Source organism: Lelliottia amnigena, assembly GCF_019047465.1.
GTDB lineage: Bacteria > Pseudomonadota > Gammaproteobacteria > Enterobacterales > Enterobacteriaceae > Enterobacter > Enterobacter amnigenus.
The window spans coordinates 3,107,289-3,222,319 of sequence record NZ_CP077236.1 but is presented as its reverse complement, the minus strand read 5'-3'; the positions used below and the strand labels follow the sequence as shown (position 1 = coordinate 3,222,319).

Genomic DNA, 115,031 nt, shown 5'->3' with positions numbered 1-115,031 from the left:
GGCGCTGCAGGTTTTCTTCGACGCGCTGCTGTACGAGATCCATGGAATCAGCCATCAGTGCCAGTCCCCGCGTGATTCAGCTTCATAACGGGCAACTTCACGGCGCAGTAGTTCTGCCGCTTCCAGTCCGTTCATTCCCTCTTTAAGGATGTGGATTGCCAGTGCCTCCATGCGGATGGAAACGGCAAAGGCGCAGTTTTTACGCTCATCCAGGCGAGTCTCGTTAAACAACTGGAACAAACCGGCATCATCTGGTCCGATTTTGGTGGTAAGGGTTTCACTATTTCGCATAATCAATTCTCCTGAATTTGGGCAAAAGAATGCCCGGCGGGTTTACGCCATTAATTTCTGTTTTGAGTTAATTCGGCATGGTTAGCCGTTTGGGAAATAAGCTCACCACTGCCCGAAAATGATTCATTGCTTTAATCAGCTCCCGCGTTTCGTCAGTGGTCAGCTCATTAATATTGACGCTGTGACGTTCTGCCGGAATTTTTGCCATGAAGAATATGGCGGCTAATGCCCTCTCATTCTGTCTATGATTTATGTCGCGGAGATCGCGCATATCATGAATAAACCGTTCCAGTTCGCGCTCAATATTCAGGCCAAATACCTTTGCTCTCAGCTCCGCGATATGGTTCAGTCCATTCAGACGCTGACCGGTACTCAGTGGAACAGTCGCCGCAGGGCCTTCAATAGCCATGGTTTCCCCTGTTTTATAGTGGACAGGTCAGCCAAAAGCGCATCCTGCGAGCGGCACGGATGCCAGCGCTTACCATCCTTCCCGATAATCCAGCCGTGGCCGCAGTGCATTGCCGGGCTTTGCTTAACGAGAAGCGACGCAAATGAAGGTTCGTTTCTCAACATAAACACCTCAGCTCAGACCGAATGATGAGCCAAGGCCCGTTACGGTATCGACGACACTTGCCATTGCAGGGTTAGCCTGTAGCCGCGCCTGCAGTGAAATCGCGGTAAGTGCCATCAGCCGAGTAACGGAGTTGACGCTTTCGACAACCTGACGGCGAGTAGTCGCATTCATCTGAACGCCAGATATTGCGCAAGCGGCGACACGACCGATCTCAGAGGTGGCTTTCAGGACGTACTGAGGCATTTTCTCCCGTGCTACTTCATTGGTTGGTACACATGGCAGGCAATGGATCTGCGCCAGAAATCCATCAACCAACGTTGAGTCTTCGGTGAGATCGGTCAGCAGCCAGATATCTGGCGCAGTGAGCTGATGCGGTTGTTCAGGGTTGAGCTTATTGCGCAGGGTTTGAACGTTCATACCTACACGTTCTGCCAGCTTCGCCATATTGTGGCGCAGCGCGAAGGTCCGGCAGGCTTCATTGAAATGGGGATGTTTTGATATGCGATAGTCAAACATAGTCAGTTGCTCCGTGAAGTCTCAAAATGGAACTAGTTGATAGTCACGTTGCAATCAGACAGGGCATCGACCGTCATCGCAGCAATGTTAATCATCACTTTTTCACGCTTTTTGTCCTTGCGTAGGCGATGACGAAGCAACCGCCCATCTGCAAGCATGTCGTTGATGGTGTCGATAGATAACCCAGTGAGTTCACTATATCTTTCGATAGTGACATGGGGGGTGATGAGAGTGATTGAAATGTTAGGTCTCATGATGCAACATTCCTCGTTTAGCAATGATTAATCAGGATGAATACTGATCGTTTGTATTTTGTGAACACAACAAACATACGATCACATCATGAAATCGTCAAGATAAAAGTTCACTTGGAGTGACCATGAATCTGGAAAAAGGCGGTCGTGGTGCCATAGAGCGTATGGTAGAAGCCTATGGTTTCAAGACAAGACAAGCTTTGTGCGACCATTTGGGGATTTCGAAAAGCACCCTTGCAACACGCTACATGCGTGATTCATTCCCTGCGGAATGGGTTATTCAATGTGCACTTGAGACTGGTACATCGCTAAACTGGCTCACAACTGGGCAAGGCTCACAGAAAAGTTCACATAAAGAAAACACGAAAGAGGTTGAAAGGAATATTTTATCTAGCGGAAAACTACTCCCTGATGGCTTCTACGTTTTCGATAACAACTTTTTACCTGAAAAACTGAAAAAACCTTTTGTTGTGATCGATGGCACATCAGAGTTTATCTGCGATAGGGATTATGGAGACGTGCGTGATGGTAAGTGGATCGTAGGTATCGACGGCGAAGTTGCTATCAGGAAACTGACTCGGCTGCCAGGACACCGTCTAAATGTCGAGGGTGGCAGCAGTTCCTTTGAATGCAAAATAGATGAAATTGATATCATCGGAAAAATTAGAAGCACAATAGTGAATTATGTAAATTAATTTACAAGGAGATAAATATGTTATTCAGAACAATAAAAAGCCTACTTATTTTCTTGTGTGTAATTATACCTATTACTAGTTTTGCAAAGAATTATCCATGTTCAGGAAAAAAAGGTGGTGTTTCACATTGCTCATCTGATGGGAAGTTTGTGTGTAATGATGGAACCATAAGTAAATCAAAGAAAACATGCTCAAAAAATTAAGGGATTAAAAATGAGCCAAGAATTAGAATTAGAATTAGAATTAGAATTAGAATTAAATTTTGACACTCGAGACGAGTATAACAGAAAGATCATAGCTGAAAAAATAGTAACATTACTGGAATCACCAATAAACATATCCCCTATTGTAATTGATGGTGGTTGGGGAACAGGTAAAACTGAATTTTCTAAAAAATTAGCAACGTTAATTAACAACAAAAATGACACTCACAAAGTAATATATATTGATGCATTCGCTGAAGATCATAATGATGCTCCAATACTCACTATCATGGCTGCAATAGTAACTTTATTTCCAAATGATGATAAAAAAGAATTGATTTCAAAAGCTCTTCCAGCAATCAGATTTGGACTTAAAACTGTGTTCAAAGCAGGAACTGGTTGGATATTAAAGCAGAACGCTAGTGACATCGCTGAAGGGTTGGAAGATGCAATCAAGGATGCTGCCAATTCAGCCATAGACGGAACAGTAGAAGCATTATTGGACGATCATATTGAAGCACAAAAAAACATATTTGCACTCAAGCAGGTATTGTCCGAACTTACTTCAGATAAAAAAATAACCATCATTGTAGATGAGCTGGATAGATGTAAACCAAGCTTTGCGCTTTCTATAATTGAAAATATAAAACATGTATTCGATGTTTCTAATCTCAACTTCCTATTAGTGGCAAATACCTCACAATTAAAAGCATCAATAAATCACATTTATGGTTCATCTGTTAACTCAGAGCAATACCTTGATAAATTTGTAAGATTTACATTTAGTTTACCTATAACCTTTAAAGTAAATGGTCATGACGACGTTCTGACATCTGTGTATCACTGGCAAAAAATTTGTAGCCAATCCGAAAGTTTAATATTAGCTAATGAAAGATGTGGTGCTTTTTTTGAACAGTTTATTAAATGTAAAAGAATTTCATTGCGCGAGGTAGAAACGTTAGCTAGGTATGTTGAGATATATCAATTATTTACTGGCAATGGGATTAGCAAAGAAAAACAAATAGGTTATTGCTTTTATAGAACCTTAGCTGTGATTCTTTATTGCTTTGGTAGAGATATTGCTTTGTCATATCTTGACGATAATATAGCTCCTGAACCATTAGTTAATGTATTTGGTGTTACTAAATTTGATTACGGCGCTGATAAATACAAAGTTCATAACTTTGAACGTGCATTGTTTGGGATAACCTATAAACATATCTCGATAATATCCCCCCTTAATCCCCCCAATCAAGAAATAAAAAAAGAATGGGTAGATATTAGCGACTATCAATTTCTAAAAGATGCTAGTGGATTTAGTGAGCCAAGCTTAATTTTCAAACAAGCAATAAAAGCATTTTTGATGCAATAGATAAGTTTATTATTTTCAAAACATACATTGACCACTGTTCAAACATACAGTTAAATTTAGCCCTCAGACATGAGGGCTTTTTTATGGCAGTACGAAAACTCGACACAGGAAAATGGATTTGCGAATGCTACCCCGCCGGACGTGCTGGGCGCCGCGTGCGTAAGCAGTTCGCCACCAAAGGAGAAGCACTGGCCTTTGAGCGTCACACGATGGATGAGGCGGAGGCTAAGCCCTGGCTGGGTGAATCGGTAGACCGTCGAACTCTGAAAGACGTTGTTGAACTCTGGTTCAAACTGCATGGCAAATCCCTGACCGCTGGCGAGCATGTTTACGATAAACTTGTCCTGATGGTCGATGCACTCGGAAACCCAAATGCTACTGATCTCAGCTCGAAATTGTTCGCGCATTACCGGGACAAACGCCTGACGGGTGAAATCTATTTCAGTGAGAAGTGGAAGAAAGGTGCCAGCCCGGTAACAATCAACCTCGAGCAAAGCTATCTGAGTGGCGTTTTTAGCGAGCTGGCCCGACTCGGAGAATGGGCAGCACCGAACCCCCTGGAGAATATGCGCAAGTTCACCATTGCTGAAAAGGAAATGGCCTGGCTGACGCATGAACAGATCACCGAGCTTTTATACGACTGTAATCGCCAAAGTCCCCTTCTCGCTCTTGTTGTTAAAATCTGCCTGAGCACAGGTGCGCGCTGGCGGGAAGCTGTAAACCTCACGCGCTCCCAGGTCACCAAATACCGGATTACTTTCGTCAGAACCAAAGGCAAGAAGAATAGGAGTATCCCGATCAGCAAAGAGCTGTACGAGGAAATAACTGCCCTAGACGGTTTCAAGTTCTTTACTGACTGCTACTTCCAGTTTTTGTCGGTAATGGACAAAACTTCCATCGTCCTTCCACGCGGACAGCTTACCCACGTCCTGCGCCATACATTTGCGGCACACTTTATGATGTCGGGCGGAAACATTCTTGCGCTTCAGAAAATCCTGGGGCATCACGATATCAAAATGACCATGCGCTATGCCCACTTGGCCTCTGACCATCTAGAAACAGCCGTTCGCTTCAATCCGTTAGCAACGATGCCAACAGCACCTAACGAAGCTAATAACAGGCTCCTTGCTAGGTAGGGGAAATAAGTGCGGTTAGACTAACTTTAAGCAATCATTCATAACAAGCTTGTAAGGCAATTAATAGAGGTTGTTATGTGGATCAATCCCTTAATAGAAATGGTTCTTGGTGTTGGCCTGGTGTGCGGTATCGGATGGATCATACTTAAATTTTGGCCTTACTTTTTTAGTATCCTTTTCGTATTCGCAACGTTATACATAGTGTGGGATGTTTTAAGATGACAGTAGCCCCCTGACTTTCTTACAAATGATTAATAAAAATAGGCATTTTTAAAGTCCACTCCTTGCACATGACGGTAGTCCCGCCACTTTTACTCATATGCCTAATATCCAGAAGTGATCCGCAAAATCCTAGCAGCCAGAAGCAGTATTAGGCAGGTTCTCTTTTGGAGATGCTTGTGACGGAGAATGTAGTTAAGCAACAGAAGTGAAAGAGCATGGCGTGAATGAATTAAAGTGGCGACAAAGTGGCGGCAGCGGTTGGCATTACCCCGTAATCGCCACTCCTTACCACTAACCTAACTTATTGATTATCTTGCAAGTCATTGTTTTTACCAACCCGTTTACATAAATGGGTTTTTTGTTGCCTGAAATTCATAGCCTCTCCATTCACAACCACATCGATACTTACTTTCTCCAGCCGCTGCTGGTTATCATCAGTAAACCAAAAATTTCATATCTGACCTGAAACTCAATCCGAGCGGATATTTGAGCGCCTACGTCTTACAGTTATTTATATAATTAAAAGCAATCACTTATATTCATATCAATGTAAAAAATATCTGGTTTTAAAGGGCACTCCAGAGAGATAAAGCCTGAAAAGCGTGACGAATGCCTAACAGAATCAGGAAGCAATAAGCAATCACATCCTCGTATCTCTTTCAGCAATGCTCACCAGCAATCCGTCCCACCATCCGTCGAATATCGTCTCGCGAGAGCGGCTGCCTGTCCGTCACAAAATGCAGCGTCATCCCTTCGATAAAGGCATCCAGGGCACGTGCAGTCACCGGATCAAACCACTGCTCAAGCGTCGACTGACTGGTTTGCATCCAGTCCTGCATCACCTTTTTCAACGCAGGCTTGCGGCTCATCAGCGCGTAAAGTTGATACATTAGCTCCATATTAGGTGGCGTGGTCACTTCAGAACTGTGGATCAGCGTGGTAATGGATTCACAGGCCATTTCCGGCCCGGTGACGCCCGCAAAAAAGTCGCAATATTGCTGTGACATATGACAGGTAAAACGCGTGAACGCCTCTTCCAGCAGTGAATCCATACCGTCGAAATAATAGGTCATCGACCCTAGCGGCACCCCCGCACAGGTGGCGATTTTACGGTGCGTGACGGCATCTATCCCATGCTCTGCAATGGTCTCCAGAGTAGCCTGAAGAATTCTTTCCCGGCGCTGTGGATCGTTCGGTCGTCTGCTCATAAATTCCTCTTTCCGTTTGTGTACAAATGTACACAAACTTGCTAGTGTTGTCGCTATTGTTATGCTTCTGGTGTGATTCGAATGACCTTAACCTCTCCACGCAAGGCCCTGCAGCGACGCATGTGGGCGCTCTTTATGTTCTTCTTTATTCCTGGATTGCTGATGGCATCCTGGGCCACGCGCACGCCCGCAATTCGCGACATTTTGACGGTATCGACCGCAGAAATGGGCATCGTGCTGTTTGGCCTGTCGATTGGTTCAATGAGCGGCATTCTCTGCTCTGCGTGGCTGGTTAAGCGCTTTGGTACACGCACCGTCATCCGCACCACCATGTGCTGCGCGGTACTGGGAATGGTGTTTCTGAGCGTAGCGCTATGGTTTGCCTCGCCGCTGATGTTTGCCCTCGGCCTGACGGTATTTGGTGGCAGTTTTGGCGCGGCAGAAGTGGCGATTAACGTTGAAGGTGCCGCCGTTGAACGCGAAATGGATAAAACCGTGCTGCCAATGATGCATGGCTTTTATAGCCTCGGCACGCTGGCAGGCGCAGGCGTGGGTATGGCGCTGACGGCGTTCGGCGTCGCGGCGAACTTACATATTCTACTGGCGGCATTGGTCTGCATTATCCCTATTCTCACTGGGATCACCGCGATACCTGATGGCACCGGTAAAAATACCGCGGAAGAGCAAAAATCGGTGGTGAAAGGTTTGCCGTTTTATCGCGACAGGCAGTTGATGCTGATTGGTGTCGTGGTTCTGGCGATGGCCTTTGCCGAAGGCTCCGCTAACGACTGGCTCCCGCTATTGATGGTCGACGGTCATGGCTTTAGCCCGACCTCCGGCTCGCTTATTTACGCTGGATTCACCCTCGGTATGACCGTCGGGCGCTTTACCGGCGGCTGGTTTATCGATCGCTACAGCCGCGTGGCCGTGGTTCGCGCGAGTGCATTAATGGGTGCGCTAGGCATCGCGTTGATTATCTTTGTTGACGTGGACTGGATAGCAGGCGTATCGGTAATTTTATGGGGCGCAGGCGCATCGCTTGGATTCCCGCTGACTATTTCCGCTGCCAGCGACACTGGCCCGGATGCGCCGACACGTGTCAGCGTGGTGGCGACGACGGGCTATTTGGCCTTCCTGGTCGGTCCGCCGCTGCTCGGTTTCCTCGGTGAACATTACGGGTTGCGCAGCGCCATGCTGGTGGTGTTAGCGTTAGTGATCGTTGCCGCGCTGGTGGCCAAAGCGGTCGCCAAACCGGATTCGCAAGACTCAGCTATGGAGAAGGGATATGAGCGTTAAGTTAATCGCAGTCGACATGGATGGCACCTTTTTAAGCGACGCCAAAACTTACAATCGTGAACGCTTTCTGGCGCAATATGAACGCATGAAACAGCAAGGTATTCGCTTCGTGGTTGCCAGCGGGAATCAATATTATCAGCTGATCTCTTTCTTCCCCGACATTGCGCATGAAATTGCCTTTGTCGCGGAAAATGGCGGCTGGGTGGTGAATGCCCGTGAAGATGTGTTCAACGGCGAGCTGACCAAAACGCAGTTTGATACCGTCGCGCGCTTTCTCTGTTCACTGCCCGAAGTGGAAGTCATCGCCTGCGGGAAAAACAGCGCTTATACCCTGAAATCGTATGACGATTCCCTCAAAGAGATGGCGGCGAAATATTACCACCGTCTCGAAATGGTCGAGAATTTCGATAATCTGAACGACATCTTTTTTAAGTTTGGGCTGAACCTGACGGACAGTGAAATCCCACGCATTCAGGCCATGATTCATGCGGAACTCAGCGATATTATGGTGCCGGTCACGACCGGGCACGGCAATATCGATTTGATAATTCCGGGTGTGCACAAAGCGAACGGTTTGCGTATTTTGCAGAAGCGTTGGGGCATTGAGGACAACGAAGTGGTGGCCTTCGGTGACAGCGGCAACGACGTCGAAATGCTGCGTCAGTCTGGCTTTAGCTTTGCGATGGCGAATGCCAAAGCGCATATCAAAGCCGTCGCGCGTTTTGAGGCACCGCACAATAATGACGAAGGCGTGCTGGACGTCATCGAGAAAGTGTTAACCAAAGAAGCGCCGTTTAACTAAAGGCTTAGCCCGGTCGCGTTGCTGCGCTGGCCGGGCTGTTCACACTGTTACGGCTGTAACGCATTGCCGACGCGTTTATTTTTCAAGAATATCACCATCAGCCCCACCCACAGTACGCCGTTCGCCAGATTAAACAGACTGAACAGGCCGTTACCGCCAATAATGTAAGCATGTTTGCTGACTTCGATCCCGACGGTAAAAATCAGCATCTGCAGCATGCCCATCGCGGCCGACACCGTTCCTTTACTCATCTCGCTGGCAAACAGCGTCAGGCGCACCAGGCCTGCGTTGGCAAGCCCAATCCCAAACGCATAAATACTCAGGCCAGCGGTCATCCACAAATAAGCATGTGAAGAGACCACCGTGGCGACGGCGGCGAGAATCAAACCGCCTGCAATCGGCCAGCCGCCCAGAATGATCAGCGAGCGCACGGAGCGGCGTGACGTCAGACGGGCAAGCACCAGATTACCGATAATGAGCGCGCCAAAAATCGGCACCTGCAACAGGCCATATTCATAGCTGCTGAGTTTCTCACCGCTGATAATAATCACCGGCGACTGCGCAATCCATGCCAGCAGCGGCAGGCTGACAAATCCGGTTGCCAGCGCGCCCGCCACGAAGCGGACGTTTTTCAATACTTCTTTATAATCGCGGCCTAACTCTTTGAGCGACAATTTTTCGCCCAGTCGGGTTGCGGTTTCTGGCATTGCGCGATGCAGGCCGTACCAGGAAATCGCCGCTAACAGCGCGAAAAGGATAAACATCCCTTCCCAAGGCGCTACGTGTACCCAGGCCGCGCCCACCAGCGGGCCGAGTAGCGGTGCTATCAGCGCCACGTTCGCCATCAACGCGGTAATTTTGATGCACACCGCCTCTTCAAATGACTCCTGGATGGCGGCATACCCCACGGCACCGATAAAGCAGAGGCTCACGCCCTGCAAAAAGCGCAGCACCATGAATTGTTCGATCGTTTGCGCCAGCAAAATGGCGAGGCAGGTGACGATAAACCACACCACACCCGTCAGCATCACCGGACGGCGGCCAATACGGTCCGACAGCGGTCCCAGCAACCACTGCAAAAACATGCCCCCCGCCAGATAGGCGGTCATCGATGTGGGTACCCACTCGATTCCAGCGTTATATTGCGCGACCACCGCCAGCATACCGGGCTGGATCATATCGTTAGCGATATAGGTCGAGAATTCGTAAAGCACCAGACACAGCGGGAACAGTAACGCCTGACGACCCAGACGATGACCGGAAGAAGAAGAACGGTTTAACATGCGGTCTCTTTATGATGAAAAATCGCGATGATTTTAATGAATTGGCCGGTATCGAGATAGTGAATTATTGAAGATAAACAGAAATACAGCACATATCGCTGTCGTTTAAGGTTTCCTTAAGTTGCCCCCCCTATGATAACCCTATTTCCCGTCATCGAATGTCATCATGGCCCCATTACCTGTCGCATCAGAATTATCTAAGTCACAGACAACTAAGACAAAACCGCTTTACCGTCTGCCGGCACGCTTTTATGGTTATCAGCTTTTGGCGCTAGGGGTTCTGGCGGTGCTGTTTACCTGGCTTTCGCGCGACGAAATGCTGGACCGCTGGATAACGGGCTTTTGGTTTGACGCGGCAACGCACCGTTTTCCGCTGCAACAGAACCACTTGCTCGATTTACTCAATCACCGGCTGGCAAAGTTCATCGCCATTGCGTTGGCTGCCGTCGCGCTGATTTACGGCGCGTATCGTCGCAACGCGCCGCTGGTGACGGGCGCGTTATTGATGGGGCTCGGCACCCTGGTCGTCGGCGTCCTGAAAAGCATGAGCCATCACAGCTGCCCATGGGATCTGGTGGAGTACGGCGGTAAGGCTGTTTCGTATCCCCTGTTCGGCAGTGCGCCGGTTGATAGCGGCCCCGGCCGTTGTTTCCCCGGCGGGCACGCGTCCAGCGGCTTTATGGTGATGGGACTGTTTTTTGCGTTCTGGCGCGAGCGTCCACGTCTGGCCTGGGGTTTTGTCGCACTCGGCGTGATCTCTGGGCTATTGATGGGCTATGGCCAGGTAATGCGCGGCGCGCATTTTTTCTCTCACAACCTGTGGGCAGGTTGGTGGGTATGGTTTTCTCAGGTTTTGGCTTATGGCCTTGTTTCAGCCTGGTTTGCAAAAGAGTGATGATGGAATGCTAGAGAATCTTAATTTAGGCCTGTTTTATCTGATTAATGCCACCCCGGCCTCGCCAGAGTGGATGATTGTCTTCGCCAAATTTATCGCCAAAGATCTGATTAACATTGTCCCGGCGCTGGTGGTGATCCTCTGGCTATGGGGGCCGCGTAAACAGGTCAGCGCGCAGCGTCAACTGGTGATAAAAGTCGCCATGGCACTTGCTGTCAGCATGACGGCATCGTGGATGCTGGGACATCTGTTCCCGCACGATCGGCCGTTTGTCGACCATATTGGCTCCAATTTCCTGCATCATTCGGCGGATGATTCTTTCCCAAGCGATCACGGCACGGTGATCTTCACCTTCGCGCTGGCTTTCCTGTTCTGGCATCGCGTCTGGTCTGGCGTGGTACTGATGGGCATCGCGATCGCGATCGCCTGGTCACGCATCTATCTGGGCGTTCACTGGCCGCTGGATATGCTCGGCGGTCTGCTGGTGGGTATGATTGGCTGCCTGAGTGCGCAAATCCTCTGGAAGCTTTTTGGTCCTCAGCTCTATCGCGGACTCCAGCAGGTCTACCGCATCTGCTTTGCCCTGCCTATCCGCAAAGGCTGGGTACGTGACTAATCCCGGTGCGACAGGTTACACTTGAGCCCCCGCGTTGCGGGGTTCACTTTTGATCCTGAGGACCTATGGAAACACGACGCGACGACCGCATTGCCCAGCTACTGCAGGCGCTGAAGCGCAGCGATAAGCTGCATCTCAAAGAAGCCGCGACGTTGCTTGGCGTCTCTGAGATGACCATTCGTCGCGATCTGAACAGCGAAAGTGCCCCCGTGGTGCTGCTCGGCGGGTATATCGTTCTCGAACCTCGCAGCGGTAGCCACTATCTGATTAACGATCAAAAAACCCGTCTGGTCGAAGAAAAACGCAAAGCCGCGCGTCAGGCCGCGTCGTTAGTCCAGCCGCATCAAACCTTGTTTTTTGATTGTGGTACCACCACGCCCTGGATTATCGAAGCCATCGATAATGAACTGCCGTTTACCGGCGTCTGTTATTCGCTAAACACTTTTCTGGCCTTACAGGAAAAGCCCGAGTGCCGGGTGATTCTTTGTGGCGGGGAATTCCACGCCAGCAACGCGATTTTCAAGCCGCTGAATCTGCAGGATACGCTTAGCAACCTGTGTCCGGAAATCGCCTTTTATTCGGCGGCGGGCGTGAGCGTACGCCAGGGTGCAACCTGTTTTAATCTCGAAGAGCTGACGGTGAAGCATTGGGCGATGAATGCCGCGCAGTATCATGTGCTGGTGGTGGATCACAGTAAGTTCGGGAAAGTGCGCTCGGCAAGAATGGGCGAACTGTCGCGGTTTGATGCGATTGTCAGCGACTGCCGCCCGGATGATGACCTGGTAGACCATGCAAAAGAGCATCAAATTAAGCTGATCTATTAGGCTGATACCCGCATCCCAGCTCTCACTGTTGGAGAAAGCGCAAATACTAAAACGGCAACCCGAAGGTTGCCGTTTTGCATTTATCTAGGAGAACCAGCTCCCGAACCACTGGTGGAATTTCATCAGGACGAAATCCCACATCCGGCTAATGAAGCCGCCCTCTTCCACCGCTTGCATCACAATCAGCGGACGCTGCTCGATGGATTTACCGTTTAGCTGGAAGTCGATTGTCCCGACCACCTGGCCCTTTTTCAGCGGTGCGGTAAGCTGCGGGTCCGTCAAGGTGTAGCTGGCTTTCAGGTTTTTCAGCTGTCCGCGCGGAATGGTCACTGAACCGGCTTCACCCGCGCCCAGATTGACTTCACTCTTATCGCCAAACCACACGCGCTGGCTGATAAACGTCGCATCCGGCTTGATCGGCGTGACGGTTTCGAAGAAGCGGAAGCCCCAGGTCAGCAGTTTTTCTGATTCGTTGAAGCGGATACGATCCGTTTTAGTCCCCAGCACCACGGAGATCAGGCGCATATCGCCCTGCGTTGCCGAGGCCACAAGGTTATAACCCGCCCCCGCCGTGGTGCCGGTTTTCATACCGTCCACGTTTACGTTGCTGCTCCACAACAGGCGGTTGCGGTTCGGCTGACGAATCTTGTTGAAGGTAAACTCTTTCTCTTTGTGAATGGCGTACTCTTCTGGCACATCGTGAATCAGCGCCTTGCCGAGCAACGCCATATCACGCGCGGTACTGAATTGCCCTGGCGCATCCAAACCGTGAACGGTTTTGAACGTGGTTTTGGTCAGGCCCAGTCTTTGCGCGTAACCATTCATCAAGCCAATGAATGAATCCTGACTGCCCGCCACATAATCGGCCAGCGCGATGCAGGCATCATTGCCTGACTGAATGATTACGCCTTTATTCAGATCGGAAACGGACACCTGATCGCCCGGTTTCAGGAACATAACGGACGATCCGCGCAGCGCCGGGTTGCCGGTGGCCCAGGCATCTTTGCCGATGGTGACCATATCGTCGAGCTTGATTTTGCCTGCTTTTAGCGCCTGGCCCACCACATAGCTGGTCATGATTTTGGTCAAACTCGCCGGATCGAGCTGTTCGTCCGCGTTGCCTTCCGCCAGCACTTTACCGCTGGCGTAATCCATCAAAATCCACGCGCGAGCGTCAACCGGAGGCGCTTCAGGCGCGGCTTGTTCAGCTGCATACAGTGTTGGAGAGAACAAAAATAGTAGCGCAGAGCCTGCTGCCAGGCCGCGCAGAGAAGAAGTTAGTTGCGTCATAAATGCCACCCGAGTGTCCATTCTAAAAATCACGTCACATCACCGTGTCGCAAGAAGCGATGAGTAATAGCGCACAAATGCGTTCAAAGAAACCTAAACGAGGTAAAGTTTTTAAAGTTTACGCAATAACATTCAGATACGCTTTGATAGAGACGATTTTTTTGTCACCTGTTGCGTAATTGTTGGGTTTATCTCACCATGGAATTCGTTAGATTTCATTCACAAAACCGATGGTTTGATGATTTCAGGAGTCAGTATGATTACGCTGTGGGGCAGGAACAATTCGACTAACGTCAAGAAAGTCCTCTGGACGCTGGAAGAGCTGGATTTACCGTTTAACCTGGTGATGGCCGGTTTGCAGTTTGGCGTGAATAAAGACGCCGAGTATCTGGCGATGAATCCGAATGGCCTGGTGCCGCTGTTACGTGACGATGAAACGGATTTAACGCTGTGGGAATCTAATGCGATCGTGCGTTACCTGGCGGCCCAGTACGGTCAAAATCGCCTGTGGGTCGACGCCCCCGCGCAGCGTGCTCAGGGTGAAAAATGGATGGACTGGGCGAACCAGACGTTCTCGCCTGTCCACCGTGTGATCCTGATGGGGCTGGTCAGAACGGCTGAATCCGACCGCGATTATCCCGCTATTCACGCGGCACAAGCCACCTGCGAAACGCTTTTCGCGATGATGGATGCTGAACTGGCCGACAAACCGTGGTTCTCCGGGGAAAACTTCGGCGTGGGTGATATTGCGGTGGCACCGTTCGTCTGGAACCTGACCCAGATTGGCCTGACCTGGGCGCCGCGCCCGAATCTCGAGCGCTGGCTGAAACAGCTCAGCGAGCGCCCGGCGTATCAGAATGTGGTGATGATACCCGTCAGCTAATCACTGTTTGGACGGGCTGACTTTCCACAGTTGCCCGTCTGATTCATCTGTCAGGACATATAAATATCCATCCGGGCCAACGCGGACATCGCGGATACGCGAGCCTTTATCGCCCAGAATCCTGCCGTCTTCCGTCACCTTGTCGCCGTTCACGCTCAGCACGATCACGTCTTTCTCTTTCAGCGCGCCGATAAACAGCTTGTTTTTCCACTGCGGGAACACCTCGCTGTTGTAGAACGCCATCCCACTGACTGCCGGCGATTTCTTCCAGACAAACAGCGGCGGCTCGGTGCCGTCGTGGTGCTCGCCTGTCGCTTCCGGGATCTTCAGGCCGCTGTAGTTGATGCCGTGTGTCGCCAGCGGCCAGCCGTAATTTTTGCCTTTTTCCGGGATATTAATTTCATCGCCGCCGCGCGGGCCGTGTTCATTCAGCCACAGCGCATCGCTCCAGGGATTCATCGCCATCCCCTGCGGATTACGAATGCCGTAGGACCAGATTTCCGGCCGCGCACCGGCTTTATCAACAAACGGGTTGTCGGCTGGCACTTTACCCTGATCGGTCAGACGCACCACTTTGCCCTGCAGTTTATCCAGATCCTGCGCCGTCGGACGCTGGTTGTTTTCCCCCAAGCCGATAAACAGATAGCCCTTACCATCAAACACCAATCGCCCACCGAAGTGGTTGCCGGTGGACAGTTTTGGCATCTGGCGGAACACCACCTGGAAGGATTCTATGCGCGACAGGTCATCGCTAAGACGGCCATAGCCCACCGCCGTACCCGCTTTGCCGTCATTTCCGACTTCAGCATAGCTCAGCCAGATGCGGCGAGATTGTTCAAAATCGGGTGCGAGAACAACGTCGAAAAGCCCACCCTGCCCGCTGTCCCACACTTTTGGAATACCCACAATCGGATCGGATAGCCCTTTACCCGCCTGCCAGTGCTTAAGCTGTCCGCCTTTTAGCGTGATCAGCATTCCCTGATTATTGGGTAAAAAAGCCAGCGACCAGGGGTGATCCAATTTTGTCTGGAGAATATCGACCTTAACCGCTGCGGGCGCAGCCATCAGCGACGTGGATATCAATAAGAAAGACAAAGAAATAAGCGAAGATCGACGCATAACGCACTCCTTTTCGACGTATGGCATAAAGATTAGCCAGGCAGCGCAGGCGCGTTAGCGTTTTTACAAAAGCTTAATCAGAAGGGGGAGTTGCCTCCCCCGTGGCTCAGTGCTGTTGGAGCGGAGTGTGCTCTTTCAGGCACATAATGCAGAGAGTGAGTGTTGTCAGGCAGTGTTCAAGCTTATCTGCGCTGACGGCTACAAACGTTGGGCAATCATGGTGCCCGGTCATCAAACAGACGGCGGCTTTAGAAAGCGCGTCTGCCGCGCGACAGAGGATGCGTTGCTCATCCGCATCGTAGTGATCCCTCAGGATTGGCGCTTGTTTACGCATGTAGGCGCACAGTTCAAAACAATTTTCGCGCAGATGGTCGCTTTCGCTGACTGACATATACCCTTTTGCCACCCTTAACTGCAGATAAGCTGCAAGGTCAATTCGGGCATTGATCAGCTTGTTCAGCAGATCGCGTTTCAGTCTGTCAACGGACATGCTATTCCCTCCCTAATCAGCCATTGTGCAAAGAAAGCATAAGTTCATTTTTTGTACAGATCACTGCCTGAGATCAATAAATGGTAACCGGTTAACATCTTTTACAATGTTAAAAATTCCGTGCTGATGCTTTTTCTGGCACAGGGAAAAGCCTCCCTGCGCTTAGCCTTTGATTCGGGGGTCCAGCGCATCACGCAGTCCATCGCCCAGCAGGTTAAACGCCAGCACCGTGAGGAAAATGGCCATGCTCGGGAAGAGCGCAACGTGGGGCGCAATGACCATATCGGCCCTCGCTTCATTCAGCATTGCACCCCATTCCGGCGTCGGGGGCTGTGCGCCCAACCCCAGGAAAGACAGACTCGCCGCCGAGATAATCGACACGCCAATTCGCATCGTGAAGTAGACCACAATGGATGACACGGTGCCGGGCAAAATGTGGTTGAAGAGAATGGTCGCGTCGCTGGCACCGATGCTGCGCGCCGACTCGATAAACGTCTGCTGCTTGAGCACCAACGTATTGCCGCGCACCAGACGCGCAAACGCCGGGATGGAAAACACCGCCACGGCGATGATCACATTTGCCATGCCGTTGCCCATTATCGCTACCACCGCAATCGCCAGCAAAATACCTGGGAAGGCGAACAGCACATCGCAGATGCGCATGATAATGCGATCCCACCAGCCTTCGTAATACCCCGCCAGCAGTCCCAGCACCGTGCCTATCGCAGCGCCGATCAGCACGGCGAAAACGCCCGCCGCCAGCGAAATCTGCGCGCCCACCAGCACGCGACTAAAAATATCGCGCCCAAGGGAATCTACGCCAAACCAGTGCATCATTGACGGGCCGTCATTCAGACGGTCGTAATCGAAATAATTTTCCGCATCATATGGGGTGATCCAGGGCGCCAGAATCGCCACGACGATCAACAGCAAAACGAATAGCCCGGCGGTCATTGCCACAGGCTGACGACGAAATCGCCGCCAGAACTCCAGCCACGGCGTGCGGATATGGTCCGGTTTTATCCCCGGCATCGCGTTTAGCATGGCCTGACGGCGCCAGTGTAACAATCTCATTTACTTGTACCTGATTGCCGGGTTAATGGCGGCGTACAGCACGTCCACCACTAAATTGATAAGAATAAACTCCAGTGAAAACAGCAGGACTTCTGCCTGAATCACCGGATAGTCGCGCATGTCGACTGAATCGACCAGCAAGCGACCCAGCCCCGGCCAGTTGAACACCTTTTCGACCACAATCGAGCCGCCCAGCAAAAAGCCAAACTGCAGGCCCATCATCGTGACGACCGGGATCATCGCATTGCGCAGACCATGCTTAAGGATGACCCACTTTTCGCTCACGCCTTTGGCGCGCGCGGTCCGCATGTAATCTTCACTCAGCACATCCACGAACGAGGCGCGAGTAAATCGCGCCATCACGGCGGACACGGCAGCGCCCAGCGTAACCGATGGCAGAATGTAGTGCTTCCAGGTGTCCGCCCCCACCGTAGGTAACCAGCCCAGCTCCACCGAGAAAATCTGCATCAACAGCATGCCCAGCGCAAATGCCGGAAAGGAAATTCCCGTCACGGCCAGCGCCATGCCGAGCTTATCCGGCCAGCGATTACGCCATACGGCAGCAATAATGCCCGCCGCAAGACCAAACACCATGGCCCACAGCATACTGGCGATGGTGAGCCAAAACGTCGGCATAAAGCGGCTGGCAATTTCTTCGGACACCGGACGACGCGACACCATTGACGTGCCAAAATCGCCCTGTAAAACGTTGGTGATGTAATGCCAGAACTGGACATACAGCGGTTGATCGAGACCCAGCTGCTTGCGCACCATCTCAATAACCGTTGCGTCCGCCTCTGGCCCGGCAATCAATCGTGCCGGATCGCCCGGCAGCATATGGACAAACAAAAACACCAGCACCGCCACGATCAGTAGCGTTGGAATCAACCCCAGCAGGCGTTTAAACACATAATTCAGCATGCCTTTCCCTCTCATCCCGCGCGCCGTCGCCTGCGGGAATGAGTTCTGTTATTTCAAATCCGCATCGTCAAAGCTAAAGCCCGTATCCGGCATAATGTAGAAACCCGTCAGCGCTTTGTTATGCGCAGAAACCAGTTTTTCTACTACTAGCGGGATCCACGGCGACTCTTTCCAGATAGTATCCTGCGCGTCTTTATACAGCCGCGCTTTCTCTTCCGGTTTAGTGGTTTTCAGCGCGTCAGCCAGATCTTTATCCACCTGCGGATTGCTGTAAAACGCGGTGTTAAACAGCGTTGGCGGCCAGTTCTGCGAGGCAAACAGCGGCGACAGCGCCCAGTCAGCTTCGCCCGTTGAGGCTGACCAGCCGGTGTAGAACATTCTCACACCGCTCTCTTTCTGGCTTTTCCCTTCCACTTCTGCGGCACGCTGCCCCGCATCCATCGCGGTTAACTGCGCTTTAATGCCCACCTGCGCCAGTTGTTGCTGGGTGAACTGCAACACTTTCTGCGCAGTACTGTGATTATGCGACGACCACAGCGTAGTGCTGAAGCCGTTCGGGAATCCGGCCTCTTTTAACAGTTCGCGCGCTTTCGCGGGATCGTACGGCCACGCGGTGTAGGTTTCGGCATACTGGATCGACGGCGGGACAACGCCGGTGGCTGGCGTCGCGTAGCCCGCAAAGGCGACCTTCACCAGCGCCTGACGGCTAATCGCGTAGTTGATCGCCTCACGCACTTTCGGATTATCAAACGGCTTTTGCGTGACGTTCATGCTGATGTAACGCTGCATGATCGACGGGCTGGCGACCAGCTCCAGCTTGCTGTTTTTTTGCAGGATCGCCGCCTGCTCGTAAGGGATCGGGAAGGCAAACTGCGCTTCGCCGGTTTGCAGCATCGCCGCGCGGGTGTTGTTATCCACCACCGGACGCCAGGTGATAGTGTCCAGCTTTGGCAGCCCTTTCTGCCAGTATCCGGCGAATTTCTTCACCTTCACAAAATCGGTTTGATTCCAGGTGACCAGCTCATACGGCCCGGTTCCAACCGGATGGAAGCCAATCTCTTTGCCGTATTTTTTCAGCGCGTCTGGCGAAATCATCGCCGTCGCCGGGTGCGCCAGGATATTGATAAACGCCGAGAACGGCTCTTTTAAGGTAATTTTAACGGTCGTGGGATCGACGGCCTCGGTGCTGGCGATATTCTTGTACAGGTTATAGCGCTTGAGGCTGTTCTCCTTGTTGCTGGCGCGATCCAGGTTGACCTTCACCGCCTCGGCGTTGAAGTCTGTCCCGTCCTGGAACTTCACGCCGCTGCGCAGTTTGAGGGTGTACACCAGGCCGTCATCAGAGACGGTATAGCTCTCCGCCAGCACGTTTTTCAGCTTCATCTCTTTATCAAGGCCAAACAGTCCCTGATAAAACGACTTCGCCACCGCCTGCGACAGCGTGTCGTTGGCGTCATACGGATCGAGCGTGGTGAAGTTTGATGCCACCGCAACAACCACATCTTTGGCCGCAAAGGCAGGGCTTGCCGCCAGCGCCGCCGTGACACTCGCGGCTAACAGCCATGGTCGAGCAACAAATTTTGTCATTTTATTCTCCTGTTGTTCCCTGTCTGTCAAATGTTATAACCACGAAAACGCATTGTTCTGACGCGGAGGTGCGACGAAATGGCCGGGGCCAACCTCGCGTAATTCAACCCGTTCTGCCCGCTCACCGCGTTTACGAATATTGCCTGGCATCTCATCCTGGAGCAGCACGCGCTGGCCGTGGCGATGTGCCGGATCGGCAACCGGTACGGCCGCCATCAGCTTACGGGTGTAAGGATGCTGCGGATTTTCAAACACCGCGCGGCGCGGACCAATTTCAACAATTTGCCCCATGTACATCACCGCCACGCGATGGCTGATGCGCTCCACTACCGCCATATCGTGCGAAATAAACAAAAAGGCGATACCCAAGTCGCGCTGCAAGTCGAGCAGTAAATTGATAATTTGCGCCCGGATGGAGACGTCCAGTGCCGACACCGACTCATCCGCTATCACCACTTTCGGGTTTAGCGCCAGCGCACGCGCGATGCAAATGCGTTGTCGCTGACCGCCAGAAAATTCGTGCGGATAACGCCAGGCATGTTCCGGTTTCAGCCCCACGCGCTCCAGTAACCACGCCACGCGACGCTGGGCCTCTTCGCCTTGCAGTAAACCGTGCACCCGCAGCGGCTCCATAATCGAATACCCCACCGTCTGGCGCGGATCGAGCGACGCATAGGGGTCCTGGAAGATAAACTGAATATCGCGCCGCAGCGGTTGCAGCTGGCTCGCCGACAGCGTGTCGATGCGCTCGCCGTTGAAGATAATGCTGCCTTCCTGCGACTCAACTAACCGCAGTAACGCGCGTCCGGTGGTGGATTTACCACAGCCTGACTCCCCCACCAGCGCGAGCGTTTCGCCGGGCCATAAATCAAAGCTGACGTTTTCGACGGCATGCACTTCGCGCTTCACACGATTCAGAATGCCGCCGCGCAGCGGGAAGCGCGTCACCAGGTCGCGAACCTGAAGAATGGGCTCGCCCGCCACCACCGTGTCTTGCTCCGTTTCGGCTTCCTGATGCTGCGGATCGTTCATCGAGATCAGCGGAAAACGACGCGGTAAATCGCTGCCGTTCATTGCCCCAAGACGCGGAACTGCCGCCAGCAGCGCTTTGGTGTAAGGGTGCTGCGGCGCATGGAAAATCTGCTCCACGCTGCCCGTCTCCACCGCTTCGCCCTGATACATGACCAGCACCCGGTCGGCGATATCCGCCACCACGCCCATATCGTGAGTGATAAAAATCACCCCCATATCCATATCCTGTTGCAGCACTTTAATAAGCTGCAAAATCTGCGCCTGAATCGTGACGTCCAGCGCGGTGGTCGGTTCATCGGCAATCAGCACCGCCGGACGGCATGACAGCGCCATCGCAATCATCACCCGCTGGCGCATCCCACCGGAGAGCTGATGCGGATAGCGCGACAGGATCGTCTGCGCCTCCGGAATGCGGACCTGTTCCAGCATGCGTTTGGCTTCGGCCAACGCCTCTTCCCGGTTTAACCCCTGATGTAAGCGGATCGACTCGGCAATTTGCTCGCCCACCGGAAAGACCGGATTAAGCGACGTCATCGGTTCCTGGAAGATCATCGCCATATCCGCGCCGCGCACACTCTGCATTTGCGACTGACTCATCTCCATCAGGCTGACCACTTTCTGACTGCGCCTGCGCAGCAGCATGCTGTCACATTCAATCATGGTGCCGGACTGCTCCAGCAAGCGCATGAGCGACAGCGCCGTCACGGATTTACCGGAACCGGATTCGCCAACAATCGCCAGCGTCTCTCCGCGTTTGAGTGAAAACGAGAGATGCTTTACCGCCGGTACGGGCCGCCGCTCTTCCTGAAACGCGATGTTCAGGTTGTGAACCGCCAATACCTGCTGGCTGTCCAGATCGTTACTGTGCGGCACCCATAACCCCCTTATTCACGATAAATTCCCGTTGTTGGTGCATCGCCTGCATAACCCCAGGCGCGATACATGCCTTCACTGTTGAACGGCAACGCAACGTTGCCCTCACGATCGACAGCGATCAGCCCGCCGCTCCCGCCCAACGCGGGCAATTTTTCCATCACCACGCGCTCGCAGGCCTCAGCGAGGCTTAAATTGCCGTAATCCATTAACGCCGCAATGTCATAGGCGGCGAGCGTGCGGATGAACACTTCCCCCGTGCCGGTGCACGAGACCGCCACGTTGGCGTTATTGGCGTAGCATCCCGCGCCGGGTAAAGGGCTGTCTCCTACCCGACCGGGTAATTTATTGGTCATGCCGCCGGTGGATGTCGCTGCCGCCAGGTTGCCCTCTTTATCGAGCGCCACCGCGCCAACCGTACCCATTTTGGTGCTCTCATCCAGCGGGGCCGAATGATCCAACTGAGTGATCCCCGCCGTGCGTGCTTCCAGTAATTGCTGATAACGCTCAGGCGTAGAGAAAATGTCAGGCAGAACCGTTTCCATTCCATGCTCAGTGGCAAATTTTTCTGCCCCGGCACCCATCAGCAGCACGTGCGGGCTTTGCTCCATCACCAGACGCGCCGCCAGAATCGGGTTGCGCAGATGGCTGACACCAGCGACAGCACCGGCTTTTAGCGTGTTGCCGTCCATCACGCAGGCATCCAGCTCGTGTGTTTCATCGCGCGTAAATACCGCGCCAATACCCGCATTAAACAGCGGGCACTCCTCCAGAAGACGCACCGCTTCGGTGACCACGTCCAGCGCGCTGGCTCCCGCTTCCAGCATTTTTTGACCGGTTTCGACAATGACAGACAGCGCATTGACGTAGCGTTTTTCCTGCTCAGGACTCAGCTTTGATCGGGTAATTGCCCCTGCTCCACCGTGTATTGCGATAACCGCATTCACCATATCAATCACCCATCAGCGTAAAGGCGCTGCTTTTTCTATAAATATCATTATCGTGGCCGGAGCTTCAGATGATTTTTGAATATAGAAAGACGCAACTGTGATGTAAAGCGTACACCATCGGAGTCATACAGTTAGTGGCACTTTTCTGCCATAATGCCCGCTTTCGTTGCAATCCCGCAGGAGTGACCCATGGATTTTACCGCCGGACTGATGCCGCTTGAGACGGCACTCACGCAGATGCTCGACCAGATTTCGCCGCTGAAAGAGCACGAAACGCTACCTTTACTGCGCTGTTTTGGTCGCGTGACGGCGAGCGATATCGTCTCTCCGCTGAACGTGCCGGGGTTTGATAACTCTGCGATGGACGGTTATGCGGTGCGTCTTGCAGATATTCAGGCAGGAAATGCATTGCCGGTCGCCGGAAAAGCCTTTGCGGGCCAGCCTTTTCAGGGTGAATGGCCGCAGGGAACCTGTATTCGCATTATGACAGGTGCCGCGTTGCCAGCGGATTGCGACGCGGTGGTGATGCAGGAAGAGACTGAGCAAACCGACGAGGGCGTGCGTTTTACCGCCAGCGTTAAGCCGAACCAGAACATCCGCCGCGCCGGGGAAGATATCACGCTGGGTGCAGCCGTTTTCGCCGCCGGGAAAAGGCTGACGGCCGCTGAACTGCCGGTTCTGGCATCGCTGGGTATTGCTGAGATCGACGTGGTGCGCAAAGTGCGCGTTGCCCTGTTCTCGACGGGCGATGAGCTGCAGTTGCCGGGTCAGCCGCTTAAAGCGGGGCAAATCTACGATACCAACCGTCTGGCCGTGCATCTGATGCTGGAACAGCTGGGCTGCGAGGTCATTAACCTCGGCATTATTCCTGACGATCCGGAACAATTGCGCGCCGCGTTTATACAAGCGGACAACTCCGCTGATGTGGTGATAAGTTCCGGCGGCGTATCCGTTGGCGAAGCGGATTACACCAAAATTCTTCTCGACGAGCTGGGTGAAATCGGCTTCTGGAAGCTGGCGATTAAACCGGGCAAACCGTTCGCTTTCGGTAAGCTTGACCACAGCTGGTTCTGCGGCCTGCCGGGCAATCCGGTGTCGGCGGCGCTGACGTTTTATCAGCTGGTGCAGCCGCTGCTGGCAAAATTGTCCGGCAACACGGCACAGGGCCTGCCTGCACGTCAGCGCGTACGCACCGCTACGCGCCTGAAAAAATCACCGGGTCGTCTTGATTTCCAGCGCGGGATTTTGGCGCGAAACGCCGAGGGTTTACTGGAGGTGAGTACCACCGGCCATCAGGGTTCACATATTTTCAGCTCCTTCAGCCAGGGCAACTGCTTTATCGTTCTTGAGCGCGAGCGCGGAAACGTCGAAGCGGGCGAGTGGGTTGAGGTCGAAGCCTTTAACCATTTATTTGGAGGCTGAGCATGTCGGTAGAACTGAGCGACCAGGAGATGCTGCGCTACAACCGCCAGATCGTGCTGCGGGGTTTTGATTTTGACGGTCAGGAAGCGCTCAAAGCCGCCTGCGTACTGGTGGTGGGATTAGGCGGTTTGGGCTGTGCGGCGGCGCAATATCTCGCGGCAGCGGGCGTCGGGAGTATGACGCTGCTGGATTTCGACACCGTGTCGGTATCCAATTTGCAGCGCCAGACGTTGCACAGCGACGCGACAATTGGTGAGCCGAAAGTCGCCTCCGCTCATGCCGCGCTGGCACGCATTAATCCTCACGTTCAGTTCACATTGATTGACGCTTTGCTCGATGACACTGCGCTGTTCGCGCGCATCGCACAGCACGACCTGGTTCTTGATTGCACCGATAACGTCACTATTCGCAATCAGCTTAACGCGGGCTGTTTTACCCATAAGACACCGCTGGTTTCCGGCGCGGCGATTCGGATGGAAGGCCAGATCAGCGTATTTACTTACGCCGACGGCGAGCCCTGCTATCGCTGTCTGAGCCGTCTGTTTGGCGAGAATGCGCTGACTTGCGTCGAGGCGGGCGTCATGGCGCCGCTGGTTGGCGTGATCGGGTCATTGCAGGCTATGGAAGCGATTAAAGTGCTGACGCATTACGGAACACCGGCGGCGGGAAAAATCCTGATGTACGACGCGATGAGCTGTCAGTTCCGCGAGATGAAACTGATGCGTCATCCCGGATGCGAGGTCTGCGGGGGGGAGTGACAATGCGGATTGTTTTTTGTTTGCGTGATTGTTTCCATTAACCTTTCGCAGAGAAGCAAAGCATGAGGCGGTTGTACACTGCTTCGTTTCTCCCTCTTTCTGTGGGGGATAATCTGAAGGCTATAACATTCTCAGCAAAGCTGAATATTGACATCACTGGCGATCACCTCTCTGGCTAATGCTTTGGTTCATCTATAGGGATCCTGCCACGTTATTGTCAGTGTCCGGTGGGGCTAGTGCTGCGGGGTATTTCGATGGGATGGGTTCTCTTCATCGTCGATTTTCTTCCCACCTGCACCAGTACGCCTTTTCGGGGCCGGTTGCACACTGTCTGGCTATTGGCGCGTATGCGCCTGGCGTCGGGGGTTTTGGTCATTAACATAATATTTCTTACCGCGAAAATAATTTGAATATCACTAGTAATATTAGTGCATCGTAAGAAAAATCGCTTTATACACCAAGGGTACAGATTATAAAAGCCTCCCCGGCAGCTTGCATTATCTGCCGGGAGACTATTATTTATTAGATAACGTCATGCTTTCTAAAGATTTAAGAAAATATGCAGTTAAATCAACTTCTTTTCCATCTATTTTTTCTAGTAGATCACCATGACCACAAAGAGCATAGTTTTTCTTACTATCATCAATTAAACAAAATTTAACCTCTTTCTTTTGAGTTATACCATTCTGAATATCATATTTATTAATGTTTTCGTCAACAACCATATAGCCCTTTGCATTTGGAGAAGTTACATTAAATAACTGCAATGGTTTGTCATTCTTATGATAAGATTTCCTGTTTACAATTTTCCATGTATCATTTTTTTCGTCATAGCGTACTACTTGATTTGCAGGTTTTTCATCGGCTACACTGGGGTCATAACCCAAGCCATAGGATTCTAAATCACCATTCATAAGCAAACACTGCCATAGTTTTATCGGACTTTTATTGAAATAGTAATCAGTATTATCCATTTTCGTTGTAAAGAAATATTCTTTAAATCTTACTGAGTCACAATCAGAAGATTGCTGTATATACGTTGCACCTACAATCTCATCTAAATTTTTTTCAGCAAATTTCGCTGATAAAAAATCAGGTGGTAAAGCTATGGAAGGTGCGACAACTGCATTTGCTGCGCAGGTAGAAAATAATAAATATATTGATATTATCTCTTTCACTGTTAACCTCTGCGATGTGTATAAGGAAACTCTAAAGAACTGCTTCCATTTGAATCAGAGAACCTTGTTTCTGACAGCACATCAAGTGCATAACCATATGCACAACAACGGCTATCAAAACCATTTAAACCACGATATTCTCTGTCGGTCACTTGTGCAGGGGCATTAACTATTGCGCTAGCTTTCCAAAATACATTGCTCCTATAATAACTTATTCCGCTGATGCTATGTTTCTCTAATATATGATCTTCATCGGCAAAACCCGCCATATTAGTCAGAATCCAATAATACCCCGCACTATCTGAAGGATCGTAACTGTGATTTGCCACATCATCCCGCCATGCAAGCACATTAATGGTTAAATCCGGATTTTTTTCATCCAGCAGTGATGTGTTGTGATAGCGTTTTTCCTTATGCTGGTATAAATCATGGTAAGCATCGCTTAGCGTCTCTTTTAATGAAGCCGGATACTCACGTCCCCTGAAGGTCCAGTAATCAAAATAATTATTCGGACTGGTTAATTGTAAAAAGCCGCGCCCGTACCACGGGTAGTACCAGGTATTGCGCTTTTTCTTTTCGTGCGTTGCCGGGTCGGTAAATGTGTTAACGTACCCTTCGCTGGTCTGATTCAGCCAGGCGGATTCCTGCACGGCATTCCCCAGGAAACAGGCCATACGCCACGGCGTGTTGATGCCGTATTTCCGCATTGCCCGGTTCAGCCCGGTATAGTGCTTCATAAATACCGAGTCCGCCCCGTCATGAAGCGTCACCTTTTCCCTGTAGACACGGTGGCTGTCTGACCGGATGGCGTAGACGGGCACCACTTGCTTAAATTCGCTGGCGCTCATCCACAGGCATTTCCTGAAATGCTTAATAAACTCCAGCGGGTGAAAATGCCAGTAGCGCCCGCCGGGCAGGGCATCGTCCAGACAGAGCGCGCTGACATGGGCCTGAAAGCGGGTAAAATCATCGGCGGTCATGGGCGGGTCAACGTGCTCATTCGGCGAGGTCAGCCACTGGAAGCGCGACGTGATGGTGCTCCGGTCCCATTCAAACGGAAAATGACATATCAGACGGCTGAGAGGCTGGCCTGCGTCTTTTTCGGCGAGTACCGTCGGGGAGTTACATTGGCTGTTAGTGTCGGTATCGTCATCCACCAGCCTCCAGCCCGTCCAGTGCGGAAAATCTGCATCGCTGAATTTTTTAATTTTCGGGTCCGCCAGATTCACCCAGCCCGTTCCCTGAAGGTGATTCACCTGGCACCAGACGGGTGTTGCCGGGTCAGTCAGTTGTTCCTGGTCAGGCGAGACCAGCCGCCCGAAGCGGTGTAACTCGTAAATGGCGCTCTGGTTATGCCCCTTCGCGTGCGCGTGAATTTTACTGTACAACTCATATTCATACTTCCCGCTGACCAGCGGGTCGCCCACGGCGTTGAACTCTCCGCTACCGGGGGCGCTTTCTGCGCGGGTGATAACGATTTGGTTGCCCTGTTTCAGCTCGCGGGTGACATACAGGGGCAGCGTGGTTTTTACTGCGGTGCTGCGGGGAGACTTTTCCATCATCCCCGGTTCGCTCTGCCAGACCTCCGTGCCCGCCGGGAGATAAAAGTGCATATCGCCGTAAATCGCATCCATCCGCCCGTCCTGGCTGGTATCCAGCTGGCTGTCCGTACGCCCGGTCAGTCTCTGAATACTGGCATCGTCACAGAATATCTGAAAATGAAAGGCGTTATCCCCGTCCACCATGCCAGTGGTGCCGAGTTTATCCTTGCGGTAAACCTTTTTACCCTTAACCATTTCAGGCCGCAGTTGTGTCATGTGCATATACAGCGAATAAAAAACCACTTTCGCATTATCGCCTGTGCCCGTTTCTGTCTCATGGCGAAGCAGAATATAGCCGTTATCGGTGCCATATTTCCCCCCGGTACTGTTCTGCGGAAACGTATCGCGTTTTTCCAGCCGGGAATTTCTGACGGAAACCACCGTCCCGTCGGCAATGGCGCGGACGAATTCAGGCTGCGAAGTGGAATCCGTGTGTTTAAGATGAATACCACCATGCCATGCCTGATGGCGGTTTAACGGATACGCGCGAACAGGGTCAGTGTTTTGTGTCCGGTCAATCCACCGATCGTCGGTTTCATGCTGGTGGCGAGGTTTCAGAAACGGCGGGCTGATTATCATGATGCAGCCTCCATCGTCCGGTGATGGAATAAACTATTCACAATATTGTCTCCATTTATCAGTGATAAATATTCAGAATCTATTCTGTGCCGACAATACGCTTTAACCCCCTGCTGACAACGGGATTTATGTAATCAAAATTAACATAAATTTATGATATTTATGCATTTCCATTATTCATAGATGCTATTTATATTTATTCCGGTTTTATCTGCTGGTGCTCACTTGCAACCGGCGTGGATTGCCTTCAGCAAGAATGAAGAAACCAGTACGACAGAGTATTAAGTGTTACTGGTTAACTTTATGGAAAATGCTGAGAATAAAGGATATTTTCTTCCACCCTCCTTGTAGACTGAGGGATCCCCGCTAATTTTTATTAGTGGTTACAGGGGATTGAAGTGGGTTATGTATGAGCAACTTATACTTTACTGCTCATAAGTAACATGAAATATGGAAACGATTAAGGTATCAGTGTTCGACAAATGGTGATTTATTGCATTTTTTTGAGCATTAAATCACCACCTTTCTACTTCTAATTTTCTGGGGAGTCCTCTCCCCGTGGGAGAGGGTCGTGGTGAGGGCATCAGGCCGTACAATCAAATAGTTGTCTGGCCAAACGCGCCCTGCCAGTCCTGCTCAAACTTCGCTACTGCCGCATCCACCGCGGGAGCGTTAATAAACTGCTGCGCCACATCCAGCGGCAAAGTGATGGCCTCGCAGCCCGCCAGCAAACAGTCCAGCGCCTGGCGCGGGGTTTTAAAGCTCGCCGCCAGCACTTTTGCCTGCGGCGCATGCAGCGTCAGCAATTGCTGTAATTCCACCACCGTTTGAATCCCGTCGCCGCCCTGTGCGTCCAGGCGATTCACATAAGGCGCAACATATTCCGCGCCAGCCAGCGCCGACAGCATGCCCTGCGCAGCACCGTAAACCGCCGTTCCCAGCGTTGGGATCCCTTCGGCTTTCAGCATTTTAATGGCTGCCAACCCTTCTGCCGTGACGGGCACTTTGACCACCAGATCGTTAATTATGGCGCGTAATTTACGCGCATCGTCGACCATCGCTTCGGCCGTAGTCGCCATCACCTGCGCGAACAACCGGCCTTTTCCCCCCAGCGCGTCATGCAGCTCTGGCAACAGCACGTCCAGCGGTTTTTTCCCCGCCGCCACAATACTGGGATTGGTGGTTACGCCCGCCAGCGGGAAAATGCGCGCCAGTTTTTTGACTGCAGCAACGTCGGAAGTATCGAGATAAAGTTCCATGATCAAACCCTCAAAATTAGCCTGCCCTAACACTACCACGTAAAAACTCGCCGCAGAGTTGACGCACATCAAAATAACTTTCATTCGAAAGTTATTTAATCTTCATACGCAACAAGAGGCGACATTATGATTTTCAATATTCAGCGCTATTCGACGCATGACGGTCCCGGTATTCGTACCGTGGTGTTCCTGAAAGGCTGCTCATTAAGCTGCCGCTGGTGTCAAAATCCTGAGAGCCGTTCTCGTACCCGAGACGTCCTGTTTGATGCCCGCCTGTGTCTGGAAGGCTGCGACCTCTGCCAGCAGGCTGCGCCAGGGATTATCGACCGCACGCTGAATGGACTGATTATTCATCGCGAAAAACTCAACGATGCAACGCTGAACGCCCTCACCGACTGTTGCCCAACGCAAGCGATGACCGTATGCGGTGAGGAGCAACAGGTCGCCGATATTATGGCCACCGTGCTGCGCGATAAACCCTTTTACGAGCGCAGCGGCGGCGGTATCACACTCTCCGGCGGCGAGCCGTTTATGAACCCTACTCTGGCCCACTCGCTGTTCAAAGCCAGCCACGAAAAAGGCATACATACTGCCGTTGAAACCTGTCTGCATGTGCCGTGGCACGCGATCGAACCCTCGTTGCCGTATGTTGACCTGTTTCTCGCCGACCTGAAACATGTCGACGGCGACGTGTTTAAACAATGGGCTGGCGGCTCGGCTAAGCGCGTACTGGAAAACCTGAAACGCCTTGCGGCGGCAGGCAAAAAAATGACTATCCGCGTTCCGCTGATTCCCGGTTTTAACGCAGATGAAGCGTCTGTCAAAGCGATTACACGTTTTGCCGCCGATGAGCTGAACGTCCGCGAGATCCATTTTCTGCCGTACCACACCCTTGGCATGAACAAATATACCCTGCTCGGCCAACCTTACTCTGCCCCTGATAAACCGCTCGATAACCCAGCGTTACTGGACTTTGCCCTGGCGTTTGCTGACCAGAATGGGTTAACCGCCACCTTACGAGGATAATGTTATGACACAGCTGAATCTGAACACGTTGACCGATCGTATTAAGGCGCATAAAACCGCTCTGGTGCATATTGTTAAGCCGCCCGTTTGTACCGAGCGCGCGCAGCATTACACCGAAATGTACCAGCAGCACATGGACAAGCCTATCCCGGTGCGTCGCGCGCTTGCGCTGGCCCATCACCTGGCGAATCGTACCATCTGGATAAAACACGACGAGCTGATCATTGGCAACCAGGCAAGCAAAGTCCGCGCCGCACCGATCTTCCCGGAATATACCGTATCGTGGATTGAAAAAGAGATCGACGATCTGGCCGACCGTCCGGGCGCGGGCTTTGCCGTCAGCGAAGAGAATAAACGCGTTCTGCATGATATTTGCCCGTGGTGGCGCGGCCAGACGGTGCAAGATCGCTGCTACGGCATGTTTACCGACGAGCAAAAAGGGCTACTGGAAACCGGGATTATCAAAGCCGAAGGCAATATGACCTCCGGCGATGCCCATCTGGCGGTGAATTTCCCGCTGCTGCTGGAAAAAGGGCTCGACGGGATGCGGGCCAAAGTGGCCGAGCGTCGTACCCGCATTAACCTGACCGTACTGGACGATCTGCACGGCGATCAGTTCCTGAAAGCGGTTGATATCGTGCTGGACGCCGTCAGCCTGCATATTCAACGCTTTGCCAGCCTGGCGCGTGAAATGGCGAGCAATGAGATCCGCGAAAGTCGTCGCGACGAGCTGCTGGCAATGGCAGAAAACTGCGATGTGATTGCCCATCAGCCGCCGAAAACCTTCTGGCAGGCGCTACAGCTGTGCTATTTCATCCAGCTGATTCTGCAAATTGAGTCCAACGGTCACTCCGTCTCCTTTGCCCGTATGGATCAGTATCTCTATCCATTCTACCGCCGCGACGTTGAGTTGGATCAGTCGCTCAGCCGCGAAAACGCGATTGAAATGCTGCACAGCTGCTGGCTGAAATTGCTGGAAGTGAACAAAATCCGCTCCGGCTCGCACTCAAAAGCGTCGGCGGGAAGCCCGCTGTATCAGAACGTCACGATTGGCGGACAGAAGCTGGTCAACGGCGACGCGATGGACGCGGTAAACCCGCTCTCTTACGCGATTCTGGAATCCTGCGGCCGCCTGCGTTCCACTCAGCCAAACCTCAGCGTGCGTTACCACGCGGGTATGAGTAATGACTTCCTCGACGCTTGCGTGCAGGTGATCCGCTGCGGATTTGGGATGCCCGCGTTTAATAACGATGAAATTGTGATTTCTGAGTTCATCAAGCTCGGCGTCGAAAAAGAAGACGCTTACGACTATGCGGCGATCGGTTGTATCGAAACCGCTGTTGGCGGGAAATGGGGATACCGCTGTACCGGCATGAGCTTTATTAACTTCGCCCGCGTGATGCTCGCCGCGATGGAAGGCGGTCGCGATGCCACCAGCGGCAAGGTTTTCCTGCCGCAGGATAGAGCGCTCTCCGCCGGTAACTTCGATAATTTCGAGCAGGTGATGGAATCCTGGGACAACCAGATTCGCTACTACACGCGCAAATCCATCGAAATTGAATATGTGGTGGACACCATGCTGGAAGAGAACGTACACGATATTCTCTGCTCTGCGCTGGTGGACGACTGTATTGAGCGCGCGAAAAGCATTAAGGAAGGCGGCGCGAAATATGACTGGGTGTCGGGTTTGCAGGTCGGTATCGCCAACCTCGGAAACAGTCTGGCTGCGGTGAAGAAGCTGGTCTTTGAACAGGGCATAATCGGTCAGCAACAGCTGGCAGCCGCGCTGGCGGATGATTTCGAAGGGCTGACGCATGAACAGCTGCGCCAGCGTTTGATCAACGGTGCACCGAAGTACGGCAACGATGACGACAGCGTCGACCTGCTGCTGGCCCGCGCCTACCAGACCTATATCGAAGAGCTGAAGCAGTACCACAACCCGCGCCACGGCCGTGGGCCGATCGGCGGTAACTACTACGCGGGTACGTCGTCTATTTCGGCAAACGTGCCGTTTGGTGCGGCGACGATGGCAACGCCGGATGGCCGTAAAGGGCATACTCCGCTGGCGGAAGGCGCAAGCCCGGCATCGGGTACCGATCATCTCGGTCCAACAGCGGTTATTGGTTCCGTGGGTAAATTACCGACCGAAGCCATTCTGGGTGGCGTGCTGTTAAATCAGAAGCTGAATCCGGCAACGCTGGAGAACGATTCGGACCGTCAGAAGCTGATGATCCTGCTGCGCACCTTCTTCGAGGTGCATAAAGGCTGGCATATCCAGTACAACATTGTGTCACGTGACACGCTGCTCGAAGCGAAAAAGCATCCGGATCAGTATCGCGATCTTGTGGTACGTGTCGCGGGTTACTCGGCGTTCTTCACCGCGCTTTCGCCAGACGCGCAGGACGATATCATCGCCCGTACGGAGCACACGCTTTAATCTCTCCGCTCTGATGCCCTCACCCCACCCCTCTCCCACAGGGAGAGGGCGCAGACACTAAAAAATGACAACCATGGGTTGTCATTTGCTTTTGGTTTCGAATGAAATAGATTTGTGGTTCGGGTCACATTGTTATTAGAATGTTTCTGGTCGCAGTAATATTCTGGAGAACAATGTATGACCGTTAAAGTTATCGTCACCGATATGGACGGAACTTTCCTTGATGATGCCAAACAATACGATCGTGAACGCTTTCAGGCACAATTCGAGCAGCTAAAAGCACGTGATATTGAATTTGTTGTTGCCAGCGGAAACCAGTATTACCAGCTCATCTCGTTCTTCCCGGAACTGAAAGAACACATTTCTTTCGTCGCCGAAAACGGCGCGCTGGTGTTCGATCACGGCGAGCAGATTTTCCACGGCGAATTGACCCGCCACGAATCACAAATCGTGATCGGCGAATTGCTCAAAGATAAACAGTTGAATTTCGTCGCCTGTGGATTAGAGAGCGCGTATGTGAGCAATAGCGCGCCTGACGAGTTTGTCGCGCTGATGTCAAAACACTATCACCGCTTAAAGCGCATCAGCGATTATCAGGACATTGACGACGTACTGTTCAAGTTCTCACTGAACCTGCCGGATAGCGATATCCCCGATCTCATCGACAAACTGCATGTTTCGCTGGATGGCATCATGAAGCCCGTCACCAGCGGTTTCGGCTTTGTCGATTTGATTATCCCTGGCCTGCATAAGGCCAATGGTATCAGCCTCCTGCTCAAACGCTGGGGCATTTCCCCGCAGGAATGCGTAGGGATTGGCGACAGCGGTAATGACGCCGAAATGCTGAAGCTGGTGAAATATTCGTTTGCGATGGGCAATGCAGCGGAAAGCATTAAATCGATTAGCCGTTTTAGCACTGACGATAATAATCATCAGGGTGCGCTGAACGTCATCCAGGCCGTGCTCGACCATACCGATCCTTTCAACGCGTAATCCCCTTCTGGCCGGGGCTAAGTTCCGGCATATCACTCTTTTCCGATCCTGCGGTACACGTCAAACTTTTAAACTTGCATTAACTTATTTTTAACTTAAAGTATCACTTGTAGACATTTTTACTTTCGAATGAAAGATGCGAGGCGGTTATGACGTTAACGTTTACCAGTGAAATTTTGCCTGCGGACCCTAAAGCCGCGATTCGCCAAATGAAACGCGAGTTACGCGCGCAGATCGGTGACGTTCAGGCGGTTTTCGACCGGCTGAGTGATAAAATTGCGACTCGTGTGGCGGAAATTAATGAATTGAAAAACAAAGGGGAATCCGTCTGGCCGGTTATCCCTTTTGAAGATGTGAAGAACGGCACGATAACCGCCGCGCAGCGTGAAGCGGTCAAACGCCGGGGTTGCGCAGTCATCAAAGGTCATTTCCCGCGCGAGCAAGCGCTGGCGTGGGATAATTCCATGCTCGACTATCTCGATCTCAACCAGTTCGACGAGGTCTACCAAGGGCCAGGCGATAACTTCTTTGGCTCATTAAGCGCATCGCGTCCGGAAATTTATCCGATCTACTGGTCGCAGGCGCAAATGCAGGCCCGTCAGAGTGAACAGATGGCGCAGGTGCAATCGTTTCTGAATCGTTTGTGGACGTTCGAGAGCAACGGCAAACAGTGGTTTGACCCGGATGTCAGCGTGATTTATCCGGATCGCATCCGCCGCCGTCCGCCAGGAACAACGTCCAAAGGCTTGGGCGCGCATACCGATTCCGGGGCGCTGGAACGCTGGCTGCTTCCGGCTTATCAGCAGGTGTTTGCCCGGGTGTTTGACGGTAACATCGATCGGTACGATCCCTGGAATGCCGCGCATCGCACCGAAGTGGAAGAGTACACCGTGGATAACACCACCAAGTGCTCGGTGTTCCGCACCTTCCAGGGCTGGACGGCGCTGTCGGATATGATCCCGGACCAGGGCTTGTTGCACGTCGTGCCGATCCCGGAAGCGATGGCGTACATTCTGTTGCGTCCGCTGCTCGACGATGTGCCGGAAGATGAGCTTTGCGGCGTAGCACCAGGGCGCGTACTGCCGATTTCGGAGAAGTGGCATCCGCTGTTGATTGAAGCGTTAACCAGCATTCCGGCGCTCGACGCGGGGGATTCTGTGTGGTGGCATTGCGATGTGATTCACTCCGTCGCGCCCGTGGATGATCAGCAAGGCTGGGGCAACGTGATGTACATCCCTGCCGCGCCGATGTGCGAGAAAAATCTCGCCTACGCGAAAAAGGTCAAAGCGGCGCTGGAAACGGGCGCATCGCCGGGCGATTTCCCGCGCGAAGATTACGAAAAAACCTGGCAGGATCGCTTTACCGTGAACGATCTGAATATCCATGGCAAGCGCGCGCTCGGCATGGTCTAAGCGTCGTAAAGTCCTTCCCGCTCCACGGCGGTGCGTCGTTTTCCCTGACGTATCCGCCGTACCGATTCCCGCACCGTCAGCGTCCCGTTTAGCAACAACGTTCCCACCGGCGCATCCGGGCGCATCAACCGCTGCTGGAGCATATGTACCGCTTCCGTTCCCAGCTCATCGCGTGGAACGTGCACTGCCGTTAAGGGAACATCCTGAATCGCCGCCAGATTGAAACCATCGATGCTCATCACCGAGACATCCTGCGGCACCCGCAAGCCATGCTTTTGCAACGCACTAATGGTGCCTGCGGCCATGAAATCGCCCCCCACCAGAAACGCCGTTGGCAGGTTTTTGGCGGGCGTTCGGCTGAGCCATTCGCTGACCTGCTGTTCCGTTTCTGTGGCGCTGAAGCTGGGCACCACCAGCAGATCGCGTTTATCGTTAAATTTCAGATTGTGCGTCTGCCAGCCATCACGAATGCCCGCCAGACGCAGCTCCATGGTATACCGGCGCAGGCACAGCACATTCATGATCTCACGGTGACCCATTTCGAACAGATACTCCGCGGCCCGTTCACCGATGGCGCGGTGATCGGGGGCGACAGCAGGCAAGCGCATCCGGCTATCACGACAGTTAATGAGCATACAGGGTTTAGCAATATCAACGGCCAAATCGTGAATATGGGGATCGTCAATGCCCAGTAATATCGCGGCCTGAGTGTCCGTTTCGTTCATACGGGCGAGAAAGAGCTGCGCGTCGCTGTCGTTCTCCTCCAGCGCACAGTAGCGCAGCCTGACTTCATGAGAGGCGAGCCCTTTGCTGACACTCTGAATCACGCGGTAGTAAAAGATGTCGGACCGCTCGTCAAAGGCACGCTGCGGGGCGAAGACCACCAGACTATTCAGCAGTAACCGACCCGCCGCCATGCCATCCATGACGCCCAGTTCCCGTGCGCATTCCAGCACCTTCTGACGGGCTTTTTCGCTGGTGTTTGCCTTCCCTGCCAGGACACGAGAAACCGTGCTGATCGAGAGTTGCGTCCGGCTGGCAATTTCTGCGATTTTTAGCCTTTTATCCATTTTGTGATCTCGCTCCATTTGCTAAATGCAAAAATTTTCATAGTGTGGAATTCCCATATCTACAGGCTTTAATGGCATCTTGCCAAAAAACGAATGCCACTTATGAGAAAGCTTGCACAAAATCCACTATTGCCCGCTCATTTTCTGCCATAAGGTGAACTTGTCACACAACTTCCATACTAGTTGTATATCAACTTGAAGCGAAAAACAGATAACTTTCAACGCCATAATAATCTGTGTGACAACCGAATCGTACCTTCCCCCTACCGTCCGTCTTGTGGAGAGAGAAAATGAGTCAGGGCATTAATACTCCGGTTGTGGCAAGCAAAACCCGCCGCGTCATCAAAAACCTGCGCTGGTATGTGCTGGTGCTGTTTTTGCTGGGCGTCACCGTCAACTACATTACCCGTAACTCGTTAGGCATTTTGGCGCCCGAGCTGAAAGCGACGATGGGCATTACTACCGAACAATATTCCTGGATTGTCGGCGCGTTCCAGATTGCCTATACCATTTTCCAGCCCCTGTGCGGCTGGCTTATCGACGTGATTGGCCTGAAAATTGGCTTTATGGTCTGCGCCGGGATCTGGGCATTAATGTGTATTTTCCACGCCGGTGCGGGGAGTTGGGTGCATCTGGCTATCCTGCGCTTCTTCATGGGTGCCTCGGAAGCCGCCGCCACGCCGGCTAACGCCAAAACTATCGGCGAATGGTTCCCAAAATCTGAGCGCCCTATTGCTGCCGGTTGGGCAGGTGTCGGTTTCTCGATCGGTGCGATGCTGGCGCCGCCCATTATTTACTTTGCGCATGCGTCGTTCGGCTGGCAGGGTGCGTTCATGTTCACCGGCGTGCTGGCTCTGCTGTGGGTGATTTTGTGGTGGGCGTTCTACCATAATCCGGAACAGCACCCGAATCTGGGCAAAGACGAACTGGCGTTCATCAAGCAGGATAACGAGCCACCAGCCGTTAAGCTGCCGTTCCTTACCGCGCTCAAAACCGTGTCTAAAAATAAGCGTTTCTACGGCATCGCCATTCCCGCGTTCATGGCTGAACCGGCCTGGGCTGTACTGAGCTTCTGGGTTCCGCTGTATCTTGCCAAAGAACACGGCATGGACCTGAAACAGATCGCGATGTTTGCGTGGTTGCCGTTCCTGGCCGCCGATCTCGGCAGCGTCGTGAGCGGATATCTTACCCGTCTTTATACCCGTCTTTTCGGCTGCTCGCGTGTGAACTCCGTGGTGGCCAGCTCCGTGACCGGCGCGTTCCTGATGATTTCTCTGGCTGCGGTTGCTATCACCCGCGACCCGTATATCACGATTGCGCTTATCTCTATCGGCGGGTTCGGTCATCAGATTATCTCCTGCATGCTCAGCGCCCTGGTGGTGGAATCGTTCGACAAAGGCCAGATGGCGACCGTCAACGGCATGCGCGGCTCGGCGGCCTGGATCGCCAGCTTCTTGTTCTCATTGTTAATTGGCGTAACCGCCGACAAAATCGGCTTTAACCCGCTGTTCATTGCCATGGGCTTCTTTGACCTGATTGGCGCATTTTTCCTGGTCGCATTTATTGCTGAACGTCGCGCCAAGCGCGCCTGATACTGGATGTACTGCATATGAAAACATTGAAAAACTGGACGCTGGCGAAGCAGTCAGCGAATCATCTGGAACTGCTGGTTGATTCTCAACATCACCTGAGCCTGTATGTGCTGGAAGAAAACCTGTTCCGCGTGCTGATTAAGCGTAAAGGCGAGCTGGCGCTGGAGAAAACCTGGAGCATAGCGCCAGACCAGGACGTGCCGTGGGAAGGCCGGCATCGTGAAGATCTCAGCGGGTTTAGCTGCCCGACCTGGACGCTCACGCAGCAGGACAATGCGCTGGTGATTGCCACCGAACAGCTGCGCGTAACCGTGCATCAGCCGCTGTGGCTGGAGTGGCATTATCGCAATGAGGCAGGTGAATGGCAGGCGCTGGTGAACGATCGCCCAACAAGTGCCTATCTGCTGAACGCCCACGGCGACGGCGCAGCCCACTACCTGAGCCGTCGTAAAGATGAGCGTTTTTATGGCCTGGGCGAGAAAGCGGGTGATTTGCAGCGCAACGGCAAACGCTATGAGATGCGCAATCTGGATGCGATGGGCTATAACGCCGCCAGCACCGATCCGCTGTACAAGCATATTCCGTTTACCATCGCCCGCCGCGACGACGTGAGCTACGGCGTGTTTTACGACAACCTGAGCAGCTGCTGGCTGGATCTGGGTAACGAAATCGACAACTACCACACCGCCTATCGCCGCTGGCAGGCCGAAGCGGGTGATATTGATTACTACATTTTTACCGGCAAACGCGTGCTCGACGTCACCAAAGCCTTCGTGCGCCTGACCGGGAAAACGCTTTTCGGACCGAAATGGAGCCTGGGCTACAGCGGCTCAACGATGCACTACACCGACGCACCCGACGCGCAAATTCAGCTGATGAACTTCATCCGCCTGTGCGAAGAGCATGCGATCCCGTGCGACTCGTTCCAGCTGTCGTCCGGATATACCTCGATTAACGGCAAGCGCTACGTCTTTAACTGGAACTATGACAAAGTGCCGCAGCCCAAAGTGATGAGCCAGGCCTTCCACGACGCCGGTCTCAAGCTTGCCGCGAATATCAAACCCTGTCTGCTACAGGATCACCCACGCTACGGCGAAGTGGCCGAAAAAGGCCTGTTTATCCGTGATTCAGAAACCGATGCGCCAGAACGCTCAAGCTTCTGGGACGACGAAGGTTCACACCTTGACTTTACGAATCCACAAACGGTTGAGTGGTGGCAGAACGGTGTGACGACCCAAATCCTGGAAATGGGGATTGATTCCACCTGGAATGATAACAACGAGTTTGAAGTCTGGGATGGTGAGGCGCGCTGTCACGGCTTCGGTCAGGACATTGCGATCAAACACATTCGCCCGGTGATGCCGCTGCTAATGATGCGCGCGTCAATGGAAGCCCAACAGAAGTTTGCCCCGGAAAAACGTCCGTATTTGATCTCGCGTTCTGGCTGCGCCGGAATGCAGCGCTACGTCCAGACCTGGAGCGGCGACAACCGGACCAACTGGGACACGCTGCGCTATAACACCCGCATGGGCCTGGGCATGAGCCTGTCCGGCCTGTTTAACGTCGGCCACGACGTGGGCGGTTTCTCCGGCGATAAACCTGACGCCGAGCTGTTTGTGCGCTGGGTGCAGAACGGCGTGATGCATCCACGCTTTACCATTCACTCGTGGAATGACGATCGGACGGTGAATGAGCCTTGGATGTATCCGGGTGTGACCCCTGCCATTCGCGGTGCCATCGAACTGCGCTATCGGCTGCTGCCCTATCTTTACACTCTGCTTTGGCAGGCTCACGCTGACGATGAGCCGATGCTGCGCCCGACGTTCCTCGATCACGAGCATGATGCGCAGACGTTCGAAGAGTGTGACGATTTTATGCTGGGCCGCGATGTGCTTGTCGCGAGCGTCGTCGAAGCGGGACAGCGTGAGCGCCGTCTCTGGCTGCCAGACAACGTGACCGGCTGGTACGATTTTTACACCCACGAATGGTTCTCCGGCGGTCAGTGGATTACCCGCGATGCGCCCCTGGAAAAACTGCCGTTAATGGTCCGCGCCGGTGCCGGTTTGCCGCTGAGCGAACGCATCACGCATGTGTCAGCTGAAAAAGATGATACGCGCGAGCTGAAATTGTTCCCGCTAAAAGGCGTGGGGACAACGTCTGGCATGCTGTTTGAAGACGACGGCGAAAGCTGGGGTTATCAGAAAGGCAACGCGCTGTGGCTGGAGTGGGAGATGCTGTGCGAAGGTTCCACTATCCATCTGAACGTGACGGCGCGAGGGGATTATCGTCCGGCATGGAAAGCGTTGAAAGTAACGTTACCAGTGGGTGAGAAACGTCAGTTGTTGATCAACGGGATTGAGCAGAGTGAGTGGGCTTTGTAGTCGTTGATTGCCGGGTGGCGGCTACGCCTTACCCGGCCTACATGACAGAAGTATTTCCCTAAGTATTTCGCGTTACAGCAAGGCGGCAAACCTGCAAATCCCCGGGAGCTGACATATGTCAGTGACCGGGGTGCGCAGGTGCAGCCAACGCAGCTGTAGCGTGAAAGACGACGGGAAATTAGTTGTCAATGCCTTTACTGCGCAGATAATCTTCGTAGTTACCGGTGAAGTCCACGATGCGCTCTGGCGTAATCTCAATCACGCGGGTCGCCAGCGAGCTGACAAACTCACGGTCGTGAGAAACGAAGACCAGCGTCCCCTGATACATCTCCAGCGCCATGTTCAGCGATTCGATAGATTCCATATCCAGGTGGTTCGTTGGTTCATCCATTACCAGAATGTTTGGTTTTTCCAGCATCAGCTTGCCGAACAGCATGCGACCTTTTTCCCCACCGGAAAGCACTTTCGCAGGCTTTTTGATATCGTCCTGGCTGAACAGCAGACGGCCAAGAATGCCACGAATAACCTGCTCGTCGTCGCCTTCTTGCTTCCATTGGCTCATCCAGTCAAATACGGTCAGGTCATTTTCGAATTCATATTCGTGATCCTGCGCGTAATAGCCAATCTGCGCATTTTCAGACCATTTCACCGTACCGTGATCGGGCTGAAGCTCAGCCACCAGCGTTTTCAGCAGCGTAGATTTACCCACGCCGTTGGCACCCAGAATCGCAATTTTCTCGCCCACTTCCAGCAGCAAATTGAAGTCTTTGAACAGAGGGCCGTTATCAAAACCTTTGGTCAGTGCTTCTACTTCCAGCGCATTACGGAACAATTTCTTGTCCTGCTCGAAGCGAATGAACGGGTTCTGACGGCTGGAGGCTTTCACTTCGTCCAGCTTAATTTTGTCAATCTGACGGGCACGAGACGTTGCCTGACGAGATTTAGAGGCGTTGGCACTAAAGCGGCTCACGAAGGATTGCAGATCGGCAATCTGCGCTTTTTTCTTGGCGTTATCAGACAACAGACGCTCGCGCGCTTGTGTCGCTGCCGTCATGTATTCGTCGTAGTTGCCCGGATAAACGCGCAGCTCGCCGTAGTCCAGGTCAGCCATATGGGTGCAGACCATGTTCAGGAAGTGACGGTCGTGCGAAATGATGATCATGGTGCTACCACGTTCGTTTAGCACCTGCTCCAGCCAGCGAATGGTATCGATGTCCAGGTTGTTCGTCGGTTCATCAAGCAGCAGAATTTCTGGGTTAGAGAACAGCGCCTGGGCTAACAGCACGCGCAGTTTCCAGCCCGGCGCGACTTCGCTCATCAGGCCGTAATGTTGCTCAACGGGAATACCGACACCGAGGAGCAGTTCGCCCGCGCGGGATTCGGAAGAGTAACCGTCCATCTCACCGTAGAGGACTTCGAGGTCGGCCACTTTATAGCCGTCTTCTTCACTCATTTCTGCCAGAGCGTAAATGCGGTCACGCTCCTGTTTCACTTCCCACAGTTCCCCGTGTCCCATGATCACAGTGTCGAGTACCGAAAACTCTTCAAAGGCGAACTGGTCCTGGCGAAGCTTACCGAGACGTTCGTTCGGATCCAGCGACACGTTGCCGAGCGTTGGCTCGAGATCGCCGCCGAGAATCTTCATAAAGGTGGATTTTCCGCTACCGTTGGCACCAATCAGGCCGTAACGGTTGCCGCCGCCAAACTTGACGGAAATGTTTTCAAACAGCGGCTTACTGCCAAACTGCATAGTGATGTTGCTGGTAACTAACACGGGAGATTCCTGCGAAAAAGTGTGATAAACACATCATTATGCCACAATTCCTAAATGAGATCCCGTGTTGCAGCGAACCGCTAAACTTTAACGAAAGTGAAAAAAATGTGATTTCGTACACATCTGAATTCCCAGGGGGAGGGAATGCACATATAATGCGCTCCCATCACTGACTCAGACTCATCAACTAATCGCCAGAGTGGCAAAGATACCTCGCATAACATGAATATGAAATTATCAACGCTTTTTGCGGCGGCGTTAGCCGTAGTAGGTTTTTGCAATACCGCTTCTGCGGTAACTTATCCGCTGCCGACAGACGGTAGCCGTCTGGTGGGTCAAAACCAGGTGGTTATCGTGCCGGAAGGCAACGACCAGCCGCTGGAATATTTTGCAGCTGAATATCAGTTGGGCCTGTCTAATATGCTGGAAGCAAACCCGGGCGTTGACCCGTATCTGCCGAAAGCGGGCACCGTGCTGAACATCCCTCAGCAGCTGATTCTGCCGGACACCGTCCATGAAGGCATCGTGATCAACAGCGCGGAAATGCGTCTGTACTATTACCCGAAAGGCACGAATACCGTGATCGTTCTGCCGATTGGTATTGGTCAGTTGGGCAAAGATACCCCGCTGAACTGGACCACTAAAGTCGAACGTAAAAAAGCGGGTCCAACCTGGACGCCTACCGCGAAAATGCACGCAGAATACATCGCTGCCGGCGAACCGCTGCCAGCCGTTGTGCCTGCGGGCCCGGACAACCCTATGGGTCTGTACGCGCTGTACATTGGCCGTCTGTATGCAATCCACGGTACTAACGCCAACTTTGGTATCGGCCTGCGCGTCAGCCACGGCTGTGTGCGTCTGCGTAACGACGATATCAAATTCCTGTTCGAGAACGTGCCAGTCGGGACGCGCGTGCAGTTCATCAATGAGCCTGTCAAAGCCACTTCTGAGCCGGATGGCAGCCGCTACATTGAGGTGCATAACCCGCTCTCTACCAGCGAAGACCAGATTAATAACAATGAAATCGTACCGATTAATCTGAAGAGCAACGTGCAGGCTGTAACTACCCAGCCAGACGTTGAAGCGACGGTTGTTGATCAGGCCGTGCAGAACCGCTCAGGGATGCCGGTTCGTTTGAACTGATTCGAATCGCGGCATAAAAAAAGCGGGCTTTTAGCCCGCTTTTTTATTATCCGTTATTCACGATAACTATCCCGCCGTGATCGTAGCGGTAGTGGCAGTGGGCATATTCCAGCGGCGTACCGTCTTCCAGATAGATAACCTGCTCGACTTCCAGTACCGGATCGGTTTGTTCACACAGCAGATGCTGCATATCAAGCGCCGTCGGTTTTAACGCACGGACCACCCGATACGACCCCATAATTTTCAGCCCCAGCGTCTCCTGAACGTACTGAAATACCGAGCTTTCAAGGTGCGCTTTGTTCAGGCCCGGCACCAGATTCAGCGGCATCACGGTTGAATCCAGCGACATCGGCTCGCCGTTGAGCGAGCGCAAACGGATAAAATCATAAACGGGCGTATCGACATTAATCATCAGCGAAGACTGCTCTTTCTCATTCGGAAAACGCAGTTCGAAATGCACCACTTTGCTGCTGACCGTTCCAAGATGTTCCCAGGTTTTGGTCGCACCAAAATAGTCGCTTCCGGAAAGATCCCACTGCGATAGCTGCAGGAAGTTTTTACGGATAAATGTCCCCTGCCCCTGGCGCGTATACACCAGCCCTTCCACAATCAGCTGGCGCATGGCCTGCTGAATCGTCATGCGGCTGGTGCTGAACTCCGCCGCCAGCGCAAACTGGTCGGGCAACGGTTCGTTGGCGGCATACTGCTGACTGATAATGCGTTTTTTGATTTCCCGCGCTATGGTGATGTACTTCGCCGCCATCGCCTTTTCCTTATGATTGATCCGCTATCACACTGTTTTTCAACGCCACTCGCTCTGCAATCTTGAGGAAAGGCAGGTAGAAGAATACACCAAATACAATGATTGCCAACTGCACCACCACCGCGCGCCAGTCTCCGGCCGTCGCCAGCCAGGCGCTGAGTATTGGCGGTGTTGTCCACGGGATCATCACGACACAGCGGGACATCAGTCCGAGCGTGGTACAGAGCCAGGCAAAATAAATGCCGATGGCCGGCAGCAGGACAAACGGAATCATCAGCGGCAGGTTAAACACGATCGGCAGGCCAAAAATTACCGGCTCGTTGATATTGAACAGTCCTGGCGCCAACGACAGCCGCGCAACCTGCTTTGACGAATTTTGTCGTGCAAAGATAAAAATCGCAATCAGCAGCGAAATGGTACTTCCGGTTCCGCCAATCATGCCGAAGGTGGGGACAAATATATTGTTGATAATATGCGGAATCGGCTGCCCGTTGGCGAACGCGATCATGTTCTCGTTGGTGTTGATCAACAAGAACGGTTCCAGAATCACGCTGTTCACCACCGACTGATGAATCCCCAGCGTAAACAAGAAATTACCAAAGCTGTAGATAAAAAGCGTGCCCGGCAGGCTGGTGTTGATCAACCGCAGCGGCTGCTGGATAAACGTCGTGATCAGGTGAATCAGATCCGTGTGCAGCACGTTGGCGAGCAGCGCTGCCAGCACGGCAAACAGAGAGAGCGTAATGATCGTGGGGATTAGCGTGGTAAACGATTTACTGACTGCTGGCGGCACGTTCTCGCCCAGCGAAATGTGCAGCGATTTTATGCGAGATATCGCGATAAAAATTTCGGTAGAAAGCAGGCCAATGAGTACTCCTGCAAAGATCCCCGTCGAGCCAATATTGGAGAACGTCAGTACCTGCGTGACGTTCACCGCCGTCTGACTCCCCACGGGAACCAGCTGTAATTGCATCGGCATCATAATGATAAAACTGCTGACAGCGATAACCACTGCCGAGACCGGATTGTCGAAGTCTTTGTTGCGTGCCAGCGACCAGGCGATCATCGGCGCTAACAGCAGCGCCGCGATATTCAGCGTGCCGTTAATGATCGCCTCGCCCCACACTTTAAACTCGGCGAGCGTGTCGCCCTCAAGCACCCACGGAAACACCACGTTATTCACCAGCACCGCAAGCCCGGCGAGAATGAATATGGGCATGACCGTGGCAAAAGCGTCGCGCAGAGAACGTAAGTGCACCTGGTTTGCCAGGCGCGCTGAGAACTCAACAAACTTATCAACAAAAGACTGCATCGCAGGTGTGATTTTTGTATCAGACATAGCGGATATTCCCATCAATCAGTCACAAAAACGGTCCGGCAGCGTACGACTTACAAATCGCGTCCGTTACTATGGATGACCTGTTTCAACCAGGCGTAGCTTTTTTTCGGCACGCGTTTCAGGTCTTTGAGATCGTGGTTTTCACGGTTTACATACACCACGCCGTAGCGCTTACGCATATCCCCCTGTGAACTGAGAATATCGATCAATCCCCAGCCGAGATAACCGATGACTTGCGCACCGTCTTCAAATATGGCCGCTTTCATGGCGTCAAAATGCTTGCGGTGATAGTCAATGCGGTAGTCGTCTTCGACCGGATTGACGCCATCCCAGGATTCGATAACGCCGATCCCGTTTTCTATCGGGAATACCGGTAAACGCCAGTCGTTGTAGTAGCGGGTGATAATCGTGCGAAAGCCCAGCGGATCGATTTGCCAGTTCCATTCGGTGGCCTTCAGGAACGGGTTATTTTTTTCGCCGTGTGCGAGGTAATAATTGACGGGTGTGCCTTCTGGAATCGGATCGCTGTCCAGCGTTTTACTGGCGTAATAGCTAAAGGCCATGTAGTCATTTTTAGTGCGCGCCAGCAGCGCCAAATCCTCTGCACGATAGATTTCGCTGAAGCCCTGCTGCTCTACGACCGCCATCACCGCTGGGCTGTAGCCCTGACCGGCAAAGACGCGCAGCAGATTCTGGTTGAGGAATTCGTCATATTGCTGCGCGCAGAAGATGTCGCGCGGCTTGCAGGTAGCAGGGTAAATCAGCTGATGCGCCAGCATGCCGCCCATCAACTGACCGGGTTTCGTCTGATGCAAATATTCGGTCAGTGCCATATGCCCCACCATCGTGTGATGCTGGATTTGGTACAGCTCGCGCAGGGTTTGCTCGCCCTGCATATAGCCTGACACACGGAAGGCTTCCGGCATATGGAAGATGTTCTGCTCGTTGTAGGTCAACCAGTACTTCACACGGTCGCCGAAGCAGTCGATCATTTTTTTGCCGTAACGGATAAATGCGTCCATCACTCGTCTGTCCATAAATCCGTTGTATTCATTCGCCAGCGCCAGCGGCATGTCGAAGTGGTACAGGCACACCATCGGCTCAATACCGCGCGCGATCAGATCGTTAATGAACCGGTCGTAAAAGGCGATGCCTTCGTCGTTAAACTCGCCATCACCCTGCGGGCAAACGCGGCTCCAGGCGATCTGGAAACGATAGCAGTTCATGCCCAGATCCTGCATTAAATCAAAGTCTTCTTTGTAGCGATGGTACGAATCGGTCGCCACTTTCCAGTCGGATGCGTTTTCACCGGCTTCGCGAATGTCATACACCGACATCCCTTTTCCGCCCTCGTTCCACGCGCCTTCCGTCTGCATGCTGGAAACTGAGTTTCCCCATAAAAAATTCGCTGGTAGTGATTGATTCATGTTCGCTCCTATATGACTAGTCATTTAAATTTCATGACTAGTCATATAGCTAAAGATGAAAAATCAATCAAAGAGAAGGATCGTTTTTTGTGAGCGGGATAGAAATAAAAAAGCCGGACGCGCCATGCGAATCCGGCTTGAAGATCGGAATTAACGATTACTGCTGGGCTAACTGATTGCGACGATATTCACCCTGGCGCTCCAGCATCCAGCCTGGATATTCACGCGGCAATGCGCTGACCGCATCCAGCTGTTTCAGCTCATCTTCGCTCAGGCGAATGCCCGTTGCGGCAATGTTATCGTCGAGCTGATCGATGCGTTTTGCGCCAATAATCACGCTGCTGACCACTTTCTGATGCAGCAGCCACGCCAGCGCGATTTGCGCGACGGAGACGCCTTTGCTGTCAGCAATCGCGCGCATCACATCCACACAATCGAATGCCCGGTCTTTATCCACTGGCGGGAAATCAAATTCCAGGCGGCGTCCGCCGGTTTCGCTTTTGCCGTCGCGATCGTATTTGCCGCTCAGCAATCCCCCTGCTAATGGACTCCAGACCATTAATCCCACGTTTTCGCTTTGCATCATCGGCACCAGCTCACGCTCAAGGTCGCGCCCGGCGATGGTGTAATACGCCTGCAACGACGCAAAACGAGCCAACCCCAGACGCTCAGAAATCCCCAGCGCTTTGGCGATTTGCCAGGCCGCCCAGTTTGACACACCGATGTAGCGCACGTGACCGTGTTGGACCAGATTATCCAGGGCGTAAAGTGTCTCTTCGATCGGTGTGGCCGGGTCAAATCCATGGAGTTGATAGAGATCGATATGATCGAGCTGCATGCGGCGCAGGCTCTCTTTGGCACTGTTGATGATGTGATATCGCGAGCTGCCGCGAGAGTTAACGCCTGCCGTGCCGGTTTCGCCAAAGACTTTGGTGGCGACAACCACATTTTCACGCGGAATTTTCAGGTTTTTCAGCGCCTGCCCGGTAATGATTTCCGAGCGCCCTTCTGAATAGACATTGGCGGTATCAATAAAGTTGATTCCCGCATCCAGCGCACGCCCTACCAGCTTTTCGGCATCGCTTTGCTGAAGCTGACCAATCTTGCCCCACATGCCGTCTTCACCCCCGAACGTCATGGTGCCAAGGCACAGCTCGGAAACAAACAGACCCGTATTACCCAGTTTTTGATAACGCATACGACGCTCCTCGCAATCTTCGTTTAAAAGCTACCAGAGAGTTATACCTCTCTGGTCCCGATTGCGAATGTGTCGTTCCTGTCTATTTCTTGCCCATTTCTCTAAACCAGCATAAAGCCAATCAGTGCCGCCCAGATGAGCATTGGCAGCGACCAAACGTGAAAACGCCACCAGATACGGCGATCGTTCGCCATTCTGAGCGCGATCAGGTTCGCCAGAGACCCAGGCAACAGGCCAAATCCTCCGACGTTCACGGCCCAGGCTAAAAGCACGGTGGGCGGCACGTAGTTGATCAGCAAGATGGTGGAGGGCACGTTACTGATGAATTGCGACAACCCGATTGCCGTCAGCCACAGTCCGAGAGGTGACAAATCGGTCACGCTGTGCAGCGCGCCCTGCAAAGCGGGCAGCTGAATCAACAGATGCACATCGATAAACATGGCGATAAAAACCAGCAGCAACGTCCAGTCGACGCTTATCAGCACACGACGTGCCAGCACCAAAAAGCCCGCCGCCACCAGCAAAGCGCCCCAGAGTGCGAACTTCATTTCAAGGGCTGTCAGGAAAACGATATACAGGGCCAGACAACCCCACACCAGACGCGGCTTCCACTGGGGAGTCACGCTTCCGCTATGATAATTGAGTGCTTTATTGGGAAACGCGAACCAACACACCACCAGCAGCGATGCCATCATGGCGAGCGCCAGCGGTGCCATTTGCCAGGTAAAGGCCGCGAACGACAGCCCCGAGCGTCCCCACAGCAAAATGTTTTGCGGGTTACCAATTGGCGTCAGTAGCGATCCGGCATTAACGGCCAGCGCTTCAAAGATAATCAGCCGGTTAACCGGGATTTCGCAGAGCTTGCGTAACGTCAGGGTGAGCGGCACCACGATGAAAAGCGCCACATCGTTGGTCAGAAACGTGGAGAGCAGCGCGGCGGCCAGCACCATAAACAGGGCTAATTTGCGTTCGGTAGCAAACCGACGCACCGTTTTGCGCCCCAAGACATCAAAATAACCGCTGAGCTCAACGCCTTTGGTGAGCATCATCAGCCCGCTGAGGGTAATGATCGTGTGCCAGTCGATGGCCTCAGGCCAGCCTTTTGGCGCAAAGGGCACGAAAAAGCTCAGCCCGACGCCAATAACGAGTAGCAGATGGAAAAAGCGATCGCGTGCAAGCGCCTGCAGTCCAGGGATGTTCATTCAGCAGGGGTACCGTATTTAAGCGTAAATTCGCGGAATCTCTCCAGCGTCTCTTCACTGACGTGATGCTCAATCCCTTCCGAATCACGGCGGGCCGTATCCTGGCTCACGCCCAGCACCAGCAAAAAATTTTCGACAATCTGATGGCGCTCGCGGCTTTCCTGGGCCAGTTTTTCCCCTTCTGGCGTCAGGAAAACACCCCGCCAGGGGATCATTTCGATCAGTCCCACTGACGCCAGGCGTTTTAACATTTTCGCGACCGTAGGCTGAGAGACGCCAAGGCGTGCGGCCATATCCACCTGACGGGCTTCTCCGACTTCGCGAAAGAGATCCGAAATCAGCTCAACGTAGTCATCAATTAATTCGCGACGGTGCGCCTCACGCACCTGACGAAACCCTTCAACGTGCTCTTCAACATTCACCAGTTGCGTCTTTTTTTTTGTAGTTGGCTTACCTGCGCGACTGTTCATTGTACTTCCTCAGTGGGGTGACGCCCGTGGCGTCCTATAACGAGAGCGCACAGTGTAAACCATAGCTCTACAAGCACAAAAATTTAACGATTTAGCCATAGCTATACAATATAGCCTGTGCTATATCTGTATGTAATGCAGTCACCCTTCACGGATCGAAGGGATCTGAAATCAGGAGGTCACATGAACGAATTCAAGAGGTGCATGAACGTGTTTAGCCACTCCCCCTTTAAAGTGCGATTAATGCTGTTGAACATGCTGTGCGACATTTTTAACGGTAAGCCACAGCAAAACGACAAACCCAAACACTAAGCGGCGTTGCGGTACGCCGCTTCATTTTTCTGTCATATTCCCTCTGTATTCTGGCCGTTTGCCCCTCATTCCCCGATCTTTTTTACGGATTTGCAGCCCCTCTCGCAAAACATCTTCTTAGCAACTGTTGACCTAATTGCCGACTGGCTCTATCTTCTTGCAGCCCTGCACCATTTGCGGCTCGCGATAGCGGACCCTTACTCCCTCTCCACGCACTGTCAGGCAGGCTTTGACCCTCGACGCCAGGGTGAGCACATGGCGTTTTATGATAGTGACCTATGAATTTAACCCTGAAAGACACGATCGTTACCCGCAGTCGGGCCTTAAGCCCGTGGACGGGATTCTACTTTCTGCAATCACTGCTGATTAACTTTGCGCTTGGCTATCCCTATAGCCTGCTGTACGCCGTCGCATTTACCTGCCTGCTGCATCTGATGTGGCGAAGCGCACCACGCGTGCAAAAAGTGGTAGTGGGAATTTGCTCTGTGGTCGCCGCGATGTATTACCCTTTTGGCCAGGCTTATGGCGCGCCAAACTTTAATACTTTGCTCGCGCTGCACTCCACGAATATGGAAGAGTCGACGGAGATTCTGACGATTTTCCCGTGGTACAGCTACGTCATTGGCCTGCTCATTTTTGCGCTGGGCGTGATTGCGGTGCGTCGTCAGCCGCAAGAGAAAAAGTCATGGAGCAAAATAGATAACCTGTGCCTCGTCGTCAGCGTAGCGGCCTTTTTTGTGGCTCCGGTACAAAACCTGGCGTGGGGTGGTGTTTTCAAGCTGAAAGACACGGGTTATCCCGTTTTCCGCTTCGTAAAAGATATCGTGGTAAACAATAAAGAAGTGATCGATGAGCAGGCGCGTATGGCTGAGCTTTCAAACATGAAAGACACCTGGAACGTGCTGGCAGTGAAGCCCAAATACCATACTTACGTGGTCGTGATTGGCGAAAGCGCGCGCCGTGATGCGCTGGGCGCCTTTGGCGGTCACTGGAATAACACGCCGTTTGCCAGCTCAGTCAACGGCGCGCTCTTTACAGATTACGTCGCAGCAAGCGGATCAACGCAAAAGTCACTCGGCCTGACCTTAAGCCGCGTGGTCGATGGGAAACCGCAGTACCAGGATAATTTTGTCACGCTGGCCAACCGCGCCGGTTTCCAGACGTGGTGGTTTTCTAATCAGGGCCAAATCGGAGAATATGACACGGCGATTGCCAGCATTGCCAAGCGTGCCGATGAAGCTCAGTTCCTGAAAAACGGCGATTTCGAAGCGGATAAAAACACTAAAGATGAAGCCCTGTTGAAGATGACTTCGCAGGTGTTTGCGTCTCAACGCACCCAACCTCAACTGATCGTCCTGCATCTGATGGGATCGCATCCACAAGCGTGCGATCGCACGCAGGGGAAATACGCAGAATTCGTGCAGTCAAAAGAGACGTCCTGCTATCTCTACACGATGACGCAAACCGACGATCTGCTGAGCAAACTGTATACCCAGTTACAAAACACGGGTGACAGCTTCTCCATGGTTTACTTCTCGGATCATGGTCTGGCATTCAAAGAACGGGGTAAAGCGGTACAGTACCTGGCGCACGATGATAAGTTCCAGCAGAATTTTCAGGTGCCTTTTATGGTGCTGTCGAGCGATGATAAAAAGCATCGTGTGATTAAAGCGCGCCGCTCAGCGAACGATTTCCTGAACTTTTTCGCGCAGTGGACAGGGATTTCTGCAAAAGAGATCGCCAACAATTACCCGTTTGTGTCTAACAAGAAAGCGCCCCCCGTCTACGTTACCAACTTTAAGTTACAGAAAGTGGAATACACCCATTTGGGGACGGATGTGTTTGAGATAAAAAGTCGCTGATTTATGCGGCCTGCACCTCTCTCCTGGTGTGAGAAAGTATCAATACAAAATGGCAACCCAAAGGGTTGCCATTTTGCTGTTACCTTCCAAAAAAAAATCCGCCACAATGGGCGGATTTTTATTTCATCACCGAAGTGATTAGAAGCGGTAACCCACGCCTGCGATCCAGGTGCCAACGTCAACGTTGCGGATGCGGCTCTGCTCATAGGAGAAGTCCAGAGCAACGTTTTCGATTGGGTTGAACTGCATACCCGCGCCGTAAGAGAAACCGTAATCGCTGTTAGTTGCGCTGCGGTTCAGGCTTTCATTCTCGGTCTGCTGGAATTTACCGTAGCCAACACCTACAACACCGTAGATGCTTGCCCAGTCATTCAGGCGGAAAGCTGGACCTGCGGTAACACCGTAGTACTGAGCTTTATTATACGCGCCATCTTCAAAGCGATCTTTCTCGGTGTAAGTGAAAGAACCGATCACGCCCAGCGGGTTGTTGTCTTGCTCGTAACGATACTTCAGGTTGAAACCGTTAGCTTTGTTTACAACGCCCTGCATATCGCTCTGAGCGTAACCACCGGTAACGGTAGAAGTAGCAGCTACAGCGGTACCTGCGGAAACAGCCAGAACAGCGGCCAGTGCTGAAAGACATGCAATTTTTTTCATAACCACCTCAAATGTGCTTCAAGTTAATCCGTAAGTTTTAAATATATCAAAAAATCTGGTGAAACTCTTTGTGATTCGTAATGTCTAACAGAGTCTTTGATGTAACAGAACATTTCAACGAACAGTTATCTCGTTCAAATAACTCTGAATTTCCGCATTTATTCGCTAATTTTGCGCGTCAATGACGTTACGTTCATCCAGATTATTCCTAATCTATTAGCTGATTAATTCATCAACCTGCAGCCATTTTACGGATTTGCGGACACTTTTTTTCAACAAAGTCTCAACCGTTGACCTTTTATTTCCATTACACTGCGGCTTTTACTCCCTTTGACATAAATTGACAGGAGAAAGGATGCCTGGTTTGTCTCGTAAAGCGCCGGTCTGGTTGCCCATCGTCGTGATACTTATTGCCATGCTCTCAATACAGAGCGGCGCGTCGCTGGCAAAATCGCTCTTCCCTATTATAGGTGCACCCGGCGTGACTGCGCTGCGCATCGCGCTTGGCACCCTGATTCTGGTGATTATCTTTAAACCCTGGCGATTACGGTTTAAAAAAGAGCAACGTCTGCCGCTGCTGTTCTATGGCCTGTCGCTGGGGGCGATGAACTATCTCTTCTACCTGTCGATACAAACCGTACCGCTCGGGGTGGCCGTCGCGCTGGAATTCACCGGACCGCTGGCGGTCGCACTGTTCTCCTCCCGTCGTCCCGTGGATTTTGTCTGGGTGGTGCTGGCAGTACTTGGGCTGTGGTTCCTGTTGCCGCTTGGGCAGAATATTTCTCACGTCGATCTAACCGGCGCCGCGCTGGCGCTGGGTGCGGGCGCCTGTTGGGCGGTGTATATCCTGACGGGACAACGCGCAGGCGAAGAGCATGGGCCCGCCACGGTGGCGTTAGGCTCACTTATTGCCGCCATCATTTTTGTCCCGCTAGGCATGGCGCAAGCGACAGAATCCATCTGGCAGTGGTCTGTATTGCCGATCGGCCTTGCGGTCGCCGTGCTCTCTACCGCACTGCCCTATTCACTCGAAATGATTGCGCTGACGCGGCTGCCCACGCGTATTTTTGGCACATTGATGAGCATGGAACCCGCGCTGGCAGCGATGTCCGGAATGGTATTTCTGGGCGAAAGCCTGACGCTGATTCAGGTACTGGCGCTGTGCTCGATTATTGCCGCTTCAATGGGTTCAACGCTGACCATGCGATCTGAACCTAAAATCAAAGAAATCGATATCCATTAATATGCCCTATTCTGCATGGTTTCTTACCATGCAGAATATACGCCAATTCTTATCCTTCGTTATTTCCGCACATACTTTGTCATCATGGTGAAATAATGTAGTGCATTTCACATGATTATGTGGAATTAAGACTCATCCGCAATAAATAAAGAAAAAACCATAAAATCAATGAATTAAGAGAACAACACTCTTGTCACTATTACATCGATAGGCACAGACAACCCTGCAGAAAGAAAAAGCGGTGCTATACTTATTCCCGGTAATTACCTGGAACACAAAACATCAAGAGGATATGAGATTATGAGTACCGCTAAACTGGTAAAAACGAAAGCGTCTAATCTGCTTTATACCCGCAACGATGTATCGGACAGTGATAAGAAAGCGACGATTGAGTTGCTGAATCGCCAGGTGATCCAGTTCATTGACCTGTCATTAATCACCAAACAGGCCCACTGGAACATGCGCGGCGCAAACTTTATTGCCGTACATGAAATGCTGGATGGATTCCGTACTGCACTAGTAACTCACCTTGATACCATGGCGGAGCGAGCTGTACAGCTTGGCGGTGTGGCCCTGGGTACAACCCAGGTGATTAACAGCAAAACGGCGCTGAAAAGCTACCCGCTGGACATTCATTCTGTACAGGATCACCTGAAAGAGCTGGCCGATCGCTATGCCATCGTCGCGAACGACGTGCGCAAAGCCATTGGTGAAGCGAAAGATGAAGATACAGCCGATATTCTGACCGCGGCTTCTCGCGACCTGGATCAGTTCCTGTGGTTTATCGAATCTAACATCGAATAATCCATACGGAATTTCAATCAAACCCTCGCCTTACGGTGGGGGTTTTGCACATTTATGGTGCACACTTTTTTCTGTGACAGCTGCAAAAGTAAAAAAGTTGTAATAATCACCTCACAAAATCGTTAACGAACGATTGTTTTATCGTCGTTAATTGCGCTTAATATCCTTCCGTCTGTTGACTACATTGAAACGCACCAAAACAGTGCCTCACTTTGGTGCAAATCGATACTCTTGCAACGATTATTGTGCAACGTAACTCTATATCCTCTTTGCAAAACAATAGGTTGTAAAGTTGGCACGATTCTTTCATATAGCCGTTTGCTCCCGCAGGGGATCGCCCCGTGGATATAAAAGGAAATACTATGAAGTCTGTATTAAAAGTTTCACTGGCTGCACTTACCCTGGCGTTCGCGGTTTCTTCTCAGGCCGCAGACAAACTCGTTGTGGCAACTGACACCGCTTTCGTTCCTTTCGAATTCAAGCAGGGTGATAAGTACGTTGGTTTTGACGTGGATTTGTGGGCGGCAATCGCAAAAGAACTGAAACTGGATTACACCCTGAAGCCAATGGATTTCAGCGGCATCATCCCGGCTCTGCAAACCAAAAATATCGACCTGGCGCTGGCGGGTATTACGATCACCGAAGAACGTAAAAAAGCGATCGAATTCTCTGACGGCTACTACAAAAGCGGCCTGCTGTTGATGGTGAAAGCCGACAACAACGACGTGAAAAGCGTGAAAGACCTCGACGGTAAAGTCGTCGCAGTGAAGAGCGGCACCGGTTCTGTTGATTACGCGAAAGCGAATATCAAAACCAAAGACCTGCGCCAGTTCCCTAACATCGACAACGCCTATATGGAACTCGGCACTAACCGTGCTGACGCGGTACTGCACGACACGCCTAACATTCTGTACTTCATCAAAACGGCGGGCAACGGCAAGTTCAAGGCGGTTGGTGAGTCACTGGAAGCACAGCAGTACGGCATTGCGTTCCCGAAAGGCAGCGACGAACTGCGTAATAAAGTGAACGGCGCGCTGAAAACGCTGCGTGAAAACGGCACTTACAACGAAATCTACAAAAAATGGTTCGGTACTGAACCAAAATAATTATTATTAAAGACGTTGTACGCTCAGGGGCGGCTTTCGCCCCTGCATTTTTTAGAACCACGGTTACAGGAAATTATCATGCAGTTTGACTGGAGCGCCATCTGGCCTGCCATTCCTCTCTTGCTTGAAGGCGCTAAAATGACCCTGTGGATTTCGGTCCTCGGTCTGGCTGGCGGGTTGATTATCGGTCTGGTGGCCGGTTTCGCTCGCAGCTACGGTGGCTGGATTGCAAACCACATCGCACTGGTTTTCATCGAAGTGATCCGCGGTACGCCAATCGTCGTACAGGTCATGTTTATCTACTTTGCCCTGCCTATGGCGTTTAACGATCTGCGCATCGATCCGTTCAGCGCAGCGGTCGTGACCATTATGATCAACTCCGGCGCCTATATTGCGGAAATCACCCGTGGCGCGGTGCTGTCGATTCACAAAGGCTTTAGTGAAGCCGGTCTGGCGCTGGGCCTGTCCCGTCGCGAAACCATTCGCCACGTCATTCTGCCGCTGGCGCTGCGTCGTATGCTGCCACCGCTGGGCAACCAGTGGATCATCAGTATCAAAGATACCTCGCTGTTTATCGTTATCGGGGTGGCTGAATTAACCCGTCAGGGCCAGGAGATCATTGCCGGTAACTTCCGCGCACTGGAAATCTGGAGCGCCGTTGCGGTGGTTTATCTGATTATTACACTGCTGCTGAGCTTTGTTCTGCGCCGTCTTGAAAGAAGGATGAAAATCCTGTGATTGAATTTAAAAACGTTTCCAAGCATTTCGGCCCTACGAAAGTGCTGCACGATATCGATCTGAATATCAAACAGGGTGAAGTGGTGGTGATTATCGGGCCGTCAGGCTCCGGTAAATCAACGCTGCTGCGCTGCATCAACAAGCTGGAAGAGATCACCAGCGGCGATCTGTTTGTCGATGGTTTGAAAGTGAACGACCCAAAAGTGGACGAGCGTTTGATTCGTCAGGAAGCGGGTATGGTGTTCCAGCAGTTTTATCTGTTCCCGCACCTGACGGCGCTGGAAAACGTGATGTTCGGTCCACTGCGCGTGCGCGGAGCCAACAAAGCGGCAGCAGAAAAACTGGCGAAAGAGCTGCTGGCGAAAGTCGGCCTTGCCGAGCGTGCACATCACTATCCTTCTGAGCTTTCCGGTGGTCAACAGCAGCGCGTGGCGATCGCCCGTGCGCTGGCGGTTAAACCGAAAATGATGCTGTTCGATGAGCCCACTTCCGCCCTTGACCCCGAACTGCGTCACGAAGTATTGAAAGTTATGCAGGATCTGGCAGAAGAAGGGATGACGATGGTGATCGTGACTCACGAAATCGGCTTCGCCGAGAAAGTGGCCTCCCGACTGATTTTCATCGATAAAGGCCGCATTGCCGAGGACGGCAATCCGCAGGCGCTGATCGAAAATCCGCCGAGCCAACGTTTGCAGGAATTCTTGCAGCACGTCTCCTGATATTTTCACGAAAATCCTCCAAAGCCGGGCTTATTATCGCCCGGCTTTTTTAATGCCAGATTGTTCCCAAAAACTTCCCTCCCCCGTGTTCCTTCTATACTTATCATTTTGCTGAACATTTTCTTCTTCATCGGAGTACGCCGTGCCGTGGATCCTGCTGCTACTGTTTTGCCTGTTCTGCGCGCCCGCGCAGGCGGTCACGATTCCGGGCGTCACCACTGGCGCGTCAACCTCCCAGCAAACCACGCCAGCCCCTGAACCTGACGTTGAACAAAAGAAAGCCGCCTACAGTGCGCTCGCGGATGTGCTGGAGAATGACACTTCCCGCCAGGAGCTGATCGAACAGCTCCGCACCGTTGCCGCGACGCCACCGCAGGATCCGGTCCCTAAAATCACACCGCCGGACGTAGTTGAACAAAAAACCGTGCTGGAAAACGTCACCGATGTGGGTCGTCATTATGGCGATGCGCTATCAGCACGCTTCGCTCAGCTCTATCGCAATCTGATTGGTTCCCCGCATAAGCCCTTTAATCCGCAGACGTTCAATAACGCCGCAAGCCATTTTCTGATGCTGGCCGCGATGGTCTTTGCCTTCTACTGGCTGGTGCGCCTGTGCGCCTGGCCGTTGTACCGAAAAATGGGGCAATGGGGACGGAAAAAGAATCGGGAAAGGAGCAGCTGGTTTCATTTACCGCTGATGATTGCCGGGGCGTTCATTATCGATTTGTTGCTACTGGCGTTGACGCTGTTTGTCGGTCAGATCCTCAGTGATAATCTTGATGCCGGCAACCACACCATCGCCTTTCAGCAAAGTCTCTTCCTTAACGCCTTCGCCCTGATTGAATTCTTCAAAGCGCTCTTACGTTTACTCTTTTGCCCACGCGTGCCGGATTTACGGCCTTTCTCTCTCAGCGATGAGCACGCAAAATATTGGGCGCTGCGCCTGAGTATTCTCAGTGGGCTGATTGGTTATGGTCTGCTGGTCGCAGTGCCCATTATCTCAAACCAGGTCAATGTTCAGATTGGCGCGCTAGCCAACGTGCTTATCATGATCTGCATTACCATCTGGGCGTTGTACCTGATTTTTCACAATAAAAAGGCCATCACCGACGGGCTATTACATCTCGCCGATCGCTCGCTCTCGTTCTTTAGCCTGTTTATCCGCGCATTTGCGCTGATATGGCACTGGCTCGCCAGCACCTATTTTATTGTGCTGTGCTTCTTCTCGCTGTTCGATCCGGGCAACAGCCTGAAGTTTATGATGGGTGCTACATTCCGTAGCCTGGCGATTATGGGTATTGCGGCGTTTGTGTCGGGTTTACTGTCGCGCTGGATTTCAAAAACCGTCACGCTTTCTCCGCAGGTTCAGCGAAATTATCCGGAATTGCAGAAACGGGTGAACGGCTGGATCTCAGCGTCATTGAAAGTTGCGCGTATTTTGACGGTTTGTGTGTCCATCATGCTTTTGCTTAACGCCTGGGGGCTGTTTGACTTCTGGAACTGGCTGCACAACGGCGCGGGCGAGAAAACCGTCGATATCCTGATTCGTATCGCGCTGATCCTGTTCTTCTCGGCGGTAGGCTGGACGCTTTTAGCGAGCCTGATTGAGAACCGGCTGGTGTCAGATATTCATGGGCGTCCCCTGCCCAGCGCGCGGGCACGTACGCTGCTCACGTTGTTCCGCAATGCGCTGGCAGTCATTATCAGTACCATCACCATTATGATTGTCCTGTCCGAAATCGGCGTGAACATTGCGCCGCTGCTGGCAGGTGCGGGTGCACTGGGGCTGGCGATCTCGTTCGGGTCACAAACGCTGGTGAAAGACATCATTACTGGTATTTTCATTCAGTTTGAGAACGGGATGAACACCGGGGATCTGGTGACCATTGGGCCATTAACCGGCACCGTAGAGCGGATGTCGATTCGATCCGTTGGCGTGCGGCAGGACACCGGCGCGTATCACATCATTCCGTGGTCTTCGATTACCACCTTCGCCAACTTTGTGCGGGGTATAGGGTCTGTGGTGGCAAATTACGACGTGGATCGTCACGAAGACGCAGACAAGGCCAAACAGGCGCTCAGATCGGCGGTAGAGGAGCTGATGGAGATGGAGGATATCCGAGGACTGGTGATCGGTGAACCGTCGTTTGCAGGCATTGTGGGGCTGACCAATACCGCCTTTACGCTGCGCGTCTCATTCACTACCCAACCGCTGAAGCAGTGGACGGTGCGCTTTGCGCTCGACAGCATGGTGAAGAAACACTTTGATCTGGCAGAAGTGCGAACACCTGTTCAGACGTATCAGGTGCTCTCGCCTGCTGGCGCACTTCCGCCACCGCAGGAGCCGACGCTTTAACGACAGGCCGGGCGTTGTCGCCCGGCACATCATGATTAAAGCGGTTTGCGGCGTTTGGCGTCGTCCATAAACGTCCAGGCGATAAAGCGGCTTTGCTTCTGCCCTTGCGCCATCTCTTTTTTCACCACTTTTACCGCACCCACTTCCGTCAGCGCGCGGTACAGCGGCGGCAAATTATCGCCACGAGAAACCAGCGTCGTAAACCATTTCACCTGCCGGGCAAACACTTTACTTTCCGCAATCATCTTCTCGATGAAAGCCACTTCGCCACCTTCACACCACAGCTCGTGCTGTTGGCCGCCAAAGTTCAGCGCACCATCTTCTGCCTGGCCGAGATTGCGACGCTTACGTTCGCTTCCCGCGCGGGCCGTCTCGGCTGAGTCATGGAAAGGGGGATTGCACATCGTGGCGTCGTAGCTTTCATTCTTATGAATGATGCCGTTGAAAATATCAGACGCCTCTTTCTGACGACGTAATCGAATCGCGCGGGTTAGCCCCTCGTTTCCGTTCACGATCGCCTTTGCGCTGGCATACGCCTCTTTCCCGGTTTCACTTCCGGTAAAGCGCCAGCCGTATTCCGCGACACCAATCAGCGGATAAATCAGATTCGCGCCCGTGCCAATATCCAGCACCGTCGCTTGCGCAGGGATAATCCCGGCATTATCTTCCGCCAGCAAATCGGCGAGGTGGTGGACGTAATCAGCACGTCCAGGAACAGGCGGGCAGAGAAAACCTTCCGGAATGTCCCACTCCGTAACGCCGTAAAAATGGGCCAGCAGCGCCTTGTTCAGCGCTTTTACCGCCAGCGGGTCGGCAAAATTCACTGAGGGTTCACCCGCAGGCGTCTGCACGATGAACGCTTGCAGTTGTGGGCAGCTCTGACACAGGGCATTCATGTCGTAGCGGCTGCGGTGGCGGTTACGCGGGTGTAATCCCGGCTTTTCGGCAGTCATGGTATTCTCCTTTTAACAGCGGCGTAAGATACCCTCTGGCGGCGCAACGGTAAATAACTCTCTTCCCCGCACAATAATCCGTCAAAAATCAGCAACCTGTATGTCTATGATATGTCAATATTTTGTCAATAAACATCGTTCAAAAAACACGCAGATCACCATCAAATTTTTGCGCTAAATCACATCAGGATTACTTCTAAACTTAGTCTGCATTACCCGTTGTCATTCAGAGGATGTGATTATGAAGAAATACCTGACACTACTTGTTCTTGCCGGTTCACTGACCTCGTTATCCGCCTGGTCAGCTGAGTCCCTGTCCCGTAACGATACCGGACAGCTTCGACCGGCAGGCACTGTTTCCGTCACCGGCGCAGCAAACCTTGACGACCTTCAGGCTAAACTCGCAGAAAAAGCCAAAGATGAAGGTGCAAGCGGATTTGTGGTCAACTCTGCTGGCGGTGAAAACCGGATGTTCGGCACGGCCACAATCTATAAATGAGATTTAACCGACGCTTTAACCCCGCATAGCTGCATCTGCCCCCAACAGATGCAGTTCTTATTGCCCCCACCTTGACTGTCTATTTTTTAACCCCATATTTACATTATATGAATGTCTATCATGCAAGAGGAGACTGTCATGGCATCCGGTTGGGCCAATGATGACGCCGTCAACGAACAGATCAACAGTACTATTGAAGATGCTGTTGCGCGTGTTCGCGGCGAATTAGCGCAGGGTGAGAGTTTGTGTGAATGCGAAGAATGCGGCGATCCCATCCCTGAAGCCCGGCGTAAAGCCGTGCCAGGTGTGCGGCTATGCATCACCTGCCAGCAGAATAAAGATTCAAAAAATACATCACATTCAGGATATAATCGCAGAGGATCGAAAGACAGCCAGTTGCGCTGACTCTTCTTTACCTAAAACAAAGTCACCCTCATTTAGCTTTACGCTCACGGTTTTTTCCGTGACGCGTAGCAAAATGTGCCCTCGATGAGTGTTGTGTAAAGCGAAACGGCAAGAACGGTAAAGCGGGGATATGAATTTATTAATATTCAATAAGTTATTTGTCATTCAATTTTTTTGAGCAATGCCTTCAATTCTCTTCGATTTTATCTTTCGCAAAAAAACGTGATACTTATCACATCGACGGAACATCGTCCCCTTAACAGAACAACCTGCGAGAGATTACCTATGAAAACCATTAAATATGCTGTTGCCGCTATCGCCCTGACTACCCTTTCTTTTGGCGCGTTCGCTGCACAATCAGTGACTGAAGCTCAGGCACAAAACATGAATAAAATGGGTGTTGTCAGTGCTGAAGGCGCGACCACACTGGATGGTCTGGAAGCGAAACTGGCTGCGAAAGCCTCTGCTGCTGGCGCAAGTGGTTACACCATCACTTCTGCGAACACCAATAACAAACTCAGCGGCACTGCAGTCATTTACCAGTAAGCCAAACGATTTAATGCTCGACCCTCGCTAACCCTCTGGCGAGTTGCTCCAACCCTCATTGACCCTGTTGTTGTTACCCTTTGTTTGCCCGTCCTGGATTGGACGGGCTTTTTTTTGCTTAAAATGTCTGCGCAATACGCGCAAGCCCGGCATCCACGGATTCCACTTCTCCCGTCGCCAGCAGGCAGCACGCCATTTGAAGTTTGAGGGAGTGAGGCACCGGCTCGCTTCCCGCAAGACAACGTTCAATCCAGCGGGCAGTGGTCGCAGGATCTTTGGCCTCCGGCAGCGCAATCTCCCCGGCGGTTTCTTCCCCCCGCTCAAGCACCACACGCGTTCCAGCACTGTCGATCAGCGTCATCTGCGGGCAGCGCTGCGGATTAGCATACGCCTCCCCTTCCGTTCCGTGCATCAATAGCCCTCTGCCGCCGATATCGGCAAAAAAACCGGCAACACGGGTGACATATTCCGGGTGCGACACGCTGGACAGACGCAGCGCTGCATCTTCCGCGAACGGCGTCGCCAGTTTCGCCAGCGTATGCGCACTGTTACGTACCCCCATGCGCCAGCGCATATCCAGCTGTTTTTCCAGCGACGGGCACAGCGCGTTAACCGGGATATAAACCGGCTGAGGCCCATCGAGTTTTGCCTGAGCCTGGCCGGCATGAAGCGTAGGCGCAATTCCGAGCAGGGTAAAAATGGTTTCGGTCAGCACGCGTGTCGGGTCGGCGCTCACTCCGTGCACCACCACCGGGAATCCCAGTTTGTGGAGCAAAATTGCCAGCAACGCCGTCAGGTTCGCCTGTTTACGCGCGCCGTTGTAACTGGGGATCACAATCGGCATCGGCTTGCCCGCAGGCGGCGTCAATTGCAGGGTGTGGGCCTGCATCGCCTCGTAAAAGCCCCGCATTTCCGCTTCGCCTTCCCCTTTGATGCGCAGCGCAATCAATATGCCGCCCATTTCCAGCTCCGGCACATCGCCATTCAACATATGGGTATACAGCGCGCGGGCGGTTTCCTGATCCAGATCGCGGGCATGATTTTTCCCGCGTCCTACCTCTTTGATAATTTTGCGATAATCCACGACATTTCTCCTGGCGACATCTTTTTAACAATATAGCCCCGAAGAAGCGTTCGCCGACAGGTTTTTATTTACCTGCGGGACGACGCCCACGGGCACGCGGACTTTTTTTAGACGCGGCAACGACGCGAGTCGGACGCTTTTTGACTTCCGGCACGTCGGGCTGCTCGATGGGGAATACCGGCAGAGCATTCAGCAAACGCTGACCGTAGTTTTTCGTCAGCAGGCGACGGTCATAAATGACGATTTCACCCCAGCAGCCGTGGCTACGGATCAGTCGCCCGACCTGCTGAATCAAATTAAACGACGCCGCCGGCAGGCTTTGCACTTCAAACGGATAGCGATTCAGGCTTTTCAGCCATTCGCCCTCGGTGATCACCACCGGGCTGTCGATGGGCGGGAAGGCAATTTTGTGTATATGCACCTGCGTCAGATAATCGCCTTTCAGATCCAGACCTTCCGCAAAGGACTGCAAGCCCACCAGCACGCTGCGTTCACCGCTATCAATGCGCTTACGGTGCGCCTCGACCAGCCGATAGCGCGGCTGATCGCCCTGCACCAGCAGCAGCAAACGCAGATCGGTGACAAACGTTAAGAACAGCTGCAGGGCGCGGTTGCTGGCGAACAGCACCAGCATGCCGGGATATTTCTTGCTCTCCACCTGCTCGCGGAAATAGGCCGCCATTTCGGCAATATGCTGCTCTTCGTGCTCCATCAGCGGCTCATATTGCATTTTTGGGATAATCAGTTTGCCCTGCTCGCAGTGGTTAAACGGCGAATCCAGTGAGACAAAACGGTCGCCCGCCTTCTCTTTTAAGCCGCTCATCTCCTGCAAACGCGAGAAACTGTTCAGCGAACGCAGCGTCGCCGACGTCACGACCACATGCGGCACGCTGCGCCAGATCAGCTTTTCCAGCTGATCGCTCACGCGAATGCCCACGCAGTGGAAGAACAGATGGATTTGCCCGTCTTTCACTTCGCGCGTCGCCCATTTGGTGACCGGTGCGCCGGACGCTTGCGCCATTGAGGCCAGGCGCCACAGCTTGCTTTGGCTTTCAAACATGCTTAACGCGCGATTCATCTGTAATAACACGCGATGCACGCGCACCACGTCATGGGTACCGGTTTTCTCGCTGAGATCGTTCAAGAACATTTCAGCCAGGCCACGCAATTTTTCCAGCAGTTTCGCCAGCTGCTTGCAGATCTCCATCACCTCATCCGGCAGCTCACCCATCGCAAAGCGGTGTTCCGCCTGCTGAGCCGCAGGAAGATAAAGGTGGAGGATGGCGTTCAGCGAAGCAATCAGGGCGTAGACCTCTTCGCAATGCTCGCTAAGACGCTCTGGCACCGCCAGCGGTGGCGTCGTTTTGGGGCGAAACTGCTCCATGCAGGTGGCAATCAGTTTGCAGAACAGATCGAGCTGCAGACGGAACCACGGCGCGGTGATCTCTGCGCTCATCTCCAGCGCATCGCGCGCCACGTCCGGCAGATGGTGTCCTTCATCGAGCACCAGCAGTAAATTTTTGGGATCGGGAAGCACCGCTTCGCTCTCGAGCGCCGCCATCACCAGCGCGTGGTTGGCGACCACTACTTCTGCTTCCTGAATTTCACGACGGGCAACAAAGAATGGACATTCACGGTAGTAGTGACAGTTACGGTTCAGACAGCTGGCTTTATCCGTGCTCAGGCGTCGCCACAAATCGTCGCTAATCGCCTTATCAGTGTGATCCCGCAGGCCGTCCCATTTATAACCGTCGAGATCGACTTTCAGCTTTGCGCACAGATCCTGCTCGGCCTTATTGTTTGGCGTTAAATCGTCATCCAGGAACGCCAGCAAATCCTGCTGCGTCGCGTCGCTGCTGGCAAGCCCAGCCAGATTACGCGGGCAGACATAGCGCCCACGCCCAAACGCCGCGGTAAAACGCAGCTCGGGAATAATTTTGCGCAGCAGGGGTAAATCTTTGCTGTAAATCTGATCCTGAAGCGCCACGTTGGCGGTACTGATCACCAGCGTTTTTTGCTCTTCGCGGGCAATGGCGATCCCAGGAATTAAATAGGAGAGTGTTTTACCGACGCCGGTCGGCGCTTCAATCGCCAGATGCCGTCCTTCGTCCCCGGCGAGCGTCTTCGCCACATCGGCAATCATCTGTCGCTGTGGGGCTCGGGGAATAAAGTCGGGGATCTGTTCCTGCAACGCCTTATACCAGGCGGCAATTTGCGCTTTGAGCGCAGCGGTTAAAGCCATCGGGGAACCTGAAATACTGTATAAACAGCCACTATTGTGGCACGTTCGAGGCGTTGTCGCAAAAAGAAAAGCCCGGCTTCAGAGCCGGGCTTCCAGATTACTGCGCGGAGGCAGGTTTACGCGGTTTGCGTCGGCGTTGGCCTTCGCCTGCGGGCTTGGCTTCCCCGCTGCGCCACGGGTTTTCGCCCGCCGGTTTTGCATCACCGCTACGACGCGGAGGCTTACCTGACGCTTTCGGTGCGCCGCCTTCGGAACGACGCGGCTGCTGGCTGCGTCCACCGCCACCACCCTGTCCACGACCACCGCCGCCCTGACGACCGTTTTGAATCGGATCGGCTTTGATAGACTTATCCACTTCATAGCCGTCAATGGCGATGCGCGGAATCTCTTTCTTCAGCAGACGTTCGATGTCATGCAGCAGCTTGTGTTCATCGACACAAACCAGTGAAAGCGCTTCACCGGTGGCCGCAGCACGACCCGTACGACCGATACGGTGCACGTAATCTTCCGGTACGTTTGGCAGCTCGTAGTTCACGACGTGCGGCAGCTCTTCGATATCCAGACCGCGCGCGGCGATATCCGTTGCCACCAGCACGCGAATGTCACCGGATTTGAAATCGGCCAGCGCACGCGTACGTGCCCCCTGGCTCTTATTGCCATGAATTGCCGCACTGCGAATGCCGTCTTTATTCAGCTGTTCAGCCAGGTGGTTAGCGCCGTGTTTGGTACGGGTAAAGACCAGCACCTGCTGCCAGTTGCCTTCGCCAATCATCTGCGACAGCAGTTCCCGCTTACGCTTTTTGTCCACGAAGTGAACGTACTGTGAAACCTGTTCAGACGCGGTGTTACGACGCGCGACTTCAATTTCCAGCGGGTTACGCAGCAGCTTTTCTGCCAGGCCTTTGATCTCATCAGAGAAGGTGGCGGAGAACAGCAGGTTCTGACGCTTAGCGGGCAGTTTCGCCAGCACGCGACGAATGTCATGGATAAAGCCCATGTCCAGCATACGGTCAGCTTCATCCAGCACCAGGATTTCGACCTGATCCAGTTTGACCGCGTTTTGATGTTCCAGATCCAGCAAACGGCCTGGCGTCGCGACTAAAACGTCAACGCCGCTGCGCAGTTTCATCATCTGTGGGTTAATGCTCACACCGCCGAAAACCACCAGCGAGCGGATATCGAGATAGCGGCTGTACTCACGCACGTTCTCACCGATCTGCGCCGCCAGTTCACGGGTTGGCGTCAGGATCAACGCACGCACCGGGCGACGGCCCTTCGCGTGCGGCTCTTTCTGCACCAGACGTTGCAGCAGCGGCAGCGTAAAGCCTGCCGTTTTGCCGGTGCCGGTCTGTGCGCTGGCCATCAGATCACGGCCTTCAAGCACCGCAGGGATCGCCTGCTGCTGAATCGGGGTTGGCTCGAGGTATCCCTGTTCTGCGACGGCGCGCAGAATTTCCGGGTTCAGGCCAAGGGTATCAAAAGACATAAAAACTCCGAACCGCCCCGACCGTCACAGGTGTAGTTTTCAGGGAGATAAGACGAATAGAAGAGGACAAAAACCACAATGTCACGAAGGTGCGGAGTGTAGCAGATTTTGTGACACGGCGCATAAAATATCCCTCCGTGATTCCTCAGCGAAATATTGCACCACCCGACTGGACAAGGTGAAAATTTATACATAATCTTAATCAATCGATTGATTAACTTTTAATGACGAGATGAATCCAACACCGACCACCACCAAAGGGGAACAGGCAAAAAGCCAGCTGATCGCGGCGGCGTTAGCCCAGTTCGGGGAATACGGACTGCACGCCACGACACGCGACATCGCTGCACAAGCCGGGCAAAACATTGCGGCTATTCCGTACTACTTCGGTTCGAAAGAAGATTTGTATCTCGCCTGCGCGCAATCTATTGCTGATTTCATTGGCAGCAATTTTCGCCCGCACGTTGAAGCCGCCACGGCGCTGCTTGACGCGCCATCGCCGGATCGCGCCGCCATTCGTGGGCTGCTGCATGACGCGTGCAACAATATGATTCGGCTGCTGACCCATGACGATACGATGAACCTCAGTAAGTTTATCTCACGTGAACAACTTTCGCCCACGGCCGCCTATCAGCTGGTACACGATCAGGTCATCTCCCCGATGCACACCCATTTGACTCGGCTGATCGCGGCCTATACCGGACGCGACCCCAACGACACGCAAACCATTTTGCACACCCATGCGCTGCTCGGCGAAATCCTCGCCTTTCGCCTGGGACGAGAAACGATTTTGTTACGCACTGGCTGGACACAATTTGATGAGGATAAAGCCGCGCAGATTAGCCAGGTTATCACCTGTCATCTCGATCTTATCCTGCACGGTTTAACGCTAAGGAGCATGGAGTCATGAAAAAACCTGTCGTGGTCATACTGGCGGTAGTCGTTCTGCTGGCAGCCGGCATCGGCGGCTGGCTGTGGTATCAAAGCCAGCAGGATCGAGGTCTTACGCTTTACGGCAACGTCGATATTCGCACGCTCAATATGAGCTTCCGCGTTGGCGGGCGTCTGGAATCACTCGCCGTTGACGAGGGCGATACGGTAAAAAGTGGGCAACTGCTCGGTCAGCTTGATAAGGCTCCGTATGAAAACGCATTGATGCAGGCCAAAGCCAGCGTGTCGGTGGCGCAGGCCCAGTATGATTTGATGCTGGCGGGCTACCGCGACGAAGAGGTCGCGCAGGCAGAAGCCGCCGTCAAACAGGCGAAAGCCGCCTACGATTATTCGCAAAACTTCTATAACCGTCAGCAGGGGTTGTGGAAAAGCCGCACTATTTCCGCCAACGATCTGGAGAACGCCCGCTCCTCACGCGATCAGGCCCAGGCAACGCTCAAATCCGCCCAGGATAAATTGAGTCAGTACCGCACCGGTAATCGCCCACAGGATATTGCCCAGGCGAAAGCCAATCTCGAACAGGCGCAGGCGCAGCTGGCGCAGGCGGAACTGGATCTGCACGATACCACGCTTGTCGCGCCATCGAACGGCATGCTGATGACCCGCGCCGTCGAGCCGGGCAGCATGTTAAGTGCGGGCAGCACCGTGCTGACCCTTTCGCTGACCCGTCCAGTGTGGGTTCGCGCCTATATTGACGAACCGAATCTCAGCCAGGCGCAGCCAGGACGCGAAATATTGCTGTATACCGATGGCCGTCCGGATAAGCCGTATCACGGCAAAATCGGGTTTGTTTCCCCGACGGCTGAATTCACACCGAAAACCGTCGAGACCCCGGACCTGCGTACCGATCTGGTTTATCGTCTGCGGATTATCGTGACTGATGCCGACGATGCGCTGCGTCAGGGCATGCCAATCACCGTCAAATTCAATGATGGGGAAGGACATGAATGACGCGGTTATCCAACTCAACAGTCTGGTAAAACGCTTTGCGGGAATGGATAAACCCGCCGTTGCGCCCCTGAATTGTACGTTGCAAAAAGGCTACGTGACCGGGCTGGTCGGCCCGGACGGTGCGGGGAAAACCACGCTCATGCGTATGCTCGCCGGACTGCTAAAACCGGATGAAGGCAGCGCCACCGTGCTCGGGCTTGATCCGATAAAAAACGACAGTGAGCTCCACGCCATCATGGGCTACATGCCGCAGAAATTTGGTCTGTATGAAGACCTGACGGTGATGGAAAACCTGAATTTATATGCTGATTTGCGTAGCGTAACCGGCGAAACGCGGAAAACAACGTTTGCGCGGCTGCTGGAATTTACCTCGCTGGGACCGTTCACCGAACGACTGGCGGGCAAGCTTTCGGGCGGCATGAAGCAAAAACTGGGGTTGGCCTGTACGTTGGTCGGCGAGCCAAAAGTACTGCTGCTGGATGAACCCGGCGTTGGCGTGGACCCCATTTCGCGCCGCGAGCTGTGGCAAATGGTTCACGAACTGGCAGGCGACGGGATGCTCATTCTCTGGAGCACCTCTTATCTGGATGAAGCCGAGCAGTGCCGCGACGTGCTGTTGATGAACGAAGGCGAGCTGTTGTACCAGGGTGAGCCAACGGCGCTGACGCAGCAGATGGCGGGACGGTGTTTTTTACTGCACAGCCCGGCGGAAACCAACCGCAAATTGTTGCAGCGGGTACTGAAACTGCCGCAGGTTAGCGACGGCATGATTCAGGGGCGATCGGTGCGGGTGATCCTCAAGAAAGAGGCTACTGCCGACGACATCCGCCATGCGCAAGGTATGCCCCCTGTCGATATGGCCGAAACCGCCCCGCGCTTTGAAGATGCCTTTATTGATTTGCTCGGCGGTGCGGGCACGTCAGAGTCCCCGCTCGGCGCTATTTTGCACACGGTTGAAGGCACGCCCGGTGAAACGGTGATCGAGGCGAAAGCCCTGACCAAAAAATTCGGCGATTTTGCCGCGACCGATCACGTGGATTTTGCGGTCAAGCGCGGGGAGATTTTCGGCCTGCTGGGCCCGAACGGTGCGGGGAAATCCACTACCTTCAAAATGATGTGTGGTCTGCTGGTACCGACATCCGGCAAAGCGCTGGTGCTGGGCATGGACCTGAAGGTCAGCTCCGGCAAAGCGCGCCAGCATCTGGGCTATATGGCGCAAAAATTCTCGCTGTACGGCAACCTCACCGTTGAACAAAATCTGCGATTTTTCTCCGGCGTGTACGGCCTGCGCGGCAAAGCGCAGAACGAGAAAATCGCCCGCATGAGCGACGCGTTTAGCCTGACCAACATTGCCTCGCACGCGACGGATGAGCTGCCGCTCGGGTTTAAGCAGCGGCTGGCGCTGGCCTGTTCGCTGATGCACGAGCCGGACATTCTGTTTCTCGACGAACCGACTTCCGGCGTGGATCCCATCACCCGCCGTGAGTTTTGGCTGCACATCAACAGCATGGTCGAGAAAGGCGTGACCGTGATGGTCACGACCCACTTTATGGATGAGGCGGAATATTGCGACCGCATCGGGCTGGTCTATCGCGGCAAGCTGATTGCGCACGGTACGCCGGACGATTTGAAAGCCCAGGCCGCTGATGACGACAACCAGGACCTCACCATGGAGCAGGCGTTTATCACGCTTATCAATGACTGGGATAAGGAGCACGCCAGTGAGTCATAAAAGCTTATCCTGGCGCCGGGTGCGCGCCCTGTGCGTCAAAGAGACGCGGCAGATCGTGCGCGATCCGAGCAGCTGGTTGATTGCGGTGGTGATCCCTCTGCTGTTGCTGTTTATTTTCGGTTACGGCATTAACCTCGACTCCAGCAAGCTGCGGGTGGGGATTTTGCTGGAACAGCAGAGCGAAGAGGCGCTCGATTTTACCCATGCCCTGACCGGCTCGCCGTATATCGACGCCACTATCAGCGATAACCGGCAGGAACTGGTTCAGAAAATGCAGGCCGGGCGCATTCGCGGGCTGATCGTCATTCCGGTCGATTTTGCCGCCAACATGGCGCGAGCAAATACCGACGCACCGATTCAGGTGATCACCGACGGCAGCGAGCCGAATACCGCTAACTTCGTGCAAGGCTACGCCGAGGGGATCTGGCAGCTGTGGCAAATGCAGCGCGCGGAAGATCGCGGGGAAAAATTTGAACCGCTGATCGACGTGCAAACCCGCTACTGGTTTAACCCGGCGGCGATCAGCCAGCACTTTATCATCCCCGGCGCGGTGACGATTATCATGACCGTCATTGGCGCGATCCTGACCTCACTGGTGATCGCCCGCGAATGGGAGCGCGGCACGATGGAAGCGTTGCTCTCGACCGAAGTCACCCGCGTGGAGCTGCTGCTGTGTAAACTGATTCCGTACTATTTTCTGGGCATGCTGGCGATGCTGCTGTGCATGCTGGTGTCGGTGTTTATCCTCGGCGTGCCCTATCGCGGCTCGCTGATTCTGCTGTTCCTGATCACCAGCCTGTTTTTGCTCAGCACGCTCGGGATGGGGCTGTTGATTTCGACCATTACCCGCAACCAGTTTAACGCCGCGCAGGTGGCGCTGAACGCCGCGTTTCTGCCGTCGATTATGCTGTCCGGGTTTATTTTCCAGATTGACAGCATGCCGGCGATTATCCGTGCGGTGACCTATATCATCCCGGCGCGGTATTTCGTTAATACGCTGCAAAGCCTGTTTCTGGCGGGCAATATTCCGTCGGTGTTAGTGATCAATATTCTGTTTTTAATGGCGTCGGCGGTGATGTTTATCGGTCTGACATGGATGAAAACCAAGCGGCGGCTGGATTAAGGGGAAATTATGTTTCATCGTCTATGGACGTTAATTCGCAAAGAGCTGCAATCCCTGCTGCGTGAGCCGCAGACCCGCGCGATTCTGGTGCTGCCGGTGCTGATTCAGGTGCTGCTGTTTCCGTTTGCCGCCACGCTTGAGGTCACCAACGCTACTATCGCGATTTACAATGAAGACAACGGTAAACATTCGGTCGAGCTGACTCAGCGTTTCGCCCGTGCCAAAGCCTTTACCCACGTGCTGCTGCTGAAAAGTCCGCAGGAGATCAAACCGACCATCGACACGCAAAAGGCGCTGCTGCTGGTGCGTTTCCCGGCTGATTTCTCGCGTAACCTGGATACCTTCCAGACCGCGCCGATGCAGCTGATTCTTGACGGGCGTAACTCCAACAGCGCACAGATTGCGGCGAATTACCTGCAACAGGTGGTGAAGAATTATCAGCAGGAGCTGATGGACGGTAAGCCGAAACCGAACAACAGCGAGCTGGTAGTGCGCAACTGGTACAACCCGAATCTGGATTACAAATGGTTTGTCGTGCCATCGCTGATCGCCATGATCACCACCATTGGGGTGATGATCGTGACGTCACTGTCGGTCGCGCGTGAACGTGAACAAGGGACGCTCGATCAGCTGCTGGTGTCTCCCCTTGCCACCTGGCAGATATTTGTTGGAAAAGCCGTTCCCGCGCTGATCGTCGCCACGTTCCAGGCCAGCATTGTGTTGGGAATTGGCATCTGGGCGTATCAGATTCCATTTGCCGGATCGCTGGCGCTGTTTTACTTCACGATGCTTATCTACGGGTTATCGCTGGTGGGATTCGGTCTGCTGATTTCAGCGCTGTGTTCCACGCAACAGCAGGCGTTTATCGGCGTGTTTGTCTTTATGATGCCGGCGATTTTGCTGTCGGGCTACGTGTCACCAGTCGAAAACATGCCGGTCTGGCTACAGGATCTGACGTGGGTGAATCCCATCAGGCACTTTACGGATATCACGAAACAAATTTATCTGAAGGATGCGAGCATGGATATTGTGTGGGGAAGTTTGTGGCCGCTACTGGTCATAGCGGCCACGACAGGCTCAGTGGCGTACGCGATGTTTAGACGCAATATTGCGTAACTTTTTCTCTTTAGTCAGTAATGAGACCACTGCGGGTCCTGCAAGGATTGCCAGACCCGCCAGGGCCAGCAACAGGTTGTTTTGCAGCACGCGTGACAACAGCCACAGCACAATCATTGCCGCACCAAAATACCAGGTGGTGGTGAGCTCTTCGAGCACATCACCCACTTCGCGCCAACGTGCGTCGTGGTGACGCTGCAAAAACAGCATCGACAGCACGGTCACGCCATACATGACGCATAACCCTAAGCCGACACGCACCAGCGCGCCGCTCATCCAGCCCATTACCAGTGCCGCCACGACCAGTAAATGCAACATAATCTGCCAGCAACTGAGGCCAGTTGCGACGCGAATGCGTTGTTGCCACTTCATGGCTTCTCTCCTGAAGGATATTTCTCTACTAGTTCAGAGTACCGCACTTTACGGAAAATTCCGTAACGCCGCATCTTTTTGTGACGCCGACTACACTTTATTTTCATCAGGATAGTGACGCTGGCAGGAAAATATGACGCAAAAAAACCGGCATTTTTCATTAAAAATATTGACGATAAACACACACAAGGGCTTCACGGCATTTAACCGCCGCTTCATTTTACCCGAGTTGCGGGACGCGGTACGCACCGTCGGCGCAGATATCGTGTGCCTGCAAGAGGTGATGGGCGCGCATGAGATTCACCCTATGCATGTCGAAAACTGGCCAGACACGACACATTATGAATTTTTGGCCGATACCATGTGGAGTGACTACGCCTACGGGCGCAACGCCGTCTACCCTGAAGGGCATCACGGTAATGCGGTTCTGTCGCGCTTTCCCATCGAACATTATGAAAATCACGACGTTTCAGTGGGCGAGAGCGAAAAGCGCGGGCTACTTTACTGTCGGATTACGCCACCGGAACTGGCGTTTCCGATTCACGTCGGGTGCGTCCATCTGGGCCTGCGCGAAGCACACCGTCAGGCACAGCTGAACATGATGGCGAAATGGGTGAATGCCCTCCCCGAAGGCGAACCGGTGGTCGTCGCGGGCGATTTCAACGACTGGCGGCAGCGCGCCAACCGTCCGCTGAAAGCTCACGCCGGGCTGGATGAGATCTTTACGCGCGCGCACGGGCGTCCGGCGCGGACCTTCCCGGTGAGTTTCCCGTTGCTTCGCCTCGACCGAATTTATGTCAAAAACGCGCACGCCAGCAGCCCAACTGCGCTGGCGCTGCGTACATGGCGTCATTTATCCGACCACGCCCCTTTAAGTGCGGAGATTCACTTATGAAATGTTCATGGCGAGAAGGAAACCGGATCACGCTGCTGGAGAATGGTGACGAGTATTATCCAGCCGTGTATGCCGCGCTTGATAAGGCCCAGCACAGGGTGATTCTGGAAACGTTTATCTGGTTTGAAGATGGCGTTGGCCGTCAGCTTCATGAGGCCATTTTGCGAGCCGCACAGCGCAGCGTCAAAGTTGAAGTGCTGCTTGATGGCTACGGCTCACCCGATTTGAGCGACGAATTTGTCAACGAACTCACCTCGGCGGGCGTGGTGTTTCGTTATTACGATCCGCGCCCTCCTCTGCTGGGTATGCGCACCAACGTCTTCCGTCGGATGCACCGCAAAATCGTGGTGGTGGATGACGCTGTTGCCTTTGTCGGCGGGATTAACTATTCCGATGAGCACATGTCCGATTACGGCCCCGAAGCCAAACAGGATTATGCGATACGCGTCGAAGGCCCGGTAGTTCAGGATATTTTGCAGTTCGAGCTGGAAAACTTGCCCGGTGAATCCGTGACGCGTCGGTGGTGGAAACGCCGTCATCGTCCGGAAGAGAACCGTCAGCCGGGCGAAGCGCAGGCGCTGTTCATCTGGCGCGACAATGAAGAGCATCGTGACGATATCGAACGGCATTATTTGAAAATGCTGGCCAACGCGAAGCGTGAAGTGATTATCGCGAACGCCTATTTCTTCCCGGGCTATCGCCTGCTGCACGCCATGCGCAATGCCGCACGACGCGGTGTGCGGGTCAAACTGATTGTGCAGGGCGAGCCGGATATGCCGATTGTCACCGTCGGCGCACGGCTGCTGTACGATTATTTAGTCAAAGGCGGCGTGCAGATTTATGAATATCGTCGTCGTCCCCTGCACGGCAAAGTCGCACTGATGGACGATCACTGGGCCACCGTCGGCTCCAGTAATCTCGATCCCCTGAGCCTGTCGCTGAATCTTGAGGCCAACTTGATTATCCACGATCGTGAATTTAACCAGACCTTGCGCGATAACCTGACAGGTATTATCGCCCGCGACTGCGTGCGGGTGGACGATTCAATGGTGCCCAAACGCACCTGGTGGAATTTGACCAAAAGCGTGGTGGTGTTCCACTTCCTGCGACACTTCCCGGCGCTTGTCGGCTGGCTGCCCGCGCACACGCCTAAACTGGCGCAGGTCCCGGCACCGGTTCAACCTACAATGGAAACTCAGGATCGCGTTGAAGCCGAAAACACGGGGGTGAAGCCATAATGAGCAAATCACATCCTCGCTGGCGAATGGCCAAAAAAATCCTCACCTGGCTCTTTTTTATCGCGGTCATTGTTCTATTGGTGGTGTACGCGCAGAAAATTGACTGGGAAGAGGTCTGGAAAGTTATCCGCAACTATAACCGCACGGTGCTGCTCAGCGCCGTCGGGCTGGTGGTTGTGAGTTATCTGATTTATGGCTGTTATGATTTACTCGGACGCGCCTATTGCGGGCATAAGCTGGCAAAACGCCAGGTGATGCTGGTGTCGTTTATCTGCTATGCCTTTAACCTGACGCTCAGCACGTGGGTGGGCGGCATCGGGATGCGCTACCGGCTTTACTCGCGGCTTGGGCTGCCGAGCAGTACCATCACGCGCATTTTTTCACTGAGTATTACCACCAACTGGCTGGGCTATATTCTGCTCGGTGGGGTGATCTTTACCATCGGCGTGGTGCAGTTACCGGCGCACTGGTATATCGACGAAACCACGCTGCGGATTTTGGGTATCGTTCTGCTGCTGATTATCGCGGTGTATCTTTGGGCTTGCGCGTTCGCCAAACATCGCCACATGACCATCAAAGGGCAAAAACTGGTTCTGCCGACGTGGAAATTTGCCCTGATGCAGATGGCGATTTCCAGCGCCAACTGGATGGTGATGGGCGCGATCATTTGGCTGTTGATCGGCGAAGACGTGAACTATTTCTTTGTCCTGGGCGTGCTGCTGGTGAGCAGTATCGCGGGCGTCATCGTGCATATCCCGGCGGGGATCGGCGTACTCGAAGCGGTGTTTATTGCGCTGCTGGCGGGGGAACATGTTTCTCACGGCAAGATTATCGCCGCGCTGCTGGCCTATCGCATGCTGTACTACTTCTTACCGCTGGCGCTGGCGACGGTCTGCTATCTGATTCTGGAGAGTAGGGCGAAGAAATTGCGGGCGAAAAACGAGAAGGCGATGGCGAAGTGATAATTCCCTCACCCACAGGGGTGAGGGAAAGAGTATTAACGACGGTTGCCGAAAATACGCAGTAGCATCAGGAACAGGTTGATGAAGTCGAGATACAGCGTCAATGCGCCAAGAATGGCGTATTTGCGCAGGTTTGAGCTGTCACGCACGTCGATCTGCTCACCGATATTTTTCAGCTTTTGCGTGTCGTACGCGGTCAGGCCGACAAAGACGATCACCCCGATATACGTCACAGCCCACATCAGCGCTTCGCTTTTCAGCCAGAAGTTCACCAGTGAAGCCAGCACGATACCGATCAGCGCCATAAACAGCATGTTGCCAAAACCGCTCAAATCACGTTTGGTGGTGTAGCCGTAGAGGCTCATCGCACCAAACATCCCGCCGGCGACCACGAAGGTACTGGCGATAGACGAGTAGGTATAGACGATAAAAATGCTGGAAAGCGTCAGGCCAGTGAGCGCCGAATAGAGCATAAACAGCGTGGTCGCCATCCCCGCGCTGAGCTTTTGCACGAGACCGGAGAGCACAAAGACCAGCGCCAGCTGCGCGATAATCAGCCCAAAGAAGGTGATTTTGCTGGAGAAGACAAACATCATCACTGCGGGCGTATTGGCTGCATACCACGCGATAAACGCGGTTAACAGCAAACCACAGGTCATCCAGCCGTACACCTGCGCCATATACGTTTGCAGGCCGCTACGGGTCTGCTGAACGATTGAATCCGAACGTGGAAATCGGTCCATGATAACTCCTCATTAAGTGGACATTTACCGTTAAGATTAACACATCTGCGCGCGTCGGTTACCAGCGGCTGGCAGCGTCTTTATCGCTGTCGCGTGACTCGACCCAGCGCTCGCCTTCCGGCGTGGCCTCGCGCTTCCAGAATGGTGCCCGCGTTTTGAGATAATCCATGATAAATTCTCCCGCTTCAAACGCGCTGCTGCGGTGAGAACTGGTGACGCCAACAAAGACAATTTCTTCACCCGGCCACATTTCACCGATGCGGTGAATCACCGTGATACGCCCCAACGCCCAGCGCGTGCGCGCCTCTTGCACGATATCGGCCAGCGATTTTTCGGTCATTCCCGGATAGTGCTCAAGCGTCAGCGCTTTGACGCTGTCGCCCAAATTATGGTTGCGGACTTTCCCGGTAAAGGTGACGACCGCGCCGTCTTCATCGCGCTCTGCAAGCCACGTGTATTCCGTTCCGACGCTAAACCGCGCGGGGCTGACAATGATTCGCGTGTCGCTCATCGTTAACCTCCCGTCACTGGCGGGAAAAACGCCACTTCATCACCCGCATTAACAGGATGGCTGAAATCCACCAGCGTCTGATTGACGGCGGCCAGTAATTTGCCCTCTTCCAGCGCCAGCGCCCAGCGGTCGCTTTGCGCCGCCAGATGGGCGCGCAGCGCGTCGACGGTCTCGAAAGAGGCGTCAACTGTGAGACTGTCCGTATTCACCAGCTCGCGAACCTGCGCGAAAAACAGAACCTTAATCATGACAGTCAGCCTTAAAATCGCCGGATTTGCCGCCGCTTTTCGCCAGCAGTCGAACCGGACCAATCACCATATCTTTCTGCACCGCTTTGCACATGTCGTAAATGGTCAGTGCCGCCACGGAAGCCGCCGTTAAGGCTTCCATTTCTACGCCGGTTTTACCGGTCAGGCGGCATAACGATTCGATACGCACGCGGCTGTGTTCTGGCTCCGCCAGCAGGTTTACTTCGACTTTACTTAGCATCAGCGGATGGCAAAGCGGGATGAGATCCCAGGTGCGTTTCGCCGCCTGAATCCCGGCGATACGTGCGGTAGCAAACACATCACCTTTGTGGTGGCTGCCGTCGATGATCATGGCCAGCGTTTCAGGCAGCATAGTGACAAAGGCTTCGGCACGCGCTTCGCGCACCGTTTCGGCTTTGGCAGAGACATCCACCATATGGGCTTCGCCTGCGGCGTTAATATGGGTGAGTTGCGACATAATTATTTCTTTAAATGTGGATGAAAATTACAGGGACGTGTGCGGGCATCAAGCTGCGGGGCGATGATATTTTCCCATGCGGTACGGCAGGCTTTGGTCGAGCCTGGCATGGCAAAAATCAGCGTTTTGTTCGCCATCCCCGCCACCGCACGTGATTGCAGCGTCGAGGTGCCAATCTCTTCAAACGACAGCATGCGGAACACTTCGCCAAACCCTTCAACCTCCCGGTCAAACAGCGGCAACAGCGCTTCCGGTGCCTGATCGCCTGCGGTCAAACCCGTTCCACCGTTAATCAACACGACCTGCACGTCGTCGCTGGCGATCCACTGTGAAACCTGCGCACGAATGGCGTAGCGGTTCTCTTTGACGATGGCCTTATCGACGATATGGTGCCCCACCTCATGCGCCGCGTCACGCAGCCAGTGGCCAGACGTATCGTCCTCTTCGCCACGGCGTTCTGAAATCGTAAGAATAGCAATACGCGTCGGAATAAACTCTGCGCTGACCTGACTCATTTCTGATTCCTTTTAAGCCAATTACCCGCCGATGTAGGACAGGTTCTGTGTGATTCCGGTGTCGCCCTGATGCAGGAAGTGGGTCTGCTTTTTGTGCGTCAACGCTTCTGCGATCCGCGCTTCAAGGGCGTTCTGCTGTGCATCATCCTCCAGCAAGTCACGGAGATCGACGCCGCCGTCGCCAAACAGGCACAGGTGCAACTTGCCAATCGATGAGACGCGCAGGCGGTTACAGCTGGCGCAGAAGTCTTTTTCATAGGGCATGATAAGCCCGATTTCCCCTTCGTAATCCGGATGACAAAAGACCTGAGCCGGGCCGTCACTGCGGCTTCGAATCTGATGGATCCAGCCGCGTCTTAGTAGCGCATCGCGCAATACCATCCCGGAAATATGATGGCGGCGGAACAGGTCACTGCCCTCGCCTGTCTCCATCAGCTCAATAAAACGCAGCTGAATACGGCGCGGTTTGATCCACGCCAGGAAGGTGTCCAGTTGGTGGTGATTCACATCGCGCATTAGCACGGTGTTGACTTTGACTTTATCGAATCCGGCTTCAAACGCCGCGTCGATGCCGTCCATCACCTGCTGGAATTTATCCTGCCCGGTAATGGCGTGAAACTGGCGTGCATCAAGGCTATCGACGCTGACGTTAATTGCGGTTAATCCGGCTTCGCGCCAGTTTGCGACGTCGCGCGCCATACGATAGCCATTGGTCGTGACGGCAATTTGACGGATGCTGTCGTTTTCACGAATAGCGGCAATAATGTCAGGAAAGTCACGACGAAGTGAGGGCTCTCCGCCCGTCAGGCGCACTTTTTCCGTGCCGAGTTCAGAAAATGCACGCGTGACGCGCCGCACTTCGGCCACGGAGAGAAATCCGTTATTGGTGACGCTGCCGGGTTTATAACCGTTCGGCAGGCAATAGGTGCAACGAAAGTTGCACACATCGGTAATCGACAGACGTAAATAGAAAAACTTACGCGCGAAAGCATCAGTGAGTTGTGAAGCCATGTACACCTTTCCAGATACGGGAGGCACAGTCATTTCTTTCTGTACCCTGGTGGCGAAACCGCCACGGCCAGGGCGCCATATCATGTGACACAGGCGCCAGGGCTAGAGTGTATGTTTTCATCAGCGAAAACGTGGGTTATGCCGATAGTAGCGCGGAAATGGCACTTCCGCCATTTTGCTTTCGCTGTATAATTATATATATAGCGTCATTATCGTGCACTTTCACTACAGGATACGTAAAACGCAACGTTTCACATTGATATACGTCATTTTGACGAGCGTAGGGCATCGTCTTTTAGGGGTAGTTGGGTTACTGTTACGCGATCATCAGGATAAGGAATTTGTATGCGCAATCGCACTTTTGCGGATCTTGACCGTGTCGTTGCTCTCGGCGGAGGGCACGGGCTGGGACGCGTTATGTCATCGTTATCGTCGCTGGGTTCCCGGCTGACCGGTATTGTGACAACCACCGATAACGGCGGTTCAACGGGACGTATTCGTCGTGCTGAAGGCGGCATCGCCTGGGGCGACATGCGCAACTGTCTTAATCAATTAATTACCGAGCAAAGCGTCGCTTCAGCGATGTTTGAATATCGTTTTAGCGGCAACGGTGAACTTTCGGGGCATAACCTCGGAAATCTGATGTTAAAGGCGCTGGATCACCTGAGCGTAAGGCCTCTCGAGGCCATCAATTTGATCAGAAATCTGCTGAAAGTCGACGCATTCCTTATCCCAATGTCAGAACAACCGGTCGATTTGATGGCGATTGATATGGATGGCCATGAAGTTTACGGCGAGGTGAATATCGATCAGCTTGTGGTGCCGCCAAAAGAGCTGATGACCTATCCCAATGTTCCCGCCACGCGTGAAGCGATCGAAGCCATTGCGGAGGCCGATCTGATCCTGATTGGTCCTGGCAGCTTTTACACCAGTCTGATGCCGCTTTTGCTGGTAAAAGAGCTGGCACAAGCGCTGCGCAGAACCCCTGCGCCCATGGTGTATATCGGCAATCTGGGGCGCGAGCTGAGCCCTGCCGCCGCCAGCCTGTCACTGGCAGATAAACTGCACCTGATGGAACAATATGTCGGGAAGAAGATCATCGACGGTGTCGTCGTAGGGCCCGGCGCGGATATTTCAGGTATGGAAGGCCGCGTCGTGGTGCAGGAGCCGCTGGAAGCGAGCGATATTAAGTATCGCCACGATCGCCATCTGCTGCGCCTGGCGCTGGAAAAAGCGATTCAGGAATTAGGTTAGAGAGAATCATCTTGCAAATCATCAATTTGCGGTGACTTCTTAGCCCAAAGTAACAATAAAAATCCGCCTTCATAGAAGGCGGCATTCATTGCGCCCTAAAAGGGCGTACCCAAACCTTAAAAAGAAGTCTCTACCAGTCCTGTTGGATTTAAATCCGAAGACAATAAGGCAGAGCTAAAATCTGTTGATGACCACGCCCACAGGACGTGGTTTTCAGTTGGCAATAAAAATGGCAGCCACGCGCTGCCATTTTGCTTTGAGCTACGACGCCGCGATAAACAGCTCCCGCAGCTGATGAAGCTGATCGCGGATTTGCGCGGCTTCTTCGAACTCCAGGTTTTGTGCGTGCTGCATCATCTGCCCTTCCAGTTCGTGAATTTTCTGCTGCAGCGCTTTTGGCGTCAGCACCAGTTCAACCGGATCGGCCTCAACCGGAGAGCGCGATTTGCCGCGGCCTTTGGCTTTGGTTTTCGCCAGCCCCTGGCCGAGCGCCAGTATATCCACCACTTTCTTGTTCAAGCCCTGCGGCACAATGCCGTTATCCAGATTGTACTGGTGCTGCTTCTCGCGGCGACGTTCCGTTTCGCTAATCGCTTTCGCCATCGACGCCGTAATTTTATCGCCGTACAAAATGGCTTTACCGTTGATGTTACGCGCCGCACGGCCAATGGTCTGAATAAGCGAGCGCTCGGAGCGCAGGAAGCCCTCTTTATCGGCATCCAGAATCGCCACCAGCGATACCTCTGGCATATCCAGGCCTTCTCGTAACAAGTTAATCCCGACCAGCACGTCAAATTCGCCAAGGCGCAAATCGCGAATGATCTCCATACGCTCGACGGTGTCAATATCCGAGTGCAGATAACGCACGCGCTCGCCGTGCTCTTCAAGATACTCGGTCAGATCTTCCGCCATACGCTTGGTGAGCGTGGTGACCAGCACGCGTTCGTTGATCGTCGCGCGCGCACGGATTTCAGAAAGCAGATCGTCCACCTGAGTGCCCACAGGACGCACTTCGATAATGGGATCCAGCAGGCCGGTCGGGCGCACCACCTGATCCACCACATCCTCGCCAGATTTTTCCAGCTCGTAGTTGCCGGGCGTCGCAGAGACATAGATGGTCTGCGGGGCCAGCGCTTCGAACTCTTCGAACTTCATTGGACGGTTATCCAGCGCCGACGGCAGACGGAAGCCATATTCCACCAGCGTCTCTTTACGCGCGCGGTCGCCACGGTACATGCCGCCGATTTGCGGAATGGTTACGTGGGATTCGTCCACCACCAGCAGCCCATCGGCAGGCAGATAATCAAACAGCGTCGGCGGCGCTTCACCGGGACCACGGCCCGAAAGGTAGCGTGAGTAGTTTTCGATACCCGAGCAGTAGCCCAGCTCGTTCATCATCTCCAGATCGAACTGCGTACGCTGGCTCAAACGCTGCTCTTCGAGCAGTTTGTTATTTTCCAGCAGCACTTTTCGTCGCTCGGCCAGTTCGACTTTGATGTCTTCCATCGCCTGGACAATGCGCTCGCGCGGGGTGACGTAGTGCGTTTTGGGGTAGACGGTGAAGCGCTGAATCACTGAATCAATATGGCCGGTCAGCGGATCAAAAAGCGACAGCCGTTCGACTTCTTCATCAAAAAGCTCAACGCGTAACGCCAGATCGTCGGATTCCGCCGGGAAGATATCAATCACTTCGCCCCGCACGCGGAACGTCCCGCGCTGGAACGCCTGATCGTTACGGGCATATTGCAGCTCGGCCAGACGCCGCAAAATGGCGCGCTGATCGATGATCATCCCGTTGGTGAGGTGCAACATCATTTTCAGATACAGATCGGGATCGCCCAGACCGTAAATAGCGGACACAGAGGCCACCACAATGACGTCTCGACGCTCAAGCAAGGCCTTGGTCGCCGACAGACGCATCTGTTCGATATGCTCGTTCACAGACGCGTCTTTCTCGATAAACGTATCTGAGCTCGGGACGTAGGCTTCGGGTTGATAATAATCGTAGTAGGAGACGAAATATTCCACGGCGTTATCCGGGAAGAACTCTTTCATCTCACCATAAAGCTGTGCCGCCAGCGTTTTGTTGGGTGCCAGCACCATCGTGGGGCGCTGCAAATCGGCAATCACGTTGGCGACGGTAAATGTTTTACCCGACCCGGTTACGCCCAGCAGCGTTTGATGTGCAAGCCCATCTTCCAGCCCCTCTTTCAGACGACGGATCGCCTCCGGCTGATCGCCAGAAGGACGGAAGGCAGAATTCAATTTGAACATTTTACTCATGGGCAACAACCTGATGACGATAAAAGCGGCAGGTGAGTAATTTTACTCGTGACTGGCAAATTTGCCAGTAAAAAATACTGGATGTAAATCCAGTAGCATGTAACGATATTTGGTACTGCATCCGGTGAATCAGCGAAAATGTGGTCAATATCCAGACTACGGCACGATAAAACACTAGCCTGAAGGGCTTATCCCCAAAACATTTCTATTTTTAACATTTGTCAAGCTGGGTAAGGGCAGATTTATGGCCGCAGATGACACTTTCATTACGGTGATTGCTTTTGTCTAACACATTAATTAATAGAGGATATTTCTTAAAGCCGCGTTTCGCATCAATTCATCCGCAGGCCGCGTATTCTCTCGCTTACCTGAAGTTTTCTAACCCTAATGCACATGGTTATCCACAGGAATAGTGGATAACTGCTTCCAGCCCACGTAGACAGCCACTCCGCAAAGTCCCGGTTTTTCCCAAAAGCCGGTCCGTAAAAAATATTTATAGCTCTTTTTCGATGATTAACAGTTGAGCAGATCATATACGACCGGTGAGATCTTACTCACATTTCCTCGATCCTCGCTGCACCACGACTCAGCGTCGTTAGCACTGAAGATGTGCAATTCCGCGCCTGTACATCACATTAGCAGTGACATAATCCGAAAAAAACACCTTATTCGATTAACTTTACGTATATGGCAAGGGTTTTGCAGAATCATTATGACATCTCGCCCACGCGTTTTTTACGGAGTGAATTATGCTGAGTCTGCGCGCAATAAATCAGTTTTACGGGAGCGAACACACGCTGTGGAACATAGATCTCGATTTGCCGCCAGGGAAGTGTACAGGCGTGGTCGGGTTGCCCGGCATGGGGAAAACGACTCTGATCAACTGCATCACCGGGCAACTTCCGGTGGAGAGCGGCTCTATTATCTGGCATGAAGCGGGCGCGCCACCGCAGGACTTGTTGGGCGCTGCGCGTGAGCACAGCGAATTACCGGGGATCGGGTATGTCACGCAGGATAGACGGATATTTTCGCAGCTCACGGTTGAAGAAAATTTGCATGTCGCGATGCGCGCGCAGGGGAAATCCGACGCGACGGCCAGCAGCGAAATGTACGATCTGTTGCCGCAGCTGTGGCCGCTGCGACAGGCCCGTGCGATGGGATTGTCTCCGGATGACAAATATCAGCTGGCGCTGGCAAATGCGCTGGTCAGCCGCCCTCGCCTGCTGATTCTGGACGAACCGATGCACGGTGCCAGCCTGACATTTACCCACAGGCTGGGATTGCTTCTGGCGCGTTTAAATCGAGATTTGGGCATGACGGTTTTACTGGCGGAACAGCAGCTGTCGTTTATCCGCCGTGTGGCCGACCGTTTTTGCATGCTGTACCGCGGACGTAACGTGGCGCAAGGCCACGTTAATGAGCTCAATGACGAACTTATTGCCCACTGGATGACGCTGGATGCAAGGCGCTGAGATCGAGATAGTGTCCGGTTTCCGCGTTTTCTGCCCCGTCGGCAAGCCACGGGATTTCGCCGAGAAAGGGCGCATGAATCCGGTGTTTAAGCGTCGCCAGATACTCATGATGGCGTTTTCCCGGCGCAACCACATCGTTGGCTATCCAGCCTGCGAGACGCAGGCCTGACTGTTTTACCGCTAATGCGGTGAGCATCGCATGGTTAATACAGCCCAGTTTGATACCAACGACCAGAATAACCGGCAATTGTTCGCCCGCCACCCAGTCGGCAAAAGTCAGGTCATCACTGAGCGGGGTAAACCAGCCACCCGCCCCTTCAACCAGCACCCATTCAGCCTGCTCCTCCAGCGCCCGAAGGCCCGCAGAGAGCACAGAAAAAGAGATTGGGCGCTGCTCATCATGGCTCACAATGTGTGGCGAGGTCGGTTCCGCAAAGGTGTAGGGATTCACCGCCTGATATGACAGCGCCACGCTGCTGTTTCGTTGTAGCGCTAACGCGTCAGTGTTGCGCAGCCCTTCTGCCGTCATCTCGCTACCAGAGGCGACCGGTTTATATCCGACGGTTTTGAATCCCTGTAAACGCGCGGCCTGCAGTAATGCACTGCTGGCCACGGTTTTCCCCACTTCGGTGTCGGTCCCGGTGACAAAATAGCGTTCAATCACGTTCGATAATTCCATGGAAAAGTTGATAAGAGAGCGGGAATTCACCCCGCTGCTGCGGCCAGGCTAACTCCAGCCGCTGGAGCTCGCCGCGCGTCAGCGGTTTGCGCCCGCGCCCGTCATGCAAATGCGTGGCGCCAATGCCCTTCAGGGAACGCATGGCGCTGAGCGCATCCACAAACGTCAGCGTCACCGTCTGCGTGGTCGCGCGATATCGCCAGCCCCGCATGGCAGAAATCACCTCTGCCTCGGGCAAGAACCGGTTGGCATGAGGCCGTTCATCCACGGCCTGCCACGCCTGATTGAGTTCCGGCAGCGAGTGTGCCAGCAGCGTGGTAAAGGCCAGCGTACCGCCAGGACGCGTGACCCGATACAGCTCCCGCAGCGCTTGCGAGAGACTGGCGCACCATTGCACGGCCAGGTGGCTCCAGACCAGGTCAAACTGCGCGTCAGGCAAGGCCATGGATTCAATATCCCCCACCCGATAATCGTCCGCTGCCTGCTGATAGCGGGCCTGTTCGATCATCTGCGGCGAGAGGTCGAGTGCCGTGACGTGACAGCCTCTTTCCCGCCAGACGCGGCTGTTTGCCCCCGGTCCGCAACCGGCATCCAGCACCGCATTAAAGCGTTTATCACCGAGAAACGCGTACAGCCCCTGCGCGCTCTGGCGCTGGAGTTCATCGTGTTGAGAATAGCACCGCGCCGCCCGGCCAAAGGCGGACGCGATGGCCTGCTTATTAACCTGCGGCATACAGCGCCTCCAGCACGTTATCGATGTCCTGCGTCTGGTGCGCGGCCGTCAGCGTCAGACGCAGCCGCGCGGTTCCCGCCGGTACGGTTGGCGGACGAATCGCCGTCACCCACATATTGCGCGCACGCAGCTGTTCCGCCAGCGCCAGCGCACGACTGTTTTCCCCCACGATCAGAGGCTGAATCGCGCTGTGTGAATCGGTTGTCTGATACGGCAACTCTCGTGCGCCTGCGCGAAAACGCTGAATGAGCGCCGCCAGCGTTTGCCGCCGCTGCTCACCGTCATCGCTTCGAATGACCTTCAACGCGGCCTGTAGCGCCACAGCCTGTGCAGGCGGCATGCTGGTGCTGTAGATCAGATGTCGCGCGAACTGCAGCAGATAATCCGCAACGGAATCGCTGCATAGCACCGCCGCACCGCTTACGCCAAAGCCTTTGCCGAAGGTCACGACCAGGATCTCCGGCTGGACATTTTGGCTGAATGCGCTGCCGCGCCCTTCGTCCCCCAGCACGCCAATTCCGTGGGCATCATCAACCAACATCCAGGCGTTATGCCGCTGAGCGGTTGCCTGCACATCGCATAACGGCGCGCTGTCGCCATCCATGCTAAATACCCCTTCCGTCACCACCAGCTGTTGCCCGTCGCAGGGCTTTTCCAGCAGCGTACTGAGCTGGGAGGCGTCGTTGTGCGCAAAGCGGCGCAATTGAGCGGGGCTGAGATGTGCCGCTTCCAGCAGCGATGCGTGGCTCAGGCGATCGGCAACTATCCGATCGTCTTTTTCCATCAGGGCGGCAATCACCGCCTGATTTGCGGCGAATCCCGAGATAAACAGCAGCGCGCGGGAATAGCCGAGCCAGTCGGCGAGCGACGTCTCCAGGGCATGATGCGCCGTGGTGTAGCCGCTGACGTGACCGGAGCCGCCGCTGCCGACGCCGTACTGCTCAGCCCCCTCTTGCCAGGCGCGAACGATCGCCGGGTGCTGGCTCAGGCCAAGGTAATCATTGCTGGAGAAATTGCAGAACTGACGCTGTTCGCGGATAAGAAAGCGGCCAGCGCCGCCCTCCACAACCGTACGCACGCGAAAAGCCTCTGCTGCCCGGCGTTTCTCCAGCGCAGTTGTGATGCGTTGCTGCCAGGTCATACGGTGGCCGCGTTGTAATACTGTTCGGTATCGGCGTTGAAAAGCTGCTGCTCAAGGCGCTGCTGCTGTTCGTTATCGCCCGTCAGCACGTCCGTTTGCGTCGGGTTCAGCCCCAGCTTGCGGAACAACTGAACGTCTTTGTCCTCTTCCGGGTTTGGCGTCGTCAACAGTTTGCAGCCGTAGAAAATAGAGTTCGCGCCCGCCATAAAGCACATCGCCTGGGTCTGCTCGCTCATCTGTTCGCGACCCGCAGAGAGGCGCACGAAAGAGGTTGGCATCATGATGCGCGCCACGGCGATGGTGCGAATAAAATCGAACGCGTCCACGTCGTCGTTATCGGCCATCGGCGTGCCTTTGACTTTCACCAGCATGTTGATCGGCACGCTTTCCGGTGGCGTCGGTAAATTGGCCAGCTGTAACAGCAGACCGGCGCGATCGTTCACGGTTTCGCCCAGGCCAACAATACCGCCAGAACAGACTTTGATCCCCGCATCGCGTACTTTTTCCAGCGTATCCAGGCGCTCCTGGTAGGTACGCGTGGTAATAATATTGCCGTAGAATTCCGGTGAGGTATCGAGATTGTGATTGTAGTAATCCAGCCCTGCCGCCGACAGGCGCTGCGCCTGGCTGTCATTGAGCGTGCCAAGCGTCATGCACGCCTCCAGCCCCATCTCTTTAACGCCCTGAACCATTTGTTCCAGATACGGCATATCGCGATCGTGCGGGTTTTTCCACGCTGCTCCCATGCAGAAACGAGTCGAGCCGGCATTTTTGGCCTTGCGTGCTGAGTCCAGCACCTGCTCCACTTCCATCAGACGCTCGGCTTCCAGCCCGGTTTTGTAGCGCGCGCTTTGCGGGCAATATTTGCAATCTTCCGGGCACGCCCCGGTTTTGATCGACAGCAGCGTGCTGACCTGGACATGGCGCGGGTCGAAGTGCTGACGGTGGATCTGCTGCGCTTCAAACATCAGTTCCAGGAAAGGTTTATTAAATAATTCGGTGACCTGCGACATTGTCCAGCGAGTGTGGTGAGCCATTGGGCTTCTCCAAAGGGTTTTGTTAATTATCGGTTCAGCGTATAATCGTAAACCTAAATTAATATAAAATGGTTTACAAGTCGATTATGTTACAAGACGATCTCGCCTTCGATCAACGCCATATCTGGCACCCTTACACGTCAATGAGTCAGCCTTTGCCCGTTTATCCGGTGGCGTCTGCGCACGGCTGCGAGCTGCATCTCACGACGGGCGAAACGCTGATCGACGGGATGTCATCGTGGTGGGCGACCATTCATGGCTACAACCACCCGCGCCTGAACGCGGCAATGAAAACGCAAATCGACCAGATGTCACATGTGATGTTTGGCGGAATCACTCACCCGTCTGCGATTACTCTGTGCCGTCGTCTGGTGGCGATGACGCCGGAAAATCTGGAATGCGTTTTCCTTGCCGATTCGGGTTCGGTCGCGGTCGAAGTGGCGATGAAAATGGCGTTGCAGTACTGGCATGCGAAGGGCGAAACGCGCCAGCGGTTTCTAACGTTCCGCAACGGCTATCACGGTGATACGTTTGGCGCGATGTCGGTCTGCGATCCGGACAATTCGATGCACAGCTTGTGGAAAGGATATCTCCCGGAAAACCTGTTTGCGCCCGCCCCGCAAAGTCGTTTTGACGGCGAATGGGACGAGGCCGATATGGTTGGGTTTGCGCGAATAATGGCGGCGCATCGCCAGGATATCGCCGCCGTGATTCTGGAGCCCATCGTTCAGGGCGCAGGCGGTATGCGGATGTATCACCCTGAGTGGCTACGACGCATCCGCAAGATGTGCGACCGCGAAGGCATCCTGCTGATTGCCGATGAGATCGCTACCGGATTTGGTCGCACTGGCAAACTGTTCGCCTGTGAACATGCGGGCATCGCGCCGGATATTTTGTGTCTCGGTAAAGCGCTAACGGGCGGGACGATGACCCTTTCTGCGACGATCACCACGCGTCATGTTGCCGAAACCATCAGCGACGGTGAAGCGAGCTGCTTTATGCACGGTCCCACGTTTATGGGGAATCCGCTTGCGTGCGCGGCGGCCAGCGAAAGCCTGGCGATCCTTGAAAGCGGGGAGTGGCAGGCGCAAGTTGCGGCTATCGAAGCGCAGCTCAAACGGGAACTGACGAAGGCAAAAGCGTCTGAATGTGTGGCGGACGTGCGCGTTCTGGGCGCGATTGGCGTGGTGGAAACCCGCTATCCGGTGAACATGGCCGCGTTGCAGCGTTTCTTCGTCGATCAGGGGGTGTGGGTGCGTCCGTTCGGCAAACTGATTTATCTGATGCCGCCGTACTTGATCACCGCAGAGCAGTTGCAAAAACTGACTGACGCCGTGGTCGACGCGGTGAATTATCCCGATCACTTTGTGATGTAATCCAGGATGCAAAACGACGCCCGGCCAGACAAGTCTGCCGGGCGTTTTTTTATAACACGGGCGGCAACAGCGCCACCAGATGTCCCTCATCCAGCAGTTCCATCGCCTTTTCGATGTCCGGCGCGAAGAAACGGTCATCATCGTAGTGTGAAACGGCCTCGCGCAGCATCTGGCGCGCCTGCTCCAGCAAGGGGCTGGATTTTAGCCCTTCGCGCAAATCAATACCCTGAACCGCCGCGAGCCACTCTACCGCCAGCACGCCCCGCGTATTTGACGCCATTTCCCACAGGCGACGCCCTGCGGCCGGTGCCATAGAGACGTGATCTTCCTGATTCGCCGAGGTCGGCAAACTGTCGACGCTGTGCGGATGCGACAGGGCTTTATTTTCGCTCGCCAGCGCCGCCGCCGTGACCTGGGCAATCATAAACCCGGAGTTGACGCCGCCGTTACGCACCAGGAACGGCGGCAGCTGCGACATGTGTTTATCCATCATTAACGCGATACGGCGCTCGGATAATGCGCCGATTTCGGCAATCGCCAGCGCCAGATTATCCGCCGCCATCGCCACCGGCTCAGCGTGGAAATTGCCGCCGGAAACCACTTCATTTTGCTCGGCAAACACCAGCGGGTTATCGGAGACCGCGTTGGACTCGATAAGTAAAACCTCTGCGGCGTGGCGCAACTGGGTTAAACACGCGCCCATCACCTGCGGCTGACAGCGCAGCGAATACGGGTCCTGCACTTTGTCGCAGTTATGATGAGAATCAGCGATTTCACTGGTATCCGTCAGCACATGGCGATACATCGCTGCCGCGTCAATTTGTCCGCGCTGGCCGCGCACCGCATGAATACGCGCATCAAACGGACTCCGTGAGCCGAGCACCGCTTCGGTCGTTAAGGCGCCGCACACCACCGCCGACGCAAACAGATCTTCGGCTTCGAATAATCCACGCAGCGCAAACGCGGTTGACGCCTGGGTACCGTTCAGCAGCGCCAGGCCCTCTTTCGCGGCGAGGGTAATCGGCTCCAGTCCTGCCTTTTTCAGTGCGTCTTTGGCGGGCAGCCATTCGCCCTGCCAGCGGGCTTTGCCCTCGCCGAGCAACAGCAACGACATATGGGCCAGCGGGGCCAAATCGCCCGACGCGCCAACGGAACCTTTCGACGGGATCCACGGATACACCTGAGCATTCACCAGCGCAATCAGCGCCTGAATCACGCTCAGCCGGATGCCGGAAAAGCCGCGCGCCAGGCTGTTGATTTTCAGCACCATCATCAGGCGCACCATGCTGTCGTCCAATGGAGCACCTACGCCTGCGGCATGCGACAGCACCAGCGAGCGCTGGAGATTTTCCAGATCGTGCGTGGCAATGCGCGTCTGCGCCAGCAGGCCAAAACCGGTGTTAATCCCATATGCGGTACGGTCTTCCGCCACGATCGCTTCGACGCAGGCCACGCTTTGGTTGATGGCTTCATGCGCTTTTTCATCCAGTGCCAGCGGGGTCGGGTGACGCCAGACGTTGCGCAGCTGTTTCAGCGTCAGCGCGCCAGGAGTAAGGGTTAACGCGTTCATCAGTGCTTTCCTTGTGTGGCGGCAATCATCGGCAGATTCAGTCCCTGCTCTTTGGCGCAGTCAATCGCGATGTCGTAACCCGCATCGGCATGGCGCATCACGCCTGTCGCCGGGTCGTTATGTAGTACGCGGGCAATACGCGCTGCGGCTTCGTCGGTGCCGTCGCAGACAATCACCATTCCCGCATGCTGAGAAAAGCCCATCCCCACGCCGCCGCCGTGGTGCAATGACACCCAGGTCGCCCCGCTGGCGGTGTTCAGCAGCGCGTTGAGCAACGGCCAGTCGGAGACCGCGTCGGAGCCGTCCTGCATCGCTTCGGTTTCGCGGTTTGGGCTGGCTACGGAACCTGAATCCAGATGGTCGCGGCCGATCACAATCGGCGCAGACACTTCACCGCTGCGCACCATTTCGTTAAACGCCAGGCCGAGCTTTTGTCGCCACTCCAGCCCTACCCAGCAGATACGCGCCGGTAAACCCTGGAAGTTGATGCGCTCGCGGGCCATATCCAGCCAGTGATGCAGATGCGCGTCGTCGGCAACGATCTCTTTGACTTTGGCATCGGTTTTGTAGATATCTTCCGGGTCGCCGGAAAGCGCGACCCAGCGGAACGGACCGATACCGCGGCAGAACAGCGGACGAATATAGGCGGGGACGAAACCGGGGAAATCGAAGGCGTTTTCAACACCCATCTCTTTGGCCATCTGGCGGATATTGTTCCCGTAATCGAAGGTCGGGACGCCCATTTGGCTAAACGCCAGCATCGCGCGGACGTGTTGAGCCATCGATTGTTTGGCGGCCAGAACGGTGCCTTCCGGATCGGTTTTCGCTTTTTGCTGGTACTCTTCCCAGCACCAGCCGGTGGGCAGATAGCCGTGCAGCGGATCGTGGGCGCTGGTCTGGTCGGTCACCAGATCCGGGCGAACGCCGCGCGCGACTAGTTCCGGGACGATATCCGCCGCATTGCCGCACAGCGCAATCGACACGGTTTTGCCTTCGGACGTGTATTTGTTGATGCGCGCCAGCGCGTCGTCCAGATTGTCGGCCTGCTCATCGACGTAGCGGGTGCGCAGACGGAAATCGATGCGGCTCTGCTGGCATTCAATGTTCAGGGAACATGCGCCCGCAAGCGTTGCGGCCAGCGGCTGTGCGCCGCCCATGCCGCCCAGTCCTGCGGTTAGCACCCAGCGGCCTTTCAGTGAACCGTTGTAGTGTTGGCGACCGGCTTCCACGAAGGTTTCGTAGGTGCCCTGCACAATTCCCTGACTGCCGATATAGATCCAACTGCCCGCGGTCATCTGGCCATACATCGCCAGCCCTTTCGCATCCAGTTCGTTAAAATGTTCCCACGTCGCCCAGTGCGGCACGAGATTTGAGTTGGCAATCAGCACGCGCGGGGCATTTTTATGGGTTTTAAACACACCCACCGGTTTGCCGGATTGCACCAGCAGGGTTTCGTCGCTTTCAAGATGGGTCAGAGAGTCCACAATGGCGTCGTAGCATTCCCAGTTGCGCGCTGCGCGACCGATGCCGCCGTACACCACCAGCTCATGCGGATTTTCAGCAACGTCGGGATCGAGATTATTCATCAACATGCGCAGCGGCGCTTCGGTGAGCCAGCTTTTGGCTGTCAGCGTGGTGCCGCGTGGGGCGCGGATCTCCTGCTGGCGGTATTTACCTGACGACATTGTGTGGTCCTCATACGGGATGAAATATACAAATAGATATACTTGTATAGACAACCCCGCACAAGGTTGGATTTAACAAAAAAGATACAATTTTGTTATATTGCGTTAGCTATCACGCTTTTAAAACTTATGACATAAAGTGGCCCTGCAACCGGTAGCGATCCCCGGGAAACAGCAGCCGCGCATGGGAGACAATTTGCGCGCCAGACCAGGTGCGACGGCGGATCAGCAGGCACGGATCGTGCTCTTTGATGCGCAGCATTTCACACTCCTGCAACGTGGCGCGTACCGCTTCGACGATGTGTTCGCCTTCGGTCAGCGGGGCAACCTGCGACAGCCAGGCATGCGGCGTGGTCTGGGTGTAATCCTGTTCGAGATAGTCCGGCACGCGCGCGGCATTGACGCAGCGGTCTTCGATTTGTACCGGGATGTCATTCTCGAAATGCACCATTAGCGAGTGAAAAATCCGCGTCCCCTCATTGACGTTCAGCGCCAACGCCTGTTCAGCGCTGGCCTGCGTCTCTTCAAGAATTAACACCTCGCAATGATGCTGATGATTTCGCGCGGCGATCTCATCGGCGATGCTGCGGATCGCAAAAAGCGCAGACTCCCCTTTTGGCTCGGCGACAAAAGTCCCGACCCCCTGCAATCGCACCAGCATACCCTCGTCGGTCAGTTCCCGCAGCGCGCGGTTGATGGTCATGCGGCTAAAACCAAACTGCGCCACCAGCTCCGCTTCGGATGGAATGCGGTCGTGTGGCTTCCAGACGCCCGCGGCGATTTTCTCGCTGATCGCCTGTTTCACCTTTTCGTAAAAAGGCGCGGGCGCGCTGGGTGGCTGATTCGGTGAGCGTGTAAACATCGTGACTCCTCTAAACGTGTTATGCCCACCAGTGAGCAATTTGCCAGGCCAAACGCGCAGCCAATCGTGCACCCTGACCATCGCGATCGTACGACGGATTAAACTCGACTAAATCAGCGGCCTGCAGCTTTCCGCTACGACAGATCTGCTCAATCACCGGCATAAGATCCATGGCCGGAATACCAAGCGCTGCCGGAGCCGAGACTGCGGGCATTTCACCCGCGGGCAGGACGTCCAGATCGAGGGTGAGATACACGCGATCCGCCTGCGCTAAAACGGCGTCCAGTGTGGATAACGCATCGCGGCGAAAATGCAGATCGTCCACCAGCGTGACGTTCAGGCGAACCGCTTCATCCCACAGCGCCTGGGTATTCGCCGCGCGGCTGACGCCAAAGCACGCGTACTGAAATTCACGCTGCTGCGCTTCGCAATACTGCGCAAGCTGGCGGAACGGCGTGCCGGAAGTCGCCCTTTCGACTTTGCGCAAATCGAGATGCGCATCCAGATTAATGATAACGACGCGTTCATCAGGAAACGCATCCAGCACGCCGCGCCCGTGCGCCCAGGCGGTTTCATGCCCGCCGCCGAATACCAGCGTGCGCATCCCCGCGTGCTGACAGGATTTCACCCCGTCGCTGAGCGCTTGCTGCGCGGGTTCAAGCTGGTCTGCTTCAACGGTGATCGTCCCCATATCCACCAGCCGATCGTGCCCGTGATGGCTGGCCATATTCGCTAGGGCCTTGCGCAGCACGTCGGGTGCGTGCGCCGCGCCAGGTCTGCCATGATTGCGCTTCACCCCCTCATCGCTGGCAAAACCGAGCAATGCAATACCTGAACTTACCGGAATAAAATGTTCAGCCTGGCGTAGCGTCTGGAAAATACGCAGGGCGTTGCTGGCCTCGGCGCGATCGTCTCGCCCTTGCCAGATTTCAGAGGGCGTTGGTCGCCAAAAATTCATGTTATTTTCCCACGAAAAACACGTTGATACAGCGGGTTACGACCTGGCTCATACACCATTTCCACCGGCCGTTCGGCATCCCAGACAATAAAATCGGCGACAAACCCGTCTTTTAATTGCCCGTGTGTGGCGCCGCGTCCGAGCGCCTGCGCGGCATGGCGCGTCACGCCAGCCCATGCTTCTTCCGGCGTTAAGCCAAACTGGACACAGGCCATGTTCATCGCCAGATGCAGGCTGGCAAACGGGCTGGTGCCGGGGTTGTAGTCGGTCGCCACGGCGATTGGCACGCCCTGTTTTCGCAGCTGTTCAACCGGTGGGCGCTGGCGCTCCTGTAAGAAATAGAACGCGCCCGGCAGCAATACCGCTACCGTGCCGTTTTGCGCCATCGCGGCAACGCCCGCGTCGTCCAGATATTCGATATGATCGGCGGACAAGCCTTTATAGCGGCTGACAAGAGCCGCACCGCCAAGGTTTGAAAGCTGCTCGACGTGGCCTTTGACGGGGATCCCCAGCGCCGCAGCGGCCTGAAAAACCCGCTCGGTTTGTGCAGGGGTGAACCCGACGTTTTCACAAAACACATCCACCGCTTCAAAGAGGTTCTGCTTCCAGAGTGTGGGCATGATTTGCTCGCAAACCAGCCTAAGATAAGCATCCGGATCGTGACGGTATTCAGTTGGTACCGCGTGCGCCGCCAGCAGCGTCGGGCTTATCTCGACCGGATTGTTTTGCGCGAGCTGTTGCGCCACGCGCAGCATTTTCGCTTCGGCCTCGTGATTCAGACCGTAACCGGATTTGATCTCAAGCGTGGTAACGCCCTCTTGCATCAGGCGTTGCAGCCGCTGTTGCGCCAGCGTCAACAGCGTTTCCGCCGAGCTTGCGCGCGTCGCTGCGACCGTGGCGTTAATCCCGCCGCCCTGCGCACTGATCGTTTGATACGAGACGCCATTAAGACGCTGCTCCCACTCAGAGGCGCGGTCGCCGCCGAACACCAGATGGGTATGACAGTCAATCAGGCCCGGCGTGACCAGCCGCCCTTCAAGGTCAATCTGATTCGCATGATTTACCGGGATGTCAGCTTCAGGAATCAGCGCCAGGATTTTCTCGCCGCGTACAATTAATGCGACGTTTTCCTGCATACCGTAAGGCTCAGGGTTGTCCGGATTCAGGGTTGCCAGCCGTGCGTGATGCCAGATAACGTCATCGGGATGAAGCTGCTGCATAGGACGTCCGCTTGTCATGAGTTGTATAGACATTTATTTTCATTCGATTGCCCCTGTCAACCCGCTTTATCGAAAATGTTATTTATTTGTGACGACTTCCGCGGCTGTCGCAGGTGAAAAAGAGAACTTTTTGCCTTTTCATCTTCCCGTTTCGCTCAACTTAGTATAAAAAAGCAGGCTATTTCGATTATCCCGTTAAGACTCGCGAAGCAAGGAGCTTTCCCTTGAACATTTCCAGGATTTCCCGTCTGGCGTTGGCGCTCGCATTTGGCGTGACGTTATCCGCCTGTAGCTCAACGCCTGCGGATCAGTTGCCTTCTGAGCAAGCTGCACCAGGTACGGCGTCTCGCCCTATTCTGTCTGCTGGCGAAGCAAAGAACTTCACCGCTGCACATTATTATTCAGCAATGGATCCAAACGCTGCGCCGTGGACGCCGTCCTCTATTCGTCTGCCTGAGCAGCCAAACTTCGTGGTTGGGCCAGCAGGCGCGCAGGGCGTGACGCACACCAGCATTCAGGCTGCGGTTGACGCGGCTATCACCAAGCACAGCGCGTCTCGCCAGTACATTGCGATTTTACCGGGTGAATACGAAGGAACCGTTTATGTTCCTGCCGCACCGGGCAGCATCACTATTTATGGTACCGGTGAGAAAGCGGTTGATGTGAAAATTGGCCTGGCGATCGACTCCGAAATCGACCGTAACACCTGGCGTCATCTGGTGAATCCGGCCGGTAAATACATGCCAGGCAAACCGGCGTGGTATATGTTCGACAACTGCCAGAGCAAGCCAAGCGCGACCGTGGGCGTGATGTGTTCTGCGGTAGTCTGGTCACAGAACAACGGTCTGCAGCTGCAAAACCTGACCATCCAGAACACCGTGGGTGACAGCGTGGATGCGGGTAATCATCAGGCGGTTGCCCTGCGTACTGACGGCGATCGGGTGCAGATCAATAACGTGAATATTCTGGGTCGCCAGAACACCTTCTTTGTGACCAACAGCGGCGTGCAAAACACGCTGCAAAATAACCGTCTGACGCGCACTCAGGTCACCAATAGCTACATTGAAGGCGATGTGGATATTGTGTCTGGTCGTGGCGCGGTGGTGTTTGATAACACCGAATTCCGCGTCGTGAACAGCCGCACCCAGCAGGAAGGTTACGTGTTTGCGCCTGCAACGCTGTCCAACATGTTCTACGGCTTCCTGGCTATTAACAGCCGCTTCACCGCATCCGGTGACGGCGTGGCGCAGCTGGGGCGTTCTCTGGATGTGGATTCGGCGACCAACGGTCAGGTCGTGATTCGCGACAGCGTGATCAACGAAGGCTTTAACATGGCAAAACCGTGGGCCGATGCCGCTGTCTCCAAACGTCCGTTCTCCGGCAACACCGGCGCGGTGGATGATAAAGGCAACGTGCAGCGCAATCTGAACGACGCTAACTTCAACCGCATGTGGGAGTTCAACAACCGCGGCGTGGGCAGTAAAGTCGTGGCTGAGCCGAAGAAGTAATCGGATCTCCGGACATAAAAAAACCTCGCATTAGCGAGGTTTTTTATTTTCTATCGCTTAGTGTGCGTTAACCACCACCCACATTGGGCCCTGACCAACCGCATAGCGACCTTTCTCTTCCAGCAGTCCCTGTACGCCTTTAATTTCATACAGCGCGATGTGATGGGATTTCTGCCCCGCCGCAATCAGGAATTTGCCGCTGTTATCGATATTAAAGCCGCGCGGCTGGGTTTCGGTTGGCTGGAAGCCTTCGATTGCCAGCACGCTGCCGTCTTCAGAGATGCTGAACACGGTGATCAGACTCGAAGTGCGATCGCAGGCGTACAGATGACGGCCATCCGGGGTGATATGAATATCTGCCGCCCAGCGGGTGTCGGCAAAGTCCGCAGGCATCATATCCAGCGTCTGGATGCACTCGATCTGGCCGTTTGGATTGCGCAGTTCCCACACGTCAACGGAGCTGTTTAGCTCATTTACCACGTAGGCGTACTGCTGATTCGGGTGGAACACCATGTGACGCGGACCTGCGCCCTCCACGGTGGTGACCTCTGCCGGGTTCTGCGCCTGCAGGTGGCCGTCGTCGCTGAGCGTGAACAGGCAAATGCGATCCTGCTTCAGCGCGGGAACCCACAGCGTGCGGTTATCCGGAGAGATATTCGCGGAGTGACAGCCTTCCAGCCCTTCGACAATATCCACGGTTTCAACCGGAATGCCCTCTTCCAGACGCGTCACGCTGACGCTGCCCGCATTGTAAGATCCGCTGAAAAGGAAACGACCCTGACGATCGGTGGAGATATGCGTCGGGCTGCCCGGCAGTGGCGCTTCGGCGGTGTAGGTCAGCGTGCCATCGTCCGGGGAAATGCGGTAAGCCAGAACGCGGAATTCAGGACGCACGCCAACATACAAAAAACGTTTATCCGGACTGACGACCATTGGCTGAACTTGCCCAGGCACATCGACAACCTGCACCAGCGTGAGCGAGCCTTCGGTATTCAGACGCCAGACGTGGATCTGCTGGCTTTCAGGACTGGCGGTATAAACGGTTTGTTTCATGAATTCTCCTTTCCTCACTGCGCGTGAAAGTAATTAACTTTTAACGGTGAATGCTGAATTCTAGCCTGGCATTTTGCCGGCATCCTCTCTCGGTGTACCATCCCAGAAGACTTTAAATTCAATATTAACCCGGAAGAACAAATGACCTCGCGTGTGATTGCACTGGATTTAGACGGTACACTGCTAACCCCTCAAAAAACCCTGCTTCCCTCTTCGCTTGAAGCACTTAAACGTGCCCAGGAAGCGGGATATCAACTCCTGATCGTCACGGGTCGACATCACGTTGCCATTCATCCTTTTTATCAGGCACTGGCGTTAGATACACCTGCAATTTGTTGTAACGGGACTTATTTGTATGATTATCAAACAAAAAAGGTTCTTGAGTCCGATCCGCTGCCTGTCACTCAGGCGCTGCAACTGATTGACCTGCTGGATGAACACGCCGTACACGGGCTGATGTACGTTGACGATGCCATGCTGTATGAACGCCCAACCGGGCATGTGATCCGCACCCGCAACTGGGCGCTGACGCTGCCTGAAGCCCAGCGCCCGGTGTTTACCCAGGTGTCTACTTTGCGTGAGTCCGCGCAGGAGGTGAACGCTATCTGGAAATTCGCGTTGACGGATGAAAACACGCAAAAGCTGAATGAATTCGCGGCGCATGTGGAGCAAACGCTGGGGCTGGCGTGCGAGTGGTCGTGGCACGATCAGGTGGATATCGCCCGCAAAGGCAACAGCAAAGGCAAACGTTTGACGCAGTTTGTCGAATCTCAGGGCGGTTCAATGCGCGATGTGATTGCTTTTGGCGATAACTATAACGACATCAGCATGCTGGAAGCGGCGGGTACGGGCGTGGCAATGGGCAATGCTGACGACGCGGTGAAAGCGCGCGCTAACGTGGTGATTGGGGACAACACCACCGATAGCATCGCGCAGTATATTTATACTCACCTGCTGTAATCAGGTGGTGATCGAGACGCTCTTGATTTGCGCGTACAGCCACAGGCCAGGCTTGATACCGAGTTCATCCCTGGCCCACGGGCTGATGCGCGCCCAGAGCGTCTTGCTGCCGATTTCGAGCTGGACTTCCACCTGTCCGTTATCGTCGAAACATTGCGCCACTTTGGCGCGCAGAATATTGCGGATACTGGATTGCAGCGGCGGTTGCAGCACCAGCGAAACGTCAGACGCCTGAATGCGGATCCGCAGCGCGGTCTGCAACGGTTTTTCAATCTTATTGACCCACAGATGCTGATCGCCCAGCGCCAGCGCCGTCATGGCGTAGTGCGGGTGGTGCTCCAGCACGCTCACTTTCAGCACGCTACTTTGTTGCTCTTTCGGCAACCACGGGTGCATGACGCTGCTGCCCCACACCTCTTCCAGATTGCCAAAGGCTTTGACGCTGCCATTTTCCAGCACCAGCACTTTGTCTGCCAGATGTAAAATCTCATCCAGAGAATGGCTGACATACAGCATCGGAATGTTAATTTCGCGCGCCAGACGCTGGAGATACGGTAACAGTTCACGCTTACGCGGGATGTCGAGCGAGGCCAGCGGCTCATCCAAGAGCAGCAGTTCTGGCGCGGTGAGCAGGGCACGACCAATGGCGACGCGCTGTTTTTCCCCTCCCGAAAGCGACGACGGCAGACGCTCAAGTAAGGTTTCAATTCCGAGCAGCGCCACCAGCTTATCAAACTGTCCGGCCATGCTTTTCGCCATGCCGTAGCGCAAATTGCCGCGCACGTTGTAATGCGGGAACAGGCGCGCATCCTGAAACACGTAGCCAATACGGCGCTTCTCAGGGGCCAGGTAAATCTTCTTTTCGACGTCATTTAGCACGCGATCGTTAAGGGCAATGCGGCCCGTTTGCGGACGCGTCAGGCCGCTAATCGCGTTGATAAGCGACGTTTTACCCGCGCCCGATACGCCAAAAACGGCGGTGATCCCTGACGCAGGCAGCGTTTCGTTGAGCGTCAACGTGTGGTTGCCCAGCGTTTGGGTGAAATTGAGTTCCAGCATGATTATTTCCCCATCCGCTCGCGGCTAAGACGCGCCAGCCATTCAGAAACCAACAGCGACACCAGCGCCAGGACGATGGAAATAATGCACAGTCGCGCCGCTGCGCCTTCGCCGCCAGGGGTCTGAATCAGGGTATACATGGCAGAAGGGATGGTGCGGGTTTCGCCAGGAATGTTTGACACAAACGTGATGGTCGCGCCGAATTCGCCGAGCGAACGGGCAAAAGCCAGCACCGTGCCGACAATAATTCCCGGCAGGGTCAGCGGGAGCGTGATGGTGAAGAAGACGCGCCAGCGCCCGGCACCGAGCGTACGCGCGGCGTGCTCCAGTTTGATATCCACCGCTTCCAGCGCGAGGCGAATCGCCCGCACCATCAGCGGGAAGGACATCACTGCTGCTGCCAGCACCGCACCGCGCCAGGTAAATGCCAGCGTCAGGCCAAACCAGTCATACAGCCATTCGCCGATAAAACCGCGGCGTCCCATGGCGATCAGCAGTAAATAGCCAACCACTACCGGCGGCAACACCAGGGGAAGATGAAGAACACTGTCGAGCAACGCTTTGCCCGGAAACTGGCAGCGAACCAGCAGCCAGGCAAAAAAGATCCCAAAGGGCAAACTAAAGGCAACGGCCAGGGAAGAGACTTTAAGGCTGAGAATCACAGCCTGCCATTCAGGATCGGTCAATATCATCAGTGAGTCGTAAATCCATAACGTTTAAAGGTTGCTGACGCTTCAGGCCCCTTCAGATAGTCAAAGAAGGCGCTGACCGTCGCATTTTTGTGTCCATCAACAATCGCAATCGGGTACTCGACTTTCCTATGAGAGTCTTCAGGGAACGTACCGACCACTTTCACGCCCTTACTGGCAACTGCATCAGAGCCGTAAACGATGCCCAGAGGGGCTTCATTACGCTCCACCAGAGCCAGCGCACCGCGCACATCTTCAGCGGGTGCCAGTTTCGGGGATAATGTATCCCAGGCACCCAGTTTTTGCAGCGCTTCTTTAGCGTAAATCCCGGCTGGAACATGATCCGGATCGCCCACCGCCAGACGCCCGTCTTTCAGCAGGCTGGCCCAGTTGGTCTCTTTAGAAATCGCGATCTCGCCCTGTGCGCTCGCTTTAGGCGCGATAACCACCAGGCTGTTGCCCAGCAGCGTTTCACGGGTTGCGGCGTCGATAGATTTCTTCTCGACCGCATAATCCATCCATTTCTGGTCGGCAGAAATAAACAGATCGGCCGGGGCCCCTGCTTCAATCTGACGCGCCAGCGTTGACGACGAGGCAAAAGAAGAGACCACATCGACGTTTTTCTCTTTCTTGTACTGCGCCGCAATATCCTGCATCGCATTGGTCAGCGATGCCGCGGCAAAGACCGTGATTTTGTTTTCTTCTGCCAGTGCATGCCCGGCGAGAGAAAGCGTCAACGTTGCCCCTGCAAGAAGGCGTAATAATATACGTGCCATTTTTATCTCCTGTTAACTTCGTTATATATAAATAAATATAACGATATCTGCAGGGAAGTCCTAGCGTTAAATCGTACCGATTAATGAGTAAAGCGTGCTGGCAATGGGAATACTATCGGCGCAGAAGGGAGAAACTTGAGGGCAAAACGCCCGGTCAGACCGGGCGTTTAGAAAGGAATCAATGCTGCTTTTTAGGCTGGTCTTTATGACCGATGTTCGAAAATACGTTGAACACTTCACCCAGGCCGTAGATGGCGCCGAGGATGATGGCCATCACTACGGGTACCATGATCACGGCGAATACCAGACTTTTCAACAACTCTAACATGGTGTTCTCCAGACATTGTGAGTGACGTATTCTACCCTGAAAAGCGAGAAAAACATCCCCTTTTGTGCGGTAGTCTTTGCGCATCCGAGCAATTGGGTCACAATACACTTTTTGCCAGGACTTTGTTATGCAGGCCGAAATTCTCCTTACCCTTCGACTTCAGCAGAAGCTTTTCGCCGATCCGCGCCGCATTGCCCTGCTTAAACAAATAGAGCAAACCGGCTCAATTAGCCAGGGCGCGAAAAACGCCGGTATCAGCTATAAGAGCGCGTGGGACGCCATCAATGAGATGAACACCCTGAGCGAGCAAACGCTGGTCGACAGAGCGACAGGCGGCAAAGGGGGCGGTGGCGCGGTGTTAACGCGTTACGGTCAGCGTCTGATTAAGCTGTACGATTTGCTGGCCCAGATTCAGCAAAAAGCCTTCGATGTCCTGAGCGATGACGATGCCCTTCCGCTCGATAGCCTGCTGGCAGCCATCTCTCGCTTCTCACTGCAAACCAGCGCGCGCAATCAGTGGTTTGGCACCGTGACGGCGCGCGATCGCGCGCAGGTACAACAGCACGTGGATATTCTTCTCGCCGATGGCACCACGCGCCTGAAAGTGGCAATTACGGCGCAAAGCGGTGAACGACTCGGGCTCGACGAAGGCAAAGAAGTGCTGGTGCTGCTCAAAGCACCGTGGGTGAATATCACACGCGATGCGGAACAGGCCAAAACGGCGGATAACCAACTGCGCGGCACGATAAGCCAGATAGAACGCGGCGAAGAGCAGTCGGAAGTGCTAATGACCTTACCGGACGGACAGATCCTGTGCGCGACGATCCCCGCCGCTGCTGCAGACGATTTAACAGAAGGTGTCGACGTCACCGCATATTTCAATGCTGACCGGGTGATTATCGCCACGTTGTGCTGAGTGCATTGACAAATTTGCCGACAGTGCGTATCCCTGAAGATTATCGCTGCACTAAATGGGATATTTCATGTCATCATTGCATATTTCGCAAGGCACGTTTCGTCTTAGCGACACTCAAACGCTGGCCCTTCCTGATATCACTTTGCGCGCAGGCGAAAGCTGGGCGTTTGTGGGCACTAACGGTAGCGGAAAATCTGCACTCGCACGCGCGCTGGCGGGCGAACTCACACAGCTGAAAGGCGAACGCCGGTGCGAATTTACGCGCCTGACACGCCTCTCATTCGAGCAGTTGCAAAAACTGGTCAGTGACGAATGGCAGCGCAACAACACCGATCTGCTCAGTCCCGGCGAAGAGGATACTGGCCGTACCACGGCGCAGATCATTCAGGACGAGATCAAAGACGACGCCCGCTGCCGACAGCTGGCGGAACAGTTCGGTATCTCCGCGCTGCTGGATCGACGCTTTAAATATCTCTCCACGGGGGAAACCCGTAAAACCCTGCTCTGCCAGGCACTGATGAGCGCCCCTGACCTGCTGATTCTGGATGAGCCTTTCGACGGCCTGGATGTGCAATCTCGTGCGCAGCTGGCATCTCTGTTAGCCACGCTGAATCAGGAGGGTTACACCCTGGTGTTGGTGTTGAACCGTTTTGATGAGATCCCCGATTTTGTGCAATTTGCTGGCGTGCTGGCGGATTGCACGCTGGTGGAAACCGGCGATAAAACAGCGCTGCTACAACAAGCCCTGATCTCGCAGCTGGCACACAGCGAAAAGCTGGACGGCATCGCACTCCCGGAACCGGACGCCCCTGCGGCTCAGCACGAATTAGACCGCCACCAGCCGCGTATTCAATTGCGCAATGGCGTCGTGTCGTATGACGATCGCCCTATTCTTGATCAGCTCACCTGGACCGTGAATCCGCACGAGCACTGGCAAATCACCGGCCCCAACGGCGCAGGAAAATCGACGCTCCTGAGCCTGATCACGGGCGATCATCCCCAGGGGTATAGCAACGATTTAACCCTGTTTGGCCGCCGTCGCGGGAGCGGTGAAACCATCTGGGATATCAAGAAACATATTGGCTACGTCAGCAGCAGCCTGCATCTGGACTACCGCGTCAGCACCACCGTGCGGAACGTGATTTTGTCAGGCTATTTCGACTCTATCGGAATTTATCAGGCGGTTTCTGACAGGCAACATAAGCTGGCGCAGCAATGGCTGGATATTCTGGGCATGGATAAACGCGTGGCGGATGCGCCGTTTCACAGTTTGTCGTGGGGACAGCAGCGTCTGGCGCTCATTGTGCGCGCGCTGGTTAAGCACCCTACCCTGCTGATCCTCGACGAACCGCTGCAGGGTCTGGACCCGCTTAACCGACAATTAGTCCGTCGCTTTGTGGATATTCTGATTAGCGAAGGTGAAACGCAGCTGTTGTTTGTTTCACACCATGCAGAAGACGCCCCATCTTGCATTACCCATCGCCTGGCCTTTGTGCCGGAAGGTGAATGCTATCGCTACGCGTTAACCCGTATTAACTAACATCATCCAAGGGGCTTCGGCCCCTTTTTTCAGACAAGTGGCATCATTACATCCCTATCTCTTTGATTTAAAATGCTTAGGCATCAGCAGAAAGCGCGCTTGAAAAGCGGTGTAACCGATACCACTATTTTATCCCATGTCACACTTTTCGTGTCTCTGTTATGCTAAGGTTAATACATACCATAAGCCTAATGGAGCGAAAAATGCGAGTTCTGGTAACAGGTGGTAGCGGTTACATTGGGAGTCATACCTGTGTACAACTGCTGCAAAATGGCCATGACGTCATCATTCTGGATAACCTGTGCAACAGTAAGCGCAGCGTTCTGTCTGTCATTGAACGCCTTGGCGGCAAGCAGCCCACTTTTGTGGAAGGCGATATCCGCAACGAAGCGTTGATGACCGAAATCCTTCACGATCACGCGATCGATACGGTAATCCACTTTGCCGGTCTGAAAGCCGTCGGCGAATCCGTCGCGAAGCCGTTGGAATACTACGATAACAACGTTAACGGTACGCTGCGTCTGGTCGCTGCGATGCGCGCCGCGAACGTGAAAAACCTCATCTTTAGCTCATCTGCTACCGTCTATGGCGACCAGCCAAAAATCCCTTACGCTGAGAGCTTCCCGACCGGCACGCCGCAAAGCCCGTACGGGAAAAGTAAATTGATGGTGGAGCAGATCCTGACTGACCTGCAAAAAGCGCAGCCGGAATGGAGCATCGCCCTGCTGCGTTATTTCAATCCGGTAGGCGCACATCCATCAGGAGATATGGGCGAAGACCCGCAGGGCATTCCGAATAACCTGATGCCTTACATCGCGCAGGTTGCGGTGGGTCGTCGTGATTCTCTGGCGGTCTTTGGCAATGATTACCCAACGGAAGACGGCACGGGCGTGCGTGATTACATCCACGTTATGGATTTGGCCGACGGACACGTTGCCGCGATGCAGCAGCTGGCGAATAAACCCGGCGTGCACATCTACAACCTCGGTGCGGGCATTGGTAGCAGCGTGCTGGATGTCATCAACGCGTTCAGCAAAGCCTGCGGTAAGCCAGTGACCCATCACTTCGCACCGCGCCGCGATGGCGATCTCCCCGCTTATTGGGCTGATGCCTCTAAGGCCGATAAAGAGCTTAACTGGCGTGTGACCCGCACGCTCGATGAAATGGCACAAGATACCTGGCGCTGGCAGTCACGCCATCCACAGGGCTATCCGGACTAAGGACCTTCCGTCATGACGCAATTCAATCCCGTCGATCATCCACATCGGCGTTTTAACCCGTTAACCGGGCAGTGGATTTTGGTTTCACCGCATCGCGCCAAGCGTCCGTGGCAAGGGGCGCAAGAAACACCCGCCAAGCAGACGCTGCCACAGCACGATCCGGATTGTTTCTTGTGTCCGGGCAATACCCGCGTCACGGGCGATAAAAACCCGGATTATCAGACCACGTACGTTTTCACTAACGATTTTGCTGCGCTGATGACCGACACGCCGGACGCGCCGGAAAGCGCGGATCCGCTGATGCGCTGTGAGAGCGCACGCGGCACCAGCCGGGTGATTTGTTTCTCGCCGGATCACAGCAAAACGCTGCCGGAACTGAGCATCAATGCGCTGACCGAGGTGATCAAAACCTGGCAGGATCAGACCGCTGAGCTTGGCCAGAGCTATCCCTGGGTGCAGGTATTTGAGAATAAAGGCGCGGCGATGGGGTGCTCTAACCCGCACCCGCACGGTCAGGTGTGGGCAAACAGTTTCCTGCCGAACGAAGTCGAGCGCGAAGACCGCCTGCAAAAAACCTATTTCGCCGAAAACCAGTCTGCGCTGCTGGCCGATTACGTTCAGCGCGAAATGGCCGACGGGAGCCGTACGGTTGTCGAGACCGAACACTGGCTGGCCGTCGTGCCGTACTGGGCGGCATGGCCGTTCGAAACGCTGCTGCTGCCAAAAGCTCACGTTCTGCGCATTACCGAATTAACCGAAGACCAGCGCGATGATTTGGCGCTGGCGTTGAAAAAACTGACCAGCCGCTATGACAATCTCTTCCAGTGCTCCTTCCCCTATTCTATGGGCTGGCACGGTGCACCGTTTAACGGAGAAGACAATCAGCACTGGCAGTTACATGCCCATTTCTACCCGCCGCTGCTGCGTTCAGCGACGGTACGTAAATTTATGGTGGGTTACGAGATGCTGGCGGAAACCCAGCGTGATTTGACGGCAGAACAAGCAGCAGAACGTCTGCGTGCCGTCAGCGATGTGCATTACCGCGAATCAGGAGTCTAAAAAAATGAGTCTCAAAGATAAAACACAATCCCTGTTTGCTGAAACATTCGGCTACCCTGCCACCCACGCGATTCAGGCTCCTGGGCGCGTGAACCTGATTGGTGAACACACCGATTACAACGACGGTTTTGTGCTGCCGTGTGCAATCGATTATCAAACCGTTATCAGCTGTGCAAAACGTGATGACCGCATCGTGCGCGTCATTGCGGCGGATTACGGTAATCAAACCGACGAGTTTTCACTCGACGCGCCGATCGTAGCTCACGAGACGCAGCAGTGGTCTAACTATGTCCGTGGCGTGGTGAAACACCTGCAAATGCGTAATAAGGATTTTGGTGGCGCGGACCTGGTGATCACCGGTAACGTGCCGCAGGGCGCAGGGTTAAGCTCTTCTGCGTCTCTCGAAGTCGCCGTGGGGACGGTCTTCCAGCAGCTGTATCACCTGCCGCTGGACGGCGCGCAAATTGCCCTGAATGGCCAGGAAGCTGAGAACCAGTTCGTGGGCTGTAACTGCGGCATCATGGACCAGCTGATCTCTGCGCTCGGCAAAAAAGAGCATGCGCTGCTGATCGACTGCCGCTCGCTCGGCACCAAAGCGGTTCCCCTGCCAAAAGGCGCCGCGGTGGTGATCATCAACAGTAACTTTAAGCGCACGCTGGTGGGCAGCGAATACAACACCCGCCGCGAGCAGTGCGAAACCGGGGCGCGTTTCTTCCAGCAACCGGCGCTGCGTGATGTCTCCCTGAACGAGTTCAACAAAGTGGCGCACGAGCTGGATCCGGTCGTGACCAAACGCGTTCGCCACGTATTAACCGAAAATGCACGCACCGTTGAAGCCGCGTCAGCGCTGGCGCAGGGCGATTTGAAACGGATGGGCGAACTGATGGCTGAGTCGCACGCGTCAATGCGCGACGACTTCGAGATTACGGTTCCGCAAATCGACACGCTGGTGGAGATTGTCAAAGCGACCATCGGCGACAAAGGCGGCGTGCGCATGACCGGTGGCGGCTTCGGCGGTTGTGTTGTCGCCCTCATCCCGGAAGAGTTGGTCCCTGCCGTTCAGGATGCCGTTTCACAGCAATATGAAGCGAAAACCGGAATCAAAGAAACCTTCTACGTCTGCAAACCTTCACAAGGAGCGGGTCAGTGCTAAACGAAACACCTACGCTTGCCGCCGATGGCCTGCCGTACCGCCTGTTAACCCTGCGCAACAGCGCAGGGATGGTGGTCACGGTCATGGATTGGGGCGCAACGTTACTTTCTGCTCGTGTTCCGATGCCTGACGGCAGCGTACGTGAAACGCTGCTCGGCTGCGCGTCGCCGGAACAGTATGTGAATCAGGCCGCGTATCTCGGTTCGTCCGTGGGCCGTTACGCGAACCGCATTGCGAAAAGCCGTTTTACGCTCGACGGTACAGAGTACGCGCTTTTGCCAAGCCAGGGTGAAAACCAGCTTCACGGTGGCCCTGAAGGGTTTGACAAACGCCGCTGGCGTATCGTGCAGCAGAACGACTGTGAGGTCCTGTTTGCGCTGGAATCTGCTGATGGCGATCAGGGCTTCCCGGGCCATCTCTCTGCGTCAGCGAAATTTACGCTGACAGAAGATAACCGCATCTCAATTGAGTACCGTGCAACGGTCGATAAGCCGTGTCCGGTGAACATGACCAATCATGCGTATTTCAATCTGGATGGCGACCAGTCCGACGTCCGTCAGCATAAGCTCCAGCTGCTGGCCGATGCCTGGCTGCCGGTCGATGAGATGGGTATTCCTTTTGAAGGACTGAAAGCCGTTGCCGGTACGAGCTTTGATTTCCGCGCGCCTAAAACCATCGCGAAAGAATTCCTGAGCGATGATTATCAGCGCAAGGTGAAAGGCTACGATCACGCGTTTCTGCTGCAGGCGAAAGGTGATGTCAGCCAACCCGCCGCACAGGTGTGGTCTGCAGATGAAAAACTGCAAATGACGGTGTTCACCAATGCCCCTGCGTTGCAGTTCTATTCGGGCAACTATCTCGGCGGAACGCCGGCGCGCGAGCAAGGTGATTACAGTGACTGGCAGGGTCTGGCGCTGGAAAGCGAGTTTTTGCCGGATAGTCCGAATCATCCTGAATTCCCGCAGCCGGACTGCATTCTGCGGCCGGGTTCGGAGTACGTCAGTCTGACGGAATATCAGTTTATAACGCATTAATCTCAAGCCCTCCTCCCGGAGGGCTTTTTTTGTCCATCTTGCTGAAAATAGCGCCATTCACAGACAAAATCATAACCCGCGATTCACAAGCAGCTTACACTGGGGCACTATTTTCGCTATGGTTAGTGTTAAGCGTTGCCGCTGGCCCCGCCACGGCAATATAATGAGAATTGTTATCATTCAACGCGTAAAATCATTCATGTTGCGTCAAACGGGATTGCCCTAAAAATTCCAGGAGCAAATGTGTGACTGGGTTTTGAGAGCGAAACTAACGCAGAAGCAGCATGAAAGATGAAGCGCAAATAAAGCTTATGAGGAGTGAGATATGGCTGTAACTAAGCTGGTTCTGGTGCGCCACGGCGAAAGTCAGTGGAACAACGAAAACCGCTTCACCGGTTGGTATGATGTTGATCTGTCAGAGAAAGGCGTTGGCGAAGCAAAAGCTGCAGGTAAACTGCTGAAAGATGAAGGCTTTAGCTTTGATTTTGCTTATACCTCAGTGCTGAAACGTGCCATCCATACTCTGTGGAACGTTCTGGATGAACTGGATCAAGCCTGGCTGCCGGTTGAGAAATCCTGGAAGCTGAATGAGCGCCACTACGGTGCGCTGCAGGGTCTGAACAAAGCTGAAACCGCTGAAAAATACGGTGACGAGCAGGTTAAGCAGTGGCGTCGCGGCTTTGCAGTGACTCCACCAGAGCTGACCAAAGACGACGAGCGCTATCCGGGCCACGATCCGCGTTACGCTAAACTGACCGATGCCGAGCTGCCGCAGACCGAAAGCCTGGCGCTGACCATCGATCGCGTTGTGCCTTACTGGAACGACACTATTCTGCCGCGTGTGAAAAGCGGTGAGCGCGTGATCGTTGCCGCTCACGGTAACTCCCTGCGCGCGCTGGTGAAATACCTGGACAACCTGGGCGAAGAAGAAATTCTCGAACTGAACATCCCTACTGGCGTACCGCTGGTGTACGAGTTCGATGAAAACTTTAAACCAATTAAACGTTACTATCTGGGTAACGCTGACGAAATCGCTGCAAAAGCGGCGGCCGTAGCGAACCAGGGTAAAGCGAAGTAATTTTCGCCAGAGTAAAAAAAAGCGTGGAGCAATCCACGCTTTTTTATTTGTCCGGATAATTACCCGCGACGCGCTTTTACCGCATCGGCCAATTGGCGCAGAAGCGTATCGGTATCATCCCAGCCAATACAAGCATCCGTCACGCTCTTGCCGTAGACCAGCGGTTCACCGCTCTCCAGATTCTGATTACCCTCGACCAGATGGCTCTCAATCATCACGCCAATCACCGCTTTTTCGCCGTTAACCAGTTGCTGGCAAACATCGGCGCCGACGTCCATCTGTTTTTTGAACTGTTTGCTGGAGTTAGCATGGCTGAAATCAATCATCACGTTCGCAGAAAGGCCCGCTTTTTCCAGCCCCGCTTTGACTTCTTCAACATGCTTAGCGCTGTAGTTTGGCTCTTTACCGCCACGCAAAATAATGTGGCAGTCGCCATTACCGCTGGTATTCACAATCGCGGAGTGACCCCATTTGGTCACGGACAGGAAGCAGTGCGGCGCACCCGCGGCGTTGATCGCATCAATAGCCACTTTAATCGTGCCGTCCGTTCCGTTTTTAAAACCAACGGGGCAAGACAAACCTGACGCCAATTCGCGGTGTACCTGGGATTCGGTGGTTCGGGCACCAATGGCACCCCAGCTCATCAAATCGGCAAGGTATTGCGGAGTGATCATATCCAGGAACTCACCCGCCGCAGGCAGGCCAGCATCGTTGATTTCCAACAGCAGTTTGCGCGCAATACGCAGTCCGTCGTTGATCTGGAAACTGTTGTCCATGTGCGGATCGTTGATCAGCCCTTTCCAGCCCACCGTGGTGCGCGGCTTTTCGAAATAGACACGCATGACCACTTCCAGCTCACCTTTCAGCTCTTCGCGAAGCGCGAGCAGACGCGCGGCATACTCTTTCGCCGCTGCGGGATCGTGAATGGAACAGGGACCGATGACGACCAGCAAACGATCGTCATTGCCGTTAAGGATTTTGTGGATCGCTTTACGGGCATGAGAAACGGTATTCGCAGCGTTTTCAGTGGCGGGGAATTTTTCAAGGAGTGCGACAGGGGGTAATAACTCATTGATCTCTTTGATACGTAAATCGTCATTCTGATAATTCATGATCGTTCCGGCTTTGCCATATATTTGGTAATGAATGCAATCCTTTCAATCTAACTTGTCGGCCAGGAAGTGTAAACGGGCTTTTACACTTCTCACGGATAATTCCTGGAATTACGCTAATAAACGCCACAAAGTAGCGAAAAGCGAGATGTAACCTACACTTTTTAAATGTAACGACTTTGTTTATATGTTTTAACATGATTCTATTCTGACATAACGCCAGAAATCAGAATCTTTCACCACTGAGCGAAACCCTCTTTCGCCTGTGCACTGTTGGACGACGTTATCCAGCAAATAACAACCAGAACAGGAGCATCACGATGAAAATGACTAAACTGGCAACTCTTTTCCTGACAGCAACGCTGACAATGGCAAGCGGCGCCGCACTGGCAGCCGATGCATCGAGTTCTGATAACAATGGACAGGCCAACGCTGCAGCCAGCGCGGGCCAGGTTGCACCGGATGCTAAACAGAACGTTGCTCCTAATAATGTTGATAACAATAATATCAATACAGGTAGCGGTAACAGCAGCGGAACGATGCTGCATCCGAACGTTACCGATTCAGGCACGATGAACCATGACGGCATGACCAAAGACGAAGTGCACAAAAACTCAATGTGTAAAGACGGTAAATGCCCTGATATGAACAAAAAAGTGGAAACCGGCAGCGGTGACAACAGCGAAGTAGACACCAAAACGGACGGTACAACCCAATAACGGGTTACGTCACGAATATTTCCCCTGAAGATAAAAGGAGAGCTGAAGCTCTCCTTTCTTTTTTGTGCAAAATGCTAAAAAATCAATCTGTAAAATACTCACTCATCAGGACATTTTCATGGCGCATGCACATTCTCACTCGGATTCGCCGCGGGACGACAACGCTAAGCGCTTAATGCTCGCGTTTGGCATTACTGCGACCTTTATGGTGGTCGAGGTGATTGGCGGGCTGATCTCTGGCTCGCTGGCTTTGCTGGCCGACGCGGGCCATATGCTCACCGACGCCGCCGCGCTGCTTTTCGCCCTCATCGCAGTACACTTTTCCCGTCGCCCGCCCAATACGCGCCATACTTTCGGCTGGCTTAGGCTCACGACGCTCGCGGCTTTCGTCAATGCTATCGCGCTGGTCGTCATAACGATTTTGATTGTGTGGGAAGCTTTCCAGCGTTTTCGCCATCCGCAACCTATCGCTGGAATGACGATGATGATGATTGCCGTTGCAGGATTACTGGCCAATATCGCCGCATTCTGGATTTTGCATCGTGGCAGTGGGGAGAAGAACCTTAACGTGCGCGCAGCGGCGCTGCATGTCCTGGGCGATTTGCTCGGGTCGGTGGGTGCCATTGTGGCGGCGCTGGTGATTATCTATACCGGCTGGACACCCGTTGACCCGATTTTGTCGGTGCTGGTGTCCTGTCTGGTCTTACGTAGCGCCTGGGGTTTGTTGCGGGAGAGCGTGAATGAACTGCTGGAAGGTGCGCCGGTTTCGATGGATATTCCTGCGCTGAAACGCAATCTGTCTCGCTCCATCCCGGAAGTGCGTGATGTTCACCACGTTCACGTCTGGCAGGTGGGCGAGAAACCTGTCATGACGCTGCACGTTCAGGTTGTTCCTCCCCATGACCATGATGCCTTGCTGGGGCGCATTCAGCACTTTCTCGAACATCACTACACTATTTCACACGTCACCATTCAAATGGAGTATCAGCCCTGTAATGGACCGGACTGCCACCTCAATGAGACGCAGCCCGATCATTCACATCATCACCATCATTAACGGGAAAGCGCGCGTGAGCCACGCTGGCGCGCGCTGTTAATCCACATCCGGCTGCCGTTGAGGGCAATAAACGTGAGAAGCATATATTCCAGCGACATCGCGTAAACACCCTGCAATGCAAAGATCACCACGCTTATCACATTGATGATGACCCACAGCAGCCAGTTTTCGACGTATTTTCGCGTCATCAAAATCATCGCTGCAATGGAAAGCACCATCATGCAGGAGTCCCAGAACGGGAAGGCGTCAGGCTGCAGCTCAGGCATTGTTACGTTGAGTCCAAGGCTGCTCATTACCGAGACGGCAATGCGCGTAAGATAACCAAATACCGGGTTGATGTAGACCGTCATCAGACCGATGGCGACGACGCATGCCGCAAGCCAGGCGATGGCCTTAGGCAGGGGCAGCCAGCGAATTTGCAGTTCTGCCTCCTGCTGGCTGTTTTGCCGGGACCATGCGTACCAGCCGTAAATATTGGCGGCAAAGAAAAACAGCTGCAGCAAAAGACTGGCATAGAGCTGAATCTGGAAAAAAATAATCGCAAAGAGCGTCACGTTAACCAGGCCGAACGCATAGTTACTGATCTTCTCCAGACTCGCTAACCAGATACAGAGCAGGCCCGCGATAGTGCCGACAGCTTCAATCCATGACAGATCGTAGCCCCCCGTCCCGATCGGGATATGAACCAGAATGTTCTGCGTGCTAAAAAAATCCATCTCTTCCCCTGAGCGCGTATAACGCGTTGTCTTAAATCAAGAACGTAGTGTAGCCGCAAATTCCAGCATGCGGTTAAGCGGAAGTAATGCGCCTTCACGCAAAGCTGCATCAACATGGATTTCGTGTGCCGCGCCGCCAGACTCCAGGCCGTCGGCAATCGCTTTAAGCCCGTTCATCGCCATCCAGGGACAATGCGCACAGCTGCGACAAGTTGCCCCTTCCCCGGCAGTAGGAGCTTCAAACAGCTCTTTTTCCGGCACCGCTTGCTGCATCTTATAAAAAATACCGCGATCGGTGGCGACGATAAGCTTCTGCTGCGGTAACGTTTTTGCCGCGTTGATCAGTTGGCTGGTAGAACCCACGGCATCCGCCATGTCGACAATCGACTGGGGTGACTCTGGATGAACCAGAATGGCGGCTTCGGGATACAGCGCCTTCATGCGTGCCAGTGCCTGGGTTTTAAACTCGTCATGGACGATACAGGCGCCCTGCCAGCAAAGCACGTCTGCGCCCGTTTGCTTTTGCACATAGTTTCCCAGATGTTTATCTGGCGCCCAAATGATCTTCTGGCCCAGGCTATCAAGATGTTCAATCAGCTCGACGGCAATACTGGAGGTGACAACCCAGTCAGCACGGGCTTTGACCGCGGCGGAAGTATTTGCATAGACCACGACAGTTCGGTCAGGATGCGCATCGCAAAATGCGCTGAACTCTTCGATAGGGCACCCTAGATCAAGGGAGCATTCCGCATTCAGCGTCGGCATCAAAATAGTTTTTTCAGGACTCAGAATTTTCGCCGTCTCGCCCATAAAGCGAACGCCAGCCACCAGAAGCGTTGACGCAGAATGTTTTGCCCCAAAACGCGCCATCTCAAGAGAGTCAGAAATACATCCGCCCGTCTCTTCAGCCAGCTGTTGAATTTCAGGATCGGTGTAATAATGCGCCACCATCACGGCGTTACGTTCTTTTAGCAAACGTTTGATTTTTTCGCGGTAAAACTGTTTTTCGTCCAGATTTAACGGCACAGGTTTAGGCGGAAAAGGATAGATTGCGGCCTCTGGATCAAACATCACGCTCATCATTGCATCTCGTTTTGCTGGCTTAACCGTTTTGCGTTATTTCCAAGGAACTTAGCAAAAGGGTCAGCGATCATGTTTTATATACTAAACAAGATAGCGAATTTGAGGTGAAAAGTCACAGGAATTGAAAAGCAAATAGATGCCTTTTTGCATTGGCGGGTTGTGAAGGATGACTCGGCTTTGTCCACTCTCCGGGCCGTCACCAGAGGATCACTGCGTTCGGCTCGAACCTGCTGTAGGTTCGAATCTTTCAAAGCGCAGATAGCAAAAAAGCGCCTTTAGGGCGCTTTTTTACATTGGTGGGTCGTGCAGGATTCGAACCTGCGACCAATTGATTAAAAGTCAACTGCTCTACCAACTGAGCTAACGACCCCTTTCGGGATTTACTTCTCTTTATTCAGGCTGGTGGGTCGTGC

The 115,031-nt window shown here is 53.9% G+C and carries 109 protein-coding genes, 2 tRNA genes and 1 riboswitch (2 of these 112 cut by a window edge); of the genes, 52 read left to right on the top strand and 59 right to left on the bottom strand.

Features of this window, described 5'->3' with window-relative positions:
• The 6 genes from I6L74_RS15085 to I6L74_RS15060 all read right to left on the bottom strand — a co-directional run.
• On the bottom strand, positions 1-55 hold the 5' end (the start) of the coding sequence (locus I6L74_RS15085; RefSeq protein WP_059178520.1) for a TraR/DksA family transcriptional regulator. The gene continues 173 nt to the left of window position 1, outside the view; only the first 55 of its 228 coding nucleotides appear in the window; its start codon is at positions 53-55; its stop codon lies beyond the left edge, outside the window.
• Positions 55-291 (bottom strand): DUF2732 family protein, encoded by a 237-nt coding sequence (locus I6L74_RS15080; protein ID WP_059178521.1) that lies wholly within the window; start codon positions 289-291, stop codon positions 55-57. Before I6L74_RS15080 ends, I6L74_RS15085 begins: the two co-directional genes overlap by 1 nt.
• 67 nt (positions 292-358) lie before the next feature.
• Entirely contained in the window at positions 359-700 is a 342-nt protein-coding gene (locus I6L74_RS15075) for a DUF5347 domain-containing protein (protein WP_059178522.1), read from the bottom strand.
• Positions 664-864, bottom strand: a complete 201-nt coding sequence (locus tag I6L74_RS15070) for a phage filamentation protein Fil family protein (protein ID WP_072241800.1) — start codon at positions 862-864, stop codon at positions 664-666. The genes I6L74_RS15075 and I6L74_RS15070 overlap by 37 nt, the downstream gene beginning before the upstream one ends.
• A 7-nt stretch (positions 865-871) precedes the next feature.
• Positions 872-1,381, bottom strand: coding sequence for a phage regulatory CII family protein (locus I6L74_RS15065; RefSeq protein WP_059178523.1), 510 nt, complete (start codon positions 1,379-1,381; stop codon positions 872-874).
• 32 nt (positions 1,382-1,413) lie between these two features.
• On the bottom strand, positions 1,414-1,635 hold the full coding sequence (locus I6L74_RS15060; protein WP_004223867.1) for a hypothetical protein: 222 nt from the start codon (positions 1,633-1,635) through the stop codon (positions 1,414-1,416).
• A gap of 125 nt (positions 1,636-1,760) precedes the next feature.
• Between I6L74_RS15060 and I6L74_RS15055 the strand changes: the two genes are divergently transcribed.
• From I6L74_RS15055 to I6L74_RS15045, 4 genes are all read left to right on the top strand, one after another.
• Positions 1,761-2,330, top strand: coding sequence for a phage repressor protein CI (locus I6L74_RS15055; protein ID WP_059178524.1), 570 nt, complete (start codon positions 1,761-1,763; stop codon positions 2,328-2,330).
• Positions 2,331-2,347: 17 nt separating this feature from the next.
• The gene (locus I6L74_RS21455; protein ID WP_072241801.1) at positions 2,348-2,533 is read left to right on the top strand and encodes a YdcA family protein; all 186 of its coding nucleotides are present in this window, start codon (positions 2,348-2,350) and stop codon (positions 2,531-2,533) included.
• Between the two features lie 10 nt (positions 2,534-2,543).
• A complete protein-coding gene (locus tag I6L74_RS15050; protein WP_059178525.1) occupies positions 2,544-3,905 on the top strand; it encodes a KAP family P-loop NTPase fold protein in 1,362 nt (453 codons plus the stop codon).
• 83 nt (positions 3,906-3,988) lie between these two features.
• Positions 3,989-5,041 (top strand): phage integrase, encoded by a 1,053-nt coding sequence (locus tag I6L74_RS15045; RefSeq protein WP_059178526.1) that lies wholly within the window; start codon positions 3,989-3,991, stop codon positions 5,039-5,041.
• A gap of 881 nt (positions 5,042-5,922) precedes the next feature.
• On the opposite strand, the gene I6L74_RS15040 is transcribed toward I6L74_RS15045, so the two are convergent.
• Complete coding sequence (locus I6L74_RS15040) at positions 5,923-6,471, bottom strand: TetR/AcrR family transcriptional regulator (RefSeq protein WP_059178527.1); 549 nt, start codon at positions 6,469-6,471, stop codon at positions 5,923-5,925.
• A gap of 81 nt (positions 6,472-6,552) precedes the next feature.
• Between I6L74_RS15040 and I6L74_RS15035 the strand changes: the two genes are divergently transcribed.
• Positions 6,553-7,767, top strand: a complete 1,215-nt coding sequence (locus I6L74_RS15035) for an MFS transporter (RefSeq protein ID WP_059178528.1) — start codon at positions 6,553-6,555, stop codon at positions 7,765-7,767.
• Positions 7,757-8,569, top strand: a complete 813-nt coding sequence (locus tag I6L74_RS15030) for a Cof-type HAD-IIB family hydrolase (RefSeq protein WP_059178529.1) — start codon at positions 7,757-7,759, stop codon at positions 8,567-8,569. The genes I6L74_RS15035 and I6L74_RS15030 overlap by 11 nt, the downstream gene beginning before the upstream one ends.
• Before the next feature lie 47 nt (positions 8,570-8,616).
• On the opposite strand, the gene I6L74_RS15025 is transcribed toward I6L74_RS15030, so the two are convergent.
• Positions 8,617-9,852, bottom strand: a complete 1,236-nt coding sequence (locus I6L74_RS15025) for an MFS transporter (RefSeq protein ID WP_059178530.1) — start codon at positions 9,850-9,852, stop codon at positions 8,617-8,619.
• A 166-nt stretch (positions 9,853-10,018) separates the two neighbouring features.
• Between I6L74_RS15025 and I6L74_RS15020 the strand changes: the two genes are divergently transcribed.
• The 3 genes from I6L74_RS15020 to deoR all read left to right on the top strand — a co-directional run bounded on the left by I6L74_RS15020 (position 10,019) and on the right by deoR (position 12,187).
• Positions 10,019-10,747, top strand: a complete 729-nt coding sequence (locus tag I6L74_RS15020; protein WP_059178531.1) for a phosphatase PAP2 family protein — start codon at positions 10,019-10,021, stop codon at positions 10,745-10,747.
• Positions 10,748-10,754: 7 nt separating this feature from the next.
• Positions 10,755-11,363 carry an undecaprenyl-diphosphate phosphatase gene (gene ybjG, locus I6L74_RS15015; protein ID WP_059178741.1) on the top strand — a complete coding sequence of 203 codons (609 nt, stop codon included), beginning with the start codon at positions 10,755-10,757 and terminating at the stop codon, positions 11,361-11,363.
• 65 nt (positions 11,364-11,428) lie between these two features.
• The gene (gene deoR / locus I6L74_RS15010) at positions 11,429-12,187 is read left to right on the top strand and encodes a DNA-binding transcriptional repressor DeoR (protein WP_059178532.1); all 759 of its coding nucleotides are present in this window, start codon (positions 11,429-11,431) and stop codon (positions 12,185-12,187) included.
• Between the two features lie 84 nt (positions 12,188-12,271).
• Here the strand turns inward: deoR and dacC are convergent, their stop codons facing one another.
• Complete coding sequence (dacC, locus tag I6L74_RS15005) at positions 12,272-13,477, bottom strand: serine-type D-Ala-D-Ala carboxypeptidase (protein ID WP_059178742.1); 1,206 nt, start codon at positions 13,475-13,477, stop codon at positions 12,272-12,274.
• Between the two features lie 256 nt (positions 13,478-13,733).
• Between dacC and I6L74_RS15000 the strand changes: the two genes are divergently transcribed.
• Positions 13,734-14,360 (top strand): glutathione S-transferase family protein, encoded by a 627-nt coding sequence (locus tag I6L74_RS15000; RefSeq protein ID WP_059178533.1) that lies wholly within the window; start codon positions 13,734-13,736, stop codon positions 14,358-14,360.
• Here the strand turns inward: I6L74_RS15000 and I6L74_RS14995 are convergent, their stop codons facing one another.
• From I6L74_RS14995 to iaaA, 7 genes are all read right to left on the bottom strand, one after another.
• Positions 14,361-15,479 carry a PQQ-dependent sugar dehydrogenase gene (locus I6L74_RS14995; RefSeq protein WP_059178534.1) on the bottom strand — a complete coding sequence of 373 codons (1,119 nt, stop codon included), beginning with the start codon at positions 15,477-15,479 and terminating at the stop codon, positions 14,361-14,363. It abuts the gene before it with no gap.
• Between the two features lie 106 nt (positions 15,480-15,585).
• Positions 15,586-15,969, bottom strand: coding sequence for a biofilm formation regulator BssR (bssR, locus tag I6L74_RS14990; protein WP_059178535.1), 384 nt, complete (start codon positions 15,967-15,969; stop codon positions 15,586-15,588).
• A gap of 162 nt (positions 15,970-16,131) precedes the next feature.
• Positions 16,132-17,043: a glutathione ABC transporter permease GsiD gene (gene gsiD / locus I6L74_RS14985; protein WP_059178536.1), complete on the bottom strand. Its 912-nt coding sequence runs from the start codon at positions 17,041-17,043 to the stop codon at positions 16,132-16,134.
• Positions 17,044-17,964, bottom strand: coding sequence for a glutathione ABC transporter permease GsiC (gene gsiC, locus I6L74_RS14980; protein WP_059178537.1), 921 nt, complete (start codon positions 17,962-17,964; stop codon positions 17,044-17,046). It lies immediately after the preceding gene.
• Between the two features lie 48 nt (positions 17,965-18,012).
• Entirely contained in the window at positions 18,013-19,551 is a 1,539-nt protein-coding gene (gene gsiB / locus I6L74_RS14975; protein ID WP_059178538.1) for a glutathione ABC transporter substrate-binding protein GsiB, read from the bottom strand.
• A gap of 33 nt (positions 19,552-19,584) precedes the next feature.
• Positions 19,585-21,456, bottom strand: coding sequence for a glutathione ABC transporter ATP-binding protein GsiA (gsiA, locus tag I6L74_RS14970; protein ID WP_059178539.1), 1,872 nt, complete (start codon positions 21,454-21,456; stop codon positions 19,585-19,587).
• Between the two features lie 11 nt (positions 21,457-21,467).
• Complete coding sequence (iaaA, locus tag I6L74_RS14965) at positions 21,468-22,406, bottom strand: beta-aspartyl-peptidase (protein ID WP_059178540.1); 939 nt, start codon at positions 22,404-22,406, stop codon at positions 21,468-21,470.
• Between the two features lie 189 nt (positions 22,407-22,595).
• Between iaaA and moeA the strand changes: the two genes are divergently transcribed.
• Together moeA and moeB are read left to right on the top strand one after the other, a co-directional pair.
• Positions 22,596-23,828 carry a molybdopterin molybdotransferase MoeA gene (gene moeA, locus I6L74_RS14960; protein ID WP_059178541.1) on the top strand — a complete coding sequence of 411 codons (1,233 nt, stop codon included), beginning with the start codon at positions 22,596-22,598 and terminating at the stop codon, positions 23,826-23,828.
• Between the two features lie 2 nt (positions 23,829-23,830).
• On the top strand, positions 23,831-24,586 hold the full coding sequence (gene moeB, locus I6L74_RS14955; RefSeq protein ID WP_059178542.1) for a molybdopterin-synthase adenylyltransferase MoeB: 756 nt from the start codon (positions 23,831-23,833) through the stop codon (positions 24,584-24,586).
• A gap of 515 nt (positions 24,587-25,101) precedes the next feature.
• On the opposite strand, the gene I6L74_RS21450 is transcribed toward moeB, so the two are convergent.
• From I6L74_RS21450 to fsa, 3 genes are all read right to left on the bottom strand, one after another.
• A complete protein-coding gene (locus tag I6L74_RS21450) occupies positions 25,102-25,764 on the bottom strand; it encodes a hypothetical protein (protein WP_059178543.1) in 663 nt (220 codons plus the stop codon).
• Positions 25,765-25,766: 2 nt separating this feature from the next.
• Positions 25,767-27,944: a M23 family metallopeptidase gene (locus tag I6L74_RS14945; RefSeq protein ID WP_059178544.1), complete on the bottom strand. Its 2,178-nt coding sequence runs from the start codon at positions 27,942-27,944 to the stop codon at positions 25,767-25,769.
• Positions 27,945-28,540: 596 nt separating this feature from the next.
• Positions 28,541-29,203, bottom strand: coding sequence for a fructose-6-phosphate aldolase (fsa, locus tag I6L74_RS14940; protein ID WP_059178743.1), 663 nt, complete (start codon positions 29,201-29,203; stop codon positions 28,541-28,543).
• A gap of 126 nt (positions 29,204-29,329) precedes the next feature.
• On the opposite strand from fsa, the gene I6L74_RS14935 reads away from it, so the two are divergent.
• From I6L74_RS14935 to I6L74_RS14920, 4 genes are all read left to right on the top strand, one after another.
• Positions 29,330-30,229, top strand: coding sequence for a glycyl-radical enzyme activating protein (locus I6L74_RS14935; protein ID WP_059178545.1), 900 nt, complete (start codon positions 29,330-29,332; stop codon positions 30,227-30,229).
• Positions 30,230-30,233: 4 nt separating this feature from the next.
• A complete protein-coding gene (locus I6L74_RS14930) occupies positions 30,234-32,666 on the top strand; it encodes a formate C-acetyltransferase/glycerol dehydratase family glycyl radical enzyme (RefSeq protein ID WP_059178546.1) in 2,433 nt (810 codons plus the stop codon).
• 177 nt (positions 32,667-32,843) lie between these two features.
• Positions 32,844-33,659: a Cof-type HAD-IIB family hydrolase gene (locus tag I6L74_RS14925; RefSeq protein WP_059178547.1), complete on the top strand. Its 816-nt coding sequence runs from the start codon at positions 32,844-32,846 to the stop codon at positions 33,657-33,659.
• A 149-nt stretch (positions 33,660-33,808) separates the two neighbouring features.
• Positions 33,809-35,071 carry a DUF1479 domain-containing protein gene (locus I6L74_RS14920; RefSeq protein WP_059178548.1) on the top strand — a complete coding sequence of 421 codons (1,263 nt, stop codon included), beginning with the start codon at positions 33,809-33,811 and terminating at the stop codon, positions 35,069-35,071.
• On the opposite strand, the gene I6L74_RS14915 is transcribed toward I6L74_RS14920, so the two are convergent.
• Positions 35,068-36,141 (bottom strand): LacI family DNA-binding transcriptional regulator, encoded by a 1,074-nt coding sequence (locus tag I6L74_RS14915; protein ID WP_059178549.1) that lies wholly within the window; start codon positions 36,139-36,141, stop codon positions 35,068-35,070. The genes I6L74_RS14920 and I6L74_RS14915 overlap by 4 nt on opposite strands.
• Positions 36,142-36,431: 290 nt before the next feature.
• Here I6L74_RS14915 and I6L74_RS14910 point away from each other — a divergent pair, with 290 nt between their 5' ends.
• Both I6L74_RS14910 and I6L74_RS14905 read left to right on the top strand, forming a co-directional pair.
• Entirely contained in the window at positions 36,432-37,733 is a 1,302-nt protein-coding gene (locus tag I6L74_RS14910; RefSeq protein ID WP_059178550.1) for an MFS transporter, read from the top strand.
• Positions 37,734-37,750: 17 nt separating this feature from the next.
• Positions 37,751-40,114, top strand: a complete 2,364-nt coding sequence (locus I6L74_RS14905; protein ID WP_059178551.1) for a glycoside hydrolase family 31 protein — start codon at positions 37,751-37,753, stop codon at positions 40,112-40,114.
• Between the two features lie 178 nt (positions 40,115-40,292).
• Here the strand turns inward: I6L74_RS14905 and I6L74_RS14900 are convergent, their stop codons facing one another.
• Positions 40,293-41,888: an ABC-F family ATPase gene (locus I6L74_RS14900; protein ID WP_059178552.1), complete on the bottom strand. Its 1,596-nt coding sequence runs from the start codon at positions 41,886-41,888 to the stop codon at positions 40,293-40,295.
• A 222-nt stretch (positions 41,889-42,110) separates the two neighbouring features.
• Between I6L74_RS14900 and ldtB the strand changes: the two genes are divergently transcribed.
• Positions 42,111-43,031, top strand: a complete 921-nt coding sequence (ldtB, locus tag I6L74_RS14895) for a L,D-transpeptidase (RefSeq protein WP_059178553.1) — start codon at positions 42,111-42,113, stop codon at positions 43,029-43,031.
• 46 nt (positions 43,032-43,077) lie between these two features.
• Here ldtB and I6L74_RS14890 read toward each other — a convergent pair whose 3' ends face one another.
• From I6L74_RS14890 to mntR, 6 genes are all read right to left on the bottom strand, one after another.
• Positions 43,078-43,794, bottom strand: a complete 717-nt coding sequence (locus I6L74_RS14890) for a GntR family transcriptional regulator (protein ID WP_059178554.1) — start codon at positions 43,792-43,794, stop codon at positions 43,078-43,080.
• Positions 43,795-43,804: 10 nt separating this feature from the next.
• Positions 43,805-45,133 (bottom strand): PTS sugar transporter subunit IIC, encoded by a 1,329-nt coding sequence (locus I6L74_RS14885; protein WP_059178555.1) that lies wholly within the window; start codon positions 45,131-45,133, stop codon positions 43,805-43,807.
• A 50-nt stretch (positions 45,134-45,183) separates the two neighbouring features.
• A complete protein-coding gene (locus I6L74_RS14880; protein ID WP_059178556.1) occupies positions 45,184-46,560 on the bottom strand; it encodes a glycoside hydrolase family 1 protein in 1,377 nt (458 codons plus the stop codon).
• A 157-nt stretch (positions 46,561-46,717) separates the two neighbouring features.
• Positions 46,718-47,758, bottom strand: coding sequence for an aldo/keto reductase (locus tag I6L74_RS14875; protein ID WP_059178557.1), 1,041 nt, complete (start codon positions 47,756-47,758; stop codon positions 46,718-46,720).
• Positions 47,759-47,859: 101 nt separating this feature from the next.
• Entirely contained in the window at positions 47,860-48,960 is a 1,101-nt protein-coding gene (locus tag I6L74_RS14870; RefSeq protein ID WP_059178558.1) for an anion transporter, read from the bottom strand.
• Complete coding sequence (mntR, locus tag I6L74_RS14865; protein WP_059178559.1) at positions 48,957-49,430, bottom strand: manganese-binding transcriptional regulator MntR; 474 nt, start codon at positions 49,428-49,430, stop codon at positions 48,957-48,959. The genes I6L74_RS14870 and mntR overlap by 4 nt, the downstream gene beginning before the upstream one ends.
• A 183-nt stretch (positions 49,431-49,613) precedes the next feature.
• Here mntR and mntS point away from each other — a divergent pair, with 183 nt between their 5' ends.
• The gene (gene mntS / locus I6L74_RS14860) at positions 49,614-49,742 is read left to right on the top strand and encodes a manganase accumulation protein MntS (protein WP_059178560.1); all 129 of its coding nucleotides are present in this window, start codon (positions 49,614-49,616) and stop codon (positions 49,740-49,742) included.
• Positions 49,743-50,020: 278 nt separating this feature from the next.
• The gene (locus I6L74_RS14855) at positions 50,021-51,604 is read left to right on the top strand and encodes a phosphoethanolamine transferase (RefSeq protein WP_059178561.1); all 1,584 of its coding nucleotides are present in this window, start codon (positions 50,021-50,023) and stop codon (positions 51,602-51,604) included.
• 138 nt (positions 51,605-51,742) lie between these two features.
• On the opposite strand, the gene ompX is transcribed toward I6L74_RS14855, so the two are convergent.
• On the bottom strand, positions 51,743-52,261 hold the full coding sequence (ompX, locus tag I6L74_RS14850) for an outer membrane protein OmpX (protein ID WP_059178562.1): 519 nt from the start codon (positions 52,259-52,261) through the stop codon (positions 51,743-51,745).
• A gap of 355 nt (positions 52,262-52,616) precedes the next feature.
• Between ompX and rhtA the strand changes: the two genes are divergently transcribed.
• From rhtA to ybiO, 6 genes are all read left to right on the top strand, one after another.
• Positions 52,617-53,504: a threonine/homoserine exporter RhtA gene (gene rhtA, locus I6L74_RS14845; protein ID WP_059178563.1), complete on the top strand. Its 888-nt coding sequence runs from the start codon at positions 52,617-52,619 to the stop codon at positions 53,502-53,504.
• A gap of 300 nt (positions 53,505-53,804) precedes the next feature.
• Positions 53,805-54,308, top strand: a complete 504-nt coding sequence (gene dps, locus I6L74_RS14840; RefSeq protein WP_012016699.1) for a DNA starvation/stationary phase protection protein Dps — start codon at positions 53,805-53,807, stop codon at positions 54,306-54,308.
• 362 nt (positions 54,309-54,670) lie between these two features.
• A complete protein-coding gene (gene glnH, locus I6L74_RS14835; RefSeq protein WP_059178564.1) occupies positions 54,671-55,414 on the top strand; it encodes a glutamine ABC transporter substrate-binding protein GlnH in 744 nt (247 codons plus the stop codon).
• A gap of 78 nt (positions 55,415-55,492) precedes the next feature.
• A complete protein-coding gene (gene glnP, locus I6L74_RS14830) occupies positions 55,493-56,152 on the top strand; it encodes a glutamine ABC transporter permease GlnP (protein ID WP_012016697.1) in 660 nt (219 codons plus the stop codon).
• Positions 56,149-56,871: a glutamine ABC transporter ATP-binding protein GlnQ gene (glnQ, locus tag I6L74_RS14825; RefSeq protein WP_012016696.1), complete on the top strand. Its 723-nt coding sequence runs from the start codon at positions 56,149-56,151 to the stop codon at positions 56,869-56,871. Before glnP ends, glnQ begins: the two co-directional genes overlap by 4 nt.
• Positions 56,872-57,013: 142 nt before the next feature.
• A complete protein-coding gene (ybiO, locus tag I6L74_RS14820; protein ID WP_059178565.1) occupies positions 57,014-59,227 on the top strand; it encodes a mechanosensitive channel protein in 2,214 nt (737 codons plus the stop codon).
• 35 nt (positions 59,228-59,262) lie between these two features.
• Here ybiO and rlmF read toward each other — a convergent pair whose 3' ends face one another.
• Positions 59,263-60,180, bottom strand: a complete 918-nt coding sequence (gene rlmF, locus I6L74_RS14815; protein ID WP_059178566.1) for a 23S rRNA (adenine(1618)-N(6))-methyltransferase RlmF — start codon at positions 60,178-60,180, stop codon at positions 59,263-59,265.
• Positions 60,181-60,421: 241 nt separating this feature from the next.
• Between rlmF and mcbA the strand changes: the two genes are divergently transcribed.
• The 3 genes from mcbA to ybiJ all read left to right on the top strand — a co-directional run bounded on the left by mcbA (position 60,422) and on the right by ybiJ (position 61,630).
• Entirely contained in the window at positions 60,422-60,679 is a 258-nt protein-coding gene (gene mcbA / locus I6L74_RS14810; protein WP_059178567.1) for a DUF1471 family periplasmic protein McbA, read from the top strand.
• A 138-nt stretch (positions 60,680-60,817) separates the two neighbouring features.
• Positions 60,818-61,084, top strand: coding sequence for a DksA/TraR family C4-type zinc finger protein (locus I6L74_RS14805; RefSeq protein WP_012016692.1), 267 nt, complete (start codon positions 60,818-60,820; stop codon positions 61,082-61,084).
• 285 nt (positions 61,085-61,369) lie between these two features.
• Positions 61,370-61,630 carry a DUF1471 family protein YbiJ gene (gene ybiJ / locus I6L74_RS14800; RefSeq protein WP_059178568.1) on the top strand — a complete coding sequence of 87 codons (261 nt, stop codon included), beginning with the start codon at positions 61,370-61,372 and terminating at the stop codon, positions 61,628-61,630.
• A gap of 118 nt (positions 61,631-61,748) precedes the next feature.
• Here the strand turns inward: ybiJ and ybiB are convergent, their stop codons facing one another.
• From ybiB to rhlE, 3 genes are all read right to left on the bottom strand, one after another.
• A complete protein-coding gene (gene ybiB, locus I6L74_RS14795; RefSeq protein WP_059178569.1) occupies positions 61,749-62,714 on the bottom strand; it encodes a DNA-binding protein YbiB in 966 nt (321 codons plus the stop codon).
• Positions 62,715-62,778: 64 nt separating this feature from the next.
• The gene (dinG, locus tag I6L74_RS14790; protein WP_059178570.1) at positions 62,779-64,956 is read right to left on the bottom strand and encodes an ATP-dependent DNA helicase DinG; all 2,178 of its coding nucleotides are present in this window, start codon (positions 64,954-64,956) and stop codon (positions 62,779-62,781) included.
• 97 nt (positions 64,957-65,053) lie between these two features.
• Positions 65,054-66,442, bottom strand: a complete 1,389-nt coding sequence (gene rhlE / locus I6L74_RS14785) for an ATP-dependent RNA helicase RhlE (RefSeq protein ID WP_059178571.1) — start codon at positions 66,440-66,442, stop codon at positions 65,054-65,056.
• A gap of 232 nt (positions 66,443-66,674) precedes the next feature.
• On the opposite strand from rhlE, the gene cecR reads away from it, so the two are divergent.
• Genes cecR through I6L74_RS14760 form a run of 5 tightly spaced genes read left to right on the top strand, consistent with a single transcriptional unit; the run spans position 66,675 to position 72,315 of the window.
• The gene (gene cecR / locus I6L74_RS14780) at positions 66,675-67,352 is read left to right on the top strand and encodes a transcriptional regulator CecR (protein ID WP_059178572.1); all 678 of its coding nucleotides are present in this window, start codon (positions 66,675-66,677) and stop codon (positions 67,350-67,352) included.
• Complete coding sequence (gene hlyD, locus I6L74_RS14775) at positions 67,349-68,344, top strand: secretion protein HlyD (RefSeq protein ID WP_059178573.1); 996 nt, start codon at positions 67,349-67,351, stop codon at positions 68,342-68,344. Before cecR ends, hlyD begins: the two co-directional genes overlap by 4 nt.
• On the top strand, positions 68,337-70,076 hold the full coding sequence (locus tag I6L74_RS14770; RefSeq protein ID WP_059178574.1) for an ATP-binding cassette domain-containing protein: 1,740 nt from the start codon (positions 68,337-68,339) through the stop codon (positions 70,074-70,076). Before hlyD ends, I6L74_RS14770 begins: the two co-directional genes overlap by 8 nt.
• Entirely contained in the window at positions 70,066-71,199 is a 1,134-nt protein-coding gene (locus tag I6L74_RS14765) for an ABC transporter permease (RefSeq protein WP_059178575.1), read from the top strand. Before I6L74_RS14770 ends, I6L74_RS14765 begins: the two co-directional genes overlap by 11 nt.
• Before the next feature lie 9 nt (positions 71,200-71,208).
• Positions 71,209-72,315, top strand: coding sequence for an ABC transporter permease (locus tag I6L74_RS14760; RefSeq protein ID WP_059178576.1), 1,107 nt, complete (start codon positions 71,209-71,211; stop codon positions 72,313-72,315).
• On the opposite strand, the gene I6L74_RS14755 is transcribed toward I6L74_RS14760, so the two are convergent.
• Positions 72,277-72,687, bottom strand: coding sequence for a YbhQ family protein (locus tag I6L74_RS14755; protein ID WP_059178577.1), 411 nt, complete (start codon positions 72,685-72,687; stop codon positions 72,277-72,279). The genes I6L74_RS14760 and I6L74_RS14755 overlap by 39 nt on opposite strands.
• Before the next feature lie 133 nt (positions 72,688-72,820).
• On the opposite strand from I6L74_RS14755, the gene I6L74_RS14750 reads away from it, so the two are divergent.
• The 3 genes from I6L74_RS14750 to I6L74_RS14740 are packed head-to-tail and all read left to right on the top strand — an operon-like array spanning position 72,821 to position 75,782.
• Positions 72,821-73,582: an endonuclease/exonuclease/phosphatase family protein gene (locus I6L74_RS14750; RefSeq protein ID WP_059178578.1), complete on the top strand. Its 762-nt coding sequence runs from the start codon at positions 72,821-72,823 to the stop codon at positions 73,580-73,582.
• Entirely contained in the window at positions 73,579-74,820 is a 1,242-nt protein-coding gene (gene clsB / locus I6L74_RS14745) for a cardiolipin synthase ClsB (protein WP_059178579.1), read from the top strand. Before I6L74_RS14750 ends, clsB begins: the two co-directional genes overlap by 4 nt.
• A complete protein-coding gene (locus I6L74_RS14740; RefSeq protein ID WP_059178580.1) occupies positions 74,820-75,782 on the top strand; it encodes a lysylphosphatidylglycerol synthase transmembrane domain-containing protein in 963 nt (320 codons plus the stop codon). Before clsB ends, I6L74_RS14740 begins: the two co-directional genes overlap by 1 nt.
• A 35-nt stretch (positions 75,783-75,817) precedes the next feature.
• On the opposite strand, the gene I6L74_RS14735 is transcribed toward I6L74_RS14740, so the two are convergent.
• The 6 genes from I6L74_RS14735 to moaA all read right to left on the bottom strand — a co-directional run bounded on the left by I6L74_RS14735 (position 75,818) and on the right by moaA (position 79,288).
• Positions 75,818-76,525 (bottom strand): Bax inhibitor-1/YccA family protein, encoded by a 708-nt coding sequence (locus I6L74_RS14735; RefSeq protein WP_012016678.1) that lies wholly within the window; start codon positions 76,523-76,525, stop codon positions 75,818-75,820.
• Between the two features lie 58 nt (positions 76,526-76,583).
• Complete coding sequence (gene moaE, locus I6L74_RS14730) at positions 76,584-77,036, bottom strand: molybdopterin synthase catalytic subunit MoaE (protein WP_059178581.1); 453 nt, start codon at positions 77,034-77,036, stop codon at positions 76,584-76,586.
• 2 nt (positions 77,037-77,038) lie between these two features.
• On the bottom strand, positions 77,039-77,284 hold the full coding sequence (gene moaD / locus I6L74_RS14725) for a molybdopterin synthase sulfur carrier subunit (protein ID WP_059178582.1): 246 nt from the start codon (positions 77,282-77,284) through the stop codon (positions 77,039-77,041).
• Positions 77,277-77,762 carry a cyclic pyranopterin monophosphate synthase MoaC gene (moaC, locus tag I6L74_RS14720; RefSeq protein WP_059178583.1) on the bottom strand — a complete coding sequence of 162 codons (486 nt, stop codon included), beginning with the start codon at positions 77,760-77,762 and terminating at the stop codon, positions 77,277-77,279. The genes moaD and moaC overlap by 8 nt, the downstream gene beginning before the upstream one ends.
• 2 nt (positions 77,763-77,764) lie before the next feature.
• Entirely contained in the window at positions 77,765-78,277 is a 513-nt protein-coding gene (gene moaB / locus I6L74_RS14715) for a molybdenum cofactor biosynthesis protein B (protein WP_059178584.1), read from the bottom strand.
• Between the two features lie 21 nt (positions 78,278-78,298).
• Positions 78,299-79,288 carry a GTP 3',8-cyclase MoaA gene (gene moaA / locus I6L74_RS14710; RefSeq protein ID WP_059178585.1) on the bottom strand — a complete coding sequence of 330 codons (990 nt, stop codon included), beginning with the start codon at positions 79,286-79,288 and terminating at the stop codon, positions 78,299-78,301.
• Positions 79,276-79,410: riboswitch (molybdenum cofactor riboswitch) on the bottom strand. Its footprint overlaps the gene before it by 13 nt.
• 223 nt (positions 79,411-79,633) lie before the next feature.
• Between moaA and yvcK the strand changes: the two genes are divergently transcribed.
• The gene (gene yvcK, locus I6L74_RS14705; protein ID WP_059178586.1) at positions 79,634-80,542 is read left to right on the top strand and encodes a uridine diphosphate-N-acetylglucosamine-binding protein YvcK; all 909 of its coding nucleotides are present in this window, start codon (positions 79,634-79,636) and stop codon (positions 80,540-80,542) included.
• A gap of 261 nt (positions 80,543-80,803) precedes the next feature.
• On the opposite strand, the gene uvrB is transcribed toward yvcK, so the two are convergent.
• A complete protein-coding gene (gene uvrB / locus I6L74_RS14700) occupies positions 80,804-82,825 on the bottom strand; it encodes an excinuclease ABC subunit UvrB (protein WP_059178587.1) in 2,022 nt (673 codons plus the stop codon).
• A 749-nt stretch (positions 82,826-83,574) separates the two neighbouring features.
• On the opposite strand from uvrB, the gene I6L74_RS14695 reads away from it, so the two are divergent.
• Positions 83,575-84,297 (top strand): ABC transporter ATP-binding protein, encoded by a 723-nt coding sequence (locus I6L74_RS14695; protein WP_059178588.1) that lies wholly within the window; start codon positions 83,575-83,577, stop codon positions 84,295-84,297.
• Here the strand turns inward: I6L74_RS14695 and bioD are convergent.
• From bioD to bioB, 4 genes are read right to left on the bottom strand one after another with little or no spacing between them, the layout of a single operon-like run.
• A complete protein-coding gene (gene bioD, locus I6L74_RS14690) occupies positions 84,260-84,961 on the bottom strand; it encodes a dethiobiotin synthase (RefSeq protein ID WP_059178589.1) in 702 nt (233 codons plus the stop codon). The genes I6L74_RS14695 and bioD overlap by 38 nt on opposite strands.
• Complete coding sequence (gene bioC, locus I6L74_RS14685) at positions 84,954-85,709, bottom strand: malonyl-ACP O-methyltransferase BioC (protein ID WP_059178590.1); 756 nt, start codon at positions 85,707-85,709, stop codon at positions 84,954-84,956. The genes bioD and bioC overlap by 8 nt, the downstream gene beginning before the upstream one ends.
• On the bottom strand, positions 85,696-86,850 hold the full coding sequence (gene bioF / locus I6L74_RS14680) for an 8-amino-7-oxononanoate synthase (protein WP_059178591.1): 1,155 nt from the start codon (positions 86,848-86,850) through the stop codon (positions 85,696-85,698). The genes bioC and bioF overlap by 14 nt, the downstream gene beginning before the upstream one ends.
• Positions 86,847-87,887, bottom strand: coding sequence for a biotin synthase BioB (gene bioB / locus I6L74_RS14675; protein WP_072241804.1), 1,041 nt, complete (start codon positions 87,885-87,887; stop codon positions 86,847-86,849). Before bioB ends, bioF begins: the two co-directional genes overlap by 4 nt.
• 86 nt (positions 87,888-87,973) lie before the next feature.
• Here bioB and bioA point away from each other — a divergent pair, with 86 nt between their 5' ends.
• Positions 87,974-89,263 (top strand): adenosylmethionine--8-amino-7-oxononanoate transaminase, encoded by a 1,290-nt coding sequence (gene bioA, locus I6L74_RS14670; protein WP_072241828.1) that lies wholly within the window; start codon positions 87,974-87,976, stop codon positions 89,261-89,263.
• A gap of 49 nt (positions 89,264-89,312) precedes the next feature.
• Here bioA and hutH read toward each other — a convergent pair whose 3' ends face one another.
• The 5 genes from hutH to hutI all read right to left on the bottom strand — a co-directional run bounded on the left by hutH (position 89,313) and on the right by hutI (position 95,558).
• Complete coding sequence (gene hutH, locus I6L74_RS14665; RefSeq protein ID WP_059178594.1) at positions 89,313-90,833, bottom strand: histidine ammonia-lyase; 1,521 nt, start codon at positions 90,831-90,833, stop codon at positions 89,313-89,315.
• The gene (hutU, locus tag I6L74_RS14660; RefSeq protein WP_059178595.1) at positions 90,833-92,518 is read right to left on the bottom strand and encodes a urocanate hydratase; all 1,686 of its coding nucleotides are present in this window, start codon (positions 92,516-92,518) and stop codon (positions 90,833-90,835) included. Before hutU ends, hutH begins: the two co-directional genes overlap by 1 nt.
• 127 nt (positions 92,519-92,645) lie before the next feature.
• Positions 92,646-93,380 carry a histidine utilization repressor gene (locus tag I6L74_RS14655; protein WP_059178596.1) on the bottom strand — a complete coding sequence of 245 codons (735 nt, stop codon included), beginning with the start codon at positions 93,378-93,380 and terminating at the stop codon, positions 92,646-92,648.
• A gap of 19 nt (positions 93,381-93,399) precedes the next feature.
• Entirely contained in the window at positions 93,400-94,338 is a 939-nt protein-coding gene (gene hutG / locus I6L74_RS14650; protein WP_059178597.1) for a formimidoylglutamase, read from the bottom strand.
• Positions 94,335-95,558, bottom strand: coding sequence for an imidazolonepropionase (hutI, locus tag I6L74_RS14645; RefSeq protein ID WP_059178598.1), 1,224 nt, complete (start codon positions 95,556-95,558; stop codon positions 94,335-94,337). Before hutI ends, hutG begins: the two co-directional genes overlap by 4 nt.
• A gap of 224 nt (positions 95,559-95,782) precedes the next feature.
• On the opposite strand from hutI, the gene I6L74_RS14640 reads away from it, so the two are divergent.
• Positions 95,783-97,066, top strand: a complete 1,284-nt coding sequence (locus I6L74_RS14640) for a putative acyl-CoA thioester hydrolase (RefSeq protein WP_059178599.1) — start codon at positions 95,783-95,785, stop codon at positions 97,064-97,066.
• Between the two features lie 57 nt (positions 97,067-97,123).
• Here the strand turns inward: I6L74_RS14640 and pgl are convergent, their stop codons facing one another.
• Positions 97,124-98,119, bottom strand: a complete 996-nt coding sequence (pgl, locus tag I6L74_RS14635; protein WP_059178600.1) for a 6-phosphogluconolactonase — start codon at positions 98,117-98,119, stop codon at positions 97,124-97,126.
• Positions 98,120-98,260: 141 nt separating this feature from the next.
• Here pgl and I6L74_RS14630 point away from each other — a divergent pair, with 141 nt between their 5' ends.
• Entirely contained in the window at positions 98,261-99,079 is an 819-nt protein-coding gene (locus tag I6L74_RS14630; protein ID WP_059178601.1) for a pyridoxal phosphatase, read from the top strand.
• On the opposite strand, the gene modC is transcribed toward I6L74_RS14630, so the two are convergent.
• The 4 genes from modC to I6L74_RS14610 all read right to left on the bottom strand — a co-directional run bounded on the left by modC (position 99,080) and on the right by I6L74_RS14610 (position 101,931).
• Positions 99,080-100,138 carry a molybdenum ABC transporter ATP-binding protein ModC gene (gene modC, locus I6L74_RS14625; RefSeq protein ID WP_059178602.1) on the bottom strand — a complete coding sequence of 353 codons (1,059 nt, stop codon included), beginning with the start codon at positions 100,136-100,138 and terminating at the stop codon, positions 99,080-99,082.
• Positions 100,139-100,140: 2 nt separating this feature from the next.
• Positions 100,141-100,830 carry a molybdate ABC transporter permease subunit gene (gene modB, locus I6L74_RS14620; protein ID WP_059178603.1) on the bottom strand — a complete coding sequence of 230 codons (690 nt, stop codon included), beginning with the start codon at positions 100,828-100,830 and terminating at the stop codon, positions 100,141-100,143.
• Positions 100,830-101,603: a molybdate ABC transporter substrate-binding protein gene (gene modA, locus I6L74_RS14615; RefSeq protein ID WP_059178604.1), complete on the bottom strand. Its 774-nt coding sequence runs from the start codon at positions 101,601-101,603 to the stop codon at positions 100,830-100,832. The genes modB and modA overlap by 1 nt, the downstream gene beginning before the upstream one ends.
• A gap of 178 nt (positions 101,604-101,781) precedes the next feature.
• On the bottom strand, positions 101,782-101,931 hold the full coding sequence (locus I6L74_RS14610) for an AcrZ family multidrug efflux pump-associated protein (protein WP_072241805.1): 150 nt from the start codon (positions 101,929-101,931) through the stop codon (positions 101,782-101,784).
• A gap of 127 nt (positions 101,932-102,058) precedes the next feature.
• Here I6L74_RS14610 and modE point away from each other — a divergent pair, with 127 nt between their 5' ends.
• The 7 genes from modE (at position 102,059) to gpmA (ending at position 109,931) form a co-directional block, all read left to right on the top strand.
• Complete coding sequence (gene modE, locus I6L74_RS14605) at positions 102,059-102,847, top strand: molybdenum-dependent transcriptional regulator (protein WP_059178605.1); 789 nt, start codon at positions 102,059-102,061, stop codon at positions 102,845-102,847.
• Positions 102,848-102,914: 67 nt separating this feature from the next.
• Positions 102,915-104,387 carry a molybdate ABC transporter ATP-binding protein ModF gene (modF, locus tag I6L74_RS14600; protein WP_059178606.1) on the top strand — a complete coding sequence of 491 codons (1,473 nt, stop codon included), beginning with the start codon at positions 102,915-102,917 and terminating at the stop codon, positions 104,385-104,387.
• A gap of 203 nt (positions 104,388-104,590) precedes the next feature.
• A complete protein-coding gene (galE, locus tag I6L74_RS14595; RefSeq protein WP_059178607.1) occupies positions 104,591-105,607 on the top strand; it encodes a UDP-glucose 4-epimerase GalE in 1,017 nt (338 codons plus the stop codon).
• A 12-nt stretch (positions 105,608-105,619) separates the two neighbouring features.
• A complete protein-coding gene (gene galT / locus I6L74_RS14590; RefSeq protein WP_059178608.1) occupies positions 105,620-106,666 on the top strand; it encodes a galactose-1-phosphate uridylyltransferase in 1,047 nt (348 codons plus the stop codon).
• Between the two features lie 4 nt (positions 106,667-106,670).
• Positions 106,671-107,819: a galactokinase gene (gene galK, locus I6L74_RS14585; protein ID WP_059178609.1), complete on the top strand. Its 1,149-nt coding sequence runs from the start codon at positions 106,671-106,673 to the stop codon at positions 107,817-107,819.
• Positions 107,813-108,853 (top strand): galactose-1-epimerase, encoded by a 1,041-nt coding sequence (gene galM, locus I6L74_RS14580; protein ID WP_059178610.1) that lies wholly within the window; start codon positions 107,813-107,815, stop codon positions 108,851-108,853. Before galK ends, galM begins: the two co-directional genes overlap by 7 nt.
• Positions 108,854-109,178: 325 nt before the next feature.
• Positions 109,179-109,931 carry a 2,3-diphosphoglycerate-dependent phosphoglycerate mutase gene (gpmA, locus tag I6L74_RS14575; protein ID WP_012016646.1) on the top strand — a complete coding sequence of 251 codons (753 nt, stop codon included), beginning with the start codon at positions 109,179-109,181 and terminating at the stop codon, positions 109,929-109,931.
• 59 nt (positions 109,932-109,990) lie between these two features.
• Here the strand turns inward: gpmA and aroG are convergent, their stop codons facing one another.
• A complete protein-coding gene (aroG, locus tag I6L74_RS14570) occupies positions 109,991-111,043 on the bottom strand; it encodes a 3-deoxy-7-phosphoheptulonate synthase AroG (protein ID WP_059178611.1) in 1,053 nt (350 codons plus the stop codon).
• A 320-nt stretch (positions 111,044-111,363) separates the two neighbouring features.
• Here aroG and I6L74_RS14565 point away from each other — a divergent pair, with 320 nt between their 5' ends.
• Together I6L74_RS14565 and zitB are read left to right on the top strand one after the other, a co-directional pair.
• Positions 111,364-111,762 carry a YbgS-like family protein gene (locus I6L74_RS14565; RefSeq protein WP_059178612.1) on the top strand — a complete coding sequence of 133 codons (399 nt, stop codon included), beginning with the start codon at positions 111,364-111,366 and terminating at the stop codon, positions 111,760-111,762.
• A 118-nt stretch (positions 111,763-111,880) separates the two neighbouring features.
• Positions 111,881-112,819: a CDF family zinc transporter ZitB gene (zitB, locus tag I6L74_RS14560; RefSeq protein WP_059178613.1), complete on the top strand. Its 939-nt coding sequence runs from the start codon at positions 111,881-111,883 to the stop codon at positions 112,817-112,819.
• On the opposite strand, the gene pnuC is transcribed toward zitB, so the two are convergent.
• The 4 genes from pnuC to I6L74_RS14540 all read right to left on the bottom strand — a co-directional run.
• Positions 112,816-113,535, bottom strand: a complete 720-nt coding sequence (gene pnuC / locus I6L74_RS14555; RefSeq protein ID WP_059178614.1) for a nicotinamide riboside transporter PnuC — start codon at positions 113,533-113,535, stop codon at positions 112,816-112,818. The two genes, zitB and pnuC, sit on opposite strands and share 4 nt — an antisense overlap.
• A 36-nt stretch (positions 113,536-113,571) precedes the next feature.
• The gene (gene nadA / locus I6L74_RS14550) at positions 113,572-114,615 is read right to left on the bottom strand and encodes a quinolinate synthase NadA (RefSeq protein ID WP_059178744.1); all 1,044 of its coding nucleotides are present in this window, start codon (positions 114,613-114,615) and stop codon (positions 113,572-113,574) included.
• Between the two features lie 297 nt (positions 114,616-114,912).
• Positions 114,913-114,988 (bottom strand) — tRNA-Lys (locus I6L74_RS14545).
• A gap of 30 nt (positions 114,989-115,018) precedes the next feature.
• Positions 115,019-115,031 (bottom strand) — tRNA-Lys (locus tag I6L74_RS14540); it runs 63 nt beyond the window's last position.

Excerpts from the sequence above, each read along its gene's own strand:
- I6L74_RS15080 (WP_059178521.1), bottom strand. The coding sequence starts at position 291 with ATGCGAAATAGTGAAACCCTTACCACCAAAATCGGACCAGATGATGCC.
- I6L74_RS15075 (WP_059178522.1), bottom strand. The coding sequence starts at position 700 with ATGGCTATTGAAGGCCCTGCGGCGACTGTTCCACTGAGTACCGGTCAG.
- I6L74_RS15070 (WP_072241800.1), bottom strand. The coding sequence starts at position 864 with ATGTTGAGAAACGAACCTTCATTTGCGTCGCTTCTCGTTAAGCAAAGC.
- I6L74_RS15065 (WP_059178523.1), bottom strand. The coding sequence starts at position 1,381 with ATGTTTGACTATCGCATATCAAAACATCCCCATTTCAATGAAGCCTGC.
- I6L74_RS15060 (WP_004223867.1), bottom strand. The coding sequence starts at position 1,635 with ATGAGACCTAACATTTCAATCACTCTCATCACCCCCCATGTCACTATC.
- I6L74_RS15055 (WP_059178524.1), top strand. The coding sequence starts at position 1,761 with ATGAATCTGGAAAAAGGCGGTCGTGGTGCCATAGAGCGTATGGTAGAA.
- I6L74_RS21455 (WP_072241801.1), top strand. The coding sequence starts at position 2,348 with ATGTTATTCAGAACAATAAAAAGCCTACTTATTTTCTTGTGTGTAATT.
- I6L74_RS15050 (WP_059178525.1), top strand. The coding sequence starts at position 2,544 with ATGAGCCAAGAATTAGAATTAGAATTAGAATTAGAATTAGAATTAAAT.
- I6L74_RS15045 (WP_059178526.1), top strand. The coding sequence starts at position 3,989 with ATGGCAGTACGAAAACTCGACACAGGAAAATGGATTTGCGAATGCTAC.
- I6L74_RS15040 (WP_059178527.1), bottom strand. The coding sequence starts at position 6,471 with ATGAGCAGACGACCGAACGATCCACAGCGCCGGGAAAGAATTCTTCAG.
- I6L74_RS15035 (WP_059178528.1), top strand. The coding sequence starts at position 6,553 with ATGACCTTAACCTCTCCACGCAAGGCCCTGCAGCGACGCATGTGGGCG.
- I6L74_RS15030 (WP_059178529.1), top strand. The coding sequence starts at position 7,757 with ATGAGCGTTAAGTTAATCGCAGTCGACATGGATGGCACCTTTTTAAGC.
- I6L74_RS15025 (WP_059178530.1), bottom strand. The coding sequence starts at position 9,852 with ATGTTAAACCGTTCTTCTTCTTCCGGTCATCGTCTGGGTCGTCAGGCG.
- I6L74_RS15020 (WP_059178531.1), top strand. The coding sequence starts at position 10,019 with ATGGCCCCATTACCTGTCGCATCAGAATTATCTAAGTCACAGACAACT.
- ybjG (WP_059178741.1), top strand. The coding sequence starts at position 10,755 with ATGCTAGAGAATCTTAATTTAGGCCTGTTTTATCTGATTAATGCCACC.
- deoR (WP_059178532.1), top strand. The coding sequence starts at position 11,429 with ATGGAAACACGACGCGACGACCGCATTGCCCAGCTACTGCAGGCGCTG.
- dacC (WP_059178742.1), bottom strand. The coding sequence starts at position 13,477 with ATGACGCAACTAACTTCTTCTCTGCGCGGCCTGGCAGCAGGCTCTGCG.
- I6L74_RS15000 (WP_059178533.1), top strand. The coding sequence starts at position 13,734 with ATGATTACGCTGTGGGGCAGGAACAATTCGACTAACGTCAAGAAAGTC.
- I6L74_RS14995 (WP_059178534.1), bottom strand. The coding sequence starts at position 15,479 with ATGCGTCGATCTTCGCTTATTTCTTTGTCTTTCTTATTGATATCCACG.
- bssR (WP_059178535.1), bottom strand. The coding sequence starts at position 15,969 with ATGTCCGTTGACAGACTGAAACGCGATCTGCTGAACAAGCTGATCAAT.
- gsiD (WP_059178536.1), bottom strand. The coding sequence starts at position 17,043 with ATGAGATTGTTACACTGGCGCCGTCAGGCCATGCTAAACGCGATGCCG.
- gsiC (WP_059178537.1), bottom strand. The coding sequence starts at position 17,964 with ATGCTGAATTATGTGTTTAAACGCCTGCTGGGGTTGATTCCAACGCTA.
- gsiB (WP_059178538.1), bottom strand. The coding sequence starts at position 19,551 with ATGACAAAATTTGTTGCTCGACCATGGCTGTTAGCCGCGAGTGTCACG.
- iaaA (WP_059178540.1), bottom strand. The coding sequence starts at position 22,406 with ATGGTGAATGCGGTTATCGCAATACACGGTGGAGCAGGGGCAATTACC.
- moeA (WP_059178541.1), top strand. The coding sequence starts at position 22,596 with ATGGATTTTACCGCCGGACTGATGCCGCTTGAGACGGCACTCACGCAG.
- moeB (WP_059178542.1), top strand. The coding sequence starts at position 23,831 with ATGTCGGTAGAACTGAGCGACCAGGAGATGCTGCGCTACAACCGCCAG.
- I6L74_RS14945 (WP_059178544.1), bottom strand. The coding sequence starts at position 27,944 with ATGATAATCAGCCCGCCGTTTCTGAAACCTCGCCACCAGCATGAAACC.
- fsa (WP_059178743.1), bottom strand. The coding sequence starts at position 29,203 with ATGGAACTTTATCTCGATACTTCCGACGTTGCTGCAGTCAAAAAACTG.
- I6L74_RS14935 (WP_059178545.1), top strand. The coding sequence starts at position 29,330 with ATGATTTTCAATATTCAGCGCTATTCGACGCATGACGGTCCCGGTATT.
- I6L74_RS14930 (WP_059178546.1), top strand. The coding sequence starts at position 30,234 with ATGACACAGCTGAATCTGAACACGTTGACCGATCGTATTAAGGCGCAT.
- I6L74_RS14925 (WP_059178547.1), top strand. The coding sequence starts at position 32,844 with ATGACCGTTAAAGTTATCGTCACCGATATGGACGGAACTTTCCTTGAT.
- I6L74_RS14920 (WP_059178548.1), top strand. The coding sequence starts at position 33,809 with ATGACGTTAACGTTTACCAGTGAAATTTTGCCTGCGGACCCTAAAGCC.
- I6L74_RS14915 (WP_059178549.1), bottom strand. The coding sequence starts at position 36,141 with ATGGATAAAAGGCTAAAAATCGCAGAAATTGCCAGCCGGACGCAACTC.
- I6L74_RS14910 (WP_059178550.1), top strand. The coding sequence starts at position 36,432 with ATGAGTCAGGGCATTAATACTCCGGTTGTGGCAAGCAAAACCCGCCGC.
- I6L74_RS14905 (WP_059178551.1), top strand. The coding sequence starts at position 37,751 with ATGAAAACATTGAAAAACTGGACGCTGGCGAAGCAGTCAGCGAATCAT.
- ldtB (WP_059178553.1), top strand. The coding sequence starts at position 42,111 with ATGAATATGAAATTATCAACGCTTTTTGCGGCGGCGTTAGCCGTAGTA.
- I6L74_RS14890 (WP_059178554.1), bottom strand. The coding sequence starts at position 43,794 with ATGGCGGCGAAGTACATCACCATAGCGCGGGAAATCAAAAAACGCATT.
- I6L74_RS14885 (WP_059178555.1), bottom strand. The coding sequence starts at position 45,133 with ATGTCTGATACAAAAATCACACCTGCGATGCAGTCTTTTGTTGATAAG.
- I6L74_RS14880 (WP_059178556.1), bottom strand. The coding sequence starts at position 46,560 with ATGAATCAATCACTACCAGCGAATTTTTTATGGGGAAACTCAGTTTCC.
- I6L74_RS14875 (WP_059178557.1), bottom strand. The coding sequence starts at position 47,758 with ATGCGTTATCAAAAACTGGGTAATACGGGTCTGTTTGTTTCCGAGCTG.
- I6L74_RS14870 (WP_059178558.1), bottom strand. The coding sequence starts at position 48,960 with ATGAACATCCCTGGACTGCAGGCGCTTGCACGCGATCGCTTTTTCCAT.
- mntR (WP_059178559.1), bottom strand. The coding sequence starts at position 49,430 with ATGAACAGTCGCGCAGGTAAGCCAACTACAAAAAAAAAGACGCAACTG.
- mntS (WP_059178560.1), top strand. The coding sequence starts at position 49,614 with ATGAACGAATTCAAGAGGTGCATGAACGTGTTTAGCCACTCCCCCTTT.
- I6L74_RS14855 (WP_059178561.1), top strand. The coding sequence starts at position 50,021 with ATGAATTTAACCCTGAAAGACACGATCGTTACCCGCAGTCGGGCCTTA.
- ompX (WP_059178562.1), bottom strand. The coding sequence starts at position 52,261 with ATGAAAAAAATTGCATGTCTTTCAGCACTGGCCGCTGTTCTGGCTGTT.
- rhtA (WP_059178563.1), top strand. The coding sequence starts at position 52,617 with ATGCCTGGTTTGTCTCGTAAAGCGCCGGTCTGGTTGCCCATCGTCGTG.
- dps (WP_012016699.1), top strand. The coding sequence starts at position 53,805 with ATGAGTACCGCTAAACTGGTAAAAACGAAAGCGTCTAATCTGCTTTAT.
- glnH (WP_059178564.1), top strand. The coding sequence starts at position 54,671 with ATGAAGTCTGTATTAAAAGTTTCACTGGCTGCACTTACCCTGGCGTTC.
- glnP (WP_012016697.1), top strand. The coding sequence starts at position 55,493 with ATGCAGTTTGACTGGAGCGCCATCTGGCCTGCCATTCCTCTCTTGCTT.
- rlmF (WP_059178566.1), bottom strand. The coding sequence starts at position 60,180 with ATGACTGCCGAAAAGCCGGGATTACACCCGCGTAACCGCCACCGCAGC.
- mcbA (WP_059178567.1), top strand. The coding sequence starts at position 60,422 with ATGAAGAAATACCTGACACTACTTGTTCTTGCCGGTTCACTGACCTCG.
- I6L74_RS14805 (WP_012016692.1), top strand. The coding sequence starts at position 60,818 with ATGGCATCCGGTTGGGCCAATGATGACGCCGTCAACGAACAGATCAAC.
- ybiJ (WP_059178568.1), top strand. The coding sequence starts at position 61,370 with ATGAAAACCATTAAATATGCTGTTGCCGCTATCGCCCTGACTACCCTT.
- dinG (WP_059178570.1), bottom strand. The coding sequence starts at position 64,956 with ATGGCTTTAACCGCTGCGCTCAAAGCGCAAATTGCCGCCTGGTATAAG.
- rhlE (WP_059178571.1), bottom strand. The coding sequence starts at position 66,442 with ATGTCTTTTGATACCCTTGGCCTGAACCCGGAAATTCTGCGCGCCGTC.
- cecR (WP_059178572.1), top strand. The coding sequence starts at position 66,675 with ATGAATCCAACACCGACCACCACCAAAGGGGAACAGGCAAAAAGCCAG.
- hlyD (WP_059178573.1), top strand. The coding sequence starts at position 67,349 with ATGAAAAAACCTGTCGTGGTCATACTGGCGGTAGTCGTTCTGCTGGCA.
- I6L74_RS14770 (WP_059178574.1), top strand. The coding sequence starts at position 68,337 with ATGAATGACGCGGTTATCCAACTCAACAGTCTGGTAAAACGCTTTGCG.
- I6L74_RS14760 (WP_059178576.1), top strand. The coding sequence starts at position 71,209 with ATGTTTCATCGTCTATGGACGTTAATTCGCAAAGAGCTGCAATCCCTG.
- I6L74_RS14755 (WP_059178577.1), bottom strand. The coding sequence starts at position 72,687 with ATGAAGTGGCAACAACGCATTCGCGTCGCAACTGGCCTCAGTTGCTGG.
- I6L74_RS14750 (WP_059178578.1), top strand. The coding sequence starts at position 72,821 with ATGACGCAAAAAAACCGGCATTTTTCATTAAAAATATTGACGATAAAC.
- clsB (WP_059178579.1), top strand. The coding sequence starts at position 73,579 with ATGAAATGTTCATGGCGAGAAGGAAACCGGATCACGCTGCTGGAGAAT.
- I6L74_RS14740 (WP_059178580.1), top strand. The coding sequence starts at position 74,820 with ATGAGCAAATCACATCCTCGCTGGCGAATGGCCAAAAAAATCCTCACC.
- I6L74_RS14735 (WP_012016678.1), bottom strand. The coding sequence starts at position 76,525 with ATGGACCGATTTCCACGTTCGGATTCAATCGTTCAGCAGACCCGTAGC.
- moaE (WP_059178581.1), bottom strand. The coding sequence starts at position 77,036 with ATGAGCGACACGCGAATCATTGTCAGCCCCGCGCGGTTTAGCGTCGGA.
- moaD (WP_059178582.1), bottom strand. The coding sequence starts at position 77,284 with ATGATTAAGGTTCTGTTTTTCGCGCAGGTTCGCGAGCTGGTGAATACG.
- moaC (WP_059178583.1), bottom strand. The coding sequence starts at position 77,762 with ATGTCGCAACTCACCCATATTAACGCCGCAGGCGAAGCCCATATGGTG.
- moaB (WP_059178584.1), bottom strand. The coding sequence starts at position 78,277 with ATGAGTCAGGTCAGCGCAGAGTTTATTCCGACGCGTATTGCTATTCTT.
- moaA (WP_059178585.1), bottom strand. The coding sequence starts at position 79,288 with ATGGCTTCACAACTCACTGATGCTTTCGCGCGTAAGTTTTTCTATTTA.
- yvcK (WP_059178586.1), top strand. The coding sequence starts at position 79,634 with ATGCGCAATCGCACTTTTGCGGATCTTGACCGTGTCGTTGCTCTCGGC.
- uvrB (WP_059178587.1), bottom strand. The coding sequence starts at position 82,825 with ATGAGTAAAATGTTCAAATTGAATTCTGCCTTCCGTCCTTCTGGCGAT.
- I6L74_RS14695 (WP_059178588.1), top strand. The coding sequence starts at position 83,575 with ATGCTGAGTCTGCGCGCAATAAATCAGTTTTACGGGAGCGAACACACG.
- bioC (WP_059178590.1), bottom strand. The coding sequence starts at position 85,709 with ATGCCGCAGGTTAATAAGCAGGCCATCGCGTCCGCCTTTGGCCGGGCG.
- bioF (WP_059178591.1), bottom strand. The coding sequence starts at position 86,850 with ATGACCTGGCAGCAACGCATCACAACTGCGCTGGAGAAACGCCGGGCA.
- bioB (WP_072241804.1), bottom strand. The coding sequence starts at position 87,887 with ATGGCTCACCACACTCGCTGGACAATGTCGCAGGTCACCGAATTATTT.
- bioA (WP_072241828.1), top strand. The coding sequence starts at position 87,974 with ATGTTACAAGACGATCTCGCCTTCGATCAACGCCATATCTGGCACCCT.
- hutH (WP_059178594.1), bottom strand. The coding sequence starts at position 90,833 with ATGAACGCGTTAACCCTTACTCCTGGCGCGCTGACGCTGAAACAGCTG.
- hutU (WP_059178595.1), bottom strand. The coding sequence starts at position 92,518 with ATGTCGTCAGGTAAATACCGCCAGCAGGAGATCCGCGCCCCACGCGGC.
- I6L74_RS14655 (WP_059178596.1), bottom strand. The coding sequence starts at position 93,380 with ATGTTTACACGCTCACCGAATCAGCCACCCAGCGCGCCCGCGCCTTTT.
- hutG (WP_059178597.1), bottom strand. The coding sequence starts at position 94,338 with ATGAATTTTTGGCGACCAACGCCCTCTGAAATCTGGCAAGGGCGAGAC.
- hutI (WP_059178598.1), bottom strand. The coding sequence starts at position 95,558 with ATGCAGCAGCTTCATCCCGATGACGTTATCTGGCATCACGCACGGCTG.
- pgl (WP_059178600.1), bottom strand. The coding sequence starts at position 98,119 with ATGAAACAAACCGTTTATACCGCCAGTCCTGAAAGCCAGCAGATCCAC.
- I6L74_RS14630 (WP_059178601.1), top strand. The coding sequence starts at position 98,261 with ATGACCTCGCGTGTGATTGCACTGGATTTAGACGGTACACTGCTAACC.
- modC (WP_059178602.1), bottom strand. The coding sequence starts at position 100,138 with ATGCTGGAACTCAATTTCACCCAAACGCTGGGCAACCACACGTTGACG.
- modB (WP_059178603.1), bottom strand. The coding sequence starts at position 100,830 with ATGATATTGACCGATCCTGAATGGCAGGCTGTGATTCTCAGCCTTAAA.
- modA (WP_059178604.1), bottom strand. The coding sequence starts at position 101,603 with ATGGCACGTATATTATTACGCCTTCTTGCAGGGGCAACGTTGACGCTT.
- I6L74_RS14610 (WP_072241805.1), bottom strand. The coding sequence starts at position 101,931 with ATGTTAGAGTTGTTGAAAAGTCTGGTATTCGCCGTGATCATGGTACCC.
- modE (WP_059178605.1), top strand. The coding sequence starts at position 102,059 with ATGCAGGCCGAAATTCTCCTTACCCTTCGACTTCAGCAGAAGCTTTTC.
- modF (WP_059178606.1), top strand. The coding sequence starts at position 102,915 with ATGTCATCATTGCATATTTCGCAAGGCACGTTTCGTCTTAGCGACACT.
- galE (WP_059178607.1), top strand. The coding sequence starts at position 104,591 with ATGCGAGTTCTGGTAACAGGTGGTAGCGGTTACATTGGGAGTCATACC.
- galT (WP_059178608.1), top strand. The coding sequence starts at position 105,620 with ATGACGCAATTCAATCCCGTCGATCATCCACATCGGCGTTTTAACCCG.
- galK (WP_059178609.1), top strand. The coding sequence starts at position 106,671 with ATGAGTCTCAAAGATAAAACACAATCCCTGTTTGCTGAAACATTCGGC.
- gpmA (WP_012016646.1), top strand. The coding sequence starts at position 109,179 with ATGGCTGTAACTAAGCTGGTTCTGGTGCGCCACGGCGAAAGTCAGTGG.
- aroG (WP_059178611.1), bottom strand. The coding sequence starts at position 111,043 with ATGAATTATCAGAATGACGATTTACGTATCAAAGAGATCAATGAGTTA.
- I6L74_RS14565 (WP_059178612.1), top strand. The coding sequence starts at position 111,364 with ATGAAAATGACTAAACTGGCAACTCTTTTCCTGACAGCAACGCTGACA.
- zitB (WP_059178613.1), top strand. The coding sequence starts at position 111,881 with ATGGCGCATGCACATTCTCACTCGGATTCGCCGCGGGACGACAACGCT.
- pnuC (WP_059178614.1), bottom strand. The coding sequence starts at position 113,535 with ATGGATTTTTTTAGCACGCAGAACATTCTGGTTCATATCCCGATCGGG.
- nadA (WP_059178744.1), bottom strand. The coding sequence starts at position 114,615 with ATGAGCGTGATGTTTGATCCAGAGGCCGCAATCTATCCTTTTCCGCCT.